This window comes from Streptomyces caniscabiei (assembly GCF_014930365.1).
Lineage (GTDB): Bacteria > Actinomycetota > Actinomycetes > Streptomycetales > Streptomycetaceae > Streptomyces > Streptomyces caniscabiei.
Window position 1 is genome coordinate 65204 of sequence record NZ_JABXWI010000017.1, and the last position, 115033, is coordinate 180236.

Genomic DNA, 115033 nt, shown 5'->3' on the forward strand with positions numbered 1-115033 from the left:
TGTCGGTCTCCGGTCTCGCTCTGCCGGTTGGAGAGGTTGTTCAGGGATGTGGCGAGGTTGGGGAGGTGGGTGGCGGGGTTGGCCTGGGCGAGGGTGCGGCGGATCTCGACGGCTTGGGTGATTGAGGTGAGTGCTGCTTGCCGGTCTCCGGTCTCGCTCTGACAGGTGGAGAGGTTGTTCAGGGACATGGCGAGGTCGGGGAGGTGGGCGGCGGGGTTGGCCTGGGCGAGGGTGCGGCGGATCTCGACGGCTTGGGTGATTGAGGTGAGTGCTGCTTGTCGGTCTCCGGTCTCGCTCTGACAGTTGGAGAGGTTGTTCAGGGATGTGGCGAGGTTGGGGAGGTGGGTGGCGGGGTTGGCCTGGGCGAGGGTGCGGCGGATCTCGACGGCTTCGGTGATTGAGGTGAGTGCTGCTTGTCGGTCTCCGGTCTCGCTCTGCTGGACGGAGAGGTTGTTCAGGGAGCTGGCGAGGTTGGGGAGGTGGGCGGCGGGGTTGGCCTGAGCAAGGGCGCGGTGGATCTCGGCGGCTTCGGTGATCGAGCCGAGCGCCGCCTGCCGGTCCCCGATGGCGCCTTGGCGGTAGCTAGTGCGTCGGAGCTGCTCCGCGAGGTCGACGGGTTGGGTGGTGGCATTGGCCCGCAGGACCGCCAGGCGCCGAAGGTCGGTGCGCAGGCCGAGTTCGGGCAGGCCGATCGTGGTGTAAGGGATGGCGTCGGAGAGGTCGGCGAGCCAGGGCACGGGCGGCTCGTTGTCGATCAGTTGCCGTAGGGCAGCCAGCGCGGTACCGCCCTGTTCCGCGGCAACCTGGAGGACGGGCTGCCAGCGGTCCGGCTCGGCGCTGATCCATGCCTTCACCATGCGTGTGGCGCTGTCTGGCGCGGCCGCGGCGGCGCGGCTGAGCTGGCGCAGGGCGGCCAGGAGACCATCGTCGTCGAGGCCGTCCAGGACGGCGGGGAGCATGTCTTCGTCGTCCTGGAGTTCGTGGAGGGTGAGGTGGTCGGCAATGGGGTCCGGGCGCAGGACGAGGGGCTCGCCATGGCCGGGTTGCAGGCACGTGGCCAGGGTGGTGCGGATGGTCTCACGCCAGGGCGCGTCGTCGGACAGTTCCTCGACGGCTCGTAATGCGGCGTTGATTTCCTTGCGTGTGGTGGGTGCGCGCAGGGTGAGGCTGGCTACGGCCCGGTTGAGGACATCGAGCGGCGCGTCGGCGTCTCGGTTCAGACCGGCGTTCTTCTTGTAGGTCTGGGCCCAGTAGGCGCGTTCGTGGGTGAGGACTTCTTCGTAGAGGTCCTCACGGGTGGTGGGCAGCCTGCCGGAACTGCGGGCGGCGAGCAGGGCCAGCAGGATGTAGTCGAGGGTGGTCCAGTCGGCGGGGGCAGCCCGGTAGGCGGCCTCAAGGTCGAGTTCGTGACCGGGAGCGGGGTGGAAGGCGCGGGCGGCGCGGCGGAAGAGGGCGGCGCCGGCGGGGTGTTCGGGTGGCAGGTGCAGGGGGTCGCGCATGCGGACGAGATGTCCGTCGTTGTTCCACGCCTTGCTCAGGGCGGTGAGCCACTGGCCGTTGACGGCGCGGGCGGTCATGACGACGACGGCGGGCGCGGCGCCTCGGTCGGTGCGGCGTCTGAGGAGGGCCAGGAGCTGTTCGGCGTCGGCGGTGCGGGCGTCGGCGTAGTCCAGGACGATGAGGGTGGGGGAGACGACGGTGCCCAGCCAGTCCCGTCCGGTGGGGTGTTCGCGCAGGTAGCCGGTGTACCAGCCGTGGCGGGTGGCGAGCTGGTGGGCGAGTTCGAGGGCGAGGCGGGTCTTGCCCGCGCCGCCGGCGCCGTGGATGACGGTGACGCCGGTGTAGGGCCCCGTGGCCACGGTGCGGCACCAGTCGGTGAGGATGGTCAGCTCGTCCCGGGCCTGGAACGGCACCACCTCATGCTCGGCCCGCAGCACCTGCAAGGGCCGGTGCACGAGCGGGTCCAGGGCCACGTACGGCGAACGCAGCGGCTCGTCGGTGGGCCGGTCGGCGGGGGTGTGGGTGTCCTGCTTGCGCCAGGCGCGGCGGATGTCCACGGCCAGGCGCCAGTTCCACTCACGGGCGTAGCGGGCCCCGGCCTGTACGGCGTCGGCGAAGACGGCGCTCGTGCCGAGGATGGGTGAGTGGGGCAGGGCGTGTGCGACGCCCACCGGGTCCAGCAGCAGAAGTGGTCTCGACGGCCCGGTCGGGTCGGTCTGGACGAGGTCGTCGAAGCCGTCGGGGCGACTGGTCCACACGTCCGCGTCCGGCATCCGGATGCCGTCGTCCTCGTCGGACGTGACGTCGTCGATCCACACGCCGAGCAGAGCGTGGGCGGCGCGTCCGGGCTCGGGTGGGTCGAGGATGAGGACGAAGGGGTGCAGGCCGGCGTGGAGGCAGGCGCCGGCCAGGACCAGGGCGAGGTCGAGGCAGGTGGCGTGCCGGGGGCACCACAGCACCTCGCCGGGCTGGCGGACGACCTGGCGGCCCGGATCGTCGGAGGGCGCCTCGTGGGAGTAGGTGATCCCGGCCCCGGCCAGCGCCTCGTAGACAGCCCGGGTCTGCCCGATGCGGCTGTCGGCCGGGGGCCCGGGCAGGTGCAGCAGGGCGGCGACCTCGTCGGGCAGCACGTACTTGGCGAGCGCGGCCGGTTCCCCATCGAGGGACCAGCGGGGCCAGGAGCCGACGGGACTCATGGGGCCACCACCGCGAGGGAGTCGGACGCGGACAGGTCACCGACGCCGGGTACGGCCCGCACGCTCACCCGCACGTCGTACAAGCCGGGCTCCTGGCCGGGCAGTTCGGTGACGTAGCTGCTCCGGTCGCCGTCCCACTCCAGCCGGACCTCCGCTACCGCACCCCGAGGGCCGTGCACCCTGCGCAGGGTGGCCCACACCGCGAGCCCGCTCGGGTCGGCGGTGGCCTCCGGCGGCAGGTTGTCCCCGCGCAACCGCGTCTCCAGCGGGATCGTCGCGCCCCGGGCGTGGAGTTCGTCGACGTCCAGGCCGAGGGCGGCCTCACGTTCCTCGCCGCGCGCCGCTGTCAGCCGCTGCCGTTCCTCGTAGACCTCGACCAGGCCGGGAATCCAGCCGGCGGAGACGATGGGACCGTGGCGGTCGCGGGCCCGCCAGCCGGAGGTGTCGTGGCCGTCCATCTCCACCGGCACGGCCGAGATCGCCGGTACGGTGCCGTCGCCGTGGTCCTTCTCCCAGCCCGCCAGCTCCAGCCAGGCCGGCAGCTTCTTGCCGACCTTCAGCGCGCGGCCGTCCCACACCGCCGAGCCCGGGGTGCGGTGACTCCAGCCCAGCCGGGGCACCACCTGCGGCTCGGCGCCGGTGCGCGGCATGGCCTGCCACGCCTGCTCGATCTCCTCGTGCAGGGCGAACCCCTGCTTCGCCGGGGAGCGCAGGTGCTCCAGGGGCACATCGTGGGGGTAGAGGGGAGCCGCCGTGGCGGTGTCCCAGACCATCGGGTAGCGGGGCAGCAGCTCGGCCACCGACGGCCACTGGCGCAGCAGGTCGCTCACCCCGTCCAGCCGGATCCCGGCCACCCGTACGCCGTTGGCCAGCAGGTGCAGGGCCTTCGGGGCGCCGCGGTGGGGGGTGCCGAGGGTGATCAGGGCCCGGCACAGCGGCCAGCCCTCCAGCGGGCCCAGCCAGTGCCGGGCGACCAGACCGCCCATCGAGTGGGCGACCACCACGACCCGGCCGGCCCGCTCGGCCGGTGCGAGGTCCTTCAGCCGCTCGTGGACATCGGCCGCGAGCAGCTGCGCGGCATGCCTGACGCCCAGGCGGAAGTCGTACGGGAACAGCACCACGTTCGCGGCCGGGTTCCGCGTCTCGGGGTGCCCGGTGTCGATGACCGTACCCGGCAGCGCCTGGAGGTTCGCCACCAGCCGTTCGTAGCCGGGGACGACGGTCCAGCCCGGCAGCAGCCGCTTGGAGCGGATCAGACCGGTCGCCCGCAGTGGCTCGTCCACAGCCAGCCGGTCCGGTCGGCGCAGCAGGCCCGCGATGTCGCCGAAGCCCGCGTCCCACACCACCTCAGGCTGCTTCCCGCCCCCTGCGGGCCGTTCCAGCACGCTGCCGCCGATTCCGGGCAGCACGTACACCAGATGCCTGCGTCCCATTTCCCCCGCCCTCCCCACGTGGGCCGCGTCCCACGGCCCGCGCTGTGTCGCTCCTTCTACCAGTAACAGGAAGGCGGATGGCGGAAGTTCCGGGAATATCATCCTTCTGGGGTGCGCGGCTTGTGCCGTACCGATGGAGCACTCCGAGGGGCGCGGCCTGCCGGGCCGACGCGCGGGCCGCCGCCTCACCCTCAACTACCGCACCACCCGGCAGATCCTCGGCAGCGCCAACGGCCTGATCGCCGGGACGTCCTTCGACGACCTCGACACCGGAACCGACACCCTCGACGGCTACCGGTCCGTGCTGACCGGACTCGCCCCCCAGTTCTGGCGCGCGCCCGACCGGCTGACCGAGATGCGTGCCGTGGCCACGCTCATCAGAGACCGCCATGACAGCCATGGCACGCCGTACTCGGCGATGGCCACGTGCCGCACCAGCGCATCGAGCAGTACCGACTCACGAACCCGGACCGCCACCGGCAGGAGGAGCAGCGGGCCCGCTCCCTGCTGTTCGTCGCCGCCACCCGCGCCCGCGACGAGCTCGTCGTCACCTGGAGCGGCAGGGCCAGTCGCTTCCTTCCACCAGACGCGGACGAAACCGCCTACCGCGCCACGGACCTGCTCCGGCAGGACGGCCCGCCGTCGGGTTCGTCGAGATCGGCCGCAGCCTGACCGGATGCATTGACCCATCGCCCGTGGCGCGCTTTCATCGCCAGCATCCTCGTGAGTCCTCTGCGCAGGGCCGGGGCGACGGGGATGCGGGGGACGGCTGGGGTCGTCCCCGGGTGAAGGGGGAGCCAGTTGCTGAGACCTTCCTTACGTGTGTTCGTGAACGCCGTCGTGGTGGGCGTCGTCGTCGGGTGTTCCGCCTGGCCGGCGCAGGCGGCGGCCGGTGACGAGGCGCCGAGTGTCGCGGCCGGCACCGAGCGGATCAGCGTCGCGGCCGACGGCAGTGGTGGGAACGGTCATTCCACCGACGCCGTCGTCAGCGCCGACGGGCGTGTCGTGGCCTTCATGTCGTCCGCGACCAATCTGGGGACCGGGACCGATGTGCGGAACAGCGTCTATTACCGGACCGGGCCCGGGGAGCCGTTGCGGCGGGTGGTGGTGCCGGGGGAGACCACCTCCACGCCTCAACTGTCCGAGTCCGGGCGGTATTTGACCTTCGGGTCGTACTCGACCGCGACCGCCACCTCCTCCGTCCACCTCATGGATCTGAGCACCGGCACCGTCGAACGACTGGCGCCCGCGATGGACGACGGCTACCAGGTGTCGTACGGCATCGCCCCGATCAGCGCCGACGGGCGGTTCATCGCCTTCGTCGCCCGGCCCGCCGTCGACCCGAACGGGGCCTTCGCCTGCCGGGTCATGTTGCTCGACCGCGAGACGCGGGAGGTGCGGCGGGTCAGTCGGGAGCCTGACGGCTCGAAGACCTACCACCGGTGCGAGCAGGTCGCGATGAGCGCGAACGGGCGCAAGGTCGCCTACCTGGAGGGGTACTCCGGGCCCGTCACCGGCGACCAGGGCGACATCCTGGTCTACGACCGGAAGAGCGGGCGTACCGTGCACGCCGACGCCACCCATGACGGGGCCCCGGCCACCACCTCGGCCATCGGTCCCGTGCTGAGCGCCGACGGCTCCAAGGTCGGCTTCAACTCGCTGGCCACCAACCTGGTCCCGCAGGCCGACACCAACGACGGCTGGAACGCCTTCGTCCGCGATCTGCGCACCGGCACGCTCCAGCGGTACGACGGCCACGCCCCCACCGACCTCACGCTGCTCTCCGACCTGTCCGGCAACGGCTCCAAGCTGTTGCTCAACACGGCGGACGCGAACCGTACGTCCCTCGGGCTGATCCTGCGCGATCTGTGCACCGGGCAGGAGGAGTTGCTGTCACCAGGGCAGGACGGCAAGCCCGTCACCGTCGGCGACGCGGCGCTGAGCGGGGACGAGTCGACGGTCGTCTTCGAGTCGTACTACCCAGGGCTCGTACCCGACGACAACAACCTCATCGGGGATGTGTTCCTCCGCGGTGTGGGGTGACGTCGTCCCTCGGGCGGGCATGCGTGCGGGTGTGCGGGCGTGATTCGGGAGCGAATCGGTCATACCGGCAATAAGTGAGAAGCGGGGCGATACGTCGTACGGTGTTGTCTCGGTCCCGGAGGCACGGTGGGTGCGCGGGGGGCCGCTGACGACCGGCGGGAGCGATGGTGATCCGGGTGCTTCTTGTCGAGGAGACGGACCTCGTACGCGGGGCGCTCGCCGCCTTGCTGGCGAGTGAGGAGGACATCGAGGTGGTCGCGGCGTTGCCGGGGCACGAGCAGGTGGTGACGCGGGCGATGGCCTACCGACCCGATGTCGTCGTCATCGACAGCGACGGTGGCGAGAGCGGAGCACTCGGCACCTCGCGGGAACTGGCCCTGCGGCTGCCGGGGTGCCGGACGCTGCTGGTGACCTGTTCGGCGACCGCCGGGTTCCTGCGACAGGCGCTGTCGTGGCGCGTCGCCGGCCTCATCGGCAAGAACGGGCCCAGCGACCACCTGGCGGAGGGGGTGCGCAAGGTGGCCGCGGGTGAGCGGTTCCTCGATCCGGAACTCGCCCTGCTCGCGCTCCTGTCGGCGGAGAACCCGTTGACCCCCAGGGAACTCGAGGTGCTGCGGCTGGCGGCCGACGGCGCGCCCACGCGGGAGATCGCCGAGCGGCTGTCCCTGTCGGTGGGGACGGTCCGCAATCATCTGAACGCCGTCTCGCGGAAGACCGAGGCGCGCAACCGTATCGACGCGATCCGGATCGCCCGGGAGTCGGGGTGGCTGTGAGGAGCACGGCCCCCAGCCCCCCGCTTCCCACGGAGGCGTCGTCGGCTGCTGTCAGCGGGACCGGGCACCCGTCGCGTCGGCCGTGTCGGTCCTGTTGTCCGCTTCGCTGGTCGCGTCCGTCGGGTCGGTCGTGTCTGTTGTCTGCGTCGCGTCCGTCGTCTCCGTCGTGTCGGGTGGTTCACCTGTCGCGTCGTTTCGTGTCGGGGCCATGGGGTCCCAGTGGCCGATCAGGTCGCGGTAGAGGGCGCAGTCGGCCATCAGGTGGTCGTGGGTGCCCAGGTGGTGGCGTGGGCCGTCCAGAACGAGGACCAGGTCGGCGCGGAGGGCGGAGGAGATCCGATGGGCGCAGACGATCAGCGTGGCGGGGCGGGCCGCGAAGGCGCGCTCGGCCACGGCCTCCGCGGCCGGGTCCAGATGGCAGGTCGCCTCGTCCAGCAGGACCAGCCGGGCGGGGGGTAGTACGGCGCGGACCAGGGCGATCAACTGGCGCTCCCCGGCGGAGAGCAGGGCCGGGTCCACGGTGGCGTCGTAGCCGCCCAGGCGCTCGGTGAGGGGGGCCGCGCCGATGGCGTCGACGGCCGCGTCCAGGTCGGCGGGGGTGGCCGTGGGGTGGAGATACGTGAGGTTCTCGCGGAGCGTGCCGGTGAAGACGTACGCCTCCTGCGGGATCAGCACGCGCGATCGTGCGAGTCGGCGCGGGTCCGGGTCCGGGTCCGGGTCCGAGTTCGGGTTCGGGTTCGGGGAGCGGACCGGGGACCCGCCCAGCTTGACCTGGCCCGTCTGCGGCTCCAGTACCCCGGCGATGAGCGCGGCGAGCGTGGACTTTCCGGCGCCGCTGGGGCCTATCACCGCCAGGTGGGTGCCGGGCGCGAGGGTGAGGTCGAGGTCGCGGACGACCGGTTCGGCGGAGCGCGCGTAACCGAAGGTGACACCGCGGAGCTCGACCGCGCCGTCCCGCAGCGCCGTGCCGTCCCGCACCCGCGTGCCGTCCTGGACCGTCGCGTCGTACACGGGCTTGTCGTCCTGAACCCCGCCGTCTTCGGGGCCGCCGTCCGGGCCCTCGCCGTCCCCGGTTCGGTCGTGTTCCGCTCCCGCTCCCGCTTCTGCCGTCGTCCGCGTACGCCCGGCCGTCGTCGTCTCCAGGATGCGAGCCGTGGTGACCAGGAGCCACAGGCCGCTGCCGCCGACTCCCCGGACGAAGTTCTGGAGGGCCGGTTGGAGGCTCTGGGAGAGGTAGGTCAGGGCGCCCAGGATCGCGCCCGTCGTCACTCCGCCCCGGAGCAGCCAGGGGGCGCCGGCCAGGATCAGGACGAACGGCAGCCAGCCGCCGATACCCAGCGCGGCCGTGCGCAGGGCGGTGAGGCGGGCCAGGGCGCGCGCGGCCCCGGCCGCCGTGTCGATGCGGGTGTCGACCCGGTCGCGTACGACGTGTTCCGCGCCGCAGGCCGTGACGTCCCTCAGCGCGTCGGCCACCGTGCCCGCCTGCTCGGCGATCGCCTCGTCGGCGAGCACGACGGCCCGCTGCCGGGCCGCCATGGCGCGCAGGGCCGCGAGGAAGAGCGCGAGACCGACCGCGAGGGGCGGTACGACGAACAGGAGGAGCGCGGGGTCGAGCGCGGTCAGCCCGAACAGCACGCTCACGGCCGTCACCCCGAAGGTCTGCACGAACATCACGACCGCCCCGTACGACTCGCGGGCGATCTCCACCTGCTCGGTCAGCCGGGCCACCCCGGCCGTGTCGGAGGGGCGGCCGAGGCGGGCCGAGCGGCGCAGTGTGCCGGTGGTGACGAGGGCGACCAGGTCGTCGCGGAAGGGTTCGACGACGTCGGCCAGCCGCAGTGTGGTCTGCTGGGTGCCCCAGGCGCCGATCAGGGTGGCGACGGCCAGCAGCCCGAGCCAGCCGAGGCCCTCGGGGACCCGGTCGGCGAGGAACCCGTCGTCGACGGCCCGGGCGACCAACAGGCCGGACAGCAGAGCGGGTACGGCCTGGACCAACGACCAGCCGGCCAGTCGGACGAACTGCCGGCGCCGCGTGCGGAGGGTCGAGCGGAGCAGCCCACGCGCTTCCCTGTTGCCCGTGCCCCGACGTGCCTCCGTGCCGCCTGCGCCTCGACGCGCCACCCGGTTCACCGCGCTCCTCCGGGCCGCCGTGACGGTGGCTGCGGCTTTGGCTGTGGCTGTGAGGGGTTGGGTGTCTCCGGGACGTCCGAGCGGAAGACGGCCCGGTAGCCGGGGTCCCTCCACAGCGCCCGGTGGGTGGCTCGGCGGCGGACGCGGCCCGCGTCGAGCCAGATGACGAGGTCGGCGCGGGCGGCGGTCGAGGCGCGGTGGGTGACGACGAGGCGGGTGCGGCCGGCGAGGGGGCCGGAGCCGGTGAGGACCTGGGTGATGTGGTGCTCGGTGACGGTGTCGAGGCTGGCGGTGACGTCGTCGAGGATGAGGAGACGGCCGCCTCGGCCGGACTGGGCGAACGCGCGGGCCAGTCCCACCCGTTGGGTCTCCCCGCCGGACAGTGGTGCGGTGGCGAGGGCGGTGTCGTAGCCGTCGGGCATGGTGCGCAGGAAGGTGTCGGCGCGGGCGATGGCCGCGGCCTCCCGCACCGCCTCGTCCGCCATCCCCTCCGGCCCCGGCATCCCCTCCGGCTCCGCCATACCCTCCGACTGCGACTCCGGCATCCTTTCCGGCTCCGGCTCCGCCACCTGCTCCGGCTCCGCCATCCCCTCCGGCTCCGGCTCCGCCACCTGCTCCGGCTCCGCCATCCCCTCCGGCTCCGGCTCCGCCACCTGCTCCTGCTCCTGCTCTGGCACCGCCACCGGCCCCCGCTCCTCCGCCGGGCCGAACATGATCGCCTCGGTGAAGGTCTCGCCCAGCAGGGCGGGCCGTTCGAAGCCGTAGGCGACGGCCCGCCGCAGGTCCGTGCGGGTCAGCTCGTGCAGGGGGACGCCGTCGAGCCGTACCTCGCCGTCGTCGGGGTCGGTGAGCCGGCCGGCCAGCGCGGCCAGCAGGGACTTGCCCGAGCCGGAGCGGCCCACCACGGCTGTCAGCGTGCCCTCCGGGATCTCCAGGTCGACGCCGTCCAGGACCGACGTGCCCTCGGGAGCGCGGACGGTGACGCCGCGGAACTCCAGCCGCCCGCCGCCGGCGACCGGGAGCCGGGCCCGGCCGTACGTCATCGGGGGCGCGTCCAGGATCTCGGCGACCCGTCCGGCGGTGGCGCGGGCGAGGGCGAGTCTGCCGACGGAGGCGACCAGCGAGCTGACGCCGGTGGCGAGGACGACGTACTCGGTGGCGGCCAGCAGTTGACCGGGCGTGATGCGGCCCCGGGCGAGTTCCAGTCCGGCCACGGCCAGGACGGCGATCTCCAGCAGGGGGACGACCACGGCGTCCCGGGTGGAGACCCGGGAGAGGGCGTGCCACGTCCCCCGGCCGTGGCGGTGGAGCTCCGGCAGCGGGGCGAGGACGCGTTCGGCCTCGCGGGCCGTGGTTCCGGCCGCGGTGATGGTGCGGATCCCGGTGACGGCGTCGGCGAGCCGGGTGGCGATACGGCCCTGGGTCGCGAAGTAGCGGTCGTTGACGTCGGAGACGTCGCGGGCGAAGGCGTGGACCATCAGGACGATCAGCGGAAGTCCCGTGAGGAAGGTGAGGCAGAGCCAGGGATCGATGAGGGCCAGCGCCACCACCGCCCCGATCGGGGGGATCAGCTCGGTCACCGCCCACACCAGGCCGGAAGGAGCGCTGCCGGCCTGGCTGGTGTTGCCCACCAGACGGGCGGTCAGGTCGCCGGGGGTGTGGCGGCGGGTCGCCCGGGGGCCCATGTCGAGGACGTGCCCGAACAGTGAGTGCCGCAGCCAGGCGGTGGAGCGGGCGTTGGCGACGGCGCCGGCGTAGTCGTCCAGCGCGTCGCACGCGATGAGCAGCGCGACGGCGACGACGGACAGCGTCAGCCACAGGGTGATGTCACCGGAGCCCAGTACGGCGTCGACGGTACGGCCCATGAGGGCCGGCAGGGCTACGTAGATCCCGGCGAGCAGGAGAGACGTGGCGGCCAGGAAGGCACCCCAGGCACCGCCCCGCCGGACCACCGTCAGCAGCAGCCGGTCCGCCGCGCGCCGGTCCGCCGCGCGCCGGTCCCCCGGGGACCCCTGCGCCTCAACCCGTGGCCCCTCCGCCTCAACCCGTGGCCCCTGCGCCTCTACCCGTGGCCCCTGCGCATCGGCCCGGGACTCCCGTCGGGCAGCCCGAGACTTCCGCGGGGCCTCCGACCGCTCGTGTCGGTCCACGGCCGCTCCCGTCGTCGTTCGGTTCCTGCGGGCGGCGCCCCCGGTTCTCGGGGCGGAGGGGGGCGGGGGCACCGGAGTGCCCCCGCCCAGCGTGGTCGGAGTCCCGGCCGCTAGCAGAAGAGGAGGCTGAAGATGCTCCCTCCGCCTCCGACGATGCAGCCCTTGCTCGCCCGGCTGCCCGGTGGCGGCTTCAGACCGGTCTCCGACTCGATGGTCAGACCCTGCAGTTCGAGGAGTGACATACGTGTTCACCTCCCTTCCTGAACGCGATGGGGGACGGGAATGTCCGGTGCGGACCGGCCCGGTGTGAGGAAGGGCAGTCCGGTGGGTGTGGCGTGACAGGCGGCGCCCAGGGCGAGCGCGACCCCCGCGCCGCCGGTCGCCAGGTCCATGGACAGCCGCATCAACTGCTCGCCGGGGAAGGCGAGTCGGCCGTCGAGGAGGCAGGCGTGGCGCGCCAGCCGGCGGATGTGCGCGGCGACCACGGGGTCGCGGGCGGCGGCCGTGCCGGGCGGGTGGGCGCGGCCGCGGTGGAGGATCATTCCGGCGACGCCGTCGAACAGCCCGGGTTCGACGTAGAACGACGCCCGTGAGGCCTCGCGGATCGCGTCGGCGGCGGTCGCGAACTCCTCGTCCGGGCGGAGGGCCAGGTAGTCGTCCAGGACCATGCCGATGCCCACGCTGCCGTCGGCGAGGTACGGCATCGTGCGGAAGCCCTCGTTCACCTCCATCGAGCCCTCCTCGCGCACCACGCAGCGCCGTAGGTCCTGGCGCAGGGCGGTGGCGGCGAGGTCGAGGTGCGCCGGGTCGCCGTCGTGCTCGTGCAGGCGCAGGAACAGCAGCGCGGGTCCGGACGAGCCGTACATCAGCCCGGCTCTCGGGTGGGCGCCGCCGCTGGTCTCCGGTACCCCGTCGGCGGGGCCCAGCCGGTCGGCGACGGTCGCCGCCACCCGCTGGGCGGCCGCGCGGTGGGCGGCGTCACCGGTGGTGTCAGCGAAGTGCAGCAGGGTGAGTCCGATGCCGGACAGTCCGCCCTTGAGGTCGAGGGCCAGGTTCTGCCAGCGCTCGGTGAGGCACATGTCGAGGACCTTGACGGCCTCCTCGTGGTGGCCGAGGTGGTCCAGGGCGAACGCGACGCCGTGCAGGCCGTCGTAGAGGCCGAGGCGGGTGCCGGGCGGCGGGTGGAGCGCGTGCTGGATCAGCCAGTCCTCGTGGTCGGGGTGGCGTCCGGCGCCCGTCACGTCCAGCGCGTAGAGCACGCCGGCCGCGCCGTGGGCCATGCCGAGGCCGCCGCCGGGAGCGGCGAACTGCTCGATGTCGCCGGGGAAGAGCCGGTCGTCGCGGCCGGGGGTGGCGGAGGCGAGGATCGCGGCCGTGATCGACTCGCGGGCGCGCAGCCAGCCGGCGTGGTCGGGTTCGATCCGGGGCTCGTCGTCGCCCCCGGCACGCACCCCGACGGCCCTTCCGGAGGCCTTCCCGGCACGCACCCCGACGGCCTTCCCGGCCGCGTGCGCCCCGGCGGTCCGCTCGGCATTCGCCCCGGCGGCCCACCCGATACGCGCACGCGCCCCGCTGGCCGTCCCGCCGTCGCCCACGCCCGTGGTGGCCCCGCCCGCGCCCGCGGTGGCGCCGTCCGCGCCCGCGGTGACGTCGCCCGTGCCCGTGGTGGCCTCGTCCGCCCCGGTGATCGTGCGTACGGCCTCGTCGAGGAGGTCGTCGGGGACCGGGAACAGGCGGGCGGCCTCCCGGGCGAGCCGGCCCGCCTTGCCGCGGTCGAGTTCGATCAGTCCGGTCAGCGGCAGGAACATGCAGATCGTCAGGCAGGCCAGCGCGTACCGGTCGATGTCGAAACCGGTCGCGGAGCCGGGGGCGTGGAAGCCGGGGGCCGCGAGGACCTGGTGGTGGGCGTGCGCCACGTCCGACGCGCCCTCGAAGTCGATCAGGACCACGGTGTCGTCGGGACGGACCAGGACGTTGAAGGGGTGCACATCACCGATGACGACGTCCCGCTCATGGACCGCCGCGACGGCGTCCCGCACCCGCCGCAGCACGTCCAGCGCCCAGGCGGTGTACTCGGGGAAGGCGGCCGGGGCCGGGTCCAGGGCCGCGAGCGGACTGCGCTCGACGATCAGCTGGTGCAGGGGCTTGCCCTCGACGAAGTCCTCGACGAGGAAGTGGTGACCGCCCAGTTCGAACCGGTCGCGGAGGGCCGGGACGCAGCGCAGGCCGCGCAGCCGCTCCAGAGCCTCCCGCTCGCGCTCCAGCCGTGTGACGGCGTCCGCGCCGTCCGGGGTGAGCCCGGCGTACGGTCGGGCCTCCTTGAGCACGACTCGCTCCTCCGTGCGCCGGTCCACCCCGGCGTACAGTCCGCCACCGTTGGAGAAGTGCAGTGCCCGGTCGATCCGGTAGGGCAGGTCGGCGACAGTGGTGCTGCGGCTCGCGGCCAGCTGGGGTTCGAGGAAGCCGGGCAGCTCCACCCAGTCCGGTACCTGGAAGGTGGGGCCGCGCACATCGGGAACCAGGCGCCCGGAGGGGTCCGCCACCGCCTGGTGCACCACGCCGTCGGCCGACACGCAGTACCGGTCGGCGAAGGCTCCGTACCGGACGTGGAGCGGGCCGTCCCTCCAGCGCAGATCGCTGAGGATGTACGGTCCGGGGCGGCCGCCGAGGACGGCGTCCAGCTCGGTGAGGAGGCGCTCGCACTCGGCCTCGTCCCTCGGGTAGACGGTCACGAACTTCCCGCTGGACCCCCGGTGGGCGTACTTGGCGTTGGCGAGGAAGAGGGTCTCCAGGTCCGGGAGGAACTTGAAGGCGACACCGCGCGGCACACAGTGGTCCCAGACCTCGTCCAGGATCGACTGGGCGTTGTCCAGGCAGGCCGAGACATGGATCTTCCAGCCCTGGGGAGGGAGCCGTACCTCGGTGGGGCGGCAGGCGAGCCAGTCGCCGACCTTCTCGCGGACCCACGACGCGGGAAGCGCGCCGCCGGTCTGGCGGAACCGGCCCTGTGTCCCGGCGTGCGACGACGGGGCGTCGTAGAAGTGCGGGTCGGTGAGGCAGTAGACCTCGTACCGCTTGTCCACGGGGACCTCCGGTGCGGGTTTTCGTACCTGCGCGGGTGTCCTGGCTTTCTCTTCCCAACCATGACAGAGCAGTGCAATTCGGTCATCCAGTGTCTGTCACCGGGCCGGTGTGGGTTGCGCATGGGTGTGCCCGTGCGCAACCCATGGCGGCCCTGTTCGCTTTCGCGGCCGTCCGACGGCAACCTCCCGCGCACCTGCGACGACGAAAAACTGTCACATCCATTGACGTCCCTCACGCCTCAGCTTTACCTTCTGGCCGAAGTTACGCACAGTGTTCGCAATGTCGAACATCCCGGGCAGGTCAGGAAGCCCGGCAACGAGCCGCTCTCCCGGAAGGGACTTGTCGTGTTCCCCACCCGCGCCCGTCGCTGGTCGACGCCTCGCCGCAGTCTGCTGCTGGCGGTGGCGCTACTGGCCCTGTTCGCCTCGCTCCTCTCCGTGCAGACCGTCCACACCGCGCAGTCCGCCGCCGCGGCCGACGGCAAGCCGTACACCAACCCGGTCAAGTCGCAGAAGGGCGCCGACCCGTGGCTGGAGTACTACAACGGCAACTACTACCTGGTGACGACCTCGTTCACCGGTGAGCTGACCATGCGGAAGTCGCCCACGCTCGCCGGGCTGAGCACCGCGCCCAGTGTGCAGGTGTGGTCGGACAGCACCTCCACCCGCAACTGGAACATGTGGGCCCCGGAGATCCACTTCTTCGACGGCAAGTGGTACCTGTACTACTCCGCCGGGCCGCGCGCCTCCGCCTGCTGCGACGACCAGCGCACCTACGTGCTGGAGAGCGCCGGGTCCGACCCGATGGGGCCGTACACCTTCAAGAACCAGCTCGCCGGGTCCAACCTCAACCCGGGCGGCTGGCTGATCGACGTCAGCGTGCTCAAGCACGACAACAAGCTGTACCTGGCCGGCAGTGGTTCGGTGGGCGGCAGCAAGCAGAGCCTCGTCATCGCGCCCCTCAGCAACCCGTACACCCTGGCGAGCACCACCTTCACCGTCATCTCCAGCCCGACCCTGAGCTGGGAGACGCAGAGCGGCGAGGTGAACGAGGGCCCGGAGCCGCTCTACCGCAACGGCCGTACGTTCCTGATCTACTCCGCCAGCGCCTGCTGGGGCCCCGACTACAAGCTCGGACAGCTGGAGCTGACCGGGTCCGACCCGCTGCTCGCCTCCTCCTGGACGAAGAAGCAGACGCCCGTCTTCCAGCGCAATGACGCGAACGGGGTCTACGCGCCCGGCCACAACGGGTTCTTCACCTCGCCCGACGGCACCGAGAACTGGATCGTCTACCACGCCAACGACGCGGCGAGCGACGGATGCGACAACGGGCGGACGACCCGCGCGCAGAAGTTCACCTGGAACGCCGACGGCACCCCGAACTTCGGCAGCCCGGTCGCCCTCGGGAGCACCATCGCCGGGCCCTCCGGCGAGACCGCGACGACCCCGACCGCGTACACCATCGTGAACCGCAACAGCGGCAAGTGCCTGGACGTCACCGGCGGTGGCACGGCCGACGGCACCAACATCGCCCAGTGGACCTGCAACGGCGGGGCCAACCAGAAGTGGCGGATCGAGGACCGCGCCGACGACACCAGCCGGCTGGTGAACGTCGCCACCGGCAAGGTCGCCGACGTCACCGACTGCGCGAGCGCCGACGGCGCCGACATCCGGCAGTGGTCCTGGCTGAACAACAACTGCCAGAAGTTCCGCATGGTCTACCTCGGTGGCGACTACGTCCGGATCGTCAACGCGGCCACCGGCAAGGTCATGGACGTCGCCGACTGCGGCACCGCCAACGGCACCGACGTCCGCCAGTGGTCCTGGCTCAACAACAACTGCCAGCAGTGGCGCCTCGTCCCCACCACCGCCTGATCCCGAAAGGCCCAGAACAGAACATGAGACACCTCACCAGACGGGCCGTCGTGGCCGCGGCGGCCGCGCTCGCCGTCTTCACCACCATGACCGCCCCCGCCCAGGCAGCCGTCCCCGCGTCCCCGGCCGTCACCTTCACCAACCCGATAGCCGAGCAGCGGGCCGACCCGCACATCTTCAAGCACACCGACGGCTACTACTACTTCACCGCCACCGTCCCCGCGTACGACAAGATCGTGATGCGGCGGGCCACCACCCTCCAGGGCCTCGCCACGGCCACGGAGACCACCATCTGGACCAAGCACGCCAGCGGTGAGATGGGCGCCCACATCTGGGCCCCGGAGATCCACTTCATCGACGGCAAGTGGTACATCTACTTCACGGCCGGCTCCTCCAACGACATCTGGAAGATCCGCCCGTACGTCCTGGAGACCAGCGCCGCCAACCCGATCACCGGCACCTGGACGGAGAAGGGCCGCATCTCCCTGCCGCTCGACACGTTCTCGCTCGACGCGACGACCTTCACCGTCGGCGCCACCCGCTACCTGAGCTGGGCGCAGAACGACCCGGCGGTCGGCGACGGCACCAACATCTACCTGGCGAAGATGTCCAACCCCTGGACCATCAGCGGCAGTCCGGTCATGATCTCCCGGCCCACCGCCGCCTGGGAGAAGGTCGGCCACACCGTCAACGAGGGCCCGGCGGTCATCCAGCGGGGCGGCAAGGTCTTCATGACCTTCTCCGCCGCCGCCACCGACGCCAACTACTGCCTCGGCCTGCTGACCGCCAACGACTCGGCCGACCTGATGAACCCGGCGTCCTGGGTCAAGAACCCCAACCCGGTCTTCAAGAGCAACGCCGCCACCGGCCAGTACGGCCCCGGCCACAACACCTTCACGGTCTCCGAGGACGGAAAGTCCGACATCCTCGTCTACCACGACCGCAACTACAAGGACATCAGCGGCGACCCCCTCAACGACCCCAACCGCCGCACCCGTTACCAGAAGCTGTACTGGAACGCCGACGGCACGCCCAACTTCGGCATCCCCGTCGCCGACGGCGCGACCCCGGTCCGCCTCTCCTCCTTCAATTACCCGGGCAAGTTCATCCGGCACTGGGAGTACCGCGCCAAGCTGGAGAGCAACGTCACCAACCTCGCCGACTCGCAGTTCCGGGTCGTCACCGGGCTGACGGGCAGCGGCACGGTCTCGCTGGAGTCGGCGAACTTCCCCGGCTACTACCTCCGCCACAAGAACAACGAGGTCTGGGTGGAGAAGGACGACGGCACCGCCCTGTTCGACGCGGACGCCTCCTTCTTCCAGCGGGCCGGCCTCGCCGACACCGCGGACGGGGTCTCGTACGAGTCGTTCAACTTCCCCGGCCGGTACATCCGCCACTACAACAACCTGCTCTACACCCAGCCGGTCAGCACCACCCTCGACCGGCAGGACGCCACGTTCTACAAGGAGTAGCGAGTGACAAGGAGTTGAGGGGGATCACTCCTGCTGGGTGACCCGCACCAGGCCCGACTGGTACGCCATGACGACCAGTTGGGCCCGGTCGCGGGCGCCCAGTTTCGTCATCGCCCGGTGGACGTGGGTCCGTACCGTCAGCGGACTCACGTACAGCTTCTCGGCGATCTCGTCGTTGGAGCGCCCCTCGGCGGCCAGCGACATGACCTCACGCTCACGGGTGGTGAGGATGGTCAGCTGCTCGGGGGCGGCGAGACGGTTGCCGGGGGTGGGGGAGGCGAGGAAGCGCGTGATGAGCGTCCGCGTCGCGGCGGAGGAGAGCAGGGTGTCGCCGGCGGCCACCGTGCGGATGCCGTCGAGGAGCACGTCCGCGGTGACGTCCTTGCCGAGGAAGCCGCTGGCGCCGGAGCGCAGCGCCTGCGCCACGTACTCGTCGATCTCGAACGTGGTGAGGATCAGCACGCGGGTGTCGGCCAGTTCCTCGTCGGCGCAGATCACGGCGGTGGCGGTGAGTCCGTCCGTGCCGGGCATCCGGATGTCCATGAGGACCACGTCGGGGCGGTGGACCCGCACGAGGTCGACCGCCTCCCGGCCGTCGGTGGCCTCGGCGACCACCTCCAGGTCCGGGCAGGAGTCGATGAGGATCCGGAAGGTGGCCCGCAGCAGGGCCTGGTCGTCGGCGAGCAGGACGCGAATGGTCATGAGGGCTGTGCTACTTCCGCTGGTCGGGGGCCGGTTCCGGGTCAGGTACCGGTGCGGCGGGGCGAGAGGTGTACGGCCGCAGCGGCAGGTCGGTGGTGACCTCGAAGCCGCCTTCGGGACGGTGGCCGGCGCTCAGACAGCCGCCGACCGACTGGGCGCGCTCACGCATGCCGATGAGGCCGAAACCGCGGCCGGGCTCGGGGGTGCCGCGCGGGCGGGAGGCGCCGTCGTCGGTGACCGTGATCGTCAGACGCGCGTCCTCGTAGGCGAGGCTGACCCGCGCGGCGTCCACGCCGGCGTGCTTGCTGACGTTGGTGAGGGCCTCCTGCACGATCCTGTACGCGGTCAGGTCCACACCGGGGTCCAGCGGCCCCGGGACGCCGTCAGTGGTGACGGTGACCGTGAGACCGGCGGACTCGCACGCCGCCGTCAGCTCCGGGAGCTGGCGCAGTCCGGGCGTGGGGGCCAGCGGCGCCTCGGGGTCGTCGGGACGGCGCAGCACCCCCACGGTGCCCTTCAGCTCGCGCAGCGCCGACGACGTGGTGGCCGTCAGATCGGTGAGGATGCGGTGGGCCTGTTCGGGGTCGGTACGGGTGAGGTGCGCGGCGGTGCCCGCCTGGGCGTTGGCGAGGGCCAGGTGGTGGGCGACCACGTCGTGCAGATCGCGGGCGATGCGCATCCGTTCCTCGGTCACCCGTAGCCGGGCCTCCTCCTCCCGGGTGCGTTCGGCGTGCTCGGCGCGGGCCTGCACCGACTTCAGATAGGCCCGCCGCACCAGCGTGCCCCGGCCCGCGGCGAGCGGCAGCAGCAGCCAGAAGACCGGGCCGATCGTCCTGAGCACCAGCGACAGATGGTCCATGGAGTCGGAGACCACGGCCGCGAGGGTCATCGCCACGATGGTGGTGCAGCCGTAGGCGCGGGTGGTCCTGCGGTCGGTGAGCGAGGCCAGCCAGTAGAGCGCCGCCATGATCGGCGCCAGCAGCAGGGGGGTGAGCAGATAGCCCAGGCCGACCGCCACGACCGTGCAGATCGCGGTGACGACGAGCGCGGACCGCGGGTGGGTGCGGTGCTTGAGCAGCGCGAGACAGGACACGCCCATGAGCGCCACCCCGACCCTGTCCTGGTCCGGCGGCAGGGCGCCGGGCAGCGTGACCGCGCTGCCGAGGGTGGCACAGCCCAGCAGCGCCAGGACCAGTGCCAGGTCGACGAGGAAGTGGTGGCGGCCGGAGAACTCCTCCAGCCGGTCCGTGTAGCGCCGTTCCCGGCTGAGGCTGCTGAGGCTCATGGTGACTCCGGTCGGTGGACTGGGACCCATCGTGGTCGACGGGCGAGGCGCACGCCCCGAGGGCCGTCCGTGTCCTTCGCCACGGACGGCCCCCGGTGGGGGTGGGCGGTCGGATCAGGCGCGCGTCACTTCCAGCTCGGCCGTCTCGGCCGGGGCCGGATCCGGGTCGGTGCGGCGGGTCAGCGCCTCGCCCTCCACATCGACGTGGGGCAGCATCCGGTCCAGCCACTTCGGCAGCCACCACGCCTTGTCGCCGAGCAGCGCCAGCACGGCCGGCACGATCGCCATCCGTACGACGAACGCGTCGAACAGGACCGCGGAGGCCAGCCCGAAACCGATCATCTTGATCATGGAGTCGCTCTCGCCGATGAACCCGGCGAACACCGCGATCATGATCAGGGCGGCGGCCGCCACCACCCGGGCGCTGTGCCGGAAGCCGCTGGTGAGCGCCTCGTCGGCCCGGTCGCCGTGGACGTACGCCTCCCGCGTCCGCGAGACCAGGAACACCTCGTAGTCCATGGCCAGACCGAACACGATGCCCACCAGGAAGATCGGCATCAGGCTCATGATCGGACCGGTCTGCTCCACGCCCAGCAGCTCCGCGCCGTGGCCCTGCTGGAAGACCAGGACGACCACACCGAGGGAGGCGAGCACCGACAGCAGGAACCCGGCGGCCGCCTTGAGCGGGACCAGCAGCGAGCGGAAGACGACCAGCAGCAGGATGACGGCCAGGCCGACCACGACCAGCAGATACGGCACCAGCGCGGACTGCACCTTGTCGGAGATGTCGATGTTCAGCGCGGTGGTGCCGGTGACCTCGAACGTGGCCCCCGTCTCGGACTCCAGGCCGGGCCGCTCGTCCCGGATGACGGTCACCAGGTCCTTGGTCTTCTCGTCGGTCGGCGCGGTGGTGGGCACCGCCGAGAAGACGGCCGTGTCACCGGCCTCGTTGAACCGCGCGGGGGAGACCGACACGACGCCCTCGGTGGCCCCGATCTCCTTCGCGATCGTGTCGGCGGCCCCCTTGGCGTCGGCGGCCCCCTTGGCGTCCACCACGATCGTCAGCGGCCCGTTGAAGCCGGGCCCGAAACCCTCGGCGAGCGCGTCGTAGGCCCGCCGCTCGGTGGTCGAGGTCGCCTTGGCCTCGTCGCCGGGCATGCCCAGCTGGAGGTCGGTCATCGGTATCGCGAGCGCGCCGAGGCCGACGACACCGAGGATCAGCACCGGCAGCGGGCGGCGCAGCACGAACCGGGACCAGCGGGTGCCGCCGTTGTCCTTGACGCTCCCCTCGATACGGCCGCTCTTGCGTGCCTTGCGCGACAGCACCGCGTTCGGCCAGCAGGCGAGGACGGCCGGGACCAGGGTCAGCGCGATCAGTACGGCCACGACGACCGCGCCCGCCGCGGCCAGCCCCATCTTCGTCAGCATCGGGATGCCGACCACGGACAGTCCGGCCAGCGCGATGACGACGGTGAGGCCGGCGAACACGACCGCCGACCCGGCCGTGCCGGTGGCGAGGGCGGTGGCCTCCTCGGGCGTACGGCCCTTGGCGCGCTCCTCGCGGTAGCGGGAGACGACGAACAGGGCGTAGTCGATGCCGACCGCGAGACCCAGCATCATCGCGAGGGTGCCCGTCGTGGTGGACAGCCCGAGCGCGTCGGACAGGGCGAGGATCGAGGCCATGCTGACGCCGACGCCGACCAGCGCGGTCAGCAGCGGCAGTCCGGCGGCGGCCAGCGACCCGAAGGTGATCAGCAGCACGACGGAGGCGATGGCGACACCGATCACCTCGGCCATGCCGCCCGCGCCGCCCTGCTCGGCCAGGGCGGTCCCGCCGGCCTCGACGGTCAGCCCGGAGTCCTGCGCCGCGTGGAGCGTGTCCTCCAGGTGGGTCCTGCTGGCATCGGTGAGGTCGTTCGCGGTGACCCTGTAGGTGACCGTCGCGTACGCCGTGGTGCCGTCCTTGCTCACCGCCCCGGCCTGGAAGGGGTCGACGGCGCTCGCCACCTGGGAACCGTCCGCCAGATCGGCCACCGTCTCCTCGACGGCCTTCTTGTTCTCGGCGGCGGTGACCTTCTCGCCGTTCGGGGCGACGAACACCACCCGGGCGGTGGCGCCGTCCGCCGTGACGCCCGGGAAGCGCTGTTCCATCAGGTCGAACGCCTTCTGGGACTCGATGCCCGGCATGGCGAACCCCTCGTCGGAGGCTCCCGGGGCCTTGAGGGCGCCGACCCCTACGGCGCCCAGTACCGCCAGCCACATCAGGATGACGTACCAGCGTTTGCGGAAGGCCAGTCGGCCCAGCCGATGAAGGAAGGTTGCCATGGGTCGCAGGTCTCCACGTGAGAGGTCTCGGGTGTGTGCCAAGACTCCCGTCGCGGCCCCTGTCCCGTCGTCGTGCGGCTGCCGACAATCCCGGGTACTCAGAACGCAGTACGACCCCGGCGCCGGGTCACCCCGGGGTATGACCGGGGGGCGGCCGGGGGAGGACGCACCGGCGGTCTACATGGTGTGCAGGGTGTCGCGGGAGGCCCTGATGAAGACCTTCAGCGCGTCCCAGAACGGCGTGTAGCAGGCGTCGAAGCGCGCCACGGCACCGGTGTCGCCCTCGATCATGGCCTCGATCGCCTTGTGGAAGGGGCTCGTCGCCCGCCGGACGGTGTTGGCGAGGTCGGCGACCTCCTCGGGCCCCTCCAGCGACACGATCCACGTGAGGTTGCGCAGCGTGGCGTACTCGTCCCGCTGCCGCTCCCGCAGCACCCGCAGCTCCTCCACCTGCTCCGGCCCGAGCCCGCCCTCGGCGCCCCGGACCACGTCGGACACCTTCCAGTGCACGTCGTTCAGCCGCTGCGCCTGCTCGATGAAGCCCGCGTACGCCGTCCGCCGCGCCTCCCGCAGCCGCTCCACCCGCTGCGCGCCCGCCGTCGTGTCCGCCTGTATGCGCGCAGCGCGCGCCGTCCCCCGGCTGGTCACCCAGCTCGCCACCACGGCCGTGCCGGCGGTGAGCGCGGCGATCCAGAACGCGTTGTCAGCCACGCCGGGGGCCCAGCGAGCGCGCGGTGACCCCGGCGAGGTGGGACGCGAACACCGCGCGGGCGTCCGGCGTCAGGGTGCGCAGCGCCACCAGGGCGGTGATGACCACGTCGCACAGCTCCGCCTGCACGTCGTCCCAGGTGTGGGTGGTGCCCTTGCGCGGGTTCTGCCCCGTCGCGCCGATCACCGCCTGCGCGACCTCGCCGACCTCCTCCTGGAGCTTCAACATCCGCAGCAGCAGACCCTCTCGGCCGCCGTACGGCTGGTCCGCCTCCAGCCAGGCGTGCAGGTCGGCGACGGAGTGCCAGAGGTCGTCGGGGGAGTGGTTCTGCTCGCTCATGGGCGCAGCTTGCCACGCCCCTGTGACAACGACGGCCGATCCGCCGAAAGGGCGGACGACAGCCGATCCGCCGGAACGGCGAAGCTCACGGCCGATCCGCCGGAACGGCGAAGCTCACGGCCGATCCGCCGGAACGGCGAAGCTCACTCCTCGAACAACGCCTCCTGCTCGCCCTCCTTCTCCTTGCGCACCCGCTGGTTGCGCAGGCCCACGACCACCGCGGTGACCGCGGCCGTACCGGCGAGCGCCACCGGGACCATCCAGCCCCGGTCGACGACATGGCGCAGCGCGTGGTCGAGGGAGAGCCGGCCGGGCCCGGCGACGGCGAGGCCCGCGGCGGCCAGGCCCAGGGTCGCGGCGTACTCGTAGCCGCCCTCGGCGTTGAAGAAGCCGTTGGGCGCGTGGATCGCGGCCGCTCCGCCCATCGCGCCCGCCGCGGCGGCACCGGCCGCGGGCGTCGCGAGGCCCAGCGCGAGCAGCGCGCCGCCGCCGGTCTCGGCGAGGCCGGCGGCGGTGGCGCTGGCCTTGCCAGGCGCGTACCCGACGGACTCCATGAACGCGCCGGTGCCCTCGATGCCGTGCCCGCCGAACCAGCCGAACAGCTTCTGCGTCCCGTGCGCGGCGAGCACACCGCCCGTGCCCAGCCGCAGGAGCAGCAGTCCCAGATCGCGTCGGTCGAATGAGGTCATGAGAACTCCCGGGCAGCCGGTGCGTCGGTTCCCCTCCCGCGTATCCACCGTCGCACCGATCACACCTGCCCGGCCCGTACGGGCCGCCGTTCGGGTGGCCCGGGACCGGGGGCACGTCTCCGGTGGCGCACCCCCGGCGACGGTGTGAGGCTGACCGCCATGACGATCGCACCCGCCAAACTCAGCGACCCGGCCGTCCGGGCCTTCGTCGCCGCGGTGAACTCCCAGGACGAGAACGCGTTCTTCGCGCTGCTCACGGAGGACGCGACGATGTCGGACGACGGCTCCGACCGTGACCTCGCGGACTGGACCGACCGGGAGATCTTCTCCTCCCACGGCCACATCGAGGTCCAGCGCGAGTCCGCGGGCGGCCGTGCCCTGGTCGCCAACTACCGCAACGACACCTGGGGCGAGATGCGCACCGCGTGGCGCTTCACGGTGTCGGAGGACGGCAGGATCAGCCGGTTCGAGACGGGTCAGGCGTAACCCGTCCCCGTCCGGGGCTTGCGTTCGTGTGCACTCCAACTCATACCGTCCGAGGGCATGGAGACGAACACGTACACGAGGCCGTTGGGCCGCAGCGGTATCCAGGTCAGCGCCCTCGGCTTCGGCTGCTGGGCGATCGGCGGTGAGTGGCAGGACACCGACGGCCGGCCGCTCGGCTGGGGCAAGGTGGACGACGAGGAGTCCGTACGCGCGGTGCACCGCGCGCTCGACCTCGGCGTCACCTTCTTCGACACGGCCGACACCTACGGCGCCGGCCACAGCGAACGCGTCCTCGGCCGGGCCCTCGGCAAGCGCCGCGCGGACGTCGTCGTGGCCACCAAGTGGGGCAACCTCTTCGACGAGGCCACCCGCACCCTCACCGGCCAGGACGACACCCCGGCGCATGCCCGCCGCGCCCTCACCGCCTCCCTGGACCGTCTCGGCACCGACCATGTCGACCTGTACCAGCTGCACCTCTCCGACGCCGACCCCGAGCGCGCGGCCGAACTCCGCGAGACCTGCGAGGAGTTCGTACGGGAGGGGCTGATCCGGGCGTACGCGTGGAGCACGGACGACCCGGAGCGAGCCGCCGTGTTCGCCGAGGGCCCGCACTGCGCGGCCGTGCAGCACCGGCTGAACCTACTCCAGGACGCGCCCGAACTCCTCGCGCTGTGCGCGGAGTCGAACCTCGCGAGCATCAACCGCAGCCCCCTGGCCATGGGTCTGCTCACGGGCAAGCACACTGGCGGGCGCGCCCTGGAGGCCGGTGACATCCGCTCCACCCCGCCCGCGTGGCTGCCCGGCTTCAGCGCGGACGGCGGCGCCGACCCGGAGTGGCTCGGCCGGGTCGAGGCGCTGCGCGAGATCCTCACCGCCGGGGGCCGCACGCTCGCGCAGGGCGCCCTCGCGTGGATCTGGGCCCGCAGCCCTCTGACCGTGCCCATCCCGGGCTTCCGCTCGGTCGCCCAGGCCGAGGAGAACGCGGGCGCCCTCGCGCGGGGGCCGCTCACCGCGGACCAGCTCGCCGAGATCGACCGCGTCCTGGGGCGGTGAGCGTCGGCCGTCCGGCCGGACGTGACGTCATGTCCGCGCCGAGGCCGTAGAGCGAGTCGGGGACCGGACGCCGGCGGGGCGGCGACGCCGAGGTGACGGGGCGGCGACGCCGATGTGGTGGCAGCCGTTCCGCGCTCCGGTGCTTACCTCGCGGTCCCACGCGAGGTCCGCCCCCTTCCGGAACACGGAACGGCTGCCGCCTCCCCCTCGGGTTGGCCACGGAAGCCGCCGCCTCCAAGTGTGAAGCTCTCGTGGAGACGCGTCCTGAGCATATGCCTGCCACGTGCTCTTATGGAGCGGAGCATCAGCTTCCGTTTGTGCAGGTTGAGCCGTGGACGAGTGTGGCGTACACCCGTGTCGGCCGGCTCAGCCCCGCCCCACGTACGGCATCGTCGTCGCCATCACCGTCGCGAACTGCACATTCGCCTCCAGCGGCAGCTCCGCCATGTGCCGCACGGTCCGGGCCACGTCCCGCACGTCCATCACCGGCTCCGGCACGAGCTGCCCGTTCGCCTGGAGGACCCCGCTCGCCATGCGTTCGGTCATGTCCGTCGCCGCGTTGCCGATGTCGATCTGGCCGACCGCGATGCCGTACGGCCGCCCGTCCAGCGAGAGCGACTTGGTCAGGCCGGTCAGGGCGTGCTTGGTCGCGGTGTAGGCGACGGAGTGCGGGCGGGGCGTGTGCGCGGAGATGGAGCCGTTGTTGATGATCCGCCCGCCCCGCGGGTCCTGGTCCTTCATCTGCCGGTACGCCGCCTGCGCGCACAGGAACGCCCCGTTGAGGTTGGTGTCCACGACGTGCCGCCAGGCCGCGTAGTCCAGCTCCTCCACCGGCACCCCGCCCGGGCCGAAGGTGCCCGCGTTGTTGAACAGCAGGTCCAGCCGTCCGAACCGGTCGCGCACGGCGGCGAGGAGCGCGTCCACGTCGCCGGGCCGGGAGACGTCCGTACGGACGCACAGTGCCTCCGGGGCGCCGGTGCCGGTGCCGGTGCCCGGGTCCGCGTCCGCCGTGGCGCCGGCCTCGGCCGCCGTCTCGGCGAGCTTGTCCTCGCGGCGGCCCGCGAGCGCCACCGACCAGCCCGTGCGGAGCAGTTCCACCGCCACGGCACGGCCGATGCCGGAGCCCGCACCCGTCACGATCGCGATCTTGGTTCGCATAGCGTTCATGGCCCCGCAGCGTAAGGGAGGGAGACGCGCCCGGCCGCGCGCAAGGGGTCCGCCATGCGGAACTCATCCGTCCGCCATCTGGGTGTTGTGTACGTGACAGAAGATCGTCGACCCTGGCCACTCCAATGCCGAAAGACAACCACCGTCAGACGAGGGCCAGATGACACCCACAGCCCAGAACGCCCGCACCTCCCCGTGGCCGACGCCGTCCCGTTCGTCCCACGCGGCCGAACTCCGCGCCGCCGCACGCCACTTCGACCGCCGCCGCTTCCTGACCGTCACCGGAGCCGCCGCCGCGCTCGCCTTCGCCACCAACCTTCCGGCGGCCGGCGCGGCGGCAGCCGCCACGCTCGACGCCCGGAAGATCACCGAGGACCCCTTCACCCTCGGCGTGGCCTCCGGCGACCCGCTCTCCACCTCCGTGCTGCTGTGGACCCGGCTCGCCCCGGCCCCGTACCAGCCGGACGGCGGCCTGCCGGCCGAACGGGTCACCGTCCACTGGGAGTTGGCGCACGACGAGAGATTCCGACGGGTCGTCAGACGCGGTACCGCCACCGCCCACCCCGAGTTCCACCACACCGTCCACGTCGAGGTCGACTTCCTCGCCCCCGGCCGCGTCTACTACTACCGCTTCCGCACCGGCACCTGGATCAGCGAGACCGGCCGCACCCGCACCGCCCCCGGCCACCTGACCGGCGCCACCGGCCTGTCCTTCGCGGCCGTCTCCTGCCAGCGCTACGACCAGGGCTACTACACCGCCTACCGGCACCTGGCCGACGAGGACATCGATGTCGTCTTCCACCTCGGGGACTACCTCTACGAGTACGCGGTGAACTCCGTCGGCGGCGCCCGCAACTACACCGACCGCGTCCTGCCCGACGTCTTCAACCACGAGACGGTCACCCTGGAGGACTACCGGCTGCGCTACGCCCTCCACAAGACCGACCCCGACCAGCGGGCCGCCCACGCCGCGCACCCCTTCGTCGTCACCTGGGACGACCACGAGACCGAGAACAACTACGCGGGCGAGCACCCCGACGGCGGCGAGCCCTCCGAGGAGTTCCTGCTGCGCCGCGCCGCCGCCTACCGCGCGTACTGGGAGAACCAGCCGCTGCGCCGCCCGCAGCGCCCCGACGGGCCCGACATGAAGCTGTACCGCCGCTTCCGGTGGGGCCGCCTCGCCCAGTTCGACATACTCGACACCCGCCAGTACCGCTCCAACCAGGCCCAGGGCGACGGCTGGCAGATCCCCGGCCCGGAGTCCGCCGACCCCGCCCGCACGATGACCGGCGCCACCCAGGAACGCTGGCTCCTGGACGGCTGGGACCGGTCCGACGCCGTCTGGAACGTCGTCCCCCAGCAGGTCACCTTCTCCCAGCGCCGCAACGCCGTCGGCGACGTCTACCGGGTGGCGATGGACGCCTGGGACGGCTACACCGCCTCCCGCGAACGCCTCCTCGCGGGCGCGCAGGCCGCCGGCGTCGAGAACCTGATGGTCCTCACCGGCGACGTCCACGTCGGCTACGCCTTCGACATCAAGCGCGACTTCGACGACCGCGCGTCCCGGACCGTCGGCACGGAGCTCGTCGCCACCTCCGTCAGCAGCGGCGGCAACGGCTCCGACAAGCCCGCGAACTGGGACACCTACATGACCGCCAACCCCCACATGCGCTTCTACAACGGCCGTCGCGGCTACCTCACGGTCGCCCTCGACCGCGAGTCCGCCCGCGCCGACTTCAAGGCCGTGCCCTACGTGACGACGACCGGGGCCGGGATCTCCACGGTCGCGTCGTTCGCGGTGGAGGCGGGCAACCCGGGGCTCACGCCGGTGTAGTCACCAGCGCGTCGCCCAGGTGGCCGTCCTCGCCGGGATAGCGCACCCCGATGCGGTCGCGGATCGCGTCCAGGGTGCGCATCACGGCGAGGGTGCCGTCGAGGGGGACGAGCGGGGACTCCGTCTCGCCGGCGCGCAGGGCCCGCATCACCTCCCGGGCCTCGTGACGGAAGCTGTTGCGTGGCCCGTCGGCCGGGTCCGCGGTGAAGACCTCCGGCTCGCGGCCCACCCGGTGCAGGACGAAACGGTCCGCGAAGAAGAAGCCGTCCGGGATGTCGATCCGGCCCTCGGAGCCGGTGACCGACGCGCTGGTGGCGGTACCGCCGACGATGGAGCAGTGCACCGACGCCAGGGCACCGCTCTCCCAGGAGAGCAGTGCGCCCGTCTGGAGGTCGACGCCCTCCTTCGAGAGCACCGCCTTCGCCGTCACGTCCGACGGCTCCCCGAGCAGCAGATGCGCGAAGGAGATCGGGTACACACCCAGGTCGAGCAGCGCGCCCCCGCCCTGCGCCGGGTCCCGCAGCCGGTGCGTCGGCGCGACCGGGCCGAGGATGCCGAAGTCGGCGTGGACGGTCCGCACCTCACCGATCGCGCCGTCCCGCACCATCGCCGCGAGCCGTCGCACCACCGGATTGCAGTAGGTCCACATGGCCTCCATCAGGAACCGCCCGCGCTCCCGCGCCAGCGCGACCAGTTCCTCCGCCTCGCGCACGTTCAGCGTGAACGGCTTCTCGCACAGCACGTTCCGCCCGGCCTCCAGGCACATCCCGGCGGCCGTCCGGTGCGCCGAGTGCGGTGTGGCGACGTACACCACATCCACGTCCGCGTCCTCGGCGAGCGCGCGCCAGTCGCCGTACGCCCTCGGTATCCCGAACCGTTCCGCGAAGGTCTTCGCGGAGTCCTCGCTGCGCGAGGCCACCGCCACGACCTCGGCGTCCGGCAGGTCGACGAGGTCGGCCGTGAAGGCCGCGGCGATCCCTCCGGTCGCCAGGATCCCCCACCGCACACGCCCGTCGTTCGACATCGCCACCCCTGTCCTCGGCCCCGGGGCGGGACTGTGACCCCACCCACGTCGTACGAGCTGAGAGCATAGGTGGCGGAACCATCGAAGAGGGAGGGGCACATGCCCGAGGGGCACATACCCGGCTCGGCACCGGCCGAGCCGAACACGGGGGCGCAGGCGGCGGGGCGCACGGGGCCTGTCCGGCCCGGGACGCCGGGGCGGGGCTTTTCTCCCGCACCGGCCGCGTCGTCCGTGCAGGCCGTCTCCCCAGGACCGGCCGCGTTCTCCGTGCAGGCCGTCTCCCCAGCGCAGGCGGCTTCCTCCGCACAGGTTGCTTCCTCCGTAGAGGGCGGTTCCTCCGTAGAGGGCGGTTCCTCCGTACAGGCCGGTTCTCCGGCATCGGCGGGGTCCCTCGGAAAGCCGCAGCCACAGCCACAGCCGCAGCCGGGCCAGACCGCCCTGCGCCGCACCGGGCTCCTCGTCACCCTCATCCTCGGCGGGCTCACCGCCACGCCGCCGCTCGCGATGGACATGTACCTCCCGGCCCTGCCGGAGGTCACCACCTCCCTCCACGCCCCCGCCACGACGGTCCAGCTCACCCTCACCGCCTGCCTCGCCGGCATGGCGCTCGGCCAGCTGCTGATCGGCCCGATGAGCGACCGCTGGGGCCGCAGGCGCCCCCTCCTCCTCGGCCTCGCCGTCTACATCGTCGCCACCGCGCTCTGCGCCCTCGCCCCCACCATCGAGACCCTCGTCGCCTTCCGCGTGGTGCAGGGCCTCGCCGGTTCGGCCGGGATCGTCATCGCGCGGGCGGTGGTCCGCGACCTGTACGACGGCGACGCGATGGCCCGCTTCTTCTCGACGCTGATGCTGGTCTCCGGAGTGGCCCCGATCGTCGCGCCGCTGATCGGGGGCCAGATCCTCCGCGTCACCGACTGGCGGGGCGTCTTCGTCGTCCTCATCGCCATCGGCCTCGCCCTGCTCGCGGTCGTCTGGGCGAAGCTCCCCGAGACGCTCGCCCCCGCCGAACGCCACGGCGGCGGCATCGGCGAGACCTTGCACGCCATGCGCGGCCTGCTCGCCGACCGGGTCTTCATGGGCTACACGCTCGCCGGCGGCTTCGCCTTCGCCGCCCTCTTCGCCTACATCAGCGCCTCCCCGTTCGTGATCCAGGAGATCTACGGCGCCTCCCCGCAGACCTTCAGCCTGCTCTTCGGCGTCAACTCCGTCGGCCTCGTCATCGTCGGCCAGATCAACGGCAAGATCCTGGTCGGCCGGGTCAGCCTGGACAAGGTGTTCGCCGTCGGCCTCACCGTCGTCGCCGTCTCCGCGACCGCGCTGCTGCTGATGTCGCTCGGCGTCTTCGGCGAGGTCGGCCTCGTCCCGGTGTCGGCCGCCCTCTTCGTGCTGATGTCCGCGATGGGCGTCACCCTGCCCAACACCCAGGCGCTCGCCCTGATGCGGGTACGCCACGCGGCGGGTTCCGCGTCGGCCCTGCTGGGTACCTCGTCCTTCCTGATCGGCGCGATAGCGTCCCCCCTGGTCGGCGTCGCGGGAGAGGACACGGCCGTCCCCATGGCCGTCGTCCAGCTGTCCGCGACACTGGTGGCCGCGGTCTGCTTCGTGGCACTGTGCCGTCCTTGGAACAGGCGTACGGCAGTGGGTACTTCGACGGGTACGACGAGTACGACGGTGGAGGGAGCGGAGAGCTGAGCGCGCCGAGACTGCGCACGGACACCCCGGAACGGGCCGGACTCGACCCCGAGGAACTGCGCCATCTCGGGCGAGAGGTGCGCGCGCTGACGGAAGGCGACCGCCCCCTGGCCCCCGCCGCCGTGGTCCTCGCCGGCCGCGGCCCCGTCGTCGCCGTCGAGGAGGCCGCGGGCTGGGCCGTCCGCTACGAGGCCTACGACGAGCGCGCCGACACCGGAGTGGAGCTGCCGCCCGCCGCCCGGATCCCGGCGCGGCCGGACACCCCCTTCGACCTGGCCTCCCTCACCAAGCTCTTCACCGCCGTGGCCGCCGTCCAGCAACTGGAGCGCGGCACCCTCGGCATCGACGCGAAGGTGGCGGCGTACCTCCCCGACTTCACGGGCGCCGCCGCGCACGGCCTCACCGTCCGCCACCTCCTCACCCACACCTCCGGGCTGCGCCCCGAACTCCCGCTGTACGACTGCCCCTCGCCGGCCGCCCGGCTGGCGATGCTCCGCGCGGAGGCCCCGACGGCGACCCCGGGCACGGCCCACGTCTACTCCGACCTGAACCTCCTGCTCCTCCAGCACGTCCTGGAACGCCTCACCGGCCGGACCCTCGACGTGCTGATCCGCGACGGCATCACCCACCCCCTGGGCATGGTGTCGACCACCTTCGGCCCCTGCCCGGCGGCCGCGGCGACCGAGGACCAGCGCCGGCCCTGGGCGAAGGCGGACCGGGGCATGGTCCGCGGTGTGGTCCACGACGAGAACGCCTGGTCCCTCGGCGGTGTCGCCGGCCACGCGGGTCTCTTCTCCACCGCCCGCGACCTGGCCGTCTTCTGTCGCACCCTGCTGGCGGGCGGCTCCTACGGCCCCGCCCGCATACTCGGCCCCGACTTCGTCGAGCTGATGCTGACCCCGCCGGGCCTCGGCTTCGCCCTCGACCAGCCCTGGTTCATGGGCGGGCTGGCGGGCCGGGGAGCCGCCGGCCACACCGGCTTCACGGGCACGTCCCTGGTCCTGGACCGGGCGACGGACACCTTCCTCGTCCTCCTCACCAACGCGGTCCACCCCCGCCGCCGCGACCCGGTCAACAGGGCCCGGGCGGCGGCGGGGACCCGGCTGGCGCGGGCGGTACGGGGGATGTGACGGGCCGGAGCCCTGAAGCCGGCCGCGGCGCGGCGCGCGGGCGGGTCGCGAGGTGCCGCGCATCGCGACCCGGGTACGCGGCCGGTGGCTGATCGTGTCGCGGTTCAGTGCGGGTGGGCCGGGGCGGTCAGCCGCTCCGCCAGGTGGTCCACGAACGCGATGAGCCATTCCAGGCGGGGGCCGCCGCGCGCCACCCGGAACCCGTGGCGCCGGGCGTGGAACGCGGCGCGCACGGCCTCCACCTGCGCCCAGCGCCGCAGCCGCTCCCCGTCGACCTCGGCCGCCTCGGCGAAGACGTCCAGCACCCGGCGGACGGCCGCGCCGAGGTCGTCCGCCGCGATGAGACTCAGCGCTCGCGACTTCAGCAGCGTGCCACCGTCGTACGCGGGGTCCCCCGCCAGCCCCTTGGGGTCGACGGCCAGCCACGGCTCACGCTCGGCCCGCAGGATGTTCCTGGCGTGGAGATCGCCGTGCACGACGGTCTCCGGCTGGTCGGGCCCCAGCTCACGCAGCGTGGCCAGCGCGGCGTCCACCGTGCGGCGGGGCAGCGCGTGCGTCAGCTCCCCGGCGTCCGCGCGCAGTTCCTCCGCCCAGGCGCCGGTCCGCTCCCGCAGCCGGGGCAGCCCGGCCGGCGCGGGCACGGCCAGCCGCCGGCTCAGCCGCCCGGCGACGGTCACGATCTCGTCCTCGTCGCCGAGGTCCGCCAGCGTCGACGGCCGGACCCGTTCCAGCAGCATCGCGAACCGCTCGTCGTCGCGCCGGTACAGCCGTACGGCCCCACACCCGCCCCAGGCCTCGAAGGCGTCCGGCTCATGGACGTTCCCCGGGTGCGGGAACGACACCTTCAGGACGGCGTCGGGCTCTCCCCGCCGCGCCACGGGGACGATCACCCCGACACCGCCGTGCACGACGTCCCCGTCCGGCGCACACCCCCACCGGTCCAGCAACTCGCCCACGACGCGCGGCAGTTCGGCGAGCCACGCCGCCCCCGGCTCGCCCTCCCGCTCGACCGTGCTCCGTACGAACGCGTCGGGTACCTCGATCATCCCGGCACCCTACGCCCCGCCCCGGCCCCGGGGAGCGGGGCCGGGGCGGCCGGCACGCTCGCGCCCCCTCGTAGAATCGCCCCGTGAACGCCCCCGCCTCCTCCGCCCCCTCTTCGGCCGACGCCCTCCGTGCCGCCCTCGCCGGTCTGCTCGACGGGCTGCCGCCGAAGTCGGCGACCCAGGCGGTCGAGCGGCTGATCACGAACTACCGGGGGCGGACACCGACGGACGCGCCCGTGCTGCGGGACCGGTCGGACGTCGTCGCGTACGCGGCGTACCGGATGCCGGCGACGTTCGAGGCGGTGTGCTCGGCGCTGGAGGCGTTCGCGGCGGCGGTGCCCGGGTGGGCGCCCGCCGGCCATGTGGACATCGGCGGGGGCACGGGCGCGGCGACCTGGGCGGTGAACGCGACCTGGGAGGGCGCGCGGCCGGTCACGGTGCTCGACTGGGCCGAGCCGGCGCTCGCGCTAGGCCGGGAGATCGCCGCCGCCCACCCGGAGCTGAAGTCCGCCGAGTGGCAGCGCTCCCGGATCGGCTCGGCGCTCACCCTCGACAGCACCGACCTCGTCACCGTCTCCTATGTCCTGGGCGAGCTGACCGCGGCCGACCGCACGGCCGTCGTCGAGGCGGCCGCGACCGCCGCGCAGGCCGTCGTGATCATCGAGCCCGGCACGCCCGACGGCTACGCCCGGGTCATCGAGGCCCGCGACCGCCTGATCGCCGCCGGCTTCCACATCGCCGCCCCCTGCCCGCACAGCGCCGCCTGCCCGATCGTCCCCGGCGAGGACTGGTGCCACTTCTCGGCCCGGGTCAGCCGCTCCTCCCTGCACCGCCAGGTCAAGGGCGGCTCCCTGTCGTACGAGGACGAGAAGTTCAGCTACGTCGCCGCCACCCGCTTCCCCCCGGCCCCGGCCTCCTCCCGCATCGTCCGCAGGCCCCAGATCCGCAAGGGCCAGGTCCTCCTCGACCTCTGCGCACCCGAGCCGGCCCTCACCCGGACCACGGTCACCAAGCGCCACGGCCCGCTGTACCGGGCGGCCCGCGACGCGGACTGGGGCGACAGCTGGCCGCCGCCGCCCGGGGACGACGACCGGACGTCCTGACCTCGCCGACCTCGCTGCGGCCCGTGCGCGGTCCGGTGCGCGGTCCAGCGGTGGTCCGGCGCGTGGTCCGGTCCGGCGAAAAAGAAGTTGCGCCGCCCACGCGGTCTGCGGCTATCTCATTGATCATGTCCACCACCCCGCACCTGGCCGAGATCACCCCCGCCAACCTCGCCGCCGCGCTCGGCGTCCGGGTCCGTCCCGATCAGGAACACCTCGTCGAGCCGGTCGCGCAGTCGCTGGCCGAGGCGTACGTCCACCCCGGGGTCGCCTGGCCCCGGCTCATCATGGACGGCGAGCGCGCGGTCGGGTTCCTGATGGCCTTCCTCGACATCGACTGGAAGGGCGACGGCTCGGGCACCGACATCCGTTCCGGGCTCTGGCGGCTCAACATCGCCGCCGACGAGCAGGGGAGGGGGTACGGCCGCTTCGCCGTCGCGTCCGTGGCCGACGAGATCCGCCGCCGGGGCGGCGACCGCCTCTTCGTCACCTGGCACCCCGGCCCCGACGGCCCGGAGGACTTCTACCTCGGCCTCGGCTTCCGCACGACGGGCGAGACCAGCGGCAGCCAGACGGTCGGCCTACTGGAGCTCGCCGAATGACCGCCGTCCCCGGCTCCCCGGGCGAGTCCTGCTGGATGGACCTCAAGACCCGCGATCTGCCCGCCACCACCGCCTGTTTCGCCGTGGTCCAGCTCCACAACCGCCTCGGGAACCGCTGAGACGGCGGTCCCCTCGCCGGTTCACGACGACTCGCCGGCTCTACGGCCCTCCTCCGAACGGCTCTCCGCCGCGCGCCCCTCCTGCCGTTTCTCCTGGAGCTTGCGCAGCAGCTCCCGCTTCTGGGCCTGGGGGTCGAGGCCCCCGCCGACGCGGCCGCTCGCGGGGCCGCCGCGCAGGGCCTTGCGGCCGAGGTTCCGGCGGGCGCCGCCCACTCCCAGCATGTTTCCTGCTCCACCTCGGGTCATGACACTCTCCCCATCTCGACCACGCGAGACGGTTCGTCTCGCCTAGGTTCACCACCATGAGGCGAGACGTACCGTCTTGTCAACCTGATAAATTCGGGGCATGGCCAAAAAGACCGCCCCTGATTCCGCCCGGCGCAGCGAGAAGTCGCGTCGCGCCATCTACGACGCCGCCCTCGCCCTCATCGGCGAGGTCGGGTACCAGAAGACGACGATCGAGGGCATCGCCGCCCGCGCGGGCGTCGGCAAGCAGACGATCTACCGGTGGTGGTCCTCGAAGGCGGAGGTGCTGCTGGAGGCGTTCATCGATCTCAGCGCCCAGGCGGCGGACGCCGCGGCCCGGCCCGAGGTGATCGGGGAGAGGGCCGAGTACGAGATCCCGGACACCGGGGATCTGGAGGCCGACCTCAAGGCGGTCCTGCGCGCGACCGTCGACGAACTCCTCGACCCCAAGTTCGAGGTCCCGTCCCGCGCCCTTGCCGCCGAGGGAGTGATCAACCGCGAGCTGGGCGTCGAGTTCGTCGGCAAACTGCTCGAACCCCAGCTCCAGTTGTACGTGAAGCGGCTGCGCGCGGCCCAGGAACAGGGTGCCGTACGCCCCGACATCGACCCGCGCATCGCCCTGGAACTCTTCGTCTCCCCGCTCGCCCAGCGCTGGCTCCAGTACACGGGCCCCATCTCGTACGAGTACACGGACGCCCTCGTCGAATACGCCCTGCACGGCCTCGCGCCCCGCTGACCTGGCCGACCCGCCGGAGTGTGACCAAGGCGACCCGGCGTCGATCAAGCGGGGCCGGGGCGTGGGCGGTAAATCACCTCAAAGAGCGGGATAGCGCACCATCCCTGTCCGCGCTCCGGCATCGCCCCACCTACCCCGAACGGGGGCTCAGGCCACCCGCCGCGCAGAGTGGTGGGACCATGGGGACATGCTGTCCGCACCACAGCGAGGCGAGGCGATAGATGAGCGCGACGTTCGGCGGCCGGAGCGGTCGGCAGGGCAGGTTCTCCGAGTGGCTGCGTGCCCGTCGTCCGGGCCGCCCGCTCGATCCGGCCGCCGACGACACCGGGCGTGAGGAGCTGCTGCTCGCCTCGGCCGCCGCCGGACTGCCGCTCGCGCCCGCCGCGTACCCCTCGGGCTTCCGGTGTTCGTGCGACCGCGTCGGCTGTCCCACCCCCGCCCGGCACCCGGTGTCGTTCGCCTGGCAGACGCAGTCCACCACCGACCGCGGCCAGATCGAGCGCTGGGCCCGGCACCAGCCGGAGGCCAACTTCATCACCGCGACCGGCATGGTCCACGACGTGCTGGACGTCCCGATCGCCGCCGGACGCGAGGCCCTGGAGCGGCTGCTCGCCGCCGGGATCGAGGTCGGCCCCGTCGCGGAGTTCGAGTCGGAGTCCGACCAGGGACGGCTCCTCTTCTTCACCCTCACCCGGGGCACCCCCGAGGACGAGGACGAGTGGTGGCCCTGCGAGCTGGACTGCCACCCCGAGACCATGGACGAGCACCCCGGACTGCGCTGGCACTGCCGGGGGTCCTACGTCCTCGTTCCGCCGGCCCGGCTCCCCGGTGACCTCGGCGTCCACTGGGTGCGCGGCCCCGAGCACCCGCTGCCGGACCCGCTGACCCTGCTGGAGATCCTCACCGACGCCTGCTCGCGCCATGTGGGGGAGCAGCCGGACCACGCGAACGCGGCCTGGCCCTCCCGGGGCTGACACCACCCGGCGGCCGCCCGGCGGGTCGGCCCCTACTCGCCCTTGGCGCCCGTCAGCCCGCCCACCTGGCTCACGACCCGCACCTGCTGGTCGGACCGCGTCTTCGCCGGGTCGAGGACGGCCTGGTTGTTCACGAACTCCAGGGTCAGCGACTGCTTCGGCTCACCCGTCATCAGGGCGCGCACGGCCGCGTCGTTGACGGGGATGCTCACCCCCTGCGCGGCGGTCTGCTTCTGGTAGTGGCGGGTGGTGAAGAAGACCAGCGCCCCGCCGTCCGTGGTGCGCAGACCGACCGGCGCGTAGTCGCCGTTGGTGAGGGCCTCGTCGATGTACTGCCGCGCCAGGCCCGGCTTCTCCGCGTTGCGCTGGCGCCGCGCACGCTCCTCGGAGGTGTACGGGCCGTCCGCGAAGAGCGCGCTGTCCTCCCTCAGGTACGTCACGTACCGGTCGGGCAACTGCGCGGGCTCCACGGAGAGTTCGGCGTCGTCGGGCCGCACCGCCTGGGCGTGACCGTCCGCGTCCTTCTTGAACTCGGGCATGTCGGCGGCGGGCACGATGGTGAGGAAGGAGACCTCCCACAGATCCGTCAGCCCGTCCCGGGTGAACACGAACAGCCAACGGGCCGTCTTGTCGCCCTTGTTGGCGGTGGCGTCGGCGACGAACCAGCGCGGCCAGCCCGCCTTCTCCGGGATCGTGTACGTGATGTCGGCCAGTTCGAGCGGCACATGGTTCGGATTGCCGCCCGGGTTGATCTTCGCGCCCGAGCGGAGCTTGCCGCCGTCGATGTCCGCGAGCGCGCCGGTGACCCGGGCGGCGTCCTGGGACTGGTCGTTGGCCTTGTCCGCCTTGTTGTACGCGGTGGTGAAGTCCCGCAGCGCGCGTTCCGCCTCCGCCTGGGTCGCCGTGGGGAGGACCTCCAGATCGCCCCGCACCACGACGCACCCGCTCGCCGTCAACGACAGCGTGGTCACCGCCGTGGTCACCAGCGCGGCACGGCCGTACGCGCGCAGCCCGCCCCGGCGACGCATCCCGAGGAACCTCCCGCCCGTACGAACCGGACGAACCTCACGAAGCCTCAGTGGGCTCCGAATCCCGCGCACCCTGCTCATCAGGAATCTTCACCTTCCCCTTCCCGGAGGCGAACCCTACCGGGGCGAGGAACAGCGCGAGCGTCGGGATCAGATAGAGGAGCCAGACCGTGACTTGCAGGTCCGTGGGGTCGGGCTGGAAGTTGAACACACCCTTCAGGAGCGTTCCGTACCAGCTGTCCGGCGGGATCGTCCCGGAGATGTCGAACGCCTTGTCCGTCAGACCGGGCACGAAGTCGGCCTCCTGGAGGTCGTGGAAGCCGTACGCGAGGACACCGGCCGCGACCACGACCAGCATGCCGCCGGTCCAGGTGAAGAACTTCGCGAGGTTGATGCGCAGCGCGCCCCGGTAGAACAGCCAGCCGAGCACCACCGCCGTCGCCAGGCCCAGCAGAACGCCGATCAGCGGGCCCTCGGTGCCGTCGCTCGACGCCCGCACCGACGTCCACACGAACAACGAGGTCTCCAGGCCCTCCCGGCCCACCGCCAGGAACGCGGTCGCCACCAGCGCGCCCGTGCCCATCCGCAGGGCCGCGTCCAGCTTGCCGTGCAGGTCGGCCCTGAGATGACGGGCGGTGCGCCGCATCCAGAAGACCATCCAGGTCACCAGGCCCACCGCGATGATCGACAGAGAGCCGCCGAGCGCCTCCTGCGCCTGGAACGTCAGCTCCTGGGAGCCGAATTCGAGGACGCAGCCGAAGGCGAGGGCCAGCCCGACGGCGACCCCGATCCCGATCCAGATGGGCTTCAGCGCGTCCCGTCGGTCCGTCTTCACCAGATAGGCGATGAGGATGCAGACGACGAGACTGGCCTCCAGGCCCTCCCGCAGACCGATCAGATAGTTCGCGAACACGGCCTAGGCCTCCTTCGAGAACAGCGCCCGGCCCCACCAGTCGTCCGAGTCCCGGACGCCCGGCGGCACCGCGAAGATCGCCGAACCCACGTGCTGGATGTACTCGTTGAGCGCGTCCGTGGCCAGATTGCGCTGCACCGGGATGAACCCCCGGCGCACATCACGCTGGTACGCGAGGAAGAACAGGCCCGCGTCCAGCCGGCCGAGGCCGTCCGTGCCGTCGGTGAAGGAGTAGCCGCGCCGCAGCAGTGTCGCCCCGCCGTTGGAGTCGGGGTGCGCGAGCCGGACGTGCGCGTCGGGCAGCATCGCCTTCAGGAACGGCTCGTCCCGCTCCTTCGCCTTGCCGACCGGCGCGCCCTCGCCCTTGTCGCGGCCGAAGATGTCCTCCTGCTCCTTCAGGGAGGTCCGGTCCCAGGGTTCGATGTGCATCCGGATGCGCCGGGCGACGAGGTACGAACCGCCGGTCATCCAGGCGGAGTCCGTGTCGACGTCCTTCTCGTCCACCCACACGAACTTCTTCAGCCGGTCCGTCTCGGTGCCCGCGATGTTGCGGGTGCCGTCCTTGAACCCCATGAGGTTGCGCGGGGTCTGCGCCTCGGGCGTCGTCGAGGAGGTCTTGCCGAACCCGAGCTGCGACCAGCGCACCGACACCTTGCCGAAGCCGATGCGGGCGAGGTTGCGGACGGCGTGCACCGCCACCTGCGGATCGTCCGCACAGGCCTGGACGCAGAGGTCCCCGCCGCTGCGAGCCCTGTCGAGGTTGTCGCCGGCGAACTGCGGCAGGTCCACCAGGGCCTCGGGGCGCCGCCCCGCGAGGTCGAACTTCTCGAACAGCGACGGCCCGAACCCGATCGTCAGCGTCAGCCGGGACGGCTTCAGCCCCAGCGCCTCGCCGGTGTCGTCCGGCGGGGCCTCCGGCAGGCCGCCGTACGCGCCGTCGCCGACCGCCTTCCCGGCCGTCATCCGGCGCGCGGCGGCCGTCCAGTCCTTGAGCATCGCCACGAACGCGTCGCGGTCGTCCGTCTCCACGTCGAACGCGGCGAAGTGCAGCCGGTCCTGCACGGGCGTGGCGATCCCGGCCTGGTGCGCGCCGTGGAAGGCGACGGCCGCCCCGGCCGTGGGGGCCGTGTCGTCGCCGGTGCGCGCCACGGCGACCGCGCCGCCGGCCGCGGCGGCACCGAGCGCGAGCCCGGCACCGCCCCAGCCGATCAGCGCGCGCCGGCTGGGCGCCTGGGCGTTGCTGTCCGATTCCGTCGCTTCCGTCATCAGTCGACTCCCGTATCGAACCGGTTACTTGACGACCGCCGCGGCGAGCTGCGACAGCGGCTCGGCGAGCGCGTTGACCGCGTCCGACAGTTCCTTGCGCTCGGCCTTGCCGACCTTGTCGTAGGAGACGAAGTCGTACCCGGTCTTGTCGGCGCGGTACTTGTCGAGGAGCGTGTTCAGCGCCGCGAACTGCTTGTCGAGTTCCTTCGTCAGCTCCGGGTCGTTCTCGGCGGCGACGGACTTCAGCAGCTCGTACGACTCCTCGGCGCCCTCGACGTTGGCCTTGAAGTCGACGAGGTCGGTGTGCGAGTAGCGCTCCTCCTCGCCGGTGACCTTGCCGGTGGCTACCTCGTCGAGGAGCTCCTTGGCGCCGTTGGCCATGGAGGTCGGGGTGATCTCCGCCTTGCCGACCCGCTTGCGCCAGTCCTCCAGGTCGGTCACCAGCTGGTCGGCCAGCTCGGAGTCGCGGTCGGTGAGCTTGCCGTCCTGCCACAGCGAGCGCTCCAGACGGTGCCAGCCCGTCCAGTCCTTCTCCGGGTCCTGGCCCTCCTCCAGACCGTCCTCGCGCACATCCACCTTCGGGTCGATGTCACCGAAGGACTCGGCGACCGGCTCGGTGCGCTCCCAGCCGATGCGGGAGGGCGCGTACGCCTTCTTCGCGGCCTCGACGTCCCCGTCCTTGACGGCCTCGGCGAACACCTTCACCAGCGGAATGGTCTCGTCGGCCTGCGCCTGCGCGTACTTGCGGTACGAGGCGACCGCCTTGTCGAGCCGGGGGTCGCGCTCGGCGATCTTCCCGCTGCCGGTGGCCGTCACGGCCTGCCGTATGCCGTCGCCCTTCATGCCGGGCTTGCAGGCGATCTGGTACTCGCCCTCCTTCACCTCGGCGGTGACCTTCTGCTTGGTGCCGGGGCCGATGTTCTCGCGCTCCGTCACCACCCGGTCGTCCGGGAACAGGACGTAGACCTCGGTGACCTTGGAGCCCTTGTTCTCGATGGCCAGCTCGACATGACCCGCCGGGAACTCCTTCTTCGACACCTCGCACGAGGTGTCGGTCGCGGTCACCGCGATGACCCCGTCCGCGCCCGCGCTGCTCTTCTCGGTGCAGCCGGTGACGGCGGTCAGGGCCGCCACGGTCGTGGCGGCGGTGACGACGGAGAGTCTGAAGGGGCGACTGAGGGGGCGCATTTCGGCTCCAAGGGAGTACACAGGGGACACACAGAGAAGGTGAGGTCGCCACAAGTTATCTGAGGCTTACCTCACCAAACGCCGTACCCCCAGTGAATCCCGCTCTCCGGAGCCGTACGAGCACAGCCCGATCACGGTGGCTCAAAACAGCCCTCATCATCCGGTCAAGAGCCGGTCAAGAGAGCCATTCCGTGGTCAAGAACCCCGTTTCGGTGTGATCAGGACATCGCCCGTCCGCGGATGCGGGAACACCTCCACGGGCTGCCGGTACACCTCCGACAGCAGCCCCTCCTCGAAGACCCCGGCCGGCGGTCCGTCCGCCGCGATCCGCCCGTCGCGCAGCACGGCCACCCGGTCCGCGTACGCCGCCGCGAGCCCGAGATCGTGCAGGACGACGACCACCGCGTCCCCGGCCCGCGCCCGCTCCCGGCACACCCGCAGCACCAGCTCCTGATGCCTGAGGTCCAGCGCGGCCGTCGGCTCGTCCAGCATCAGCAGCGGCGCCCGCTGCGCGAGCACCCGCGCCAACGCCACCCGGGCGCGCTCGCCGCCGCTCAGCGCGGAGAACGGCCGCGCCGCGAATCCGCTGACCTCGGTCAGGGCCATCGCCTCCGCCACGGCCACGTCGTCGGAGTCCTCCTCACCCTCCCCGCCCGGCTGCCGCGCCCAGGGCGCCCGCCCCATCCGTACGACCTCCTCCACGGTGAAGGGGAACGAAAGCATCGCGGCCTGCGGCAACACGGCCCGCCGCAGCGCCAGTTCGGGCGCCGACCAGTCACCCACCGGGCGCCCGTGCACCCGTACGACCCCACCGGTCACCGGCAGGTCGGCCGCCAGCGCGCCCAGCAGCGTCGACTTGCCCGCGCCGTTGGGCCCGACCAGCGCGAGCACCTCACCCGCGCGGGCCGCGACCGACACACCGTGCAGGACCTCGCGCGCACCGAGGCGGACGGTGACGCCGTCGGCCTCGGCGAGGACCTCACCGGGGCCGGACGGAGGCGGGGGAGTGGGCGCCCCCGAACGCAGCCGCCCCAGAAGCAGCGCACGCAGCGACGCCGTGCCCGATGTGACCCTCATGCCCAGCCTCCCTGCTTGCGACGGGTCCTGCGGAGCAGCCAGAAGAAGAACGGGCTGCCGATCAGCGCGGTGAGGACACCCAGCGGCAGCTCGGCCGGCTCGACGATCGTGCGGGCCGCGAGGTCCGCCGCCAGCAGCACGACCGCCCCGGCGAGCGCGCTGCCCGGGATCAGGAACCGGTGCCCCGGCCCGGCCGCCATCCGCAGCAGATGCGGGACCACGAGCCCCACGAACCCGATGACGCCCGACACGCTCACAGCGGCGGCGGTCAGCAGCGCGACGACCAGGATCAGCACGACCCGCAGCCGCTCCACGTCCACCCCGAGATGCCGCGCCGGCCGCTCACCCAGCGCGAGCAGGTCCAACCGGCGCGCGTAGAACGGCGCCACGGCCAGCCCGATCACCGCGCACGGCAGCACGGCCAGCACCTTCGGCCACGTCGACTGCGCGAGCGAGCCCAGCTGCCAGAACGTGATCTGGTTGACGGCCGCCGTGTCCTCCGCGAGGAAGATGAACAGCCCGATCGTGGCGCCCGCGAAGGCGTTCACCGCGATACCGGTCAGGATCAGCGTCACGACCTCGGTCCGGCCGCCCGACCGCGACATCGCGTACACCACGAACACGGTGATCAGCCCGGCGACGAACGCGAGGACCGACACCGTCCAGGTGCCGAGGAACGTGATCCCGAACGCGATCGCCGCGACCGCGCCCACCGCCGCGCCCAGCGAGACCCCGATGACACTCGGCTCCGCCAGCGGGTTGCCGAAGACGCCCTGCATCAGCGCCCCCGCGCACCCGAGCGACGCGCCGATCAGCAACGCCAGCACGATCCTCGGGAACCGCACGTTCCACAGGACCGACTCGGGGACGCGCGCCAGCTCCGCCCCGCCGAGCCCGAGCCGGTGGGCGACCGAGGAGACCACGTCACCGGTGGGGATCGGATAGGCCCCGAGCCCGCCGGCCACCGGGATCAGCACGAACAGCGCGACGACGAGGCCGACGGTGAGGAGCAGCGGGGCACGCCGGCGCCCGGCACCGGAGGTCCGCTCCTTCTCGGGGCGGCCCGTCACACCCCCGCCCGCCCCGCCGGTCCCGCCCGCCCCGTCGGAGCCGTCGGCCCTCTCCGGCTCGACCGGCTTGTCCAGTACGGTCACTTGGTCCTCTCAGGGGTGGGGGGGACGGCCCTGCCCGGTCGATCCCCGGCACTGCGGTGACCTGGTACGACCCGGGGCCTGGTTGATGTTTCAATGCGGGGGTGACCGACTTCGATGTGCTGCGGGTGTTCTGCGGACCCCGCGGCGGATACGGCAACGAACTGGGCGTCGTCCGCGAGGGCTCCGTCATGCCCGACGCTGCCGAGCGCCAGGAGTTCGCCGCCAAACTCGGCTTCAGCGAGACCGTGTTCGTGGACGACCCCGAGCGCGGTGTCATCGACATCTACACCCCTTCGCAGCGCCTGCCCTTCGCCGGATACCCGTGTGTGGGCGCGGCCTGGCTGCTCGACGTACCCGAACTGGTCACCCAGGCCGGTGTGGTCGGGGCCCGGCTGGACGGGGAGTTCAGCTGGATCGAGGCCCTGCCGGAGTGGGCCCCGCCCCGCACCTTCCGCCAGTACGCCTCCGCTGCCGAGATCGACGACCTGCGCGTTCCGCCGCCCGGCGAGTGGATCTACGCCTGGGCGTGGGAGGACGAGGCCGCCGGCCGTATCCGCGCCCGCGCCTTCCCCGGCCGCGGCGACGGCATCGAGGAGGACGAGGCCACCGGCGCCGCGGCCCTCCAGCTCACCGCCCAACTGGGCCGAGCCCTGAACATCACCCAGGGCACCGGCTCCCAACTCCTGACAGCCCCCCAGCCGCACGGCTGGGTGGAGGTCGGGGGCAGGGTCTTCCTGGAGCGCTAGGGCGCCTTTGGCGACAGGGGGTCGCATCTAAGGGGCGCGGGGAACTGCGCGCCCAGCCCCCACCCGCCCGCACCGAACCCACAACCCCTGCGTCCCCAAACCCCGCCGGCCAAGCGAGCGCAGCGCCTACGCACTCAACGGAAACTCGTCCCCCAAAGCAAGAAAGACCGCGGTGTTGAGCGCGAACGCCCGCTTGCACTCGCTCACGATCCGCTGCTTCTCCAGATCGTCGGCCCGCACCCGGTCCAGCAGCTCCCGGTAACCCCGCTTGAACGCGGCCGGGTTGGTGATCTCCTCGAAGACGTAGAACCGCACGCCGTCGCCCTTCTTGGCGAAGCCCCACGTCTTCTCGGCCCGGTCCCGGATGATCTGTCCGCCGGAGAGGTCACCGAGGTAGCGCGTGTAGTGGTGGGCCACATACCCGCCGGCCCAGGTGCGCGCGCACTCCGCGACCCGCGCCGCGTACTCCTCGGTCGCCGGCAGGGCCGTGAGCGTCGCCCGCCAGCCGGGGCCGCGCAGATGCTCCAGGTCCCGCTCCAGCGCGCCGAGCCGCATCAGCTCGGGCTGGACGAACGGGCCCGCGACCGGGTCGTCGGCCAGCGCCGGAGCGGCGCTCTCCAGTGCCTCGTACACGAACCACAGCTGCTCGGTGTACCGCGTGTAGGCCTCGACGCCGAGCTTGCCGCCCAGCATGTCGCCCATGAACGTCGTGGTCTCCGCCTCCGTGTGCTGTTCGTGCGAGGCGGTGCGGATGAGCGTGGAGAACGCCGTGTCCGAGGTGACCGACGCGTTCATGGAGGCCTCCGGTGCCGAGGGGTGGACGAGAACCTGCCGTCATTTTCTATGGTTAGGCTTACCTAAGTCAACAGGTTCCCGACTCCCTGTCGGTAAAACGGTACCCCGGATCCCCACCGCCCCCACATCGAATCCACGCACGAAAGAACCCGCCGCCGACCAGAGGCCGACGGCGGGTTCTCTCCTGATTCCAGGCTGAGGCGGAGCTATGGCAGCGTGAGGATCTCCGCGCCGGTCTCCGTGACCACCAGGGTGTGCTCGAACTGCGCGGTCCGCTTGCGGTCCTTCGTCACGACCGTCCAGCCGTCGTCCCACATGTCGTAGTCGTACGACCCGAGCGTGAGCATCGGCTCGATCGTGAAGGTCATCCCGGTCTGGATGGTGGTGGTGGCGTGCGGGGAGTCGTAGTGCGGGACGATCAGCCCGGAGTGGAACGAGGAGTTGATGCCGTGCCCGGTGAAGTCGCGCACGACCCCGTACCCGAACCGCTTCGCGTACGACTCGATGACGCGCCCGATGATGTTGATCTGCCGCCCCGGCCTGACCGCCTTGATGGCCCGGGCGAGCGACTCACGGGTCCGCTCGACGAGCAGTCTCGACTCCTCGTCGACCTCTCCCACCAGGTAGGTGGCGTTGTTGTCGCCGTGGACGCCGCCGATGTACGCCGTCACGTCCAGGTTGACGATGTCGCCGTCGTTCAGCACGGTCGAGTCGGGGATGCCGTGGCAGATGACCTCGTTGACCGAGGTGCACAGCGACTTGGGGAAGCCGCGGTAGCCGAGCGTCGAGGGGTAGGCCCCGTGGTCGCACATGTACTCGTGCGCGACCCGGTCCAGCTCGTCCGTGGTCACGCCGGGGGCGATGTGCTTGGCGGCCTCGGCCATCGCGCGGGCCGCGATCCGGCCGGCGATCCGCATCGCCTCGATGGTCTCCGGGGTCTGCACCTCCGGCCCGGTGTACGGAGTCGGGGCGGGCTTGCCCACGTACTCGGGACGGCGGATGTTCCCCGGAACGGGGCGGGCGGGGGAGAGCTTCCCCGGTGCGAGCAGCGACTGGCCAGACATGCCAGCGAGTTTAACCAGCGGTGGTGGGGGACCATGTCGGTGACGACTGGCGAAGGGAACTCAGGTCATGCCCCTGTTCAAACGGCGTACGGCCGGCAAGCCCGGTGAATGGTTCTACTGCCTGGAGCACAAGAAGGTCGAAGAGGGGCCCGACTGCCCCGGCAAGGACCGCATGGGCCCCTACGCCTCCCGCCAGGAAGCCGCCCGGGCCATGGAGACGGCCCAGGAACGCAACGCGGACTGGGAGACGGACCCCCGGTGGCACGACACCCGATCCGGGGAGCCCGGCGCCTGACCCGCCGAACGCCTCCCCACCACTGCGCGGGAGTCGAGGGGCGGCCGTCGTACGGAGCCCGCTGCCACGCGGGAGCGTCGAGGCCGCCCCGACGGGGAATCGCGCAGGTCGTCGTCGAGGGCAGCGTCCTCCAGCTCCGCGACCCCGACCTGCTCCTCCACTCCGGGCCCGCCGACCCCGGCTTCCGCGCCCTGATGACCGTCCGCGCCGGCACCGACCACGGCGTCACCTGGCGCCCCGTCCACACCGTCGACGGGCTGCCCGCCGCGTACTGCGACCTCGCCCGCGCGTCGACCGGGACACCGTCGGACTGCTCTACGGGACCGGCGACTTCGGCGCGTACGAGACGATCACGTTCCGCCGGATCCCCGTGACCGCGCTCACCTGACCGTCTCCGGCCCCGGGCCCGCACGTAAAGTCGGCCCATGACCTCTACTGACAGTGCACACCAGTCCGCCGCGCAGGCTCCCGCGAAGGCCCCCGCCAAGGACCCCTGGGACCTGCCGGACGTCTCGGGGCTCGTCGTCGGCGTGCTCGGCGGCACCGGTCCGCAGGGCAAGGGCCTCGCCTACCGGCTCGCCAAGGCGGGCCAGAAGGTGATCATCGGGTCGCGGGCGGCCGACCGCGCACAGGGCGTCGCCCAGGACCTCGGACACGGCGTCGAGGGCGCCGACAACGCCGAGACCGCCCGCCGCAGCGACATCGTGATCGTCGCCGTGCCGTGGGACGGGCACGGCGAGACCCTCACGTCACTGCGCGAGGAACTGGCCGGCAAGCTCGTCGTCGACTGCGTGAACCCCCTCGGCTTCGACAAGAAGGGCGCCTACGCGCTGAAGCCGGAGGAGGGCAGCGCCGCCGAGCAGGCCGCCGCCCTGCTGCCCGACTCGCGGGTCGCCGCCGCCTTCCACCACCTCTCCGCCGTCCTCCTGGAGGACCCGGAGATCGAGGAGATCGACACCGATGTGATGGTCCTCGGCGAGGAGCGGGCCGACGTCGAGATCGTGCAGGCGCTGGCCGGCCGCATCCCCGGCATGCGCGGCATCTTCGCCGGCCGCCTGCGCAACGCCCACCAGGTCGAGTCCCTGGTCGCCAACCTGATCTCCGTGAACCGCCGCTACAAGGCCCACGCGGGCGTCCGCCTGACCGACGTGTAGCCGACGGGCGGCCCGATGCGCGGGCACTAGGCACGAGAGCCCCCGGGCATGGGGGACACTGGAGGCCGTACCGCCTCGTCCGACCGGACCGCCCTGTCAGGAGCCGACCCCCATGCCCCGCCTCGCCGTGTACGCCCTCGTCGTCTGTCTCCTCGCCGTCACCGCGGCCGTGGTCTCCTTCAGCCGGGGCAGCTGGCTGGGTGTCGTGTGGGTGCTGATGGCCGGCCTGTCGTCCAACATGACCTGGTACTACGTGCGCAAGGCCAAGCTGGAGCGCTCCGTCGGCTGATCACGCGGCCGTCACATCCCCGTGAGGCAGATGTCGCTGTCCTCGCGCCAGAAGCGGTAGAGCCAGTAGCCGCAGTCGGACAGCTGGTCCTCGATCCCGAGGCCTCGCATGAACGCGTCGATCACGTCCCAGAACACGCCGTTCACCGCGGGGATCCACAGCACAGCGAAGACCAGCAGCAGCCCGAAGGGTGCCAGCGGCTCCACCTGGCGACGGATCTTGTACGACAGCCAGGGCTCTATGACGCCGTACCCGTCCAGGCCGGGCACCGGGAGGAAGTTCAGGATCGCCGCAGTGACCTGGAGCATCGCCAGGAAGGCGAGGGCGAAGAGGAAGGCGGCCGGGACCCCGTCGGTGACGCCCAGCCAGAAGGGCGCGGTGCAGACGGCCGCGAACAGCACGTTCGTCAGCGGGCCCGCCGCCGAGATCAGGCTGTGCCTCCAGCGGCCCTGGATCCGCCCCCGCTCGATGAACACCGCACCACCGGGCAGCCCGATCCCACCCATGATCACGAAGACGACGGGCAGCACGATGCTGAGCAGGGCATGGGTGTAGGCGAGAGGGTTGAGGGTGAGATAGCCCTTGGCGCCGATGGAGATGTCACCGCTGTGCAGGGCCGTACGGGCGTGGGCGTACTCGTGCAGACAGAGGGAGACCACCCAGGCCGAGGTGACGAAAAGGAAGACAGCGAGGCCGGGCTGCTCGGCGAACCCGGTCCACGTGGCCCATCCCGTGACCGCCATGACGGCCACGATCCCCACGAACACGGGGCTGATCCTCCGGTCGCTCCGGCGGGACGCGGCGGTGGTCATGGAACTCCTAGCTGGGTCGATGCGACGCGATCACTCGTATGGACGCCCCGACGGTACCGGGACACGGCGAAAACGTCTCGCGATCGCCTCGGAGTTCCTAGCAAGGTGGGGGGATACGCCGGACACCCGAACCCCGACCCGGTTCTCGATCCCGACAGAGACAATGGACCTCGTGCGCTACCGCATCCTCGGCACCACCCAGGCCCTGCAGTCCGACGGCACCCCCGTCCCCGTCGGGGGCGCGCGGCTGCGTGCTCTGCTGACCGTGCTCGCGCTACGGCCGGGACGTACGGTGCCCGCGGCCCTCCTCGTCGACGAGGTGTGGTCCGACGATCCGCCCGCCGACGCGCCCGGCGCGCTGCAGGCGCTGGTCGGCCGGCTGCGCAGGGCGCTCGGCCCGGACGCGGTCGCCTCGGTGAACGGCGGCTACCGGCTCACGGCCACCCGCGACGACGTCGACCTGCACCGCTTCGACCGCCTCGCGGACGAGGGCGCCCGCGCGCTCGCCGACGGTGACCCGGCCAAGGCCGCCGACGTCCTCGACGACGCGCTCGCCCTCTGGCAGGGCCCGCCCCTCGCCGACCTCCCCGACCGCGCCGCCGAGGCCGCCCGCTGGGAGACCCGTCGCCTCGACGCGCACCGCACCCGCCTCACCGCCGCCCTCGCCCTCGGCCGCCCCGACACCGCGCTGCCCGACCTCACCGCCCTCTGCGACACCCACCCCCTCGACGAACCCCTCCAGGCCCTCCGCCTGCGCGCCCTCCGCGACACCGGCCGCACGGCGGAGGCCCTGGCCGCCTACGAGCGGATACGCCGCCTCCTGGCGGACCGCCTGGGCACGAGCCCGGGCCCGGTGCTCAGCAGACTGCACACAGAACTCCTGCGGTCGGACGAACCCGCGCCCCGTCAGGGGCGCGGGGAACCGCGCGACCAGCCCCCACCGGACGGACGCCCGGGGGTCGAAGGGGCGCAGCCCCTGGAGGAAGGGACGGGTAGGGGCGGCGGGGGCGAAAAACCCCACCGGCACCCCCACCCCACCCGCCCCCCGGGCAACCTCCGCGCCCGCCTCACCTCCTTCGTGGGCCGCGACACCGACCTGGACACGATCCGCGACGACCTCACCACCACCCGCCTCGTGACCCTCCTCGGCCCCGGCGGCGCGGGCAAGACCCGCCTCTCCCAGGAGGCCGGCGACGCGGTGGCCGCAGCCATGCCGGACGGAGTCTGGCTCGCCGAACTCGCCCCCGTGGACGACCCCGCGAACGTCCCGGAGGCCGTCCTCACCGCCCTCGGCGCCCGCAAGACCGTGCTGAGGGGCGCCGGCGCCGAGGAGATGCGCGTCGGGGCGGACCGCCACGACGACGCCATGGTCCGCCTCGCCGAGCACTGCGCCGGCCGCCGCATGCTGCTGATCCTCGACAACTGCGAACACGTCGTGGACGCCGCCGCCCACCTCGTCGACCACCTCCTCCGGCACTGCCCGGGGCTGACCGTCCTGGCCACCAGCCGTGAACCCCTCGGCGTACCAGGGGAGTTGCTGCGCCCGGTGGAACCGCTGACGGAACCCCACGCGCTGCGCCTGCTCGCCGACCGGGGAGCGGCCGCCCGGCCCGGCTTCACCGTCGAAGCCGACCCGGAGGCCGCCGCCGAGATCTGCCGCCGCCTCGACGGACTGCCGCTCGCGATCGAGCTGGCGGCGGCCCGCCTGCGGATGCTGACGCCCCGCCAGATCGCCGACCGTCTCGACGACCGTTTCCGGCTGCTCACCTCCGGCAGCCGTACGGTGCTGCCCCGCCAGCAGACCCTGCGCGCGGTCGTCGACTGGTCCTGGGAACTCCTCGACGAGGACGAACGGGACGTCCTACGGCGGCTGTCGGTGTTCGCCGGCGGCTGCGACCTGGCCGCCGCCGAGGCGGTCTGCGGCCCCGCCGCGCTGGAGGCGCTCGGCTCCCTCGTCGACAAGTCCCTGGTCGTGGCTGCCCCCGCGACCGGGACGGACGCCGACGGCCCGGGCACCGGCGGCTCCGCCGGCGCGGAGATGCGCTACCGGCTCCTGGAGACCGTCGTGGAGTACGCCGGGGAGCGCCTGGACGAGACGGGCACCCGCCCCGCCGCCGAACGCGCGCACCTCACGTACTACCGCGAACTCGTCCGTGTCACCGACCCGTTGCTGCGCGGCTCCGGCCAGCGCGCCGCGATCGAGCTGCTGGAGCTGGAGTACGAGAACATCCGCACCGCGCTCAGACGCGCCGTCGCCGAGCGGGACGAGCAGGAGGCGCTCTGTCTGACCCTGTCGCTGTGCTGGTACTGGCAGATGCGCGACCTGAAGGCCGAGGCCCGCCACTGGTCCGCCCAGGTCAAGGACCTCGGCCCGGATCCCTTCACCGCCCCCGCGCGCCCCGTGCCGGACGTGCCCGGACGCGCCGTCGACCGGCCGCCGCCCATGGGCCCGGACGTCCTCGACGAGGCCCGGCGGGGCGCGCATCTCGTCCATCTGGCCTGTATGGACATGGAGTTGCCCGCCTGGGAGACGCCCGCCGGCCAGGAGCGGCTGCGGGTCATCAGCGAGACGTACCGGCCGGGCCAGCCGCAGACCTGCCGCTTCCCCGGCTTCATGTGGTTCTACGCCGTCCTGCTGACCGGCGACATGGACCGGCTGCGCGCCATCCTGGACGCCAACATCCGCACCTGCCGCGAGCTCGGCTACACCTGGGAGTTGGCGCAGACCCTGCAGATGAGGGCCAACATCCTCGCCAACCGCAGCGACTGGGCGGGCGACGCCACCGTCGACGCCGACGAGTCGCTGGAGATCTTCGACCGGCTCGGGGACGCCTGGGGCGCCGCCGAGGCGCTCTCGGCACGAGGCGAAGCCAGGGAGCGCCAGGGTGAGTTCGCGTCCGCCGCGGCGGACTACGAGCGGGCCATCGAGTACGCCGAACGGCTCGGCACCAACGCCCAGTTGGGCATCCTCGGCGTCCGTCTCGGCAGTGTGCTCGTGGAGGGCGGCGAGAGCGAGCGGGGCGAGAAGCTGCTGTTCGACGTGCTGGACGCCGGGCGTCACGCCGCCCGTGAGGCGGTGCCCGCGGCCCGTCTCTTCCTCGCGATCCACCTCGGCCGCACCGGACGGCAGTCCGAGGCCCGTCGTCAGATCGCCCTGTTGCGCGAGAACTTCGAAGCCGCCGACTTCGTGCTCTTCGCGGGCTACTTCCTCGGTGTGGAGGGCTGGCTGGAGGGGGCGTTCGGACGCCACGAGGAGGCGCTGCGGCTGATCCGCAAGGCGCTGGAGCGGAGCCTGGACAAGCTGGCCCTGGTGGTCACGCCTCATATGCCCTCCCTCCACTTCGTCGTCGCCGCCCCGTCCGTCGCGGGGGTCGACGGCGGGGCCCGCGCCCTCGACGCGGCCCGCCTGCTCGGCGCCGCCGACGCGCATCTGCCGCCGGGCCACGTCTCCGGCCCGTGGGAGGTCGAGGGCCGCGTCCGGGCCGAGCGCGAGGTCCGGGCCCTGCTGGACGACGCGTCCTACGAGCGGGCATACGCCGAGGGCGGCGCCCTCTCCCGTGAGGAGGCCGCCGCCCTCGTCTGAGGTCAGTTCTTCGTCTTGAACTTGTGGATCGCGATGGGCGCCATGACCGCCGTCAGGGCCACCGACCAGCCGAGGGTGACGAGCAGGTCGTGGGCGACGGGCCCACCCGTCATCAGGCCGCGCGCGGCGTCCGCGAGGGACGACAGCGGGTTGTAGTCCGTGAAGGTCTGCAGCCAGCCCGGCATGGACTGGGTCGGCGCGAAGATCGACGAGCCGAACTGGAGCGGGAACAGCACCAGGAAGCCCATGGCCTGCACGGACTGCGCGTTCTTCATGGTCACGCCCAGCACCAGGAAGATCCACATCAGGGACGAGCCGAAGACGACGGCCAGACCGACCGCGCCCAGCAGCCCCGGCCAGCTGGTGATGTCGAAGCCGATGAGGACACCGACGGTCAGCAGGATGGTCGTGGCGACCAGCATCCGCAGCAGTTCGACGGAGATCTTCGCGAGCAGCACCGAGGACCGGCCGATCGGCAGGGACCGGAAGCGGTCCATGACGCCCTTCTGGAAGTCCTCGTTGAAGCCCGTGCCGACGCCCATCGCGATGTTCATGCCCATCATCGCCATCAGGCCCGGCACCACGTACTGCACATACTGCTCCTGGCCGCCGCCGAGCGCCTGCCCGATGGAGCCGCCGAAGACGTACACGAAGAGCAGGGTGAACACGATCGGCATCAGCACGGCGTCGAACATCGACTCCGGGTCCTGCCGGATCCACAGCAGATTGCGCCGGACGAGCGCCCCGGTGTGCCGGGCGTGGGCCCGCAGCCCGATCCGGCCGTCGGCCTCGCCCACGGTGGGCAGGGTGTTCAAAGGGGCGGCGCGTAGCGCCTCGTTCAGGGTGGCGGTGGGTGACGGGTGGGAGCTCATACGGCGACCTCCTCGTAGGCGGGGGACGGGGCGGCGTCCTGCGGGGCACTGGCCTTGTGGCCGGTGAGCGACAGGAACACCTCGTCCAGGCTGGGCAGTTCGGTGCTGATGGAGGCGATGGTGACGCCGTGCGCGGTGATCGCGCCGACGACGGCGGTCAGCTGCTCGTCGCTGAGGATCGGCACGAGGAGGGTGCCGGTCTCGGTGTCCACGGTGGTGGTGGCGAGCCCGGTGATCCCCAGGCCGTCCAGATCCGCGGCCAGCGGGCGCAGCCGCACCGGATCGGCCGTCCGGACCCGGAGCGTACGCCCGCCGACCTGCGCCTTCAGTTCCTCGATCCGGCCGCCCGCGATGACCTTCCCCCGGTCGATCACGGTCAGCTCGGAGGCCAGCTGCTCGGCCTCCTCCATGTACTGGGTGGTCAGCAGCACGGTCACGCCGTCACCGACCATCCGCTTCACCTCGGCCCACACCTCGTTGCGGGTGTGCGGGTCCAGGCCGGTCGTCGGTTCGTCCAGATAGAGCACGGCCGGGCTGCCGATCATGGACGCGGCCAGGTCGAGTCGCCGCCGCATACCGCCGGAGTACGTCCCCGCCGGGCGCCCGGCGGCCTCGGTCAGCGAGAACCGCTCCAGCAGGCCGGTCGCGCGGCTCCTCGCCTCCTTCCGGGGCAGGTCGAGCAGCCGGCCGATCATGTAGAGGTTCTCGAAGCCGGACAGCTTCTCGTCCACGGAGGCGTACTGGCCGGTCAGGCCGATCACCCGGCGCAGCTGGCGCGGCTGCCGTACGACGTCGTACCCGGCCACGGTCGCCCGGCCCGCGTCCGGTGTGATCAGTGTGGACAGGCACCGTACGAGGGTGGTCTTGCCCGCCCCGTTGGGGCCGAGCACGCCCATTACGGTGCCTTCTCGCACGTCGAGGTCGACACCGTCCAGCGCCCTGGTCTCCCCGTAGTGCTTGACCAGCCCCCGCACGGCGACAGCGCCTTTCGCGCCGCTGGCGTTCTTGTCGATTCGTGTCATGCGGACGACGGTCCCAGCGCCCACCGACAAACCACCGACAGGCCACCGACAGGGCCGATGGCCGACCGACGGCGCCTGAGAGCTCGGGGGTGCCTGTCTCGTGGGCGGGTGCGGGTGGGTGGGGCTTCTCGCGCAGTTCCCCGCGCCCCTGAAAAGCAGGGGCTGCGCCCCTTGCTTTTCAGGGCCGCGGGGCCGTGGTCTTTCAGGCCCGCAGGGCCTGGTCTTTCAGGGGCGCGGGGAACTGCGCGAGAAGCCCCACCGCACCCGCACCCGACAACGCACCCCGGCCCAGCGAACCCGGAGGCCCTAGTGGACGGAGTGCTCCTCCAGCGGGAACGTGCCGCCCACGACGTCCTCGGCGAACGCCTTCGCCGCGTCACCCATGACCGTACGGAGATCCGCGTACTTCTTGACGAACTTCGGCACCCGCCCGCCCGTCAGCCCCAGCATGTCCGTCCACACGAGCACCTGCGCGTCCGTCTCGGCCCCGGCACCGATGCCGACCGTCGGAATGTGCAGCACCCGCGTGACCTCAGCCGCCAGCTCCGCCGGAACCAGCTCCAGGACCACCGCGAACGCGCCCGCGTCCTGCACGGCCTTGGCGTCGCGCAGCAACTGCTGCGCGGCCTCCTCGCCGCGCCCCTGCACGCGGTAGCCCATCGCGTTGACGGACTGCGGCGTGAGGCCGATGTGGGCCATCACGGGGATGCCGGACTCGACCAGCAGCTCGATCTGGCGGTGCGACCGCTCGCCGCCCTCCAGCTTGACCGCGCCGACCCCGGCCTCCTTGACCAGCCGGGTCGCCGAGCGCAGCGCCTGCACCGGGCCCTCCTGGTAGGAGCCGAAGGGCAGGTCGCCGACGATCAGGGCGCGGCTGGTGCCCCGGACGACGGCCGCGGAGAGCATGGTCATCTCGTCGAGGGTGACGGGCACGGTCGACTCGTACCCGAGGTGGCAGTTTCCCGCGGAGTCGCCGACGAGCATCACCGGGATGCCGGCCTCGTCGAAGACGGACGCGGTCATCGCGTCGTAGGCGGTGAGCATGGGCCACTTCTCGCCGCGTTCCTTGGCGAGGGCGATGTCCCGGACGGTGATACGGCGTGTGCCCTTGCCCCCGTACAGCGCCTTGCTGCCGTCGGAGGGCTTCGTCTGGGCAGCCGAAAGCTGCGTCATCGCTCCAGCTCCTTCATGTCATCTCGAGGCACCCTGACGGTGTCCCCGGACCACGTCCATGGTGGCACCTAGGACGGGACAGGGCCAGAGCGGGTACATGTGACCGTGCAGGCATACAGCACGTAAGAGCCGGGTAAAAGATTTACGATACGAGACGGTCCCGTATCGAAATAGGTCTAGGGTCGACGACATGACTACCGCAGTCCCTGACTCCCGCATACCGGCGGCGGTGCACCGGCGCCGTTGGGTGATCCTCGGCGTGCTGATGCTGAGCCTGCTGATCGTGGTGCTCGACAACTCGATCCTCAATGTCGCCATCAAGACGATCTCCACCCCGGAGCCCACCGGGCTCGGCGCCACCCAGAGCGAGCTGGAGTGGGCGATCAACGCCTACACGCTGGTCTTCGCGGGGCTGCTGTTCTCCGCCGGTCTCCTCGGCGACCGTCTCGGCCGCAAGAAGGTGCTGCTCGGCGGGCTCGTCGTCTTCGGCATCGGCTCGGCGCTGGCCGCCCTGTCGGGCTCCCCGGGCGAGCTGATCGCCTTCCGCGCGGTCATGGGCCTCGGCGCCGCCTTCGTGATGCCCGCCACCCTCGCCGTCCTGATGAACGTCTTCGAACGCGACGAGCAGCCCAAGGCCATCGGCATCTGGGCGGGCGGCGTCGGCCTCGCCATCGCCATCGGCCCGATCACCGGCGGCCTCCTGCTCGACCACTTCTGGTGGGGTTCGGTCTTCCTGATCAACGTGCCGATCGTCGCCCTCGCCCTCGGCCTGATGATCTGGCTGGTCCCCGACTCGCGCGACCCGGACCCCGGCCGTATCGACCCCGTCGGCGTCCTGCTCTCCGTGGTCGGCCTCGTCCTCCTCGTCTACGGCATCATCCGCGGCGGCCAGCTCGCCGACTTCACCGACGCCACGGTCCTCGCGCCCAGCCTGGCCGGCCTCGCGGTCCTCGCCGCCTTCGTGGTCTTCGAGAAGCGCAGCGACCACCCGTCCATCGACATGGACTTCTTCAAGAACAAGGTGTTCTCCGCCGCCATCGGCGTCATCGGCCTGGTCTTCTTCGCGCTGATGGGCGTGACGTTCTTCTCCGTCTTCTACACCCAGACCGTCCGCGGCTACTCCCCGCTCCAGACCGGCCTGCTGATGCTCCCGCTGGCCGTCGCGCAGCTGGTCTTCGCGCCCCGCGCCCGCCTCGTCGTCGACCGCTTCGGCAACAGCGCGGTGTGCACGGCCGGCATGATCCTGATCGCCGCGATGCTGGCCGCGTTCGCCGTGCTGGACGGGGACACCCCGATCTGGATCCTCGAAGTCGTCTTCTTCTTCATGGGTGTCGGCATGGCGCATGTGATGACCCCGCTCAGCGTCGTCGTCATGCAGGCCCTGCCCCGCGAGAAGGCCGGCTCGGCGTCCGCGCTCAGCAACACCTTCCGGCAGGTCGGCGGCGCCCTCGGGATCGCCGTCCTCGGCTCGGTGCTCTCCACCGCCTACCGCACGGGCATCGAGGACGAGCTGCCCGCCGGCGCCCCGCACGCCGCCGCCGAGTCCATCGAGGCCACCCTCGGACTCGCCGCCCGGCTCGGCGAGCGGGGCGAGGCCCTGGTCGCCCCGGCCCACGACGCCTTCCTGCACGCCATGCATGTGACCGCCCTGTGCGGAGCCGGCATCGCCCTCCTCGGCGCGGTGGCCATGGCGGTGTTCCTGCCGGGACGGCCGAAGGGCGGGCAAGAGGGCAAGGAGGAGACGGAGTTGGTGACCGCCGACCACTGACGGAGAATCGGACCGACGCGCGAGTGGGGCGAACCGGCCCACGAGTGAGCCGGACCAGCACACGAGAGACGGAGTCGACCTTGAGCCTCGCCGAGAGCCACGCCGGAGACGGCCGGGTCCGGGACGGCAGCCCCGTACGCGGACGGCCCCGCAGCGAGGCCGTGGAGCGGTCCATCATCGAGGGCGTCATGAAGCTCCTCGAAGAGGGCGTGCCGCTCGCGGAGTTGTCGATCGAGCGGGTGGCCCGCACCGCCGGCGTCGGCAAGGCGACCATCTACCGCCGCTGGAGCGGCAAGGAGGCACTCTTCGTCGACGTGCTGCGCGCCGCCGAACCCCCCGACCCGGTGCTGCCCGGCACCTCCATGCGCGACGACCTGGTCGTCTTCCTGGAGGCGGCACGCCGGCGCGGGCTGCTCAACCGGCCCTCGGCGATCCTGTACAACGTCATCGCCCAGATGAAGAGCAGCCCCAAGATCTGGGACGCCTACCACGCGGACGTCGTCGCCCCCCGCCGCCGGGCCCTCGCCGCCGTCCTGCGCCGGGGCCGGGACAACGGCGAACTCCGCCCGGACGTGGACATCGACCTCGTCGGCGACCTGGTCTTCGGCCCCATGCTGGTCCGCACCGTCATGCGCCCGGACGCCCCGCTCCCTGAGAACCTCGCGGAGAACATCGTCGACACGGTCCTCGAAGGGCTCCGCCCTCCTGACTGACCGTCGGGCCGTCGCGGTGGCGCTCCGGCGGCCTGCGAAGTGGGTCACAGCGATGTGCGCGTTTCGTTACAGACGTCGGGCCCTGTCCGCCGGTTCGGAACTCCGAACAGCGGGTTGTGCGTCCTTGCTCCCGTACGGCCGCCCGGTGACGGCGGGAACGAAGGCGATCATCCCCTAGGGTTTTGAGAGCGCGGGGGGACGAAGTGCACGGCAGGCAGTGAGGCGACGGTATGGCGCAGGCGTACATGACGGAGACGGGCGGCGGCGCAGGGCAGGGCCGCGAACGATCCCGGTTCCGGCGCCTGTTCGGCCGCCTCTTCGGCGGGTGGAGAGGAGACCGGCGGATCTGGCGGCGCGGCATCGTCCTCGCGGTCCTCGCCGTACTCGTCGCCCTGGTGATGGTGCTGCACGCCCAGGTCCCCAACACCGTGGGCAACCTGGGCAGTCTGACCGAGACGTTCCTGCCCTGGTTCGGTCTCGCGATCCCGCTGCTGCTGATCCTCGCCCTGGTGCGCAGGTCGGCGACGGCGCTCGTCGCGCTCCTGGTGCCGACCGTCGTCTGGCTGAACATCTTCGGCGGACTGGTCACCAGCAAGACCGGCACCGGCGGCGACCTCGCCGTCGTCACCCACAACGTCAACGCGGACAACGCCGACCCGTCCGGCACGGCCCGTGAGGTCGCCGCCTCCGGCGCGGACGTGGTGGCGCTGGAGGAACTCACCGAGAACGCGGTGCCGGTGTACGAGAAGGCGCTCGCGGCGACCTACCCGTACCACGAGGTCGTCGGCACGGTCGGGCTGTGGAGCAAGTACCGGATGAGCGACACCGAGGCCGTCGACATCAAGCTCGGCTGGGAGCGCGCGATGCGGTCGACGGTGGCGGCACCCGGCGGGCCCGTCGCCGTCTACGTCGCCCATCTCCCCTCGGTGCGGGTGAAGCTGGAGGCCGGATTCACCGCCCGCCAGCGCGACAAGAGCGCCGACGCCCTCGGCGAGGCCATCGCCGACGAGCCGATCCAGCAGGTCGTCCTCCTCGGCGACCTCAACGGAACCATGAACGACCGCGCCCTGAACGCCGTCACCGCCCAGATGCGCTCCACCCAGGGCGCGGCGGGCAGCGGCTTCGGCTTCAGCTGGCCGGCGTCGTTCCCGATGGCCCGGATCGACCAGATCATGGTCCGCGGCATGGAACCCAGGGCGTCCTGGACCCTGCCGGAGACCGGCAGTGACCACCTGCCGATCGCGGCGCGCGTGACGACGGAGACGCCGGGCGGCTGACGGCGCGGAGGCCGACGCGGGTGACGATCGACACGTCCGGGGGCTGACGGCGCAGGTGGGGCCGGGGGAGCGGGGCAGAGGAATAGGTCCCGGTTCGAGTTTGTTCCGTCAATGAACATACGATGGAACGGAACCGATTCCTTCCTTTCCTTCCCTCTGCCCTCCTGCACCCTTTGAAAGGTCTCTCCGCCATGCCTTTGGCCCTGCTCGCTCTCGCCGTAGGCGCCTTCGGAATCGGCACGACCGAGTTCGTCATCATGGGCCTGCTCCCCGAGGTCGCGGCCGACCTCGGCATCACGATCCCCGCCGCCGGCCACCTCGTCTCGGCCTACGCGCTCGGCGTCGTCATCGGCGCCCCGCTGCTCGCCGCGGCCACCGCCCGGATGCCCCGCCGCAAGGTGCTGATCGGGCTGATGCTCCTCTTCGTCGCCGGCAACGCCCTCTCCGCGCTCGCCCCCGACGAGCAGTGGCTGCTCGCCGCCCGCTTCCTCAGCGGCCTGCCGCACGGCGCCTTCTTCGGCGTCGGCGCGGTCGTCGCGACCGGCCTCGTGGCGCCGGAGCGCAAGGCCCGCTCCGTCTCGCTGATGTTCCTCGGCCTGACGATCGCCAACGTCGCAGGCGTCCCGGCCGCGACCCTCGTGGGCCAGCACTTCGGCTGGCGGATCACCTTCCTCGGCGTCAGCGCGATCGGCCTCGCCGCCATCGCCTCCCTCGCCCTCCTGCTGCCGGACGACCGGGCGGAGCACCACTCCTCGGGCCTGCGCGGCGAACTGGGCGCCCTGCGCTCCCTGCCCGTCTGGCTCGCCCTCGGCACGACCGTCGCCGGCTTCGGCGCCCTCTTCTCCGCCTACAGCTACATCACGCCCATGCTCACGGACTCCGCCGGGTACGCCGAGACCAGCGTGACCATGCTGCTCGCGCTGTTCGGCGTCGGCGCGACCATCGGCAACCTGGCCGGCGGCCGCCTCGCCGACCACTCCCTGCGCGGCACCCTCTTCGGCGGCCTGGCGTCCCTGATCCTCGTCCTCGGCCTCTTCCCGGTCCTCATGGCCGCGCAGTGGAGCGCCGCCCTGGCCGTCCTCCTCCTCGGCGTCGCCGCCTTCGCCACCGGCTCGCCGCTCCAGCTGATGGTCATGGAGAAGGCCGCCGCCGCCCCCTCCCTCGCCTCCTCCGCCAACCAGGCCGCCTTCAACCTGGCCAACGCGGGCGGCGCCTGGATCGGCGGCCTCGCCCTGACCGCCGGCCTCGGCACGACGGCCCCGGCGACCGCGGGCGCGGCCCTCGCACTGATCGGCCTCGCGGTCGCGGCGGTGTCCTACGCCGTCGACACCCGCCGGACACCCACCCCCGCCCCGCACCGCGGCCGCGTGGTGGCGTCCCATGTGCCGGAGGAGTCGGAGTCGGTGCGCGTGGGGGCGTAATCGCCTCGCCCGAGGGCCGCCGCCGGATCTACGCTCCCGGCCATGACCACACAGGGCACGTCCGACCGGCCGCCGTTCGCTCCGAGCGGGGCGGGGCCGGGGATCAGGCAGGAGACCGCCGACGACCACCGTGGGGTGCGCGAGGTCCATACGCGCGCCTTCGGTGACGACGAGCGGATCCCCGGGCTCGTGGAGGCGCTGCGCGCCACGGCCGCCGCGACGCCACCGCTCTCCTACGTCGCCACCGTGGACGACCGGATCGTCGGACACGTCCTGCTGAGCGCGGCGCGCCTGGACGCCCCGCGCCGGATCGTGGACGTGCTGACCCTGTCGCCGCTCGGCGTGCTCCCCGAGTTCCAGCGTCAGGGCATCGGCACCCGGCTCGTCGCGCACGCCCTCGCGGCGGCGGACGGCCAGGGGGTGCCGCTGGTCTTCCTGGAGGGGGCACCGCACTACTACGGCACACGCGGCTTCGAGGGCGCCGTCGCGGCGGGCTTCCGCTCGCCGTCGCTGCGCATCCCCGAGGCCGCGTTCCAGGTCGCCCGTCTCTCCGCCCACGAGCCGTGGATGACGGGCACCTTCGTCTACTCGGACCTCTTCTGGGCCTTCGACTGCGTCGGCCTGCGCGACCCGGAGGCCTGAGATCCGGAGCCCGGAGCAGCCCGGAGTCCGAACCGGCCCGGAGGCCTGAGGTGCCCGAAGTCTGGAGCAGCCCGGAGGCCCGAGCGGCCCGGAGCCCTGGGGTGCCCGGAGCCCTGAGTTGCCCGGACCCCTGAGTTGCCCGGACCCCTGGGGTGCCCGGAGCCCGGAGCAGCCCGGAGTCCGAACCGGCCCGGTGGCCTCAGGTGCCCGGAGTCCGGAGCAGCCCGGAGGCCCGAGCGGCCCGGAGCCCTGGGGTGCCCGGACCCCTGAGGTGCCCGGAGGCCTCAGGTGCCCGAAGTCTGGAGCAGCTCGGAGTCCGGAGCGGCCCGGAGCCCTGGGGTGCCCAGAGCCCTGAGTTGCCCGGACCTCTGGGGTGCCCGGAGGCCTCAGGTGCCCGGAGTCCGGAGCAGCCCGGAGTCCGGAGCGGCCCGGAGTCCTGGGGTGCCCGGACCCCAGGGGTGCCTGGAGGCCTGAAGGTCCCCTCAGGCCTTGACCCCGCGCCTACGCCCGCTCGCGCCACCGGTTCGTGATCGGCAGCCGGCGGTCCTTGCCGAAGCCCTTCGGGGAGATCTTCGTGCCCGGCGGGTACTGGCGCCGCTTGTACTCGGCGGTGTCGACCATGCGCAGGGTCTTGACGACCAGGTCCCGGTCGAAGCCGGCGGCGACGATCGCGTCGGCGCCCTGGTCGCGGTCGACGTACAGCGCGAGGATCGCGTCCAGGACCGGGTAGTCCGGCAGGGAGTCCGTGTCGACCTGGCCGGGGCGCAGTTCCGCGCTCGGGGGCTTGGAGATGGAGTTCTCCGGGATCGGCGGGGTCTGGCCCCGCTCGGTCGCCGCCCGGTTGCGCCACTCCGCCAGACGGAAGATCGACGTCTTGTACACGTCCTTGATGGGGCCGTACGCGCCCACCGAGTCGCCGTACAGCGTCGAGTACCCCACCGCCAGCTCCGACTTGTTGCCGGGCGCGAGGACGATGTGGCCCTCCTGGTTGGAGATCGCCATCAGCAGCGTGCCGCGCAGCCGCGACTGGAGGTTCTCCTCGGCCAGCCCCGTCAGCTCGGTCGAGGACATGTACGCGTCGAACATCGGCTCGATCGGGATGGTGCGGAAGTTCAGACCCGTCCGCCGCGCCAGCTCCGCCGCGTCGCCCTTGGAGTGGTCCGACGAGTACTTCGACGGCATGGACACGCCGTAGACGTTCTGCGCGCCCAGCGCGTCGCACGCGATGGCGGCGACCAGCGCCGAGTCGATGCCGCCGGAGAGTCCGATCAGGACGGACGAGAAGCCGTTCTTCGCGGCGTACGCCCGCAGGCCCACCACCAGCGCCGAGTACACCTCCTCGTCGTCGTCGAGGCGGTCCGCGTACCCGCCGGCCAGCTCAGGCTCGTACGCGGGCAGCGGCTCCTCGGAGAGCACGAGCCGGTCGATGCGCAGCCCGTCGTCCACGACACCGGTCACGGGGTCGGCGGCGGCCGCCGGGAGGTCCAGGTCCAGGACCACGCACCCCTCCGCGAACTGCGGCGCCCGCGCGACCACTTCGCCGTGCTTGTCGACGACGATCGAGTCGCCGTCGAAGACCAGCTCGTCCTGGCCGCCGATCATCGCCAGGTACGCGGTCGTGCAGCCGGCCTCCTGGGCCCGCTTGCGCACCAGTTCGAGCCGGGTGTCGTCCTTGTCGCGCTCGTACGGCGAGGCGTTGATGGAGAGCAGCAGCCCGGCCCCGGCGGACCGGGCGGCCGGGACGCGGCCGCCGTCCTGCCAGAGGTCCTCGCAGATGGCGAGGGCGATGTCGATGCCGTGCAGCCGCAGCACCGGCATGGTGTCGCCGGGCACGAAGTAGCGGAACTCGTCGAACACGCCGTAATTGGGGAGGTGGTGCTTGGCGTAGGTGAGCGCCACCTCGCCCCGGTGCAGCACCGCGCCCGCGTTCCGGGGCGCCCCGGCCGGCTGGCCGTACTTCGGCGCGGCGGACTCGGAACGGTCGAGGTAGCCGACGATCACCGGCAGCTCCCCGAAGCCCTCGTCGGCGAGCCGCGCGGCGAGCGCCTTCAGCGCGGCACGGGAGGCCTCCACGAAGGACTGGCGCAGCGCGAGGTCCTCGACGGGGTACCCGGTCAGCACCATCTCCGGGAACGCCACCAGATGCGCTCCCTGCTCGGCTGAGTGCCGGGTCCAGCGGACCACCGCCTCGGCGTTCCCGGCGAGATCGCCGACGGTCGAGTCGATCTGATTCAAAGCGAGACGAAGTTGAGGCACGCGGCCCAGTGTAATCGTCAATGCGACGCAATGGGGTGTGGGGCGCCCCACGTTCACGGCGCCCCACACCCCGTCGCGGTCCTACCGGCGGTACGACTCCACGTACCCCTTGGCCGGCGACCCGACCCCGGTCACGTCGTCGTACCCGCGCACCGCGTGCAGCGAGCTGTCGGCGCCCAGCGTGCGGACGGAGGTGGCGAGCCCGTCGCCCGCGTCGTACTGGTTGACGAAGTCCACGCGGGCCACCGCGAGCCCGGCGCCGCCGGTCGGCCGGTCCGTGACGTCGTGGAACACCTTCGCGCCGTACCCCGAGGCCGCGTACCGGGCGTAGATCGCCGGGTTGGCGAAGCCCAGCGGACGGCCGCCGTGGGCCTCCTGGGCCAGCGCCTGCACACCCGCCATGACCGGCGCGGCGAGCGAGGTGCCGCCGATCCGGTACTCGTCGTACGCCTGCCCACCCGTGGGCAGCGACTGGGTCTGCCCGATCAGGAACCCGGTGTTCGGGTCGGCGACCGCCGCGATGTCCGGCACCGTCCGCATCGGCACGGCCCCGTTCGCCGTCGCGAGCGCCTTCGGTACGACACCCCGCTGGTAGAAGGGCTGCGGCACGGTCCGGCTGGTCCCGCCGCCCGCGCCGGAGGTGAAGGCGCCGGGGAAGTCCGTCCAACTCCCGCCGTCGTCCGCCAGGGTGGCCTTGAGGGTGCCCCAGCCGGTCTCCCACAGGTACGCGTCGCCCTTGCCGACCGCCAGCGACGTACCGCCGACCGCCGTCACCCACGCCGAGTTCGCCGGGGTGTCGACCTGCTTGGTGCCGGTGTTCGCGACCTCGTCTCCGTCGTCCCCGGATGAGAAGTAGAAGCCGATGCCCTCGACCGCGCCCAGCTGGAAGACCTGGTCGTAGGCGGCGGCGAGGTCAGGGGTCTGGTTGGCCTCGATGTCGCCCCAGGAGTTGGAGACGATGTCGGCGAGATGCCCGTCGACGATCTTCCCGAGCGCGTCGAGCAGATCGTCGTCGTGGCAGGACGCGGCGCCGACGTACGTGATGTCCGCGGCCGGCGCGACCGCGTGCACGGCCTCGACGTCGAGGGTCTCCTCGCCGTACCAGCCGGACGCCGAGCACTCCTCGGTCGCCGTGTACGTCTTCGGCAGCACCTGTCGCAACTGCCCGCCCCGGTAGGCCGGGTCACCGTGCCGGCTCGCGTAGGTGGCCGCGTCGGAGGCGATGGTCGGCGAGGCGTACGCGTCCGTGACGGCGACCCGCACCCCCTTGCCCGTACGGCTCCCCGCCCCGTACGCCGCCCGCAGCTGCTTGCCCGTGTAACCCTTCACCGCGTACGGGATCTTCGTGCCGTACGCGTCGGGCAGCGTGCTCGCGGTGTTCGAGCCGTAGTACGAGGAGAAGGGGCCGGCGTTGCGGAACACCGTGTCCGGCGGCGGGAGTTGGTCGTCGTGGGTGGCCCGGTGGGGTGCGGTGTCCAGACCGGTCACGGTCAGCACGGCGCCGTCCAGGCCGGCGGGCGCGGAGGCCGTTTTCGCCGGGGCACGGTAAGTGTGCTTGCCCTTGCGGTAGTTGTGCAGCTGGGTGCCGAAGGCGCGCTCGGCGGCGGCGACGTCACCGGTCACCGACAGGTAGCGCCGGTTCGTGCCGGTGACGGTCAGTCCGGCGCCCTTCAGCCATGCCGTCACCGCCTTCACCTGCGCCCCGGTCGCCCCGAAGCGGGCCTGCGTGCGCGCGGCGCTCAGGAACCTCCCGTACGACGGGGACGACGGGTCGGACACGGCCTCGGCGTACGCCGCCAGCCCGGCGGCGTCACGGCCGGCCAGATAGACGCGCGCGGAGACCTTGGAGCTGTTCGTGGTGGCCCCCGCGTCGGCCTCGGCCGTGGCCCACGCGGGTCTGGTGCCCTTCAGCGTGTCCCGGCCGGGGCCCGGCGGGACGGTCGAGGCGTGTGCGGCGGGGATGCCGAGCACGAGCACACCGGCGGCGAGCAGCGCGGCACGCCCGGACCTCTTGGTTCGCATGGATGAACCCCCTGGAATGCGGTTGCCGCAACTCTCGCGATGAACCGTTCATGCCAGGGAATTCCACCGGGCACGGCTGCCCAAAGAACCCGTCAAGCGAATGTATCGCCGCCCCAAGGGACCGTATGCGCAAGGGAATCGCGGCATACGTCCCCGGGGCCGCGCGAACCGCGACGGAGCGTCAGGACCGCGGCGCGGCGCCCCGCTCCTTCAACATGCGCGTCATCAAGGAGATCTCGGACTCCTGGGCGTTCACCATGCCCTGGGCGAGCTTCTTCTCGACGCCGACCGTGCATGTGGAGACACAGCCCTCCGCCATGTGGATGCCGCCCTTGTGATGGTCGGTCATCAGCTGGAGGAAGAAGATCTCGGCCTGCTTGCCGTTCAGCTTGCCGAGCTTGTCCATCTCGGCGTTGGTGGCCATGCCCGGCATCAGCGCCCCGTCCTCGCCGGACGCCATCCCCTCCATGCCCATCCAGGCCATCGGCTTCTGCGACGACACCTTCGGCAGGCCCCACAGATCCAGCCAGCCGATCATCATGCCGCGCTGGTTGGCCTGCGTCTGCGCGATGTCGTACGCGAGCCGCCGGACCTCCTCGTCGTCCGTCCGGTCGCGGACGGTGTACGACATCTCGACGGCCTGCTGGTGGTGGACGGCCATGTCCCGGGCGAACCCCGCGTCGGCGGAGTCGGCGGCCGGGGTCTTCAGCCCGGATTCGTCACCGTCGGCGACCGCGTAGGTGATCGCCCCGGCCGCGACGAGCACGGCCGCGGCCCCGGAGGCGATCCAACCGATGTGCTTCATGCTTCCCACTGTGCCAGTGCCGCCGTCGCTAGGAGATGCCGTTGGTGCAGGCGGCACCCGGCTCGGGTGTCTGCTCGCCCTGGACGTAGCTCTCGAGGAACTTGTCGACGTTCGGGTCCTTCGCACTGGTCACCGTGCGCTGGTGGCCCCACGCGCTGAGCATGATCGGGTCCTTCTGGTCCTCGACCGGGCTCATCAGCGTGTACGGGGTCTTCTTGACCTTCTCCGCGAGCGCCTTGACGTCGGCCTCGGAGGCCTTGCCGTTGTACGTCACCCAGACCGCCCCGTGCTCCAGCGAGTGCACGGCGTTCTCGTTCTTGATCGCCTTGTCGTAGACGTCGCCGTTGCAGTTCTGCCAGACCGGGTTGTGGTCGCCGCCCACCGGGGGCTCCATCGGGTACTTCACGTTCTTGGTGACGTGGTTCTGGGTGAGCTTGGTGCTCCAGGTCTTCACGCCGTCCGAGCCGGTCTCCCACTTGCCGTTCGACTTGGAGTCACTGGCGACGCTGTCGCTGCCGTTGTCGTCGGACTGCGAGCGGATCAGGACCGTCCCGCCCACGACGAGGCCGGCGACTATCAGCACGCTGGCGCCGATCGTGAGGATCCGGTTCCGGCGCTCACGGGAGCGCTCGGCACGGCGCATCGCCTCGATGCGCGCCTTGCGGTCCCCGCTGCTGTTGGTCTTGGCGGCCATGGGATGTGTCCTTAGTGGGGGATGGGTCGGATGGGACGGTCGGATCGACTGATCGTAAGTTGATCCGCTCCCTCTCGTAAACGAGGGATCCCGTCTCCCATGCTGCCCCCCGGCCACGGATGCCGCCCGGCTTTCGGGGCAGGCGTGACGGACGCCCGGCGGATGTCCGTCCACGTGGGCGTTACGGATGTCGGCGCGAGCAGGCAAGATGGGCGGCAGAGCGGTTGAGCGGCGGAGCGAGCGGTACACCTGCCGTACGCCGGGCGTTCAGCGGGACGTCCGAATGCCGATCAAGGTGCGCAACGCGCACGAAATGGTGTTGTGGTGGGATGCTCAGGTGCCCGACCGCCTCCCGTGGCTCGGGAGCAAGGCGGCCTGACCAGCAAGGAATGGGTGGAAGCGGAAGATGGACAAGCAGCAGGAGTTCGTGCTCCGTACGTTGGAGGAGCGCGACATCCGTTTCGTACGCCTGTGGTTCACGGACGTGCTGGGCTTCCTGAAGTCCGTGGCCGTGGCCCCCGCCGAGCTGGAACAGGCGTTTGACGAGGGCATCGGCTTCGACGGCTCGGCCATCGAGGGCTTCGCCCGGGTGTACGAGTCCGACATGATCGCCAAGCCGGACCCGTCGACCTTCCAGGTCCTGCCGTGGCGCGCGGAGGCCCCCGGCACCGCCCGGATGTTCTGCGACATCCTCATGCCGGACGGCTCCCCGTCCTTCGCGGACCCCCGGTACGTGTTGAAGCGGTCCCTGGCCAAGGCCTCCGACCTGGGCTTCACCTTCTACACCCACCCCGAGATCGAGTTCTTCCTGCTGAAGGACAAGCCGGTCGACGGCTCCCGCCCCACCCCGGCCGACAACTCCGGCTACTTCGACCACACCCCGCAGAACGTCGGCATGGACTTCCGCCGCCAGGCGATCACCATGCTGGAGTCCATGGGCATCTCGGTCGAGTTCTCCCACCACGAGGGCGCCCCCGGCCAGCAGGAGATCGACCTGCGCTACGCCGACGCGCTCTCCACCGCCGACAACATCATGACGTTCCGCCTGGTCATGAAGCAGGTGGCGCTGGAGCAGGGCGTCCAGGCGACGTTCATGCCCAAGCCGTTCTCCGAGCACCCCGGCTCCGGCATGCACACCCACCTCTCCCTCTTCGAGGGCGACCGGAACGCGTTCTACGAGTCCGGCGCGGAGTACCAGCTCTCCAAGGTCGGCCGCTCCTTCATCGCGGGCCTGCTGAAGCACGCCGCCGAGATCGCCGCCGTGACCAACCAGTGGGTCAACTCCTACAAGCGCATCTGGGGCGGCTCCGAGCGCACGGCGGGTGCCGGCGGCGAGGCCCCGTCCTACATCTGCTGGGGCCACAACAACCGCTCCGCCCTGGTCCGCGTCCCCATGTACAAGCCCGGCAAGACGGGCTCGGCCCGGGTCGAGGTCCGCTCCCTGGACTCCGGCACGAACCCCTACCTCGCCTACGCCATGCTGCTGGCCGCCGGCCTCAAGGGCATCGAGGAGGGGTACGAGCTGCCGCCGGGCGCCGAGGACGACGTCTGGGCCCTCTCCGACGCGGAACGCCGCGCGATGGGCATCGAGCCGCTCCCCCAGAACCTGGGCGAGGCGCTCTCCCTCATGGAACGCAGCGACCTCGTCGCCGAGACCCTCGGCGAACACGTCTTCGACTTCTTCCTGCGCAACAAGCGCCAGGAGTGGGAGGAGTACCGCAGCGAGGTCACCGCTTTCGAGCTGCGGAAGAACCTGCCGGTGCTGTAGGGGCAGGGCCGCCGAGCCTTTTGTGGCGGCGAGTGAACGGGGCCCGCGGTTGTCACCGCCGGCCCCGTCCCCGTTCCTGTCGTGGCCGCTCCGGACGGGATCGGGCCCACCTCGTGGATGCCCGCAGGCTCACGCGTACCCGTGGTACGCCTTGTGGACGCCGTAGGCCTCGATGAAGCCCTGGATCGCCTCCAGGTCGAAGCCGGCGGACCGCCACTTCGCCTTGTTGCCGTCGAGGTAGCGAAGGTCGACCCACGTGGAGACGGCGGCCGACGAATCGGAACTGGCCACCCGCAGCCTCATGTCGGCCACGTCCTGGAAGACGACGATCTTCAGCGGCTTGCGTTCGCTGATGTACTCGACGGCGTAGTCCGGCGTGATCACCAGCAGTGGGTCCGGATCGTCCGATGTGCCGTGGAAGAAGCCGGACAGCTTGCCCCGCCTCTTGGTGAACACACGCCAGTCCGCCGGCACGGGACCCCGGCGTGCCTGCCACAGAATGGTGAGCGGATCCGTCATGGCACCTCCGCACGGCAGAGACGTCCCTCCGAAAATTCTCCGCTCGGGGACGGACGCACGCCACTTCACCCCGCTGCAGGCCCTAGCGGATCACGCGGTGGCGGAGGTAGACGACCTTCGAGGCGAAGGTGCGGGTCTCGACCAGTTCGAGGTCCAGCCGGTGTTCGTCGCGGGGGAAGAAGGGGATGCCGCCGCCGACCAGTACCGGGTAGACCATGGCCCGGTACTCGTCGATCAGGCCCGCGTCGGACGCCTGGGCGGCGAGGGTCGCACCGCCGATCGCGATCTCGCCCTCTCCCGGCTCCGCGCGCAACCGCTCGATCTCCTCGGCCAGGCCGCCGGAGGCCAGGCGGGCCCGGCCCTCCACCGCCGACAGCGTCCTGGAGAACACCACCTTCGGCAGCGGGTTCCAGAGCGCGACCCACTCCCGCTCCGCCTCGCCGAGCGCGGGGTCCCGGGCGGCGGTCTCCCAGTACAGCATCGTCTCGTACAGCCGCCGTCCCATCAGGTGGACGCCGACGCCCCGGATCTCGTCGATCCAGAAGCGGAAGATCTCCTCGTCGAACCCCGGCCAGTCGAAATCGCCGTCCGGCCCGACGATGTAGCCGTCCAGGGAGACGCTCATCGAATAGGTCACGCTGCGCATCAGGAGCCTCCTCGGTGACGGATCCGACAGTACGGCCACCGGACGCCCGCCGCTCACCGGTTCGGGAGGCGGCCCGTCCCGGAGCGCGCGGTGCGCGGACCGTCCAGCGCCGGGGGCAGCGGGTAGACGCGTTCGGGCGGGAACAGGCGCTGGGCCTTCGCGGTCTGCCCGGACTGCATCAGGGCGGCGGCCTTGCGGACCTGAGGGGTGAGGTCCGTGAGGTCCACCACCCACTCGTCGGTGAAGGTCCGGATCAGCCGGCGGCCGATGCCCACCTGGATGCTGTAGTGGTTCAGCGCGGCCCCGCGCGCCGAGCGCTCCGGGTCCCACTGGACATGGACGTCGGCGCGGGCCACCGCCGCCGGATCCGCCGTCGTCGGCACGGCCCGCGACAGCGCCTCCTCCCACCCCGCACGGGTGATCCGCACCGCCAGCACCCGCTCCTGGCCGGGCTTGCGGGCCCAGTAGCTGCGGTGCATCAGCCACAGGAACGACGGCTTGATCCACGTCATCCGGCGGAACGAGAACGGCTCGACGAAACGGCCGGCCCGCAGCGCCGCGTCGGCGATCGCGGGTGCGTACGCCTGGTACACCACGATCGTGCGGGCGTCGTGGTCGGCGCGGATCTCGTACGGGGGAGCCATGCGCGGCACCCTGCCAGCCGCCGGGCGGCGGCCGCGAGCGAATTTTCCCGCCCGGCGGCCGTGGCCGTCCTCCCGTCGGACCGCCCGCGGGTTACTGCCGTGCCGCCAGGTCCGCCAGTACCTGGTGCAGCGGCTCCGTGACCCTGCGCCGGTACTCCTGGATCGCCCAGCCGTTGCCGTCCGGGTCCGTGAAGTACATGAAGGTGGCGCCGTCGTCGGGGGCGTACTGGACGGGCTCGGAGACGTCGAGGCCGCGTTCGCGGAGCTCGGCGTGGGCGGCCTTGATGTCGGCGACGCAGAGCTGGAGGCCCTGGTAGGAGCCGGGGGCCGGCGTGGTCTCGCCCTGGGTCATGTCCCAGATGGCGTCGCCGAGGGCGATCGAACAGCCGGAGCCCGGGGGAGTCAGCTGGACGATCCGCATGCCCGGCATGACCTCCTGGTCGATGTCGACGTGGAAACCGACCTTGTCCCGGTAGAAGTCCCGGGCCCGGTCGATGTCGCTCACCGGCAGTGGAATCACTTCGAGCGTGTACTGCATCCCTGGTCCTCCAAGTCGCCTTCGACTCTCCGCCTCGGCCGGACCGCCACCGCGTCCGGCCGGACGGCTCTCCCCAACCGAAGCCGAAAACCGTGCCGGGCGCCACCGAGAAGACGAAAGCCCGCCCCGCACGGTGCCGAAACCAGCCGTCGCGTACGTCGAAGAGCCGAGAACCGCCGTACTTCCGGAAGCTCAGCCCCTGTCCACCGTGCCGAGCCGCCGTGCCAGCACGGCCACACCGGCGGGCATCCCGACCAGGTAGCCGACGACGAGTCCGATGCCCTGGTCGGCTGCCGGGGGAAGGACCCAGTTCGTCGCCGCGGCCACCGGCAGGGCCACCGCTCCCAGTGTCAGGAACGCGGCGACGGCCGCGAGCCCGCGCGGCCTTCGTCCCGCGCCGAACAGCTCGACCGCGGGCCCGCACGAGGTCATGGCGACCACCGTGGCGAAGAGCCCGGGATCGGGCAGCCACCCGAAGGGCCACCCCACCAGCACGACGAGCCCGGCCAGGACGAGACCGACGGCCTCCAGCAGCACGGTGGTCACCACCGGCTCCGACGCCACCACCGAACGCCACGAAGGACGCCGTACCGCACTGTCCCCACCGTCCTGCGCGTCCTGTCCACCGGCCACCTCCGCAGCGTAGCCCCGGGCCCGGCGGACGCGACCGGTCCGGATCGAAGCACCGGCCACCGGCCCGCCCCGGCCCGCCCCGGCCCTGTGGATCGGTCGACGCCGCCGAACCCGCCGAACCCCGCCCCCGCCGACCGGCGCTTCGGCCAGGTACTGCGGTTAGGCTCGTGCTCGTACGACCTTGATCGGCGGAGTCGGGCGATCGGGTGGGCGGACGAGTGGACGAGCGGGCTTGATCCGACGGGAGGCCTGGGATGACGGCGCCGGGGCGCAGGAGCAGCACGTTCTCGCGACTGCTGCGGCACGGTTTCACCGACGCCGGCGCCGCCGAGCGCCTGCTGGAGAGCGAGGAACTGTCCGCCGTACGGGGCGACCCGGTCCTGCTGGACGCGCTCGGGGCGACCGCCGACCCGAACCTCGCGCTGTTGGGCCTCGTCCGGCTGCTGGAGGCGCAGCCGGACCGGACGTCCCGGCGGGCGCTGCTGGACACGTTGATAGCGGCCAAGCCGCTGCGGGACCGGCTGCTGGGGGTGCTCGGCGCGTCCGCCGCACTCGGTGACCATCTGGCCCGGCACGCGCAGGACTGGCAGGCGCTCGTGACGTACGAGCCGCGCGATCTGCATCCGGGCGTCGAGGAGTTCGAGCGGGGGCTCGCGGAGGCGAGCGACCCGGTATCCCTCCGGGTCGCCTACCGCCGCTGTCTGCTCTCCATCGCCGCCCGTGACGTCTGCGGCACGACGGACGTCGCCCAGACCGCCGCCGAGCTGGCCGACCTCGCCACCGCCACCCTGCGCGCCGCCCTCGCGATCGCCCGTGCCGCCGCGCCGGAGGACGCGGCGCTGTGCCGGCTCGCGGTGATCGCGATGGGCAAGTGCGGTGGCCACGAACTCAATTACGTCTCCGACGTCGACGTCATCTTCGTCGGGGAGACGGCGGACGGGGCCGACGAGCAGAAGGCGATCCGGGCCGCCACCCGGCTCGCCTCGCACATGATGCGGGTCTGCTCCGAGACGACCGTCGAGGGCAGCATCTGGCCGGTCGACGCCAATCTGCGGCCGGAGGGCCGCAACGGCCCGCTCGTGCGGACCCTCAGCAGCCATCTGGCGTACTACCAACGGTGGGCGAAGACCTGGGAGTTCCAGGCACTGCTCAAGGCCCGGCCGGTCGCGGGGGACCTGGAACTGGGCGAGGCGTACGTCGCCGCGCTCGAACCGCTCGTGTGGAAGGCCGCCGAGCGGGAGAACTTCGTCACCGACGTGCAGCGCATGCGGCGCCGGGTGGTCGAGAACATCCCCGCCGCCGAGGTCGACCGCCAGCTCAAGCTCGGTCCGGGCGGCCTGCGGGACGTCGAGTTCGCCGTCCAGATGCTCCAGCTCGTGCACGGTCGCGCCGACACGTCGCTGCGCAGCGGGACCACCCTCGACGCGCTGGGCGCGCTGGCCGCCGGCGGGTACGTGGGCCGGACGGACGCGGCCCAGCTCGACGCCGCCTACCGCTTCCTGCGGTCCATGGAGCACCGCATCCAGCTCTACCGGCTGCGCCGCACCCACCTCGTCCCCGAGGGCGACGACGACCTGCGGCGCCTCGGCCGCTCGCTCGGTCTGCGCACCGATCCGATCGCCGACCTCAACCGCGAGTGGCGGCGCCACGCGGCCGTCGTACGACGGCTGCACGAGAAGCTCTTCTACCGCCCGCTCCTTGACGCCGTCGCCCAACTCGCCCCCGGCGAGACCAGGTTGAGCGCCGACGCGGCCCGCGAACGCCTCGTGGCCCTCGGCTATGCCGACCCCGCCGCGGCCCTGCGCCATCTGGAGGCCCTGGCCTCCGGTGTCTCCCGCAAGGCCGCGATCCAACGCACGCTGCTGCCCGTCCTGTTGGGCTGGTTCGCCGACTCCGCCGATCCGGACGCGGGTCTGCTGGGCTTCCGTAAGGTCTCCGACGCCCTCGGCCGGACCCCGTGGTACCTCCGGTTGCTGCGCGACGAGGGCGCGGCGGCGGAGAACCTGGCCCGGGTGCTCTCCGCGGGACGCCTGGCGCCCGACCTCCTCATGCGCGCCCCCGAGGCGGTCTCACTCCTCGGCGACGGGGACGGTGTCGCCGGGGGCGCGGGCGGTCTCGAACCCCGAGGACGCGCCCAGCTGGAACAGGAGATCCTCGCCGCCGTGGGCCGGGCCGACGGCGCCCAGCAGGGTGTCACGGCCGCGCGCGGCGTCCGCCGCCGGGAGCTGTTCCGGACGGCCGCCCTGGACATCGTCGGCTCCTACGGCACCGAGGCGTCCCCGGCGACCGCCGACCAGGGGGCCCTGGTGGACCTCGTCGGCGGCGCGGTCTCCGACCTGACGGCCGTGACCCTCGCGGGCACCCTGCGGGCCGTGGTCCGCGAGGGCTGGGGCGACACCCTCCCCACCCGCTTCGCGGTGATCGGCATGGGCCGCTTCGGCGGCCACGAACTGGCCTACGGCTCCGACGCCGACGTGCTGTTCGTCCACGAACCCCGGCAGGGCGCCGACGACCAGGAGGCGGCCCGCGCCGCGAACGCGGTCGTCTCCGAGATGCGCAGGCTGCTCCAGGCACCGAGCGCCGACCCGCCCCTCCTCATCGACGCGGACCTGCGGCCCGAGGGCAAGACCGGCCCGCTCGTACGGACGCTGAAGTCGTACGAGGCCTACTACCGCCGGTGGTCGCTGGTGTGGGAGTCGCAGGCCCTGCTGCGCGCCGAACCGGTCGCCGGGGACATGGAGCTGGGCCGCCGCTTCATCGACCTCGTCGATCCGCTGCGCTACCCGGCGGACGGGCTCGGCGACGACGCCGTGCGCGAGATCCGGCGCCTCAAGGCCCGTATGGAGTCGGAGCGGTTGCCGCGCGGCGCCGATCCGACGCTGCACACCAAGCTCGGCCGCGGCGGCCTCTCCGACGTCGAGTGGACCGTCCAGCTCCTCCAGCTCCAGCACGGCCACCGCGAGCCGGACCTGCGCACGACCCGCACCCGCGAGGCGCTGGCCGCCGCCCGCGAGGCCGGCCTGGTGAGCGCCGAGGACGCGGCCACCCTGGACGAGGCCTGGGTGCTGGCCACCCGCGTCCGCAACGCCGTGATGCTCGTCCGGGGCCGCGCGGGCGACACCTTCCCCTCCCACGGCCGCGAACTCGCCGCCGTCGGGCGGTACTTGGGATACGGCCCGGGGCATGTGGGCGACATGCTCGACGACTACCGCCGGATCACCCGACGGGCTCGGGGCGTGGTGGAGGAGTTGTTCTACGGGGGGTGAGGTCGGCACCCTCGTCACCGGCGGTCAGGTCGGCACCCTCGTCACCGGCGGTCAGGTCGGCACCCTCGCCGCCGGCGGGCCTGGCGGCGCGGCGCGGCCTGGTCAGGGCCACCCCCGCCAGGACCACCACCATCCCCGCGATCACCCGGGTGCCCACCCGCTCGTCGAGGAACAGCGCACCCAGGGCGATCGACACCACCGGCAGCAGATAGCCGACCGTCGCCGCGCTCGTCGCTCCCTCGTCCGCGATCAGGCGGTAGTTGAGGTAGAAGGTGATCCCCGTCCCGAAGATCCCCAGGACGGCCACCGCGAGCAGGGCGGTCGGATCCGCCCCGGACGCACCGGCGGCCCCCGCGGGCCGGGCGTCCGCCGCCCACCCCGTCGTCGCCCACCCGGCCGCCGCCCATCCCGTCGCCGTCAGCAGCTGCGCGGCGGAGACGGCGAGCGGCGCGTCGCGGCCCGTCAGATGGCGGCCCATGTACGCGAAGGCCACCGCGTAGCTGACGGCCGCCCCGAGCAGCGCGAGCGCGCCCCCGGTCATCAGACCGGCCCGCTGCCAGGGCGCGAAGATCAGCAGGACGCCGGTGAAACCGAGGAGGAGACCGGCGACGCGGGCGGGGGAGAGGGGCCGGTCGGTCCCGAGGGCGAGGCCGAGGAGCAGGGCCCACAGCGGGGTCGTCGCGTTGAGGACGCCCGCCGTGCCGGAGTCGACGGTCTGCTCGCCGATGCCGAAGAGCGCGAACGGCAGGGCGTTGCAGAAGAAGGCGGCGACCAGCAGATGGGCCCAGGTCCTGCGGTCGCGCGGCAGGCGCTGGCGGGCGGCCAGGGCGAGGGCCAGCAGGACCGCCGCGCCCAGCGCGCAGCGCGCGACCGTGATCTGGAGCGGGGACATGCCGTGGTCGAGGGCGAGCTTGATCCAGAGGAAGCCCGAGCCCCAGAGCAGGGCGAGGAGGGCCATACGGAGGGTGGACGCGAGAGGCATGTGCTCCACGGTCGGGCACCGGGACACATAAGGACAAGCGAAGAATGGTGCAGGCACCGTTAAGCTGAACTACATGATGGATGTGCGGCGGATGCAGGTGCTCAGGACCGTGGTGACCACTGGCTCGGTGACGGCCGCCGCGAGCGCCCTCGGCTACACCCCGTCCGCGATCAGCCAGCAGATCGCCGCCCTGGAGAAGGAGGCCGGGATCTCTCTGCTGGAGCGGGTCGGGCGGGGGGTGCGGCCCACGGAGGCCGGGCTGGTGCTCACTGAGTACGCGGGGGCGATCGGGCGGCAGGTCGCCGAGGCGGAGGCCGCCCTCGCCGATCTGCGGACCGGGCGCACGGGGCGACTGGCCGTGCGGTACTTCGCCACGGCCGGCGCCGCTCTGGTGGCCCCCGCCGTCGCCCGGCTGCGCGCCGAGCACCCCGGCGTCCGTGTCGAGCTGAAGCTCGTCGACCCCGACGACCCGCTCCCGGTGGTCCGGGAGGGGCGGGCCGACCTCGCGCTCGTCGTACGGCCGCGCGGCGCCGACCCCGACGGCGTACGGCTGCTGCACCTGCTCGACGACCCCTACGCCGCCGTCCTGTCCGCCGCGCACCCCCTCGCCGACCGGCCCGAGCTGGCCCTGTCCGACCTCGCCGACGAGCCGTGGGTGGGCAGCGAATGGCCGGGGCCCTGTCTGGACGCCCAGCTGGAGGCGTGCGCCGCGGCCGGCTTCCGGCCCCGCTTCGTGGTGGAGAGCGAGGACTACGCGACCGCCCAGGGCTTCGTGGCCGCCGGGCTCGGCGTCGGTCTCATCCCCCGGCTCGGCCTCGGCAGCACCCATCCCGACGTGGTCGTTCGCCGTTTCACGGGCCCGGAACCCCTGCGCTCCATCCACGCGGCCGTACGCGAGAGCGCCCCACCGCAGCCCGCCCTGCGGACGTTCGTCAGGGCGCTCAGGGAAGCCGCCGGCGCTACGACTTGACCGGTGCCGGCTCCGGCTCCGGTTCCCGGATGCTCCCCGTGACCTGGCGCGGCAGCGCGTACGGCAGGGCGCCGTACCAGATCCGGGCCACGGCGAAGCCGAAGGCCAGGCAGATCATGCCGCCGACCGCGTCCAGCCAGAAGTGGTTGGCGGTGGCGACGATGACCACGAGCGTCAGCGTGGGATAGAGCAGGCCCAGCACCCGCACCCACGGCACCGACGCCAGCGCGAAGATCGTGAGCCCGCACCACAGCGACCACCCGATGTGCATGGACGGCATCGCCGCGTACTGGTTCGACATGTTCTTCAGATCGCCCGAGGCCATGGAGCCCCAGGTCTGATGGACGACGACGGTGTCGATGAAGCTCTCGCCGGTCATCAGACGGGGCGGGGCCAGCGGATAGAAGTAGTAGCCGACCAGGGCCACGGCGGTGGTGGCGAAGAGGACCAGACGCGTCGCAGCGTAACGCCCCGGATGACTACGGTAGATCCACACGAGGACACCGAGCGTGACGATGAAGTGCAGGGTCGCGTAGTAGTAGTTCATGCCGACGATCAGCCACGTGACCGAGTTCACGGAGTGATTGATCGTCTCCTCGACCGCGATCCCGAGGTGGTGCTCCATCCTCCAGATCCAGTCGGCGTTCTCCAGCGCCTGCGTCCTCTGCTCGGGGACCGCGTTGCGGATCAGGGAGTACGTCCAGTAACTCACCGCGATCAGCAGGATCTCGAACCAGAAACGAGGCCGACGGGGAACCCTCAGCCGGTGCAGGAACCTCTGCTCCGGCGCGTCCGTGACGGACCGCGGAGCGGCCTGCTCCCGGCCTTCCTCCAGTGTCGTCACGGTCGTATCACCCATGGGCACAGAGTCTGCCAGAAATCCGGTACCCCACCGATCATCCTCTGGTCGGGTTCATCACGCACGTTCGTCGGGGTAGTGCCGAGAGCCCTCTCCTCCGTACGTACCGCATCGTTCCCCCATCTCTCCGTCTCAGGTACGAGAGCGGTCCCCAGGCGCCGAGGCGGTCGACCCCCGCACCACCAGTTCCGGCATGAACACGAACTCGCTGTGCGGCGCCGGAGTCCCGCCGATCTCCTCCAGCAACGTCCGCACCGCCGCCTGCCCCATCGCCGGGACCGGCTTGCGGACGGTCGTCAGCGGCGGGTCGGTGAAGGCGATCAGCGGGGAGTCGTCGAAGCCGACGACCGAGACGTCGTCCGGGACCTCCAGCCCCCGCTGCCGGGCCGCGCGGATGGCACCCAGCGCCATCATGTCGCTGGCGCACACCACCGCCGTGCAGTCCCGGTCGATGAGCGCCATGGCCGCCGCCTGGCCACCCTCCAGGGTGTAGAGGGAGTGCTGGACGAGTTCGGACTCCACGGTCGCGGCCGCCAGCCCCAGCTGGTCCTGCATCGTGCGGACGAAGCCCTCGATCTTGCGCTGCACCGGCACGAAGCGCTTCGGGCCCAGCGCCAGACCTATCCGGGTGTGCCCGAGCGACACCAGATGCGTCACCGCCAGGGACATCGCCGCCCGGTCGTCCGGCGAGATGAAGGGGGCCTGCACCTTCGGCGAGAAACCGTCGACCAGGACGAACGGCACGCCCTGGGCGCGCAGTTGCTCGTAACGCTGCATGTCGGCCGAGGTGTCGGCGTGCAGACCGGAGACGAAGATGATGCCGGCGACCCCCCGGTCGACGAGCATCTCCGTCAGCTCGTCCTCCGTGGATCCGCCGGGGGTCTGGGTGGCGAGCACCGGGGTGTACCCCTGCCGGGTCAGCGCCTGGCCGATGACCTGCGCCAGGGCCGGGAATATGGGGTTCTCCAGCTCCGGGGTTATGAGGCCCACCAGGCCCGCGCTGCGCTGCCGCAGCCGGACCGGCCGCTCGTAGCCCAGCACGTCGAGGGCGGCCAGAACGGACTGGCGAGTGGTCGCGGCGACGCCCGGCTTCCCGTTCAGGACGCGGCTGACAGTCGCCTCGCTGACCCCCGCCTGGGCTGCGATGTCGGCAAGCCGTGTGGTCACAGCACTGGACTGTACCGGCCGGACCTGCGCTTGCCCACCGGCCCGGCGTCGCGGGCGGGCGGGGATGCGGCCCACCGCGGGCTGCTGCGTCATCGCGGTCCCTCGTGATTCTGGTCGGTGTCCGTGGGGGCGCCCCGCGTGCGCACGGGATGGCCTTCGCAAGGCGCTGACAGGGTGATGATGGCCGCCCGTGCCGGTGGTGGCAAGAGCTTGCAGAGTCTTGCACAGCCCCACGAACCCCCGCTGAGCGGCCCTGATATCAGGTTTCGGCCAAGTCGAGCGCAGGTCACGGGCCGGTAACCATCCCCCGTCGTTGCAATTTTTTGCAGCAAGGTCTTTCGTCGCGCTTACAACGCTGTTACGTTCGGCCTCGCCCGGCGGCGGCGATGGCGCGGCCGGAACTCGGCAGGAGCGGCGGACGGGGCCCTCCGCCCAGCACACGGGCTTTCACCCTCAAGGAGATCTCATGCGGCGTGGCATAGCGGCCACCGCGCTGGTGGCGTCGATCGCTCTCGCGGCGACGGCCTGCGGCGGAAGTGACAGCGGCGACTCGGCCGACGGTCCGGTCACCATCACCTGGTGGGACACCTCCAACGCCACCAACGAGGCGCCGACGTACAAGGCCCTGGTCAAGGAGTTCGAGGCCGCCCACAAGGACATCAAGGTCAAGTACGTCAACGTGCCGTTCGACCAGGCGCAGAACAAGTTCGACACCGCCGCCGGTGCCACGGGTGCCCCGGACATCCTGCGCTCCGAGGTCGGCTGGACCCCCGCCTTCGCCAAGAAGGGCTTCTTCCTGCCGCTGGACGGCACCGAGGCCCTGAAGGACCAGGACAAGTTCCAGCCCAACCTGATCAAGCAGGCCCAGTACGACGGCAAGACCTACGGCGTCCCGTTCGTCACCGACACCCTCGCGCTCGTCTACAACAAGGAACTCTTCGAGAAGGCCGGCATCACCGAGGCCCCCAAGAGCTGGGACGACCTGAAGAAGGCCGCCGCCACCATCAAGGGCAAGACCGGCGTCGACGGCTACTGGGGCTCCACCCAGGCCTACTACGCCCAGTCTTTCCTCTACGGCGAGGGCACCGACACCGTCGACGTAGCCGCCAAGAAGATCACCGTGAACTCCGCCGAGGCCAAGAAGGCGTACGGCACCTGGCTGGACCTCTTCGACGGCAAGGGCCTGCACAAGGCCGACACCACCGCCGACGCCTACGCCCACATCCAGGACGCCTTCGTCAACGGCAAGGTCGCCTCGATCGTCCAGGGCCCGTGGGAGATCACCAACTTCTACAAGGGCTCGGCCTTCAAGGACAAGGCCAACCTCGGCATCGCCACCGTCCCGGCCGGCGCCGGCGGCAAGGCGGGCGCCCCGACCGGCGGCCACAACCTCTCCGTGTACGCCGGCTCGGACAAGGCGCACCAGGAGGCGTCGCTGAAGTTCGTCAACTTCATGACCTCGGCGAAGTCCCAGGAGACCATCGCCCTGAAGAACTCCACGCTGCCCACCCGCGACGACGCCTACACCGCCGAGGTGAAGGCCGACCCGGGCATCGCCGGCTACCAGACCGTCCTCGCCGCCGCCCAGCCGCGCCCCGAGCTGCCCGAGTACAGCTCGCTGTGGGGCCCGCTCGACACCGAACTGCTCGCGATCGCCGGCGGCAAGGAGTCCCTGGACAAGGGCCTCGGCAACGCGGAGACCGCGATCGCCAAGCTGGTCCCGGACTACAGCAAGTGATCCCGTGGGCCGGGCCGCCGAGCGGCCCGGCCCCCGCAGGCCCGCCCCCGATCTTCCCGTGATCTTCCAGAAGGTGTCGAACGATGACAGTCGCCATCGACCGAGCGACCGGCAAGCGCCGAGGTGAACCGGGCGGGCGCCCGGGCCCGCTGTCGCGTCTGAGGCAGTCGTACCAGCGGTACTGGTACGCGTACGCGATGATCGCCCCGGTCGTCGTCGTGCTCGGCGTCCTGGTGATGTATCCGCTGGCGCGCGGCCTCTACCTCACCCTCACCAACGCCAACAGCCTCAACTCGGCGCGCACGATCGGCGCCAACCACATCGACGCGACCTACGAGTTCATCGGCCTCGACAACTACGCCGACATCCTGTGGGGCCCGACGTCGTACGACCGCTTCTGGTCGCACTTCATCTGGACCATCGTCTGGACGGCGCTCTGCGTCGCCCTGCACTACGTCATCGGACTCGGCCTCGCGCTGCTGCTCAACCAGAAGCTGCGCGGCCGCACCTTCTACCGGCTGATCCTGGTCCTGCCGTGGGCCGTGCCCACCTTCGTCACCGTGTTCGGCTGGCGGTTCATGCTCGCCGACGGCGGTGTGATCAACGCCGGCCTCGAAGCACTGCACCTGCCGACCCCGCTGTGGCTGGAGGACACCTTCTGGCAGCGGTTCGCCGCGATCATGGTCAACACCTGGTGCGGTGTGCCGTTCATGATGGTCTCGCTGCTCGGCGGGCTCCAGTCCATCGACTCCTCGCTCTACGAGGCGGCGGAGATGGACGGCGCGAGCGCCTGGCAGCGCTTCCGCTACGTCACGCTGCCGGGACTGCGCTCGGTCAGCTCCACCGTCGTCCTCCTCGGCGTGATCTGGACGTTCAACCAGTTCGCCGTCATCTTCCTGCTGTTCGGCGACACCGCGCCCGAGGCGCAGATCCTCGTGACCTGGGCCTACTACCTCGGCTTCGGACAGCAGCCGCGTGACTTCGCGCAGTCGGCGGCCTACGGCATCCTGCTGCTGGCCATCCTGATCGTCTTCACCTCCGTCTACCGCCGCTGGCTGAACCGCGATGAGCAGCAGCTCGCGATCTGAGGCAGGAGCCCCCATGAGTACGACCACGAGTACGACCACTGTCGGGACCAAGGCTCCGGCGGACGCGACGCCGACGGCCGCCGCCCCGCGCAGGACCCGCCGACGCGGCGAGAACAGCCTCGCCGGCTCTTTCGCCGCCCACACGATCCTCGTCGTGGCGAGCCTGGCCGCCCTCTTCCCGATCGCCTGGCTGGTCTTCCTGTCCCTCGGACCGGACAAGGACGATTACCTGCATCCCGGGCGCATCTTCGGCAAAATGACCTTTGCCAACTACTCGCACGTGCTCCAGGAGACACCGTTCTTCGACTGGCTGGTCAGCACCCTCGTCGTCTCGCTCGGCACCACCGTCCTCGGGGTGCTGATCGCGGCGACCACCGGTTACGCCGTCTCCCGCATGCGCTTCCCGGGCTACCGGAAGTTCATGTGGGTGCTTCTGGTCACGCAGATGTTCCCCGTGGCCGTCCTGATGGTGCCGATGTACGAGATCCTCTCGGAACTGCGGCTCGTCGACAGCTACCTCGGTCTCGTCCTCGTCTACTGCTCGACGGCCGTGCCGTACTGCGCCTGGCTGCTCAAGGGCTACTTCGACACGATCCCCTTCGAGATCGACGAGGCCGGACGCGTCGACGGGCTGAGCCCCTTCGGCACGTTCGCACGGCTGATCCTGCCGCTCGCCAAGCCGGGTCTCGCGGTCGCCGCGTTCTACAGCTTCATCACCGCGTTCGGGGAGGTCGCCTTCGCCTCGACGTTCATGCTGTCCGACACGAAGTACACCTTCGCCGTCGGTCTGCAGAGCTTCGTCAGCGAACACGACGCCCAGCGCAACCTGATGGCGGCCACCGCCGTGCTGGTCGCGATCCCCGTCTCCGCGTTCTTCTACCTCGTGCAGAAGAACCTGGTGACCGGACTGACCGCGGGCGGCACGAAGGGCTGACCGCCCGGGCTGAGCCACGAGGGCCGTCGGTTGTCTGCGGCTTCGTCGTGGCTGGTCGCGCCCCGCGGCGAAGCCGCAGATGTCCCCCAGCCCCCGCGCCCCTTCGGGGCGCGGGTGGCGGTCACGGTGTCCATCCGACCCCGCCGGCACCGTGGCCGCCTCTGTCCCCGCCCTCCGCACCCGCTTCTGATACTTCCGAACCGATGACCCCGTTACGCACCAAGGACGCCATGAGCCAGCAGCACTCCGCAGCCGACCCGGCCCCGACCTCTGCCCTCGCCACCACCCCGCGCAGCGACTGGTGGCGCGACGCGGTGATCTACCAGGTCTACCCGCGCAGCTTCGCCGACAGCAACGGTGACGGCATGGGTGACCTGGAGGGCGTGCGGTCCCGACTCCCGTACCTGCGCGACCTCGGCATCGACGCCGTGTGGCTCAGCCCCTTCTACGCCTCCCCGCAGGCCGACGCCGGGTACGACGTCGCCGATTACCGAGCGGTGGACCCGATGTTCGGGTCGCTCCTGGACGCGGACGCCCTGATCCGGGACGCCCACGAGCTGGGCCTGCGCATCATCGTCGACCTGGTCCCCAACCACTCCTCCGACCAGCACGAGTGGTTCAAGCGGGCGGTCGCGGAGGGCCCCGGCTCGCCGCTGCGGGACCGCTACCACTTCCGTCCCGGCAAGGGCACGAACGGCGAACTCCCGCCCAACGACTGGGAGTCCATCTTCGGCGGGCCGGCGTGGACACGGGTGACAGAACCCGACGGCACCCCGGGCGAGTGGTACCTCCACCTCTTCGCCCCGGAGCAGCCCGACTTCAACTGGGAGCACCCTGCGGTCGGCGACGAGTTCCGCTCCATCCTCCGCTTCTGGCTGGACATCGGCGTCGACGGCTTCCGTATCGACGTCGCCCACGGCCTGGTCAAGGCGGACGGCCTCCCGGACCTCGGCGCCCACGACCAGCTGAAACTGCTGGGCAACGATGTCATGCCCTTCTTCGACCAGGACGGCGTCCACGCGATCTACCGCGAATGGCGCCTGGTGCTGGACGAGTACGCGGGGGAGCGCATCTTCGTCGCGGAGGCGTGGACGCCGACGGTCGAACGCACCGCGAACTACGTCCGCCCCGACGAGTTGCACCAGGCCTTCAACTTCCAGTATCTGAGCACGAGCTGGGACGCGGCCGAGCTGAAGGTCGTCATCGACCGCACGCTGGACGCGATGCGCCCGGTGAACGCCCCCGCGACCTGGGTGCTGTCGAACCACGACGTGACCCGGCACGCGACGCGCTTCGCCAACGAACCGGGCCTCGGCACGCAGATCCGCCTCGCGGGCGACCGCGCCCTGGGCCTGCGCCGCGCCCGCGCCGCCTCGCTGCTGATGCTGGCGCTGCCCGGTTCGGCCTACGTCTACCAGGGCGAGGAACTCGGCCTCCCCGACGTCGTCGACCTCCCGGACGAGGTCCGCCAGGACCCCGCGTACTTCCGGGGAGCCGGCCAGGACGGCTTCCGCGACGGTTGCCGGGTGCCGATCCCGTGGACCCGCGCCGGTTCGTCGTACGGCTTCGGCGCGGGTGGCTCCTGGCTTCCGCAGCCCGCGGAATGGGCCGAGCTGAGCGTGGAGGCCCAGACGGGCGTCGCGGACTCGACCCTGGAGCTGTACCGCACGGCCCTGTCGGTCCGCCGCGCACAGCGCGCCCTCGGCGCGGGCGACTCGGTGGAGTGGCTGAAGGCCCCCGCCGGCGTCCTGGCCTTCCGCCGGGGAGACGTCGTGTGCGTCGCCAACACCACGAGCGAGGCGGTACGGATCCCCGCGTACGGTCGCGTCCTGGTCGCCAGCGGTGAGCTGACGGTGGCCGACGACGAGGCGAAGCTGCCGGGCGACACGACGGTCTGGTGGACGACCGGCTGACGATCCCGCGAGGACGCCGACCGCGCCGCGCATGCGAAGCTCCGCCGCATGCGCGGCGCGGTCGTCGTTCGGGCCCACCGCGCGGGCCCGTCGCCGAGAAACCCGGTTGATCCGGACGCGGGCACAGGAATACTGGCTGTCGCCCCAGTTGAACCGTTGAACCGTCGAACCGCTGTCGGTGGAGTGGAAGAGCGTGCGGCAGATGGCGATGCACGACGACCAGGTGGACGTGACCGCCGAGACCGTCGCGACCCTGATCCGGGAACAGTTTCCCGAGTGGGGCGACAAGGCGGTCCGGCCCCTGCCGTCGACCGGGACGGTCAACGCCATCTTCCGTGTCGGCGACGACCTCTCGGCGCGGTTCCCGCTGCGTCCGGCCGATGCCGGCGAGGCCCTGGCGGTGCTGGAACGGGAGGCCGGGGCGAGCGCGGAGCTGGCGCGGATGTCCCCCTTCCCCGCCCCGGAACCCGTCGCCCTGGGCAAGCCGGGAGCGGGTTACCCCATGCCGTGGTCGGTCCAGACCTGGCTGCCGGGCACGATCGCCTCGGATGCCGACCCGAGCGGATCGCACGCCTTCGCCGAGGACCTCGCGACCCTCGTCGCGGCCCTCCGCCAGGCCGACACCCGGGGACGCCCCTTCGACGGCGAGGGCCGTGGCGGAGTGCTCACCCACCACGACGACTGGATGGCGGAGTGCTTCGCCCGGAGCGAGGGGCTGCTCGACGTGCCCCGGCTGCGCCGGATGTGGAGCCGCCTGCGGGAGTTGCCGCGCACGGGTGCCGATGTGATGAGCCATCGTGACCTGATCCCCGGCAACGTCCTGGTCGCGGGGGACCGCCTCGGCGGCGTCCTCGACACCGGCGGCTTCGGCCCGGCCGACCCCGCGCTGGATCTGGTCGCCGCCTGGCACATCCTGCGGCCGGGCCCGAGGGAGGTGCTCCGACGGACCCTGGGCTGCGACGACCTGGAGTGGGAGCGCGGCAAGGCGTGGGCGTTCGAACAGGCGATGGGGCTCGTCTGGTACTACGTCGAGAGCAACCCGACGATGAGCGCCCTGGGACGCCGGACACTCGACCGCCTCCTCACAGCGAGGCCGTGACCCGCCCCGCCTCGAAGATCGTGTTCCCCCAACGCCCGTGTGTGTGAAGAGATTTCGCGGGCGTGAAGAAGGTGTGTCCGGAGGGTTGACCGTTCCACAAGGGGACTCGTACTTTCCTCTCGGTTGAAAGTTTTCAGCCATCTTGCAGCAAGAATCCGCAACGGCCTTGCCGCACGGGCCCCCACGGCCCACGAACCTCCCCTGCGGATCCCTTCAACGGAGAAGGACCCCACACATGGCCAGCAGAACCCTCTCCGGTGCGCTCGCACTCGCGGCCGGCGCGTCGATCGCGCTCGCGGTGCCCACGACGACCGCGTATGCCTCGCCTCCCGGCAACAAGGACGTGACCGCCGTCCTGTTCGAGTGGAACTTCGCCTCCGTCGCCAAGGAGTGCACCGACAGGCTCGGCCCGAACGGGTACGGCTACGTCCAGGTCTCGCCACCCGCCGAGCACATACAGGGCGCGCAGTGGTGGACGTCGTACCAGCCCGTCAGCTACCGGATCGCCGGACGGCTCGGCGACGCCACCGCCTTCAAGAGCATGATCGACACGTGTCACGCGGCCGGTGTCAAGGTCGTCGTCGACACGGTCGTCAACCACATGTCGGCGGGCAGCGGCACGGGCACCGGCGGCTCGTCGTACACCAAGTACACCTACCCCGGCCTCTACTCCTCCTTCGACTTCGACAACTGCACCGCCACCATCAGCGACTACACCAACCGCGCCGACGTCCAGAACTGCGAGTTGGTCGGGCTCGCCGACCTGGACACCGGTGAGGAGTACGTCCGTTCGGCCATCGCCGGGTACATGAACTCCCTGCTCGGGTACGGCGTCGACGGCTTCCGGATCGACGCCGCCAAGCACATCCCCGCCGCCGACCTCGCCAACATCAAGTCGCGGCTGACCAAGCCTTCCGTGTACTGGAAGCAGGAGGCCATCTACGGCTCGGGCGAGGCCGTCCAGCCGAGCGAGTACACCGGCAACGGGGACGTGCAGGAGTTCCGCTACGCCTTCGACCTCAAGCGGGTCTTCAACAACGAGAACCTCGCCTACCTGAAGAACTACGGCGAGGGCTGGGGCTACATGAACAGCTCGGTCGCCGGCGTCTTCGTCGACAACCACGACACCGAGCGCAACGGCTCCACCCTCAGCTACAAGGACAACGCGAACTACACCCTCGCCAATGTCTTCATGCTGGCGTACCCGTACGGCGCGCCCGACATCAACTCCGGCTACGAGTTCACCGACCACGACGCGGGCCCGCCCAACGGCGGTGCGGTCAGCGCCTGTTGGCAGGACGGGTGGAAGTGCCAGCACGCCTGGCCGGAGATCATGCGCATGGTCCCCTTCCGCAACGCCACCCGCGGCGAGGCGGTCACCAACTGGTGGGACAACGGGGGCGACGCGATCGCGTTCGGCCGCGGAGCCAAGGGCTTCGTCGCCATCAACCACGAGTCGGTCAGCCTCAGCCGCACGTACCAGACCTCCCTCGCGGCCGGCACCTACTGCAACGTGCAGAACAACACGACGGTGACCGTCAACGGTTCCGGCCAGTTCACCGCGACCCTCGGCGCCAACACCGCCCTCGCGATCTACGCGGGCAAGTCCAGCTGCTGACGGTGTTGTAAGCCCTTACCGTTACTTTCAAGCCTCTTGCTGAAATGCTTTCGGCGGCGATACGGTCACGCGGGGTTTGGAACTGCTGGCGTTGGAGTGGTTCAAGAGCGTTCGGGTGAGCGGGGGTGAGTGTGGATGGCCTGTGTCGAGCCGCGCTCCTGGCTTGTGATGCCGGTTTTCGGTGGGGAACTGATGTTCCCTCATCGAATGCGTGACCTTCATGGGTGGTGCTCGTTTCCAGGGCGACGGTGTATTCGAGTCGGGCCGGGCGGAGGTGGCGGGGTGGGTGAGGTGCGGAGCATCGCGGCGCCGTTCATCGTGTCCGGGCCGTCCGGTGTGGCAGTCCGGACACGCCTCAAGGGTCTGTCTCCCGGCGATGAGAAGGTGCTGCGTCTGGCGGGCGGGCACCTGGGGGCGCTGGCTTCGAAGGATCTCAAGGCGCGCTGCCGGGATGGTCTGGAGCATTCCGGGCAGGCGTGGGCGGTCCGTAAGCGGGAGCTGACACCCGTCTCGTCGTCGCGGTGGGCGGGCAGTATCACCAAGGCCACGCACGATCAGTGGGCGCTGGCCCGCCGCTGCCAGTCGGCGCACATCCAGAACCTGGAAGCCGGCATCCGCACCATCGAAACCCGGCTGTCCCTGCCGGTCGGGCAGAAGGGGACGCGGAAGGCGCCGGGAGGTTACCGGTCGCGGCGGGAGTGGCATGCGAAGGCGCGGCGGCTGCGGGTGCTGCAGGACCGGCTGGCCGCCGCGCGGGCCGACCGGGAGGCCGGGATCGTGCACGTGGTGCGCGGTGGTAAGCGGCTGGCCGGTGCCCGGCACCACCTGGAGGCGGCCGGGCTGACGGAGTCCGCGTGGCGTGGGCGGTGGGAGGCGGAGCGCTGGTTCTTCCAGGCGGACGGGGAGTCCGGCAAGCGCTACGGCAACGAGACCATCCGTATCAGCCCCGACGGCGAGGTGAGCATCAAACTGCCCACGCCGCTCGTGTATCTGGCGAACGCCCCGCACGGACGGTACGTCCTGGCGTGCCGGGTCGCGTTCGCGCACCGGGGCGGTGACTGGGCGGACCGCGTCGAAGCCGACCGGGCGATCGCCTACCGCATCCACCTGGATACGGGCCGGGGCCGCTGGTATGTGACCGCGTCCTGGCAGATCCCGCCCACTCCGACCGTTCCGATCGAGGCGGCGCTCGCGCACGGCGTGATCGGCGTCGACATGAACGCCGACCACCTGGCCGCCTGGCGCCTGGACATCCACGGCAACCCGGCCGACAGCCCGCGCCGCTTCTTCTACGACCTGACCGGCATCGCCGAACACCGTGATGCTCAGGTCCGCCACGCCCTCACCCGTCTCCTGCACTGGGCCCGCACCTGCGGGGTGAAGGCGATCGCGGTGGAGGACCTGGACTTCGCCGCCGAGAAGACCCGGGAGAAACACGGCCGCAGGAAACGCTTCCGGCAGCTGGTCTCCGGCATGCCCACGGGCAGACTCCGCGCCCGGCTTGCCTCGATGGCCGACGCCACGGGGATCACGGTCATCGCCGTCGACCCGGCCTACACCAGCCGCTGGGGTGCCCAGCACTGGCAGAAGCCCCTCACCACGACAACCCGTAAGACGACTCGCCATGAGGCTGCCGCCGTGGCGATCGGAAGGCGCGCTCAGCAGCACCCGGTCCGGCGACGGACGGCACCGCCCCCACGGCACCGGAGAGATGTAGTGGGGCATCGGACCGTCCAGGCCGGATCAGGTGTTGCTGGGCGTGAGGGAACCCGCCCCCGCATTCCCGGACCACGGACACGATCCGTGCCGCCCGGACGCGGAGCGAACGCGGGCAACCAGAACGCCCAACACCGTCCGGGGCGTTCGGCCGAGCATGAGACCTGGCAACAGGACTCACTCCCGCTCAGTCTTTAGGAACGGTCGGACCCACCAGAGCCGTCATCGCTAGGAGTCCCTCTGTGATACCGAGATGGCCGACGCCGTCGAGGCGCCGTACCACCCACGCCGGACGGACCGCCGTGGTCGGCGCGGTCACCGTGACCGCGCTGACCGCGGCGCTCGTCCAGCCCCTCGCGGCCGGAGCCGCCACCGCGCCCCCACCGCCGTCCGACGCGAAGCTGGCGAAGAGCGCCGCCCGTCACGACCTCACCCGCGAGCAGTTCTACTTCGTCCTGCCGGATCGTTTCGCCAACGGTGACCGGGTGAACGACAGGGGCGGACTCACCGGCTCGCGCCTCGCCACCGGCTACGACCCCACCGACAAGGGCTTCTACCAGGGCGGCGACCTCAAGGGCATCACCCAGCGCCTCGACTACATCAAGGGCCTGGGCACGACCTCCATCTGGCTCGCGCCGATCTTCAAGAACCAGCCCGTGCAGGGGACGGGGGCCAACGCCTCCGCCGGCTACCACGGCTACTGGATCACCGACTTCACCCGGGTCGACCCGCACTTCGGCACCAACAAGGACTTGGAGACCCTGATCTCCAAGGCCCACGCCAAGGGCATGAAGGTCTTCTTCGACGTCATCACCAACCACACCGCCGACGTCGTCGACTACGAGGAGAAGTCGTACGACTATCTCTCCAAGGGAGCCTTCCCCTACCTGACCAAGGACGGGAAGCCCTTCGACGACGCCGACCACGCGGACGGGAGGAAGAACTTCCCGTCCGTCGACCGGGACTCCTTCCCCCGGCCACCCGTCGTCCCGGCCGCCAAGAAGAAGACCAAGGTCCCCTCCTGGCTCAACGACCCGACGATGTACCACAACCGGGGCGACTCCACCTGGGCCGGCGAGTCCGCCACCTACGGCGACTTCGTGGGCCTCGACGACCTGTGGACCGAGCGTCCCGAGGTCGTCTCCGGCATGGAGAAGATCTACGAGAAGTGGGTCAGGGACTTCCGGATCGACGGCTTCCGGATCGACACCGTGAAGCACGTGAACATGGAGTTCTGGACGCAGTGGGCCACCGCGCTCGACGCGTACGCCGCGAAGAAGGGCCGCGACGACTTCTTCATGTTCGGCGAGGTCTACTCCGCCGACACCTCCGTGACCTCCCCGTACGTCACCCAGGGGCGCCTGGACTCCACGCTCGACTTCCCCTTCCAGGACGCGGCACGGTCGTACGCCTCCCAGGGCGGCAGCGCGAAGAGGCTGGCCCAGGTCTTCGGGGACGACTACAAGTACACGACCGGCCGCGCCAACGCGTACGAGCAGGTCACCTTCCTCGGCAACCACGACATGGGCCGCATCGGGACCTTCCTGAAGCAGGACGACCCGAAGGCCACCGACGCCGAACTGCTCGCCAAGGACCGGCTCGCCAACGAGCTGATGTTCCTCAGCCGGGGCAACCCGGTCGTCTACTACGGCGACGAGCAGGGCTTCACCGGCGCGGGCGGCGACAAGGACGCCCGCCAGACGATGTTCGCCTCGAAGGCCGCCGACTACCTGGACGACGACCTGCTCGGCACGGACCGTACGCACGCCAAGGACGCGTACGACACGAACGCGCCGCTCTACCGGCAGATCCGCGCGCTCGCCGACCTCCGCAAGGCGCACCCGGCTCTCGCCGACGGCGTCCAGACCGAGCGCCACGCGGACGACGGCGCGGGCGTCTACGCCTTCTCCCGGACCGACGCCCGCACCGGCACCGAGTACGTCGTCGCCTTCAACAACGCGGACGACGCCAAGTCGGCCACCTTCGCGACCGGTTCGGCCGGCATGACCTTCCAGGGCGTCCACGGCACCGACGGCAAGGTGAGGAGCGACGCCGACAAGAAGGTCACCGTCACCGTGCCCGCCGGTTCCTCGATCGTCCTCAAGGCCGCCGGCCCCCTCGGGAAGCCCGCCACCAAGCCCACGCTCAGCCTCAGGGCCCCGGCCGCCGGCGCCACCGGCACGGTCGAGGTCGGTGCCGGCGTGGACGGCGGACAGCTCAACCGGGTCGTCTTCGCCGCCCAGGTCGGCAACGGCAAGTGGAAGACCCTCGGCTCCGCCGACCACGCCCCGTACAAGGTCACCCAGACCCTCGGCGAGGACGTACCCGCCGGAACCGCCCTGCGGTACAAAGCAGTGGTGATCGACCGAACCGGACGTACGGCGAGCGCCACCGCGACCTCCACCACGGGCACCCCGCCCGCCCCCGAGGTCCCCACCGCCTCCTCACGCGACCACGCGATCGTCCACTACAAGCGCGCCGACGGCGACTACACCGACTGGCGGCTCTACGCCTGGGGCGACATCGCCGAGGGCGAAGGGACGACCTGGCCGGAGGGGCACGACTTCATCGGGCGGGACGCGTACGGCGCCTTCGCCTACGTCAAGCTCAAGCCCGGTGCCTCGAACGTCAGTTACCTCGTCATCGACAAGGACGGCACCAAGGACGTCTCCGCCGACCGCTCGATCGACGTCACGAAGACGGGGGAGATCTGGGTCGAGCAGGGCAAGGAGGCCGTGCTGACGGAGAAGCCCGACCTCCCGGCCCCGGACCCGTCCAAGGCCGTCCTGCACTACCACCGCGCCGACGGGAACTACGACGGCTGGGGCCTGCACGTCTGGTCCGGCGCCGCGAACCCCACGGACTGGGCCAAGCCCCTGGAGCCGGTGCGGACCGACGCCTACGGCGCCGTCTTCGAGGTGCCCCTCACCGACGGGGCCACCAGCCTCAGCTACATCATCCACAAGGGCGACGAGAAGGACCTCTCCGCCGACCAGGCACTCGACCTCAAGACCAACGGGCCCGAGGTGTGGCTGCTGAACGGGCAGGAGAAGTACCTGCTCCCGCAGCCGGCCGGTTCCGCCGCCGCCCTCGACCTCACCACCTCCAAGGCCGTCTGGATCGACCGGAACACCGTCGCCTGGAACGGGAACGACACCGCCGCCTCCACCCAGCTGCTGTACTCGCGCACCGGCTCCATCACCGCGAAGGACGGCGCGCTCACCAGCACCGACGAGCGGTGGCTGCGGCTGACCAGGTCGGCCCTCACCGACGCCCAGAAGGCGAGGTTCCCGCACCTGAAGTCGTACACCGCGTGGACCGTCGACCCCCGCGACCGTGACCGGGTCCGTGAGGCCCTGCGCGGCCAGCTGGTCGCCTCCCAGCGCGCGGCGAACGGGGCCGTGCTCGCGGCGGCCGGGGTCCAGATCGCCGGTGTGCTCGACGACCTGTACGGCGGGAAGGCGGCGGACGCCGACCTCGGGCCGACGTTCGCCAAGGGCCGCCCGAAGCTCGCCGTCTGGGCGCCCACGGCACAGTCGGTGCAGCTCGACCTCGACGGAAAGACCCTCCCCATGAAGCGGGACGGCGCCACCGGCGTCTGGTCCGTCACCGGCGAGAAGTCCTGGAAGAACAAGCCCTACCGGTACGTCGTGAAGGTGTGGGCGCCCAGCGTCCGGAAGGTCGTCACCAACAAGGTCACCGACCCGTACTCCGTCGCCCTGACCGCCGACTCCGAGCGCAGTCTCGTCGTCGACCTCACCGACAGGGCCCTGGCGCCGAAGGGCTGGTCGTCCCACACCAAGCCCAAGGCCGTACCGCTGAAGGACGCGCAGATCCAGGAACTCCACGTCCGGGACTTCTCCATCGGCGACGGCACCGTGCCGGCGAAGGACAAGGGCACCTACCTCGCCTTCACCGACAAGGACAGCGACGGCTCGAAGCACCTGCGGGACCTGGCGAAGGCCGGGACGTCGTACGTGCATCTGCTGCCCGTCGCCGACATCGCCACCATCCCCGAGCGGAAGGCCGACCAGGCGAGCGTCGACTGCGACCTCGGCTCCTACGCCGCCGACTCCGACCAGCAGCAGGAGTGCGTGGCGAAGGCCGCCGCGAAGGACGCCTTCAACTGGGGCTACGACCCGTACCACTACACCGTCCCGGAGGGCTCCTACGCCACCGACCCGGACGGGACGCGGCGCACGGTCGAGTTCCGGAGGATGGTGAAGGCGCTCAACGACGACGGCCTCGGCGTCGTGCTCGACGTGGTCTACAACCACACCCCGGCCAGCGGCCAGGCCGACAAGAGCGTCCTCGACAAGGTGGTCCCCGGCTACTACCACCGGCTCCTCGCCGACGGTTCGGTCGCCACCTCCACCTGCTGCGCCAACACCGCGCCCGAGAACACCATGATGAGCAAGCTGGTCGTCGACTCGATGGTCACCTGGGCCAAGCAGTACAAGGTCGACGGGTTCCGCTTCGACCTGATGGGCCACCATCCGAAGGCCAACATCCTCGCCGTCCGCAAGGCCCTCGACGCGCTCACGCCGGAGAAGGACGGCGTCGACGGGAAGAGGATCATCCTCTACGGGGAGGGCTGGAACTTCGGCGAGGTCGCCGACGACGCGCGCTTCGTCCAGGCCACCCAGAAGAACATGGCCGGGACGGGCATCGCGACCTTCTCCGACCGGGCCCGTGACGCGGTGCGCGGCGGCGGCCCCTTCGACGAGGACCCCGGCGTCCAGGGCTTCGCGTCCGGCCTCCACACCGAACCCAACTCCTCGAAGGACAACGGCACTCCCGCCGAGCAGAAGGCCCGCCTGCTGCACTACCAGGACCTCATCAAGGTCGGTCTGAGCGGCAACCTCGCGAACTACCGGTTCACCGACACCGACGGCAAGGAGGTCAAGGGCTCCGACGTCGACTACAACGGGGCCCCCGCCGGATACGCGGACGCGCCCGGCGACGCCCTCGCCTACGTCGACGCGCACGACAACGAGTCGCTGTTCGACGCGCTCGCCTTCAAGCTGCCGGCCTCGACGAACGCGGCCGACCGGGCCCGAATGCAGGTCCTGGCCATGGCGACCGCCGTCCTCTCGCAGGGCCCGGCGCTCTCCCAGGCGGGCACCGACCTGCTGCGGTCCAAGTCCCTCGACCGCAACTCCTACGACAGCGGCGACTGGTTCAACGCGATCCACTGGGACTGCCGGGACGGCAACGGCTTCGGCCGCGGTCTGCCCCTCGCGGCCGACAACCGGTCCAAGTGGCCCTACGCCAAGCCCCTGTTGACCTCGGTGAAGGTCGGCTGCGAACAGATCGAGGGCGCCTCGGCCGCCTACCGGGACCTGCTGCGGATCCGTACGACGGAGGACGTCTTCTCCCTCGACACGGCCGGACAGGTCCAGTCGAAGCTGTCGTTCCCGCTGTCGGGGAAGGACGAGACCCCGGGCGTGATCACCATGGAACTCGGTGACCTCGTCGTCGTCCTCAACGCCACCCCCGAGGAGCGGAAGCAGACCGTGGACGACCTGGCCGGAACGGCCTACGCCCTGCACCGGGCGCAGGCCTCGGGCGCGGACCCTATCGTCCGCGGGGCGTCGTACGAAGCCGAATCGGGGACCTTCGTCGTTCCGGGGCGGACCGTCGCGGTATTCGCCCGGTCCGACCGGTAGGGCGCTAGTTTGGGTGGTGCGGGCGGAGGGGGATCCGGCCCGCACCATCCGTGCGCCGGCGACGACGAGAGCCTCATGAGCCTGATGGCCGACGAAGCAAGCACCACGGTCCTGGTGGTCGACGACGCGGCCGCCAGCCGGTACGCGATGGGCGCGGTGCTGCGCAGAGCCGGGCACAGCGTCGTCCCCGTCGCCAGCGCCGGCGAGGCCCTCGCCGAACTCGACGTGCGCCTCCGCTCAGGGGTCCTGCCGGACGTGGCCCTCGTCGACGTCGGCCTCCCCGACATGAGCGGGTTCGAACTCTGCCGCCGGCTCAAGGCGCGGCCCCCGACGGCCGCCCTGCCCGTCGTCCACTTCTCCGCCGCCTCCGTCGCCCCCGGTGACCGCTGCCGGGGCCTCGACGCGGGCGGCGAGGCCTATCTGACGGTCCCCGCCGAACCGGAGGAGATCCAGGCGGTCGTCCGCGCGGCCGTCCGCGGCGCCCGGATGCGCAACGGCGCCGAGGCCCTCGTACGACGGCTCACCCTGCTCTCCGAGACCATCGTCGACGTCCAGGCCGCCCGCACCCTCGCGGAGCTGGCCGGGGCCGCCGCCGAGGGAGCCGCCCGGCTCACCCGGTCGCCCGCCGCCGTGTTCGTGCTCGGCGAGGACGGCCACCTCTACAGCGGCACCTCCCGTGCCAGGGCCCGCACCACCCTGCCCGACGCCGGCGCGCACGAGGCCGTGGCCCGGCTGATCCGCCGTGTCACCGAAGGCGACCCCGGCCCGCGCGACACCGTCGTGCCCGCGCCGCTGTGGCCCGCCGGCTTCTTCCGGCCCGGCGTCACCGAGGACGCCCGCCTCGTCCTCGCCCGCACCGAGAGCGGCACGCCCGTCTGCGTCGCCACCCCCGAGCACGACACCCGGCGCACGGCCTCCGACACCTCGGGGCTGGTCGCCCGCCTCGCGCAGGCCACCGCGCTGGCCGCGCAACCCCTGCTGATGTACCAGGTCGAACGCCATGTCGCGCTCACCCTCCAGCACAGCTTCCTGCCCAAGCGGGTGCCCGAGTTCCCCGGCCTCGAAGTCGTCGTACGATATGTGCCCGCGTCCCGGCAGACCGAGATCGGCGGTGACTTCTACGCGGCCCTGTCCACCCCCGGCGGCGTCCTCACCGCCGTCGGCGACGTCGTCGGGCACTCCCTGGAAGCGGCCACCGTGATGGTGGAGATCCGGCACGCCCTGCGCGCCTACTGCGTGGAGCAGTCCGACCCCGCGGCGCTCGCCGGGCGGCTCGACCGGATGCTCCAGCACTACCACCCCGATGTCACCGCGACCGTCTGTCTGGCCCTCGTCGAGCCGGACAGCGGGCGGGTGCGGGTCGCCAACGCGGGCCACATCCCGCCGCTGATCGTCCGCGACTCCGGCGAGGCCGCGTATGTGAAGGCCGCCGGGCCGCTCCTCGGGCTCGGCCTCGAACGGCCCGAGCCGACGGAGACGGTGCTGTGGCCGACGGACCGGCTGCTCATGGTCACCGACGGTCTCGTCGAGACCCGCGGCATCGATCTCTCGCTCTCCCTGGAGCAGTTGCGGGCCGCCGCCGCGGACGCCCCGGACGGGACGGTCGCGCTGTGCGACACCCTGCTGCACTGCTTCGGCCGGGACCGGGAGGACGACATCGCGATGCTGGCGTTGCGGCTGCGGTTAGGGTGACCTCATGCCGCAGATCACTGTTGACTACTCCGCCGTCCTCTCCGACGGCTTCGACCGGCCCGCGTTCGCCAAGGCCCTGCACGAGGAGGTCGTGCGGACCGCCGCCGCGAAGCCGGAGGCCTGCAAGACGCAGTTCCGTGCCACCGAGGACACGGTCGTCGGACCCGACCTCGACGGCCACGCCATCGTGCACGTCACGCTCGGGCTGCTCGCGGGCCGCACCGACGAGACCAAGGTGACGCTGACGGAGAACGTGCTGGAACTGCTGCGGGAGCACGTGAAGGTGGGGGAGGGGCTGGCGTTCCACGCGTCGGCGGAGGTACGGGACCTCGATCCGTCGTACCGGAAGTTCGAGGTCTAGGCGAGATCCAGCCGAGGATCAGCCGCGGGCCAGAGCCACCAGGCGTCCCGCCAGTTCGCTGAACGGGCCGTCCACCGGCTCGTCGGCGAGCATGCCGCGCAGCAGGGCCGCCATCTCCGTGTCCTGTGCCGCGCTCACGGCCGCCAGGGCCGCGAAGTCGTGGACGAGTTGGATCTCCAGCTCGTGTCTCGGGATGCGGCGGCCGTCCAGCCAGATGAGGGCCGTGGACTCGGCGAGCGAGATCCAGGAGCGGACGACGAGTTCGAGGCGGGCCGGCGGGGTGTCGACGTCCAGGTGCGAAAGGATCTGGACATAGGCGGCCTGCCGTACGCCGTCGACGAGGGCGTTGGTGCGCGACGAGCCGACGGCCGGGCCACCCCGCATCAGGGCCGAGAACCCGGGGCCGTGCTCGTCGACGAAGTCGAAGAACCGGTGGGTGACCCGGAGCAGCCGGGCGCCGAGCGGGCCCTCGCGGGGTTCCACGAAACGGTTCGCCAGATCGTCGGAGGCACGCTTCAACGCGGCCTCGTACAGGCTGAGTTTGCCCGGGAAGTAGTGGTACACGAGCGGGCGCGAGATGCCCGCCGCGGACGCTATCTCGTCGATGGAGACCTCGTCGGGCGAGCGCCGGCTGAACAGGTCGAGGGCGACCCCGATCAACTGCTGCCGCCGCTCCTCCACACCCATCCTGCGGCGCACACCGGTTCGCATACGAACACCTTACCGATTCATTCCAGCCGGACATCGGCTGGATAGCGTATAGGTGTTCGACCGTTTGGTCACCGGTCTCGCGGTCACCGGGCCTGCTGAAGCCCGCCGATCTCCCGGCCGTTCGCCAGCGTGCCCTTCAACTCAGCCTGGGCGCCCTCCTCGACGGGTACGGCGAGCAGATTGCCCTGCGCCGATCCGCTCGCCCCGCCGCTCAGCTCGACGGAGACGGTGTCCCGGCCGCCGGCGGCCAGCAGATAGGAGACACCGGCCGCGGACTTCCAGGGGGCGGCGGCCAGCACATGGGGGTCGGCCGGGCCGCAGGCGGGGACCTCGTCGGCGGCGGCCGTGACATACGCGCCGACGGGGGTGTTGAACTGGGTCATCGCCCGGGTGCCCGCGCCCCGCCAGGTCTCGGTGCGGGTGCACACCCAGTCGGCCGTGCCGCTGCCGTCGGGCAGCGGCTGACGGGCGAACCGCCAGGCGTTGACGGTCCGCACACCCTGCGAGCGCACGGCGGCGAGAGAGCAGGCGAACGGCGCCCAGGCCGCGGGCGCGGCGGACGCGTCACGGGCGGGCACGGTCGTCGGGCGGCCGACCGTGAGATGCGCGGGCACCACCTCGGACAGATCGCTCAACAACCGCGTACCTCCGGCGGCGTCGGTCAGCTGAAGAACGTCCCACGACGTGCAGTTCCCGCCGCGCACCGCCGGGCTCGCGAACGGCGCCGTCGTCCCGTCCTTCGCCAGCGCCAGCCGCCGCACCCGTCCGTCGGCCTTCGCCAGGTCCCGTACGGCCGCCTCGCGCACCCAAGGGGCCGTCAGATAGCGGACGTTGCCGTCGACCCGGCCCAGCACCAGGGCGCTCGCGCCGGCGCCGGCCGCCCCGTCCACCCGGGTCAGGTCGAGGGCCGCCATGTCCGGGTCGTCGAGCGGCTCGGCGTACCGGGCGATCCGGAGGCCGTCGTGGAGCAGGACGACCCGGAGGTTGTCCACCACGCCCGCGTAGAGCAGGTGCGGCGGGCCGGGCGGGGGACCGGCCTGGGTGCCGAGGGTGACCGCGACCTGCACGGACTCACCGGGGCGGGCCCAGACCGCGAGGGCCCGCCGCAGCAGGGCCCTGTCCTTGACGAGACCGCCGCGCGCGGGCCAGGTGCTGAAGTCGGTGCGCCCCGTCTCCCGCCACGCCGTGGCCGTCGCCGTCGTCAACCTGCCCGGATCGAGGGCCGCCTGCGCCGCCGGATTGCGCGCGTACGGGGGTGCGGCGGCGCCGTCCGGACCCCACCCGTCGCCGGGCAGGCCGAGGAGCGCCCCGCACACCACCACGGCGGCCGTGGCGGCCAGCGCGGCCCTCGTGTGCTGGCGGCGGCGCACCAGATCGGTGGGGCGGGCGTGCAGCGAGCAGGGGTCGTACTCGGGGGAGAGGAGCAACGCGTACTGCTGGGCCGGCACCGAGTCGGCCTCCCGCAGCGCGGCGGCCGGATCACCGACGCCGGCCTCTTCGAGGAGAGCCCGGACCACCGGGTCGGGAAGCTTCTCCAGGCCCCGCAGCACATAGGCGGCGCGGGCCGCCGGTGAGAGCGCCGACAGCCGCTGGTCCAGGGCCAGTTCGTCGGCGCCGCCCGAGCGGGGGAAGAGCCGCAGCCCCCACACCCGCGGCAGCAGCGGCGGCAACTGGGAGCGCTTCGGCCATGCCCTGCGGCGCAGCGGCAGACCGGCCTCCAGGGCGGTGCGGACCACCTGGAGCCGGACGTAGGCGTACCCGGGGTTGCGCTCGCGACCCGCCGCGGTGCCCGTGCCCGTCGCCTGGGCCGGGATCAGCGGGGCCGACGCGCGGCCCCTCGGCAGCGCCCGCTGCGTCAACGCGTGCGCCGTCAGCACTCGACGGTTGCGGCCCAGGCTCGGCGGCAACGTCAGATAGGCGATGCGCACCAGACGCGGGTAGTGCTCGACGAGCGCGGCCTCCGCCTGCTCGACGTCCACGACCGACTCCTGAGCACGGGAAGCTGCGGGGCGCGGGGCGACATCCTGTGACTGCACGTTCAGCAAAACGAGCGATAGGTCAGATGGTCACCACGCCGTTCCACTGGGGTGGGCCGGGGCGCCCAGTGGGGAGGGGGTGCCTGTTTCGTCGGCGGCTGCGGCCCGGTGGGGCTTCTCGCGCAGTTCCCCGCGCCCCTGAAAGACCAGGCCCCCGTGGCCCTGAAAGGCGACCGGCGGCGGGCCTGAAAAGCACGGGGCGCAGCCCCTGCTTTTCAGGGGCGCGGGGAACTGCGCGACCAGCCCCCACGCGCCCGCACCCGAAACCCAGAGGTCAGCCCAGCGACCACCCGCTGAACTCGACCAACCCCCGCGCCCCGCTCCCCCCGTTCGTCGCGCTCATGAAGAGCCCCACATCCTGCCCCCCGGCCAAGCCCCCCGGCACCACCACCGACGCCACCACCCGCCAGCTCGCCCCCTCATCCGTCGAACACTCACCCGTGAACGCCCCGACCCCCGTCCGACGCAACCGCAACAGCACCGGCGCCTTCACCCCCGTGATCCGCCGATACGTGTCGAGCGTCCCGTCCCCCGTGCTGTCGTACGACAACACCACCCCGTTCGCCGGAGTGACCGCCAGATTCAGGAACCCCGCCGACCCGGCCGTACCGAGACTGTTCCGCACCACGATCCCGGCCCGCGCCCAGTTCCCGGTCGCCGCCTGGGAGTCGACCCGCAGTGTCACGGTCGACCCGTCCCGCAGCGCCCCCGCCCGATAGAGCGTGCCGAACTCCGACGTGCCCCGCCACAGGTCCGCCCCGCCCCCGTCGATCCCGAACCGGTCCCCCAACTGCCCGAAGACCGCCCCGTTGTTGGTGTACGTGCGCCACCCGGAGTCCAGCGGCCCCGCCTCGAAGAGCGTGCCGTCGAACCGCCCCTCGACCCGGCTCTCACCCCGGGGTCCGTACTTGACCGTGACGGTGTACGGCAGTGGCCGCAGCGGCCGGTCGAGCGGCGCGTCCGGCGCGTCCGCGCGCCAGCGCACCGTCCCCGAGCCCGCCGCCGGGACGCTCGCCAACGATGTCGGCCCCTGCGGCTCGGCCGTCCCGGCGAAGCCGCCGAGTGCGAAGTCCACCCGCCCGGTGGCCCGCAGCCCGTTGACGTTGCGCAGGACCGCCGACAGCCGCGCCCGCCCGCCCGGCGGCAGCACCGGCGGGTCGGCCGTGACGGTGAGCAACCCCTGGTACGGCGCCCGCGCCAGCACGTCCCGCACCCGCGCCGCCGTCCGGTAGGCGTCCCCCACCGGCCGCGCCGGATAGTCCTTCCGCTCCCGCGTCCACGGTTCCTCGAACGCGAACCAGTCCACGGCCGCCGGAGCGGTCCCCGTGGCGAGCGCGTCCTCCAGCGTGTCCAGCCACTTCTGCCAGCGCGGCACGTAGAAGTCAGCCATCAGACCGTTCCACTCCCGGTTGCCGTACTCGTGCAGATTCCCCGTGTCGGACGTGGCCCGCCCGCCCCACACCGTGATCAGCACCTTCGCCGTCCGCTCGAACTCCGCCCGCTCGGCGTCGTTCGTGGCCATCAGCCGCGCGTCGTTCACCCACGGCCCGAGCAGGAACGCCGTGTTCGTCCCCGTCACCTCGTCCGACAGCCGCATCAGCCGCAGCCAGAGCGTGGAGAGCGCACGGAACGTCGCGAGATCGCCCCGCCGGTAGGCCGCCCGAAGCTGCGGCAGATACTGGCGGCTCCGGTGCGCGAGCGCCTGCCGGGCCACGTCCACCACGTCGTACCGGTACGCCGGACTGCGGCGCAGCCCGCCCGCCACGCCCAGCAGCCCGGCGAGGGCCGCGTCGAAGCGGCCCGGGTCGTACGTCAGGGTCCGCGGCGCGTACTCGGCCGCCCGGTCCGCCGCCAGGTCGGGGCGGGCGCAGAACAGGGAGTCGTGCGGGTCGCTGCGCTCCACGGCCTGCTGCTGGTAGGCGGTGTCGTGCAGCGCCCGCCAGGCCTTGCGGGCACCGTCGTCGCGGCCGCCGTAGCGGAAGTCGGCGTACGAGGAGAACCAGGCGGCCCGGTCGATCTTCTTCGGGGTCCAGGCCAGTTCCGAGAAGAGCTCGAAGGCCGCCGGGTCGCGGTCGGTGGCCTCCGGCATGAACGCCGTACCGACGAGCGCGCTGTCCGCCTTGTCCCGCCAGGCGAAGAACTTGTCGTTCCACAGGTGCGCGCGGGCCCCGATGGTCGTACGGCCGCCGAAGTTGGGGATCGTGCCGAAGCAGTACGGGGTGCCGCCCCAGTCGCGCTCGCGGTTCGTGACACTGGTGTAGCGGTCGGAGACACCGTCCACGATCAGCATCTTCGACCGGTCGATGGCGTCCAGGAGTTCCGGCAGCGGGTTCTCCTGCCAGCCGAGGATCACCCAGGTGGCGCCCGGGTGGGCCTTCTGCAGGGCGCGCTCCACGCCCTGGGCCGCGTCCGGCACGGGCACGTCACCCGCGGTGCCGCCCTCGTGGAGGAGGTCCATCTTGAAGTGGGACGCCTTGCCGTACACGTCCTGAAGGTGGCCGTAGAAGGAGGAGGCGGCCCGGGCGAAGGTGTCGGTGCGCGGGTCGAGCCAGTCGGGGCGTTCGAAGCCGTGCCAGATGCCCTGCGGGACGACGTGCGCGTCACCGCCGTTGCGCTGGACGAACTCCTTGGGGACATGGCCGTAGTAGCCGGGCAGCACCGGCGACATGCCCAGGTCGCGCAGCCGGTCGGCGATCCGCCGGCCCAGGGCGGCGCGGCGGGCGATCAGCTCGGGGGAGAGGGGGCCGCCGTAGCCGGAGAGGTTCTGCAGCAGCCACCAGGGCTGGTGCGAGGGCGCGGGCAGCCAGGCCCGGGACTCCTCGTCGGAGTAGCCGAAGTCCTTCAGCAGCCGGTGGTAGACGGCCTCCATCCCCGCGATGACCAGCACCTCGTTGCAGCCGTGCGCCGCCAGCAGATCGATCTGGTGCTCCCAGTAGGGCCAGTCCGCGTACGGGGCGGTGTAGCCGTCGTTGGTGTCGTTGAGCGCGAAACGGTGGGGGAGGGCGGTGGATCTCTCCAGGGGGCGGGCGGGCGCCGGGAGGCGCTTGGGAAGGTCGAGCCGGCCGCCGTTCCAGGCCAGGTGCGCCCCGCAGACGTACTTGAGGTACCAGTGGACGCCCATGAGCAGGGTGGCGGGAGTCGTGGCCTGGACCCGGATGCTTCCGGTGGTGCCCGTGACCCGGAACCGGTCGACGGTTCCGCTGCGGTCGAGCAGACTGAGCCGGAACTGTCCGGCGTGGCCGGGCAGCAGCCGATTGAGCGCGGAGCGCGCGGGAGCCGTATCGAAGGCGGGGCCCTCGCCGGGGCTCTCTGCGGCGTGGGCCGGGGCCGACCACTGCAGGTAGGTTCCGAGGCCGATGACACCGGCCGAGCCCAGCACCGTGCGTCGCGACGGACTGTTCATGTCTGTGTGCCCCCTGTGTCGACAGTGGCGGCACGCTAACGGGGCGACCGTCCGTGAACAACGGTGCGCACGGAGCTGGCGAGTTCACGTCGCCGGAATGGACGCGGAGGTACGGATGAGCTTGACGAGGAAGAGCCTTGCGGGGAGCGCGGCCGGCGCGGTCGCGGCCCTGCTGTTGCTGACCGGCTGCGGCTCGGGCGACGACGCCGAGGCCGCCGTCCCGAAGACGGCGACGGGGACGCTGGAGCACATCGCGGGCGAGGTCGGCTGCAAGCCGGACATGCAGACGGACGCGGACACCATCCGCCAGGCCCTCTGCACCAACAAGGACGGCGACTTCGACGGCAAGTTCGTCCTCGCGACCTTCGCCACCGACCGGGGCCAGGCGGAGTGGCTCGCCGGCGCCAAGGACTACGGCGGGTACTACCTCGTCGGCCGCAAGTGGGTCGCCGTCGGCGAGAAGAAGACCGTGGGCGGGCTGCAGGGCACGCTCGGCGGAGAGGTGCAGGAGGGGTCCGCGCACATGAACCCCGGCGGCAGCCACAACAACGGCAGCCACAGCGGCTGACGGCGGCCACGGCGGCTGACGGCGGCCACGGCGGCCGACCGACCGCGAGGGAAACGGAAAGCCGGCGGTGGGATTCCCACCGCCGGCTTCCTCGTCACCGCTTCAGGATGACTGTGGCTGCTTCAGGACTACTGGCAGTCCTGGCCGCTGTTGATGCAGTCGACCACCTGGTTCATCGTGTTCTCGTCGAAGAAGTTGATGAAGTCGTTGTGGTCGGTGATGGCCTTGTGCAGCTGGTCCGGGAAGGAGTCGATCGCGTACGCGTTCTGCAGCTGCCCGTTCTGGACGGACGGGGCCGGGATGTCGTAGACCAGGCGGACCTGGAGCTGCGGGATGGCCTGGAAGCCGTTGGAGCAGCTGCCGTTCTGCTCGACGAAGTCGACGTGCGTGCGGTGGTTGGCGCTGTCGATGTTCTGGCCGTCCCAGCAGCTCTGGAAGAAGGACGTCCGGACCACGGAGCTGCCCTGCGGGCAGATCGGGTACTTGTCCGTCACCACGCGGTCCTCGAAGCCGGTGCAGCTCCAGTTCGTGTTGGCGTTGTTCAGGCCGTTCACGAAGGACTTCGCGTCACCGGTGATGATGCGCAGCGCGGTCGGCATCGCGACGACGTCGCTCTGCTTGTTGCCGACGAACTTCAGCTCGGCCTGGCTCGGCTCGACGATCTTGCCGACGTTGCCGTCCTGGCCACCGCCGGGCGCGTTGGCGTCGATGTCGTTGGTGCCGTCCTGCAGACGGATGACCGGCCAGAAGTAGGAGGACTTGTCGCCCTGGTTCTGGCAGGTGGTCTGCGCGTTGGCCAGGTCCTGGTCGCTCGCGAAGGCGTTGTTGCTCTGGTTGCCGACGTAGTCGTGCTGGTGCTGGGCACCGTTGCTGACACCCGGGGCCACGATCACGTTGTCCGAGTTGCGGAGCTCGTTCTCGTTGGTGCCGCAGTTCGTGGTGAAGGAACCCGTCGAACCGCCGTCGCCGTTGGCCGCGAGGCCGTTGCCGCCGACACCCTTCGGGCCGCCGTTCGGCTGGACCTGGTTGATGTCGATGAAGTCGCCCGCGACCGGGCCGTTGCCGCCCTGGCCGTTGCCACCCTGGTTCTGGCCGTCGCCGCCCTGGTTCTGGCCGTCACCCTGGTTCTGGCCGTCGCCGCCCTGGTTCTGGCCGTCACCCTGGTTCTGGCCGTCACCGCCCTGGTTCTGGTCCTGGTTCTGGCCGTCGTTGTTGCCGCCCTGGTCCTGGCCCTCACCCGCGTTGACCTGGTTCGGGTCGGCGACGCCCTTGCAGCCGGCGAGCTGGTCCATGCCCTGCGGAACCTGCCCGCCCGCGTTCCGGATGTTGATGCCGATCCGGTCGAGGGTGGCGACTCGCTTGGACTGGAGCGGGCTGATGATGGCGTTGTTGACGAAGCCGGCGTCTCCCGCCTGGGCCTGGCGCGTGTCGGCGAGGCGCTTGTAGGCCTCGGTGATCTGCTGGTCCAGCAGCGCCAGTTCCTTGGCGACACCCTTGCGCGCCCTCTCGGGCACGTTCGTCAGCTGCTGACCGACGTCGGGGCAGTCGATCGTGGCCACCTGCGCGGAGGCCAGCGTGCTGTTCTGACCGGACTTCGACTCACCCGCTGAGGCGTAGAAGTTCGCCCAGACCAGGCCGCCGCCCGCGACCGCGAGCGCCGCGGATGCGGCAATGGCCCGGACGGCCAGCGGCGAACGTCGTTTGCGTGTGTTGCGTCCCATGGAACTCCTCTGACTTCCTTGCGGGGCATCGAGGCGCCCGACAGGAGTGAAGCGGCTCCATCAAGTACGCGGTGAGTCCCAGGAGTGTTCAGACGACTCAGAAATTGATGAGAGATTCGTGGGACAAACTGGTTTCAACACCCCATGGAACACCGGGAGTTGTCGCCCGTCTACGGCGTGTGCGCGGTGCGGCTCCCGGACGGGGTCCAGGAAGGGAACGTTTCGGCGGCCCTGGTCAAGATACGCGAGAACCGCCGCCCGCGCGCCGATTGCCCGTTCTGCCGCCGAACCGCACCCGCCCTCGCGGCAGGACAGGGCGGGATCCCTCGCCCCCGGCGGACAGCCGGTGCCGGAGGGACGACACCGCCCAACCAGCGGTCGAGCGTCCGTGAACCTCAGCCCATATGGGTTGGAATCCCCCTCTTCTAAGAGGGGGAGGATGTCAACCAGCATCAGAAGTCTCATACCGCCGACTCTGCCCGCAGGGCGGACGCCACGGCACGGAACTGCTCTCAGAAGATCGCGGCCAGGAGATCCGCGCTCAGGAGCCCCACCAGGCGGCCCCGAGGCGCGGATCCGCCGTCAACGGCCCAGCGGCGGTGTGTACTTGTACCCGACCCGCCGGACCGTCCGGATCGCCTGGCGGAACTCCGCGCCGAGCTTGCGGCGCAGCCGGGCGATGTGGACGTCGACGGTCCGTCCGTCGCCCACATGCCCGTAGCCCCACACCGTGGTGACCAACTGGTCGCGGGTGTGCACCCGGCCCGGGTGGGCGACCAGATGGGCGAGGAGTTCGAACTCCAGGTAGGTGAGGTCGAGCGGCCGCCCGTCGACCCGCGCGGTGCGCTGCGCGGTGTCGACGTGGATCAGTTCGTCCCCGACCTCGACGGAGGCGGAGGCGGAGGCGGTGTCGTCCGCGACCGCGAACGGCAGTACCGGCGGCTGCTGGTCGGCCGGTACGAGCACCAGGTAACCGATCATCGGCGGCCGGCCCGGCAGCGTGGGCAGGGTGTGCTGGGGAGCGGGCAGCCAGGTGGCACCCGGCGGCAGGAAGTCGGTGATGTCCACGACCTCCTCCCGGCCCACGGCACGCAGCCGGTGGCGGGGCGAGGGCTCGGGGGAGGGGACGGCGACGGTGGCGGAGCCCGACGCGGCGGTCAGCGGGGCGGCGGTCGAGAGGGAACGGGTGTTCGCCATGAGAGGTCAGCTCTTTCGCGCGAGAGGTTCGTCCGGGAGACCTCGGCGACCGAGTTCGTGGTCGGTGACCCGCCGAGGGACGTACGTCGTTTCCGCGCCGACCGAAGGCCGGGGTGTACGGCTTTAGAGGGCCGGCGCGTTCATCGCGCGGCAACACACCCGGTCGAAGTCGTGGTGCTGACGGGAAGGCCAGAAGGGCTCGAGGTCATGGCGACCCGTCGCACGTCGGTTCTGGAAGCTGGCCATGGATCCATTGAAGCAGACACACGCCCGCAGCAGCAGTCTCCTCTCACGTCTCGGACACCTCCCGGACCCGGCGGAAGTCCCTCAAGACCTCAGCCGACCAGGCGTTTCCGCCAGTCCAGCGGGGTGACGGTGATGGCCGTGCCGGGATCGCCGTCCCAGAGGGTGGACAGCCCCTGCGCGTCGAGGGCCGCGACGACGTCCCGTCCGACCGCCGCCGTGGTCTCGGCGGACCCGTCGAAGCCGCCGTAGAGCAGCATCAGTCCGTGCCCGGCGGCGGCGCCCTCGGCGCACTGGGAGTGGAAGAACACGAATCCCCGGGCGTCCGGCGGGCCTTCGGCGCCTATCTCGCTCGTACCGCAGGTGCGGCAGCATGTGAAGTTCTCCCGGGCCGTGATGCCGTGGGCCCCCTGGAGGGCCTCGAAGGCGCGGGTGAGCCGCTCGGGGTCGGTGACCCCGTCCCAGGTGTCCTGCTCGGCGAGCCGCTCCACCCAGAGCCGGTCGACGAGCTGCCTGGCCTGCGCGGGGGAGACGGGCCGGTGGTCGCCCTCGACCAGGTACTCCTCGGCGGTCTCGGTGAGCCGCGCCCGGTCGTCGTACCCGCAGCGCAGCAACTCCCGCACCCGCTCCTCGATCTGCTCCCGTACGTCGTCGTCGAGCTCCGGCACCTCCTCGGGGGTGTCGTGCTCGACGGGCGTCCACTCGATGCCGGCGTCCCAGCCCTCCGCCCGCCGCGCCCAGCCGGTCATGGCGTCCGCGACCCGCTCGGGGTCGGTGAGCACGGCCCCGAAGAACCGGTCGCGGCTCTCGCGGTGTTCCAGCTGGTACTCGCCGTCGGTGCCGTCGTCGGCCCGCTGGTGCCAGACCTGGACGAAGACGTCCGGCACGTCCGGTATCCGCTGCACGACCAGGAAGCGGTCGCCCTGGTCCCCGATCCGGCACACCAGCTCACGCAGCCGCTCCGCCGTGATCCGGGCGTGCTTCTCCCAGTTCTCCGTCTCGACCTTGACGGCCAGCTGATCGTTCTTCATGCCCCCACCCTGGCACGCCTCACTGACAACGCCGGAGGGCGCCCACCGGAACCGGTGGACGCCCTCACGGAAAGCGCGGGAAACGCTGTGCGGCTGCCGCGGATCAGACCTGGCCGGCCTTGTCGAGCGCGGTGCAGCAGGTGTCGACGATCAGACGCGTCACGACGTACGGGTCGACGTTGGCGTTGGGACGGCGGTCCTCGATGTAGCCCTTGCCGTCCTTCTCGACCTGCCACGGGATACGGACCGAGGCGCCACGGTTGGAGACACCGTAGGAGTACTCGTTCCACGGGGCGGTCTCGTGCAGACCGGTCAGGCGGTCGTCGATGCCGGCGCCGTAGTTCTTGACGTGGTCGAGCGGCTTCGAGCCCTCGCCCAGCGACTCGCACGCGGTGATGATCGCGTCGTAGCCCTCGCGCATCGCCTTGGTGGAGAAGTTGGTGTGCGCACCGGCGCCGTTCCAGTCACCCTTGGCCGGCTTGGGGTCGAGGGTGGCGGCGACGTCGAAGTCCTCGGCGGTGCGGTAGAGCAGCCAGCGGGCCACCCAGAGGTGGTCGGAGACCTCCAGCGGGGAGACCGGGCCGACCTGGAACTCCCACTGGCCGGGCATGACCTCGGCGTTGATGCCGGAGATGGCGAGACCGGCGGCGAGGCAGTTCTCCAGGTGGGCCTCGACGATGTCGCGGCCGAAGATCTCGTCCGCGCCGACACCGCAGTAGTAGCCGCCCTGGGGGGCCGGGAAGCCGCCCTTGGGGAAGCCGAGCGGCGAGCCGTCCTGGAAGAACGTGTACTCCTGCTCGATGCCGAAGATCGGCTCCTGCGAGGCGAACTTCTCGGCGACCTCACGCAGCGCGGCACGGGTGTTGGACTCGTGCGGCGTCATGTCGATGTTGAGGACCTCGCAGAGCACGAGGACGTCGTCGCCGCCGCGGATCGGGTCCGGGCAGGTGAAGACCGGCTGGAGCACACGGTCCGAGGAGTGCCCCTCGGCCTGGTTGGTGGAGGACCCGTCGAAGCCCCAGATCGGCAGCGCGTCCAGACCGGCGGGCGCACCCGCGATGATCTTGGTCTTGGAGCGGAGCTTGGCCGTCGGCTCGGTGCCGTCGATCCAGATGTACTCAGCCTTGAAGGTCACGGGACACATCCTTCGGGGTGGGTCACTAGGCGCATGTGCGGGTGCTGCGGCGCTGCGGCACTGAAACGCCGCGCTGATGCCGGGCAGCCTGTCAACCTGCGATTTCCCGGTCATTGCTCGAATGTGAACCCCGTGTTACCTGGTGCTGCTGTGGCGCGACTCACGTCCCGGAGGACGCGCTGGTGGCACGCGCGCGGGAGGCCGGCCACCGCTGTTCGTGGTGGCCGGCCTCCCCGGGCGGCGATCGCCTGCCCTTCACCTCACCGTAACGAGCGGGTCCGCCCCCGCCGGTCCGGCCCGGGTCACCCCACCTTCTCGATCAGCGCGCGGCGGATCAGGAACTTGCCGGGTTCCCGGACCTGTTCGAAGGCCGCGTTGTTCAGCAGGGCACAGCTGCCGGAGACCGAGGTGACCTCCACGGTCGTGGACTTGTTGTTGTCCAGGTTGGTCACCCGCAGCTTCGTGCCGGCCGGGAACTGGTTGCTGGACGCGGCCGGGGCGCCGCCCTCGCCGGAGAGGGTGACGGTGGAGCCGTTGCAGACCTGCTCGCCCGCACCGGCGTTCCCCGCGTTCCCGCCGGCCGCGCCTGCGGCCCCACCCGCGTTCCCCGCGGCCTCGTCGCCCTGGGGGTCCTGAGCCGACCCCCCGGTCTCCGCGGCCGGCGCGGACGGCTGTGCGGGCTGTGCCGCCTGGGAGCCCTGAGCCGACTCCCCGACGACGCAGTCCGACGCCTCCTGCTGGACCTTGATCTGGGCGATGACCGCCTCGCGGTTGGCGATCCGGGCCGCCGACTGGGCGTCGGGTTTCGCCTTCTGGTCCGCGATGAACCGCTCGTTGTTGCCGAGCGCGGTGGCCAGCCCCTGACAGACACTGGAATCCGCCGCGCTCTGCGCCGCGTTCGACGTGGCCGCCATGGCGAAGGCCCCGCCTCCCGCCACCGCCGCCGCGGTCACGAACAACGCGACCCTCTTCTTCGTGCCGAGCGTTCTCCTACGCGACATGCGCGCCTCCTGTTCCCGGTGACCCTCGCCGGGCCGCCGGATCGGAACGAGTACGCCGCTATGTACGAGATCCCGAACGAAGCTACTCAACGGTCACAGGGAACTCTCAAGTAACGCACGTCACATTGGAGTTACCTGGACTTAGAGTTACCTGGACTTGGAGTCACCTGGACAGGGCGTCCCGCACCGCCTCGTCCGTGCGGGCCACCAGCGCGGTGCCGTCGTCCGCGGTGATGATCGGCCGCTGGATGAGCTTCGGGTGCTCGGCGAGCGCCTCGATCCACCGGTCGCGCGTACCGGCGTCCCGCGCCCACTCCTTGAGGCCGAGCTCCTTGGCGGCGGCCTCCTGGGTGCGGGTGATGTCCCAGGGTTCGAGCCCGAGCCGGTCCAGTACGGCACGGATCTCGTCCTCGCTCGGGACGTCCTCCAGATAGCGGCGGACGGTGTAGTCGGCGCCCTCGGCGTCGAGCAGGCTGATCGCGCTGCGGCACTTGGAACAGGCCGGATTGATCCAGATCTCCATGCCGCCCACCGTAGCCAACCGGCCCCGAAAACCCGTGTTCCACCCCTGTCACAAGACCCCTCAGATCCCTTCTGGCCAGGGGCGATTGTCAGTGGTGGGTAGTAAAATAGAAGCAGTGTTCGAGGGTTGCCGACGGGGGATTTCCGGCGGCGCCCAGACCGCGACAGGAGGATGTCTTGCCCGCTGCCGCACTGAAGTCGAAGCCGCTGCCCACCCAGTCCACCGTCCAGCATCCGGTACTGCTCGACCTGCCCTACGCACCGGTGGTGAAGCACACGCTGCCGCCGGGCCGTCCGCGCGAGTGGTACATCACCCACAACCGGCGTCTGAAGGCCATGCGCCTCGCGATCGCCCTGCTCGACTCCGGCGTCCACATGCCGAACCAGGCGCGCAACGAGACGATCCGGAGCACGGCGGAGGTCATCGGAGTGCATCCGCCGTCGGACACCACGTGCCACATGGTGCGGGCGCTGATGCGCTACAGCCGCTGACGCGGTACGGCCACCGAGGCCGTCCCCTCTGTCGGTGCCGTCCACTCCCCAAGGGGTGGGCGGCACCGGTGCGTCGGGGGGAAAGGGTGATCTCCGGCCGCCAGGGTTGGCCGGAGATCGCCCTAGCCCTGCCCGCCCGGGGTCCATACGATGCGGTCGCCCCTCGGTCTTCACAGGTGTTTCACAGAGTGCGGGGCACTCGCGCATGTCTATTGACATGTGCATGACCGTCATTTAGATCGGAGAACCCCCCATGGTTCGTGGTCTCCTCCTGGGCGGCGCAGTGGCCGCCCTGTTCTCCAGTGCGCTACCCGCGCAGGCCGAGTCCCCGTTCGAGGACCCGCCCCCGGACAAGATCGTCATCAAGGTCGCCACGGTGAACGGCTCCGGCTGTCCCCAGGGCACGGCCGCGGTCGCCGTCTCACCGGACAACACCGCGTTCACGGTGACCTACAGCGACTACCTCGCCCAGGTCGGCGGCGGCGCCCCGTCCACCGCGTTCCGCAAGAACTGCCAGCTCAACCTGATCGTCCATGTGCCCGGCGGCTTCACCTACGCCATCGCCAGCGTGGACTACCGAGGCTTCGCCTCCCTCCAGCGCGGCGCGAGCGGTGTGGAGAAGGCCTCGTACTACTTCCAGGGATCCCCCGACACGGCGGCCCGGACCCACACGTTCAACGGCCCGCTCGAGGACAACTGGCAGGCCACGGACGAGACCGACTGGGCCCAACTGGTCTGGGCGCCCTGCGGGGTCGAGCGCAACTTCAACATCAACACCGAGCTGCGGGTCAACCGGGGGTCGTCGCCGGCGAGCAGCACGAGCTTCATGACGATGGACTCGACGGACGGCGACATCAGCACGATCTATCACTTGGCCTGGAAGGAGTGCCCGGAGAAGTGAGCCGCGGCGCCGGGTGCCCCTCGCTGCGCGGGCACCCGGTGTTCGGGTCGGCGTTTGGTTCCTGGGCACCCGGTGTTCGGGTCGGTGTTTCGTCCGCGGGCCCGGTGGGGCTTCTCGCGCAGTTCCCCGCGCCCCTGAAAAGCAGGGGCTGCGCCCCGTGCTTTTCAGGCCCGCAGCCCCCGTTGCCCTTCAGGCCCGCAGCCCCCGTTGCCCTTCAGGCCCGCAGCCCCCGTTGCCCTTCAGGCCCGCAGCCCCCGTTGCCCTTCAGGCCCGCAGGGCCGGGGTCTTTCAGGCCCGCAGGGGCCTGATGCTTTCAGGGGCGCGGGGAACTGCGCGAGAAGCCCCGCAACCCCGGCGCTCCCGCGAGGCCGTCACCTCCGCCGAGAGCCTCGAACACCACCGACCCGGGCCCTCCGCCACCATCCTCCCGCCCCCCACTGGCAACGCCCGGCACTCCGGGGGCCTCCCTACGCGTACCGCTCCAGCACCCCGCCCACATACGCCTCCAGCCGCGCCCCCAGCACCTCCGCCGTCAGATCCGTCCGCCCCAGCTCCCGCCACGGTCCCGCCAGCTTCTCCGCGTCGGGCGCGTACGCGAGCGCGTCAAGCAGCAGCCAGTACCCGTGGTCCCGGTCCCGCGAGAGCGGGCGCCCGCCCCGCGCCTCGTACCGCGCCCGGAACCCCGTCCCGTACCCGGCCCCGTACAGCAGCGCCACCGCCGTCGAGCAGTGCGCCACGTCCAGATCGGCGGGCCCCCACGAGGTCTCCACCCAGTCCACCACCCCGCCGACCCGCAGGTCACCACGCGCGCCCGCGCCCGTGAACAGCACGTTCCCCGGATGGAAGTCCCGGTGCAGAAAACACCCCTCGTACGCGGGCGGCTCCCGCCGGATCACGTCCACGGCCCGTTCCCACAGCGGACCGCCGGGCGTGGTGACCCGTTCGGGAGAGGTCCAGGCCTGGTAGGTGCGAGGCCGTTCCTCCGGTACGACCGCGTGGATCCGGGCGAGCTGCCCGGCGAGCAGGTCCAGCCGCCGCTCCAGGTCCGCGTCCTCCGCGATCCGCACGGACCCCGGCAGCAGGGACATCAACAGCGAGGGGTGGTCGGTCAGTTCGGCCGTCGGGTCGACGGCGTGCAGGAGGGGCGCGGGAATGCCGTCGTACGGGGCGAGGAGGGTGAGCATCTCGGCCTCGCGGCGCAGCAGCCCCGGCGCGTGCAGCCGGAAGAACGGTTTCACGAACGACCGCAGGACCAGATCCGTCCCGTCGTCGAGTTCCAGCCGACGTATCCGCGACGTCCAACCGCCGCGCAGATCGGCCCAGTTCCGCACGGAGCGGCCCGCGGGGAGCCGCTCGGCCACCCACGCACGGGTCGCCGCCCACTCGTGATCGTCGAATGTCATGCGGCCAGCATCGCCGACGAGTGGCGTCGGCATCCCCGATAAATGGGATGCCCCGGCACCCGCCGCACGAGCATCCTGGAAACGCGGAGCGAAGGCCCCCGGAACGCCGGGCCCGTGCACGACGGGCCCTGTTCTCCGGTCCGGGACCACTCTTCCCCGCACGGTCATCACCCACGCCACGCCCCGAGGAGTCCCGTCATGGGCACCGTGATCCTGTCGGCGACCGCGGTTCTGGTCGTCATGGGTTTCTCCGACAACATCCTCTGGCTGGCCGCAGTCGCCCTGCTCTACCTGTACGTCCGCCACGGTCGCACGGGGGGAGGCTCGGCGCCGTCGGGCCCCCCGGCGGCCGGCGGCTCGGCCCAGCCCGCCTCCTACCGCGCGTACCGCGACCGCCGTGACCAGCAGGCGAAGTGGGAGCGCCGCTACCGCCGCGAACGGCCTTTCGAGACCCGTCGGCAGGAGCGCGACACGAGCAAGAAGTAGTCATGAGCAGCGGCAAGGAGCAGCGAGTGACGGCGTCCCGGGGCCGAGGTCACAGCCCCGGGGCGCCCCAGACCGGGAACCACCGGCTCAGCTCGGGCTCGACCCGCAGCTCGTCCCCGAGTACGGCCCGGACCCGCAGCTCCAGCGCGTTGTCGCGCCGCTGCCCGCCACCCGGCAGCGGCGCGAACGGATAGAACGTCCCCCGCTTGTAGAGATAGACGATCCCGAGCCGCGCCCCGCCACGGTCACCCGCACCGACCTCCCCGCCCCCGCCTTCGCTCCCGTCCCCGCCCGTGAGGTGGAACCCGACGACCGAGCAGAGCAGTTGCGGCCCGAAGCCACCGCTCTCCAGGGCGCTGTTGACCGCGTGCAGATCGCTCACCAGCGCGGGCAGGTCCTGCGGAGCCCGCCGGGAGACCAGCCACGAGTAGCCGTACTCGTCCCGCTCGATCCCGACCGGCGGCCCGGTCCGCCCCGCGTCCGCGTCGAGCAGGGCCCGCACCTCCCGCCGTACGCCGTCGAAGGCCGCGCCCTCGACCGTCGCGAAGCACACCGCGCCCGTGCCGGTCGGGGTGAGGGAGACGGCCGCCTCCAGCGCGACGGCGGCCGAGGGGAGGGCGAAGAGCCGGTCGAGATCGGGTGCGACCGGCTTCGTACGGCCGAGGAGGACGTCCAGCAGCCCCATGCCCGCTCAGCCCGCCTTCCCGGACCCACGGGACCCACTGGACCCGCCGGAATCCTCTGATCCCCCTGAACCACCGGACCCCCCTGAACCACCGGACCCCGGCGCGGCAGCGGTATCCAACTCCGCTGAGATGCGGGCCAGTTGGTCGAGCCGCTGCTCCAGAGGCGGGTGGGTGGCGAAGAAGCGGGTCAGATGGGGGTGGTCGCCGAGCGCGGGGGTGAAGTAGAAGGCGTTGAAGGCCTGCGAGGTGCGCAGGTCCCGGGTGGGGATGCGCGCGATGTCGCCGGTGACCTTGGTGAGCGCGGAGGCCAGCGTCGAGGGCCGCCCGGTGAGGAGGGCGCCCGCCCGGTCGGCGGCCAGCTCGCGGTACCGGGACAGCACCCGGATCAGCAGGAAGCTCAGGACGTACACCGCGGCGGAGACGCCCATGATCACGCTGAACACGACGGCGGTGTTCTGGTCCCGCCTTCCGCCGAACATGTGCGAATAGAACGCGGCCCGCACGACGAGCCCGGCGATCACTCCGAGGAACGAGGCGACCGTCATGACGGCGACATCGCGGTGCGCCACATGCGACAGCTCGTGCGCGAGCACGCCCTCCAGTTCGTCCGGCTCCAGCCGCCGCAGCAGCCCGGTCGTCACACACACCACGGCGTGATCGGCGTTCCGCCCGGTCGCGAACGCGTTCGGCATCTCCATGTCGGCCACGGCGACCCGCGGCTTCGGCACGTCCGCG

General features: G+C 71.6%; 92 protein-coding genes and 3 pseudogenes (1 of these 95 only partly in view). 43 read left to right on the plus strand and 52 right to left on the minus strand.

From position 1 onward, the window contains the following. Together HW837_RS37410 and HW837_RS37415 are read right to left on the minus strand one after the other, a co-directional pair. On the minus strand, positions 1-2696 hold a 2696-nt coding region (locus tag HW837_RS37410; protein WP_193383562.1), incomplete at its 3' end, for a tetratricopeptide repeat protein. Next, positions 2693-4129, minus strand: a complete 1437-nt coding sequence (locus HW837_RS37415) for a lipase/acyltransferase domain-containing protein (RefSeq protein ID WP_052683178.1) — start codon at positions 4127-4129, stop codon at positions 2693-2695. The genes HW837_RS37415 and HW837_RS37410, both read right to left, overlap by 4 nt. A 426-nt stretch (positions 4130-4555) precedes the next feature. Between HW837_RS37415 and HW837_RS37420 the strand changes: the two genes are divergently transcribed. The 3 genes from HW837_RS37420 to HW837_RS37430 all read left to right on the plus strand — a co-directional run bounded on the left by HW837_RS37420 (position 4556) and on the right by HW837_RS37430 (position 6945). Beyond that, a complete protein-coding gene (locus HW837_RS37420) occupies positions 4556-4801 on the plus strand; it encodes a hypothetical protein (protein ID WP_093792305.1) in 246 nt (81 codons plus the stop codon). 156 nt (positions 4802-4957) lie between these two features. Further along, positions 4958-6172 (plus strand): TolB-like translocation protein, encoded by a 1215-nt coding sequence (locus HW837_RS37425; RefSeq protein ID WP_237310575.1) that lies wholly within the window; start codon positions 4958-4960, stop codon positions 6170-6172. 167 nt (positions 6173-6339) lie between these two features. Further along, positions 6340-6945 carry a response regulator transcription factor gene (locus HW837_RS37430; RefSeq protein ID WP_045562859.1) on the plus strand — a complete coding sequence of 202 codons (606 nt, stop codon included), beginning with the start codon at positions 6340-6342 and terminating at the stop codon, positions 6943-6945. Between the two features lie 51 nt (positions 6946-6996). Here HW837_RS37430 and HW837_RS37435 read toward each other — a convergent pair whose 3' ends face one another. From HW837_RS37435 to lanKC, 4 genes are all read right to left on the minus strand, one after another. Next, positions 6997-9066 (minus strand): ABC transporter ATP-binding protein, encoded by a 2070-nt coding sequence (locus HW837_RS37435; RefSeq protein WP_313895643.1) that lies wholly within the window; start codon positions 9064-9066, stop codon positions 6997-6999. A gap of 5 nt (positions 9067-9071) precedes the next feature. Continuing rightward, entirely contained in the window at positions 9072-11027 is a 1956-nt protein-coding gene (locus HW837_RS37440) for an ABC transporter transmembrane domain-containing protein (protein ID WP_313895641.1), read from the minus strand. A gap of 308 nt (positions 11028-11335) precedes the next feature. After that, positions 11336-11467, minus strand: coding sequence for a SapB/AmfS family lanthipeptide (locus tag HW837_RS37445; protein WP_086799122.1), 132 nt, complete (start codon positions 11465-11467; stop codon positions 11336-11338). A 6-nt stretch (positions 11468-11473) separates the two neighbouring features. Then, complete coding sequence (gene lanKC, locus HW837_RS37450) at positions 11474-14308, minus strand: class III lanthionine synthetase LanKC (RefSeq protein WP_193381679.1); 2835 nt, start codon at positions 14306-14308, stop codon at positions 11474-11476. Positions 14309-14653: 345 nt separating this feature from the next. Between lanKC and HW837_RS37455 the strand changes: the two genes are divergently transcribed. Then, positions 14654-16183, plus strand: a complete 1530-nt coding sequence (locus tag HW837_RS37455) for a family 43 glycosylhydrolase (protein ID WP_045562800.1) — start codon at positions 14654-14656, stop codon at positions 16181-16183. A gap of 23 nt (positions 16184-16206) precedes the next feature. Then, positions 16207-17655: a family 43 glycosylhydrolase gene (locus HW837_RS37460; RefSeq protein WP_177262138.1), complete on the plus strand. Its 1449-nt coding sequence runs from the start codon at positions 16207-16209 to the stop codon at positions 17653-17655. Between the two features lie 24 nt (positions 17656-17679). Here the strand turns inward: HW837_RS37460 and HW837_RS37465 are convergent, their stop codons facing one another. From HW837_RS37465 to HW837_RS37490, 6 genes are all read right to left on the minus strand, one after another. Beyond that, positions 17680-18357: a response regulator transcription factor gene (locus HW837_RS37465; RefSeq protein ID WP_045562802.1), complete on the minus strand. Its 678-nt coding sequence runs from the start codon at positions 18355-18357 to the stop codon at positions 17680-17682. A 10-nt stretch (positions 18358-18367) separates the two neighbouring features. Then, entirely contained in the window at positions 18368-19642 is a 1275-nt protein-coding gene (locus tag HW837_RS37470) for a sensor histidine kinase (RefSeq protein ID WP_045562803.1), read from the minus strand. Positions 19643-19756: 114 nt separating this feature from the next. Continuing rightward, positions 19757-21967 carry an MMPL family transporter gene (locus HW837_RS37475; RefSeq protein WP_193381680.1) on the minus strand — a complete coding sequence of 737 codons (2211 nt, stop codon included), beginning with the start codon at positions 21965-21967 and terminating at the stop codon, positions 19757-19759. A 177-nt stretch (positions 21968-22144) separates the two neighbouring features. Further along, positions 22145-22678 carry a hypothetical protein gene (locus HW837_RS37480; RefSeq protein ID WP_193381681.1) on the minus strand — a complete coding sequence of 178 codons (534 nt, stop codon included), beginning with the start codon at positions 22676-22678 and terminating at the stop codon, positions 22145-22147. Then, a complete protein-coding gene (locus HW837_RS37485) occupies positions 22671-23015 on the minus strand; it encodes a MazG-like family protein (protein WP_045562806.1) in 345 nt (114 codons plus the stop codon). The genes HW837_RS37480 and HW837_RS37485 overlap by 8 nt, the downstream gene beginning before the upstream one ends. Positions 23016-23158: 143 nt before the next feature. Continuing rightward, complete coding sequence (locus HW837_RS37490; protein WP_045562807.1) at positions 23159-23704, minus strand: DoxX family membrane protein; 546 nt, start codon at positions 23702-23704, stop codon at positions 23159-23161. 159 nt (positions 23705-23863) lie between these two features. Between HW837_RS37490 and HW837_RS37495 the strand changes: the two genes are divergently transcribed. Together HW837_RS37495 and HW837_RS37500 are read left to right on the plus strand one after the other, a co-directional pair. Beyond that, entirely contained in the window at positions 23864-24190 is a 327-nt protein-coding gene (locus tag HW837_RS37495) for a nuclear transport factor 2-like protein (RefSeq protein WP_045562862.1), read from the plus strand. Positions 24191-24247: 57 nt separating this feature from the next. Then, positions 24248-25243, plus strand: a complete 996-nt coding sequence (locus HW837_RS37500) for an aldo/keto reductase (protein ID WP_045562808.1) — start codon at positions 24248-24250, stop codon at positions 25241-25243. Positions 25244-25609: 366 nt separating this feature from the next. Here HW837_RS37500 and HW837_RS37505 read toward each other — a convergent pair whose 3' ends face one another. Beyond that, on the minus strand, positions 25610-26410 hold the full coding sequence (locus tag HW837_RS37505) for an SDR family oxidoreductase (protein WP_045562809.1): 801 nt from the start codon (positions 26408-26410) through the stop codon (positions 25610-25612). Between the two features lie 160 nt (positions 26411-26570). Between HW837_RS37505 and HW837_RS37510 the strand changes: the two genes are divergently transcribed. Then, positions 26571-28244, plus strand: a complete 1674-nt coding sequence (locus HW837_RS37510; protein WP_193381682.1) for an alkaline phosphatase D family protein — start codon at positions 26571-26573, stop codon at positions 28242-28244. Here the strand turns inward: HW837_RS37510 and HW837_RS37515 are convergent. After that, a complete protein-coding gene (locus HW837_RS37515; protein ID WP_045562811.1) occupies positions 28231-29268 on the minus strand; it encodes a Gfo/Idh/MocA family protein in 1038 nt (345 codons plus the stop codon). The genes HW837_RS37510 and HW837_RS37515 overlap by 14 nt on opposite strands. A gap of 99 nt (positions 29269-29367) precedes the next feature. Between HW837_RS37515 and HW837_RS37520 the strand changes: the two genes are divergently transcribed. Continuing rightward, positions 29368-30960, plus strand: a complete 1593-nt coding sequence (locus HW837_RS37520) for a multidrug effflux MFS transporter (protein ID WP_193382661.1) — start codon at positions 29368-29370, stop codon at positions 30958-30960. Then, a complete protein-coding gene (locus HW837_RS37525) occupies positions 30888-32090 on the plus strand; it encodes a serine hydrolase domain-containing protein (RefSeq protein ID WP_093792293.1) in 1203 nt (400 codons plus the stop codon). The genes HW837_RS37520 and HW837_RS37525 overlap by 73 nt, the downstream gene beginning before the upstream one ends. 104 nt (positions 32091-32194) lie before the next feature. Here the strand turns inward: HW837_RS37525 and HW837_RS37530 are convergent, their stop codons facing one another. Further along, positions 32195-33136: an aminoglycoside phosphotransferase family protein gene (locus HW837_RS37530; RefSeq protein WP_193381684.1), complete on the minus strand. Its 942-nt coding sequence runs from the start codon at positions 33134-33136 to the stop codon at positions 32195-32197. Positions 33137-33219: 83 nt separating this feature from the next. Between HW837_RS37530 and HW837_RS37535 the strand changes: the two genes are divergently transcribed. The 3 genes from HW837_RS37535 (at position 33220) to HW837_RS49760 (ending at position 34957) form a co-directional block, all read left to right on the plus strand. Next, on the plus strand, positions 33220-34239 hold the full coding sequence (locus HW837_RS37535; RefSeq protein WP_045562815.1) for a small ribosomal subunit Rsm22 family protein: 1020 nt from the start codon (positions 33220-33222) through the stop codon (positions 34237-34239). Between the two features lie 125 nt (positions 34240-34364). Continuing rightward, positions 34365-34838: a GNAT family N-acetyltransferase gene (locus HW837_RS37540; RefSeq protein ID WP_045562863.1), complete on the plus strand. Its 474-nt coding sequence runs from the start codon at positions 34365-34367 to the stop codon at positions 34836-34838. Further along, complete coding sequence (locus tag HW837_RS49760) at positions 34835-34957, plus strand: hypothetical protein (RefSeq protein WP_269153791.1); 123 nt, start codon at positions 34835-34837, stop codon at positions 34955-34957. The genes HW837_RS37540 and HW837_RS49760 overlap by 4 nt, the downstream gene beginning before the upstream one ends. A gap of 21 nt (positions 34958-34978) precedes the next feature. Here HW837_RS49760 and HW837_RS37545 read toward each other — a convergent pair whose 3' ends face one another. Next, positions 34979-35179: a DUF6243 family protein gene (locus HW837_RS37545; RefSeq protein WP_237270554.1), complete on the minus strand. Its 201-nt coding sequence runs from the start codon at positions 35177-35179 to the stop codon at positions 34979-34981. Positions 35180-35303: 124 nt separating this feature from the next. Between HW837_RS37545 and HW837_RS37550 the strand changes: the two genes are divergently transcribed. Together HW837_RS37550 and HW837_RS37555 are read left to right on the plus strand one after the other, a co-directional pair. Beyond that, positions 35304-35939, plus strand: coding sequence for a TetR/AcrR family transcriptional regulator (locus tag HW837_RS37550; protein ID WP_045562817.1), 636 nt, complete (start codon positions 35304-35306; stop codon positions 35937-35939). Positions 35940-36160: 221 nt separating this feature from the next. Beyond that, positions 36161-36913: a bifunctional DNA primase/polymerase gene (locus tag HW837_RS37555; RefSeq protein WP_193381686.1), complete on the plus strand. Its 753-nt coding sequence runs from the start codon at positions 36161-36163 to the stop codon at positions 36911-36913. A 32-nt stretch (positions 36914-36945) separates the two neighbouring features. On the opposite strand, the gene HW837_RS37560 is transcribed toward HW837_RS37555, so the two are convergent. From HW837_RS37560 to HW837_RS37585, 6 genes are all read right to left on the minus strand, one after another. Then, a complete protein-coding gene (locus tag HW837_RS37560; protein WP_193381687.1) occupies positions 36946-38022 on the minus strand; it encodes an SCO2278 family lipoprotein in 1077 nt (358 codons plus the stop codon). Continuing rightward, entirely contained in the window at positions 37979-38854 is an 876-nt protein-coding gene (gene efeU, locus HW837_RS37565; RefSeq protein WP_045562820.1) for an iron uptake transporter permease EfeU, read from the minus strand. Before efeU ends, HW837_RS37560 begins: the two co-directional genes overlap by 44 nt. Positions 38855-38857: 3 nt before the next feature. After that, complete coding sequence (gene efeB, locus HW837_RS37570) at positions 38858-40120, minus strand: iron uptake transporter deferrochelatase/peroxidase subunit (RefSeq protein ID WP_193381688.1); 1263 nt, start codon at positions 40118-40120, stop codon at positions 38858-38860. A 24-nt stretch (positions 40121-40144) separates the two neighbouring features. Next, positions 40145-41308, minus strand: coding sequence for an iron uptake system protein EfeO (efeO, locus tag HW837_RS37575; protein ID WP_045562822.1), 1164 nt, complete (start codon positions 41306-41308; stop codon positions 40145-40147). A gap of 195 nt (positions 41309-41503) precedes the next feature. Continuing rightward, positions 41504-42385: a heme ABC transporter ATP-binding protein gene (locus HW837_RS37580; RefSeq protein ID WP_193381689.1), complete on the minus strand. Its 882-nt coding sequence runs from the start codon at positions 42383-42385 to the stop codon at positions 41504-41506. Continuing rightward, positions 42382-43398, minus strand: a complete 1017-nt coding sequence (locus HW837_RS37585) for a FecCD family ABC transporter permease (RefSeq protein ID WP_234442826.1) — start codon at positions 43396-43398, stop codon at positions 42382-42384. Before HW837_RS37585 ends, HW837_RS37580 begins: the two co-directional genes overlap by 4 nt. A gap of 242 nt (positions 43399-43640) precedes the next feature. On the opposite strand from HW837_RS37585, the gene HW837_RS37590 reads away from it, so the two are divergent. Next, complete coding sequence (locus tag HW837_RS37590) at positions 43641-44285, plus strand: PhzF family phenazine biosynthesis protein (RefSeq protein ID WP_045562823.1); 645 nt, start codon at positions 43641-43643, stop codon at positions 44283-44285. Positions 44286-44411: 126 nt separating this feature from the next. On the opposite strand, the gene HW837_RS37595 is transcribed toward HW837_RS37590, so the two are convergent. Together HW837_RS37595 and map are read right to left on the minus strand one after the other, a co-directional pair. Continuing rightward, complete coding sequence (locus tag HW837_RS37595) at positions 44412-45080, minus strand: biliverdin-producing heme oxygenase (RefSeq protein WP_045562824.1); 669 nt, start codon at positions 45078-45080, stop codon at positions 44412-44414. Between the two features lie 206 nt (positions 45081-45286). Next, positions 45287-46144 carry a type I methionyl aminopeptidase gene (map, locus tag HW837_RS37600; RefSeq protein ID WP_045562825.1) on the minus strand — a complete coding sequence of 286 codons (858 nt, stop codon included), beginning with the start codon at positions 46142-46144 and terminating at the stop codon, positions 45287-45289. 67 nt (positions 46145-46211) lie between these two features. On the opposite strand from map, the gene HW837_RS37605 reads away from it, so the two are divergent. From HW837_RS37605 to HW837_RS37620, 4 genes and pseudogenes are all read left to right on the plus strand, one after another. Further along, positions 46212-46439 (plus strand): hypothetical protein, encoded by a 228-nt coding sequence (locus HW837_RS37605; protein ID WP_045562826.1) that lies wholly within the window; start codon positions 46212-46214, stop codon positions 46437-46439. A gap of 110 nt (positions 46440-46549) precedes the next feature. After that, positions 46550-46827 (plus strand): annotated as a pseudogene (locus HW837_RS37610) (sialidase family protein); the annotation flags it as partial. 37 nt (positions 46828-46864) lie between these two features. After that, positions 46865-47593 (plus strand): NADPH-dependent F420 reductase, encoded by a 729-nt coding sequence (gene npdG, locus HW837_RS37615; RefSeq protein ID WP_045562827.1) that lies wholly within the window; start codon positions 46865-46867, stop codon positions 47591-47593. A 112-nt stretch (positions 47594-47705) separates the two neighbouring features. Continuing rightward, a complete protein-coding gene (locus tag HW837_RS37620; protein ID WP_177262136.1) occupies positions 47706-47882 on the plus strand; it encodes a hypothetical protein in 177 nt (58 codons plus the stop codon). A gap of 11 nt (positions 47883-47893) precedes the next feature. On the opposite strand, the gene HW837_RS37625 is transcribed toward HW837_RS37620, so the two are convergent. Next, positions 47894-48694, minus strand: coding sequence for a site-2 protease family protein (locus HW837_RS37625; RefSeq protein ID WP_093792282.1), 801 nt, complete (start codon positions 48692-48694; stop codon positions 47894-47896). Between the two features lie 163 nt (positions 48695-48857). Here HW837_RS37625 and HW837_RS37630 point away from each other — a divergent pair, with 163 nt between their 5' ends. Then, complete coding sequence (locus HW837_RS37630) at positions 48858-52277, plus strand: AfsR/SARP family transcriptional regulator (RefSeq protein WP_045562829.1); 3420 nt, start codon at positions 48858-48860, stop codon at positions 52275-52277. Between the two features lie 2 nt (positions 52278-52279). Here HW837_RS37630 and HW837_RS37635 read toward each other — a convergent pair whose 3' ends face one another. The 3 genes from HW837_RS37635 to panB form a co-directional block, all read right to left on the minus strand. Beyond that, the gene (locus HW837_RS37635) at positions 52280-53149 is read right to left on the minus strand and encodes an ABC transporter permease (protein WP_045562830.1); all 870 of its coding nucleotides are present in this window, start codon (positions 53147-53149) and stop codon (positions 52280-52282) included. Then, positions 53146-54171, minus strand: a complete 1026-nt coding sequence (locus tag HW837_RS37640; protein WP_196789806.1) for an ATP-binding cassette domain-containing protein — start codon at positions 54169-54171, stop codon at positions 53146-53148. The genes HW837_RS37635 and HW837_RS37640 overlap by 4 nt, the downstream gene beginning before the upstream one ends. A 306-nt stretch (positions 54172-54477) precedes the next feature. Next, positions 54478-55344, minus strand: a complete 867-nt coding sequence (panB, locus tag HW837_RS37645) for a 3-methyl-2-oxobutanoate hydroxymethyltransferase (RefSeq protein WP_045562832.1) — start codon at positions 55342-55344, stop codon at positions 54478-54480. Positions 55345-55534: 190 nt separating this feature from the next. On the opposite strand from panB, the gene HW837_RS37650 reads away from it, so the two are divergent. The 5 genes from HW837_RS37650 (at position 55535) to HW837_RS37670 (ending at position 61165) form a co-directional block, all read left to right on the plus strand. After that, the gene (locus tag HW837_RS37650) at positions 55535-57112 is read left to right on the plus strand and encodes an MFS transporter (protein ID WP_045562833.1); all 1578 of its coding nucleotides are present in this window, start codon (positions 55535-55537) and stop codon (positions 57110-57112) included. Positions 57113-57192: 80 nt separating this feature from the next. Then, a complete protein-coding gene (locus tag HW837_RS37655; protein ID WP_045562834.1) occupies positions 57193-57825 on the plus strand; it encodes a TetR/AcrR family transcriptional regulator in 633 nt (210 codons plus the stop codon). A 230-nt stretch (positions 57826-58055) separates the two neighbouring features. Next, complete coding sequence (locus HW837_RS37660) at positions 58056-59102, plus strand: endonuclease/exonuclease/phosphatase family protein (protein WP_045562835.1); 1047 nt, start codon at positions 58056-58058, stop codon at positions 59100-59102. Between the two features lie 191 nt (positions 59103-59293). Next, on the plus strand, positions 59294-60523 hold the full coding sequence (locus HW837_RS37665; protein WP_045562836.1) for an MFS transporter: 1230 nt from the start codon (positions 59294-59296) through the stop codon (positions 60521-60523). Between the two features lie 42 nt (positions 60524-60565). Beyond that, a complete protein-coding gene (locus tag HW837_RS37670; RefSeq protein ID WP_193381690.1) occupies positions 60566-61165 on the plus strand; it encodes a GNAT family N-acetyltransferase in 600 nt (199 codons plus the stop codon). Between the two features lie 501 nt (positions 61166-61666). Here the strand turns inward: HW837_RS37670 and HW837_RS37675 are convergent. The 4 genes from HW837_RS37675 to HW837_RS37690 all read right to left on the minus strand — a co-directional run bounded on the left by HW837_RS37675 (position 61667) and on the right by HW837_RS37690 (position 66942). Further along, on the minus strand, positions 61667-63421 hold the full coding sequence (locus HW837_RS37675) for an NAD+ synthase (RefSeq protein ID WP_093792661.1): 1755 nt from the start codon (positions 63419-63421) through the stop codon (positions 61667-61669). An 81-nt stretch (positions 63422-63502) separates the two neighbouring features. Further along, positions 63503-65443, minus strand: coding sequence for a S53 family peptidase (locus tag HW837_RS37680; protein WP_193381691.1), 1941 nt, complete (start codon positions 65441-65443; stop codon positions 63503-63505). Between the two features lie 181 nt (positions 65444-65624). Continuing rightward, positions 65625-66248, minus strand: a complete 624-nt coding sequence (locus HW837_RS37685) for a DUF305 domain-containing protein (RefSeq protein ID WP_045562840.1) — start codon at positions 66246-66248, stop codon at positions 65625-65627. Between the two features lie 28 nt (positions 66249-66276). Further along, positions 66277-66942: a DUF3105 domain-containing protein gene (locus tag HW837_RS37690; RefSeq protein WP_093792665.1), complete on the minus strand. Its 666-nt coding sequence runs from the start codon at positions 66940-66942 to the stop codon at positions 66277-66279. 406 nt (positions 66943-67348) lie between these two features. On the opposite strand from HW837_RS37690, the gene glnA reads away from it, so the two are divergent. Then, complete coding sequence (glnA, locus tag HW837_RS37695; protein WP_045562842.1) at positions 67349-68710, plus strand: type I glutamate--ammonia ligase; 1362 nt, start codon at positions 67349-67351, stop codon at positions 68708-68710. 129 nt (positions 68711-68839) lie between these two features. Here glnA and HW837_RS37700 read toward each other — a convergent pair whose 3' ends face one another. The 5 genes from HW837_RS37700 to HW837_RS37720 form a co-directional block, all read right to left on the minus strand. Next, a complete protein-coding gene (locus HW837_RS37700; RefSeq protein ID WP_045562843.1) occupies positions 68840-69229 on the minus strand; it encodes a hypothetical protein in 390 nt (129 codons plus the stop codon). An 82-nt stretch (positions 69230-69311) separates the two neighbouring features. Continuing rightward, positions 69312-69875 (minus strand): dihydrofolate reductase family protein, encoded by a 564-nt coding sequence (locus HW837_RS37705; protein ID WP_045562844.1) that lies wholly within the window; start codon positions 69873-69875, stop codon positions 69312-69314. A 53-nt stretch (positions 69876-69928) separates the two neighbouring features. Then, positions 69929-70519, minus strand: coding sequence for a DUF4291 domain-containing protein (locus tag HW837_RS37710; protein WP_093792667.1), 591 nt, complete (start codon positions 70517-70519; stop codon positions 69929-69931). A gap of 91 nt (positions 70520-70610) precedes the next feature. Beyond that, entirely contained in the window at positions 70611-71057 is a 447-nt protein-coding gene (locus tag HW837_RS37715) for a VOC family protein (protein ID WP_045562846.1), read from the minus strand. Between the two features lie 192 nt (positions 71058-71249). Beyond that, positions 71250-71690: a hypothetical protein gene (locus HW837_RS37720; RefSeq protein WP_193381692.1), complete on the minus strand. Its 441-nt coding sequence runs from the start codon at positions 71688-71690 to the stop codon at positions 71250-71252. 254 nt (positions 71691-71944) lie between these two features. On the opposite strand from HW837_RS37720, the gene HW837_RS37725 reads away from it, so the two are divergent. Beyond that, a complete protein-coding gene (locus HW837_RS37725; protein ID WP_093792669.1) occupies positions 71945-74956 on the plus strand; it encodes a bifunctional [glutamine synthetase] adenylyltransferase/[glutamine synthetase]-adenylyl-L-tyrosine phosphorylase in 3012 nt (1003 codons plus the stop codon). Here the strand turns inward: HW837_RS37725 and HW837_RS37730 are convergent. Next, complete coding sequence (locus tag HW837_RS37730; RefSeq protein WP_193381693.1) at positions 74907-75938, minus strand: DMT family transporter; 1032 nt, start codon at positions 75936-75938, stop codon at positions 74907-74909. The two genes, HW837_RS37725 and HW837_RS37730, sit on opposite strands and share 50 nt — an antisense overlap. 73 nt (positions 75939-76011) lie before the next feature. Here HW837_RS37730 and HW837_RS37735 point away from each other — a divergent pair, with 73 nt between their 5' ends. Beyond that, positions 76012-76908 (plus strand): LysR family transcriptional regulator, encoded by an 897-nt coding sequence (locus HW837_RS37735; RefSeq protein WP_045562849.1) that lies wholly within the window; start codon positions 76012-76014, stop codon positions 76906-76908. Here HW837_RS37735 and HW837_RS37740 read toward each other — a convergent pair. Beyond that, positions 76898-77767 carry a phosphatase PAP2 family protein gene (locus tag HW837_RS37740; RefSeq protein ID WP_045562850.1) on the minus strand — a complete coding sequence of 290 codons (870 nt, stop codon included), beginning with the start codon at positions 77765-77767 and terminating at the stop codon, positions 76898-76900. The genes HW837_RS37735 and HW837_RS37740 overlap by 11 nt on opposite strands. Before the next feature lie 132 nt (positions 77768-77899). Continuing rightward, positions 77900-78934 carry a LacI family DNA-binding transcriptional regulator gene (locus HW837_RS37745; protein WP_045562851.1) on the minus strand — a complete coding sequence of 345 codons (1035 nt, stop codon included), beginning with the start codon at positions 78932-78934 and terminating at the stop codon, positions 77900-77902. 466 nt (positions 78935-79400) lie between these two features. Here HW837_RS37745 and HW837_RS37750 point away from each other — a divergent pair, with 466 nt between their 5' ends. The 10 genes and pseudogenes from HW837_RS37750 (at position 79401) to HW837_RS37795 (ending at position 96762) form a co-directional block, all read left to right on the plus strand. Then, a complete protein-coding gene (locus HW837_RS37750) occupies positions 79401-80672 on the plus strand; it encodes an extracellular solute-binding protein (protein WP_093792675.1) in 1272 nt (423 codons plus the stop codon). A gap of 83 nt (positions 80673-80755) precedes the next feature. Then, positions 80756-81760: a carbohydrate ABC transporter permease gene (locus tag HW837_RS37755; protein ID WP_193381694.1), complete on the plus strand. Its 1005-nt coding sequence runs from the start codon at positions 80756-80758 to the stop codon at positions 81758-81760. Between the two features lie 13 nt (positions 81761-81773). Continuing rightward, a complete protein-coding gene (locus HW837_RS37760) occupies positions 81774-82694 on the plus strand; it encodes a sugar ABC transporter permease (protein WP_193381695.1) in 921 nt (306 codons plus the stop codon). A gap of 230 nt (positions 82695-82924) precedes the next feature. Next, entirely contained in the window at positions 82925-84607 is a 1683-nt protein-coding gene (locus HW837_RS37765) for a glycoside hydrolase family 13 protein (protein WP_045562855.1), read from the plus strand. Between the two features lie 202 nt (positions 84608-84809). Further along, on the plus strand, positions 84810-85706 hold the full coding sequence (locus tag HW837_RS37770) for an aminoglycoside phosphotransferase family protein (RefSeq protein WP_193381696.1): 897 nt from the start codon (positions 84810-84812) through the stop codon (positions 85704-85706). Between the two features lie 235 nt (positions 85707-85941). Beyond that, positions 85942-87324 (plus strand): alpha-amylase, encoded by a 1383-nt coding sequence (locus tag HW837_RS37775; RefSeq protein WP_193381697.1) that lies wholly within the window; start codon positions 85942-85944, stop codon positions 87322-87324. Positions 87325-87606: 282 nt separating this feature from the next. Beyond that, positions 87607-89238 (plus strand): annotated as a pseudogene (locus HW837_RS37780) (nuclease/transposase family protein). Positions 89239-89282: 44 nt separating this feature from the next. Further along, positions 89283-94709, plus strand: a complete 5427-nt coding sequence (pulA, locus tag HW837_RS37785; RefSeq protein WP_193381699.1) for a pullulanase-type alpha-1,6-glucosidase — start codon at positions 89283-89285, stop codon at positions 94707-94709. A gap of 84 nt (positions 94710-94793) precedes the next feature. Then, the gene (locus HW837_RS37790) at positions 94794-96401 is read left to right on the plus strand and encodes a fused response regulator/phosphatase (RefSeq protein WP_045555815.1); all 1608 of its coding nucleotides are present in this window, start codon (positions 94794-94796) and stop codon (positions 96399-96401) included. 4 nt (positions 96402-96405) lie between these two features. After that, entirely contained in the window at positions 96406-96762 is a 357-nt protein-coding gene (locus HW837_RS37795) for a 5-carboxymethyl-2-hydroxymuconate Delta-isomerase (RefSeq protein WP_045555426.1), read from the plus strand. Positions 96763-96780: 18 nt separating this feature from the next. Here HW837_RS37795 and HW837_RS37800 read toward each other — a convergent pair whose 3' ends face one another. The 3 genes from HW837_RS37800 to HW837_RS37810 form a co-directional block, all read right to left on the minus strand. After that, positions 96781-97473, minus strand: a complete 693-nt coding sequence (locus HW837_RS37800) for a TetR/AcrR family transcriptional regulator (protein ID WP_078853254.1) — start codon at positions 97471-97473, stop codon at positions 96781-96783. Between the two features lie 83 nt (positions 97474-97556). Next, complete coding sequence (locus tag HW837_RS37805) at positions 97557-99509, minus strand: hypothetical protein (RefSeq protein ID WP_193381700.1); 1953 nt, start codon at positions 99507-99509, stop codon at positions 97557-97559. A 274-nt stretch (positions 99510-99783) separates the two neighbouring features. Continuing rightward, complete coding sequence (locus tag HW837_RS37810) at positions 99784-102912, minus strand: alpha-N-acetylglucosaminidase (protein WP_193381701.1); 3129 nt, start codon at positions 102910-102912, stop codon at positions 99784-99786. Between the two features lie 115 nt (positions 102913-103027). On the opposite strand from HW837_RS37810, the gene HW837_RS37815 reads away from it, so the two are divergent. Next, a complete protein-coding gene (locus HW837_RS37815) occupies positions 103028-103480 on the plus strand; it encodes a hypothetical protein (RefSeq protein ID WP_045555812.1) in 453 nt (150 codons plus the stop codon). 128 nt (positions 103481-103608) lie between these two features. Here HW837_RS37815 and HW837_RS37820 read toward each other — a convergent pair whose 3' ends face one another. From HW837_RS37820 to HW837_RS37845, 6 genes are all read right to left on the minus strand, one after another. Continuing rightward, complete coding sequence (locus tag HW837_RS37820) at positions 103609-105201, minus strand: DUF1996 domain-containing protein (RefSeq protein ID WP_093788199.1); 1593 nt, start codon at positions 105199-105201, stop codon at positions 103609-103611. A gap of 582 nt (positions 105202-105783) precedes the next feature. Beyond that, on the minus strand, positions 105784-106398 hold the full coding sequence (locus HW837_RS37825) for a winged helix-turn-helix domain-containing protein (protein WP_045555423.1): 615 nt from the start codon (positions 106396-106398) through the stop codon (positions 105784-105786). 335 nt (positions 106399-106733) lie between these two features. Continuing rightward, positions 106734-107672: a DUF6891 domain-containing protein gene (locus HW837_RS37830; RefSeq protein WP_045555422.1), complete on the minus strand. Its 939-nt coding sequence runs from the start codon at positions 107670-107672 to the stop codon at positions 106734-106736. Between the two features lie 103 nt (positions 107673-107775). Next, the gene (glnII, locus tag HW837_RS37835; RefSeq protein WP_045555421.1) at positions 107776-108807 is read right to left on the minus strand and encodes a glutamine synthetase; all 1032 of its coding nucleotides are present in this window, start codon (positions 108805-108807) and stop codon (positions 107776-107778) included. 302 nt (positions 108808-109109) lie between these two features. Then, on the minus strand, positions 109110-109808 hold the full coding sequence (locus tag HW837_RS37840; protein WP_045555420.1) for an RlpA-like double-psi beta-barrel domain-containing protein: 699 nt from the start codon (positions 109806-109808) through the stop codon (positions 109110-109112). Between the two features lie 163 nt (positions 109809-109971). After that, positions 109972-110331, minus strand: a complete 360-nt coding sequence (locus HW837_RS37845) for an arsenate reductase family protein (protein WP_045555811.1) — start codon at positions 110329-110331, stop codon at positions 109972-109974. Between the two features lie 176 nt (positions 110332-110507). On the opposite strand from HW837_RS37845, the gene HW837_RS37850 reads away from it, so the two are divergent. Next, positions 110508-110822 (plus strand): hypothetical protein, encoded by a 315-nt coding sequence (locus HW837_RS37850; protein WP_045555419.1) that lies wholly within the window; start codon positions 110508-110510, stop codon positions 110820-110822. A 253-nt stretch (positions 110823-111075) separates the two neighbouring features. Further along, positions 111076-111723: a DUF4360 domain-containing protein gene (locus HW837_RS37855; RefSeq protein ID WP_045555418.1), complete on the plus strand. Its 648-nt coding sequence runs from the start codon at positions 111076-111078 to the stop codon at positions 111721-111723. Between the two features lie 467 nt (positions 111724-112190). On the opposite strand, the gene HW837_RS37860 is transcribed toward HW837_RS37855, so the two are convergent. Next, a complete protein-coding gene (locus tag HW837_RS37860; protein ID WP_177261666.1) occupies positions 112191-113126 on the minus strand; it encodes a phosphotransferase family protein in 936 nt (311 codons plus the stop codon). 198 nt (positions 113127-113324) lie between these two features. On the opposite strand from HW837_RS37860, the gene HW837_RS37865 reads away from it, so the two are divergent. Beyond that, the gene (locus HW837_RS37865) at positions 113325-113612 is read left to right on the plus strand and encodes a hypothetical protein (protein ID WP_045555417.1); all 288 of its coding nucleotides are present in this window, start codon (positions 113325-113327) and stop codon (positions 113610-113612) included. A 49-nt stretch (positions 113613-113661) separates the two neighbouring features. On the opposite strand, the gene pspAB is transcribed toward HW837_RS37865, so the two are convergent. Both pspAB and htpX read right to left on the minus strand, forming a co-directional pair. Further along, a complete protein-coding gene (gene pspAB, locus HW837_RS37870) occupies positions 113662-114297 on the minus strand; it encodes a PspA-associated protein PspAB (protein WP_045555416.1) in 636 nt (211 codons plus the stop codon). 96 nt (positions 114298-114393) lie between these two features. Beyond that, positions 114394-115033: pseudogene (htpX, locus tag HW837_RS37875) on the minus strand (zinc metalloprotease HtpX); its annotated part runs 266 nt beyond the window's last position; the annotation flags it as partial.

What these genes read in the sequence shown, in the direction of transcription:
- HW837_RS37670 (WP_193381690.1), top strand. Translation starts at nt 60,566, where the DNA reads ATGACCACACAGGGCACGTCCGACCGGCCGCCGTTCGCTCCGAGCGGG.
- HW837_RS37515 (WP_045562811.1), bottom strand. Translation starts at nt 29,268, where the DNA reads ATGTCGAACGACGGGCGTGTGCGGTGGGGGATCCTGGCGACCGGAGGG.
- HW837_RS37665 (WP_045562836.1), top strand. Translation starts at nt 59,294, where the DNA reads ATGCCTTTGGCCCTGCTCGCTCTCGCCGTAGGCGCCTTCGGAATCGGC.
- HW837_RS37625 (WP_093792282.1), bottom strand. Translation starts at nt 48,694, where the DNA reads ATGACCACCGCCGCGTCCCGCCGGAGCGACCGGAGGATCAGCCCCGTG.
- HW837_RS37465 (WP_045562802.1), bottom strand. Translation starts at nt 18,357, where the DNA reads ATGACCATTCGCGTCCTGCTCGCCGACGACCAGGCCCTGCTGCGGGCC.
- HW837_RS37680 (WP_193381691.1), bottom strand. Translation starts at nt 65,443, where the DNA reads ATGCGAACCAAGAGGTCCGGGCGTGCCGCGCTGCTCGCCGCCGGTGTG.
- HW837_RS37560 (WP_193381687.1), bottom strand. Translation starts at nt 38,022, where the DNA reads ATGAGCAGGGTGCGCGGGATTCGGAGCCCACTGAGGCTTCGTGAGGTT.
- HW837_RS37460 (WP_177262138.1), top strand. Translation starts at nt 16,207, where the DNA reads ATGAGACACCTCACCAGACGGGCCGTCGTGGCCGCGGCGGCCGCGCTC.
- HW837_RS37475 (WP_193381680.1), bottom strand. Translation starts at nt 21,967, where the DNA reads ATGGCAACCTTCCTTCATCGGCTGGGCCGACTGGCCTTCCGCAAACGC.
- HW837_RS37620 (WP_177262136.1), top strand. Translation starts at nt 47,706, where the DNA reads ATGCCCCGCCTCGCCGTGTACGCCCTCGTCGTCTGTCTCCTCGCCGTC.
- HW837_RS37630 (WP_045562829.1), top strand. Translation starts at nt 48,858, where the DNA reads ATGGACCTCGTGCGCTACCGCATCCTCGGCACCACCCAGGCCCTGCAG.
- panB (WP_045562832.1), bottom strand. Translation starts at nt 55,344, where the DNA reads ATGACGCAGCTTTCGGCTGCCCAGACGAAGCCCTCCGACGGCAGCAAG.
- HW837_RS37550 (WP_045562817.1), top strand. Translation starts at nt 35,304, where the DNA reads ATGGCCAAAAAGACCGCCCCTGATTCCGCCCGGCGCAGCGAGAAGTCG.
- HW837_RS37595 (WP_045562824.1), bottom strand. Translation starts at nt 45,080, where the DNA reads ATGAACGCGTCGGTCACCTCGGACACGGCGTTCTCCACGCTCATCCGC.
- efeB (WP_193381688.1), bottom strand. Translation starts at nt 40,120, where the DNA reads ATGACGGAAGCGACGGAATCGGACAGCAACGCCCAGGCGCCCAGCCGG.
- HW837_RS37520 (WP_193382661.1), top strand. Translation starts at nt 29,368, where the DNA reads ATGCCCGAGGGGCACATACCCGGCTCGGCACCGGCCGAGCCGAACACG.
- npdG (WP_045562827.1), top strand. Translation starts at nt 46,865, where the DNA reads ATGACCTCTACTGACAGTGCACACCAGTCCGCCGCGCAGGCTCCCGCG.
- HW837_RS37770 (WP_193381696.1), top strand. Translation starts at nt 84,810, where the DNA reads ATGGCGATGCACGACGACCAGGTGGACGTGACCGCCGAGACCGTCGCG.
- HW837_RS37500 (WP_045562808.1), top strand. Translation starts at nt 24,248, where the DNA reads ATGGAGACGAACACGTACACGAGGCCGTTGGGCCGCAGCGGTATCCAG.
- HW837_RS37865 (WP_045555417.1), top strand. Translation starts at nt 113,325, where the DNA reads ATGGGCACCGTGATCCTGTCGGCGACCGCGGTTCTGGTCGTCATGGGT.
- HW837_RS37790 (WP_045555815.1), top strand. Translation starts at nt 94,794, where the DNA reads ATGGCCGACGAAGCAAGCACCACGGTCCTGGTGGTCGACGACGCGGCC.
- HW837_RS37855 (WP_045555418.1), top strand. Translation starts at nt 111,076, where the DNA reads ATGGTTCGTGGTCTCCTCCTGGGCGGCGCAGTGGCCGCCCTGTTCTCC.
- HW837_RS37820 (WP_093788199.1), bottom strand. Translation starts at nt 105,201, where the DNA reads ATGGGACGCAACACACGCAAACGACGTTCGCCGCTGGCCGTCCGGGCC.
- HW837_RS37755 (WP_193381694.1), top strand. Translation starts at nt 80,756, where the DNA reads ATGACAGTCGCCATCGACCGAGCGACCGGCAAGCGCCGAGGTGAACCG.
- HW837_RS37725 (WP_093792669.1), top strand. Translation starts at nt 71,945, where the DNA reads ATGACGGCGCCGGGGCGCAGGAGCAGCACGTTCTCGCGACTGCTGCGG.
- HW837_RS37510 (WP_193381682.1), top strand. Translation starts at nt 26,571, where the DNA reads ATGACACCCACAGCCCAGAACGCCCGCACCTCCCCGTGGCCGACGCCG.
- HW837_RS37705 (WP_045562844.1), bottom strand. Translation starts at nt 69,875, where the DNA reads ATGCGCAGCGTGACCTATTCGATGAGCGTCTCCCTGGACGGCTACATC.
- HW837_RS37580 (WP_193381689.1), bottom strand. Translation starts at nt 42,385, where the DNA reads ATGAGGGTCACATCGGGCACGGCGTCGCTGCGTGCGCTGCTTCTGGGG.
- HW837_RS37825 (WP_045555423.1), bottom strand. Translation starts at nt 106,398, where the DNA reads ATGGCGAACACCCGTTCCCTCTCGACCGCCGCCCCGCTGACCGCCGCG.
- HW837_RS37710 (WP_093792667.1), bottom strand. Translation starts at nt 70,519, where the DNA reads ATGGCTCCCCCGTACGAGATCCGCGCCGACCACGACGCCCGCACGATC.
- HW837_RS37810 (WP_193381701.1), bottom strand. Translation starts at nt 102,912, where the DNA reads ATGAACAGTCCGTCGCGACGCACGGTGCTGGGCTCGGCCGGTGTCATC.
- HW837_RS37555 (WP_193381686.1), top strand. Translation starts at nt 36,161, where the DNA reads ATGAGCGCGACGTTCGGCGGCCGGAGCGGTCGGCAGGGCAGGTTCTCC.
- HW837_RS37765 (WP_045562855.1), top strand. Translation starts at nt 82,925, where the DNA reads ATGAGCCAGCAGCACTCCGCAGCCGACCCGGCCCCGACCTCTGCCCTC.
- HW837_RS37415 (WP_052683178.1), bottom strand. Translation starts at nt 4,129, where the DNA reads ATGGGACGCAGGCATCTGGTGTACGTGCTGCCCGGAATCGGCGGCAGC.
- HW837_RS37485 (WP_045562806.1), bottom strand. Translation starts at nt 23,015, where the DNA reads ATGAGCGAGCAGAACCACTCCCCCGACGACCTCTGGCACTCCGTCGCC.
- HW837_RS37530 (WP_193381684.1), bottom strand. Translation starts at nt 33,136, where the DNA reads ATGATCGAGGTACCCGACGCGTTCGTACGGAGCACGGTCGAGCGGGAG.
- map (WP_045562825.1), bottom strand. Translation starts at nt 46,144, where the DNA reads ATGTCTGGCCAGTCGCTGCTCGCACCGGGGAAGCTCTCCCCCGCCCGC.
- HW837_RS37775 (WP_193381697.1), top strand. Translation starts at nt 85,942, where the DNA reads ATGGCCAGCAGAACCCTCTCCGGTGCGCTCGCACTCGCGGCCGGCGCG.
- HW837_RS37505 (WP_045562809.1), bottom strand. Translation starts at nt 26,410, where the DNA reads ATGAACGCTATGCGAACCAAGATCGCGATCGTGACGGGTGCGGGCTCC.
- HW837_RS37700 (WP_045562843.1), bottom strand. Translation starts at nt 69,229, where the DNA reads ATGACGGATCCGCTCACCATTCTGTGGCAGGCACGCCGGGGTCCCGTG.
- HW837_RS37740 (WP_045562850.1), bottom strand. Translation starts at nt 77,767, where the DNA reads ATGGGTGATACGACCGTGACGACACTGGAGGAAGGCCGGGAGCAGGCC.
- HW837_RS37470 (WP_045562803.1), bottom strand. Translation starts at nt 19,642, where the DNA reads ATGAGCCTCAGCAGCCTCAGCCGGGAACGGCGCTACACGGACCGGCTG.
- HW837_RS37845 (WP_045555811.1), bottom strand. Translation starts at nt 110,331, where the DNA reads ATGGAGATCTGGATCAATCCGGCCTGTTCCAAGTGCCGCAGCGCGATC.
- HW837_RS37730 (WP_193381693.1), bottom strand. Translation starts at nt 75,938, where the DNA reads ATGCCTCTCGCGTCCACCCTCCGTATGGCCCTCCTCGCCCTGCTCTGG.
- HW837_RS37795 (WP_045555426.1), top strand. Translation starts at nt 96,406, where the DNA reads ATGCCGCAGATCACTGTTGACTACTCCGCCGTCCTCTCCGACGGCTTC.
- HW837_RS37445 (WP_086799122.1), bottom strand. Translation starts at nt 11,467, where the DNA reads ATGTCACTCCTCGAACTGCAGGGTCTGACCATCGAGTCGGAGACCGGT.
- HW837_RS37840 (WP_045555420.1), bottom strand. Translation starts at nt 109,808, where the DNA reads ATGTCGCGTAGGAGAACGCTCGGCACGAAGAAGAGGGTCGCGTTGTTC.
- HW837_RS37650 (WP_045562833.1), top strand. Translation starts at nt 55,535, where the DNA reads ATGACTACCGCAGTCCCTGACTCCCGCATACCGGCGGCGGTGCACCGG.
- HW837_RS37750 (WP_093792675.1), top strand. Translation starts at nt 79,401, where the DNA reads ATGCGGCGTGGCATAGCGGCCACCGCGCTGGTGGCGTCGATCGCTCTC.
- HW837_RS37815 (WP_045555812.1), top strand. Translation starts at nt 103,028, where the DNA reads ATGAGCTTGACGAGGAAGAGCCTTGCGGGGAGCGCGGCCGGCGCGGTC.
- glnA (WP_045562842.1), top strand. Translation starts at nt 67,349, where the DNA reads ATGGACAAGCAGCAGGAGTTCGTGCTCCGTACGTTGGAGGAGCGCGAC.
- HW837_RS37685 (WP_045562840.1), bottom strand. Translation starts at nt 66,248, where the DNA reads ATGAAGCACATCGGTTGGATCGCCTCCGGGGCCGCGGCCGTGCTCGTC.
- HW837_RS37760 (WP_193381695.1), top strand. Translation starts at nt 81,774, where the DNA reads ATGAGTACGACCACGAGTACGACCACTGTCGGGACCAAGGCTCCGGCG.
- HW837_RS37690 (WP_093792665.1), bottom strand. Translation starts at nt 66,942, where the DNA reads ATGGCCGCCAAGACCAACAGCAGCGGGGACCGCAAGGCGCGCATCGAG.
- HW837_RS37490 (WP_045562807.1), bottom strand. Translation starts at nt 23,704, where the DNA reads ATGACCTCATTCGACCGACGCGATCTGGGACTGCTGCTCCTGCGGCTG.
- HW837_RS37635 (WP_045562830.1), bottom strand. Translation starts at nt 53,149, where the DNA reads ATGAGCTCCCACCCGTCACCCACCGCCACCCTGAACGAGGCGCTACGC.
- HW837_RS37715 (WP_045562846.1), bottom strand. Translation starts at nt 71,057, where the DNA reads ATGCAGTACACGCTCGAAGTGATTCCACTGCCGGTGAGCGACATCGAC.
- HW837_RS37640 (WP_196789806.1), bottom strand. Translation starts at nt 54,171, where the DNA reads ATGACACGAATCGACAAGAACGCCAGCGGCGCGAAAGGCGCTGTCGCC.
- HW837_RS37735 (WP_045562849.1), top strand. Translation starts at nt 76,012, where the DNA reads ATGATGGATGTGCGGCGGATGCAGGTGCTCAGGACCGTGGTGACCACT.
- HW837_RS37545 (WP_237270554.1), bottom strand. Translation starts at nt 35,179, where the DNA reads ATGCTGGGAGTGGGCGGCGCCCGCCGGAACCTCGGCCGCAAGGCCCTG.
- HW837_RS37860 (WP_177261666.1), bottom strand. Translation starts at nt 113,126, where the DNA reads ATGACATTCGACGATCACGAGTGGGCGGCGACCCGTGCGTGGGTGGCC.
- HW837_RS37495 (WP_045562862.1), top strand. Translation starts at nt 23,864, where the DNA reads ATGACGATCGCACCCGCCAAACTCAGCGACCCGGCCGTCCGGGCCTTC.
- HW837_RS37540 (WP_045562863.1), top strand. Translation starts at nt 34,365, where the DNA reads ATGTCCACCACCCCGCACCTGGCCGAGATCACCCCCGCCAACCTCGCC.
- HW837_RS37660 (WP_045562835.1), top strand. Translation starts at nt 58,056, where the DNA reads ATGGCGCAGGCGTACATGACGGAGACGGGCGGCGGCGCAGGGCAGGGC.
- pspAB (WP_045555416.1), bottom strand. Translation starts at nt 114,297, where the DNA reads ATGGGGCTGCTGGACGTCCTCCTCGGCCGTACGAAGCCGGTCGCACCC.
- HW837_RS37830 (WP_045555422.1), bottom strand. Translation starts at nt 107,672, where the DNA reads ATGAAGAACGATCAGCTGGCCGTCAAGGTCGAGACGGAGAACTGGGAG.
- efeO (WP_045562822.1), bottom strand. Translation starts at nt 41,308, where the DNA reads ATGCGCCCCCTCAGTCGCCCCTTCAGACTCTCCGTCGTCACCGCCGCC.
- HW837_RS49760 (WP_269153791.1), top strand. Translation starts at nt 34,835, where the DNA reads ATGACCGCCGTCCCCGGCTCCCCGGGCGAGTCCTGCTGGATGGACCTC.
- HW837_RS37605 (WP_045562826.1), top strand. Translation starts at nt 46,212, where the DNA reads ATGCCCCTGTTCAAACGGCGTACGGCCGGCAAGCCCGGTGAATGGTTC.
- HW837_RS37800 (WP_078853254.1), bottom strand. Translation starts at nt 97,473, where the DNA reads ATGCGAACCGGTGTGCGCCGCAGGATGGGTGTGGAGGAGCGGCGGCAG.